Below are 114,387 nucleotides of genomic sequence, written 5' to 3'. Positions count from 1 at the left end.
GGCGGCTGGCTGGGCCCCGCCATCGCCCGCCGCCTGCCCGGCGACTCGCTGCGCCTCGCCGCCGCGATCTGCGGTCTCGCGGTCGCGGTCAAGCTCGGCGCCGACGCCTACCGGAGCGGCTGAGCGGCGACCGCCTCGGCGTGCCGGGCGCGCAGCCGCGTCCGGATCTCCTCCGGCGTGTAGGCGCGCCGACGGCGCTCCGCACGGGCGATCACCACGCCGGTCGCCGCGACGCCCGCGAACGCCGCCAGGCCGAGTATCTTCCACCACCGCATGTGCCTAGGCTACTGCCGTGGCTCGTACGCGGATAAGCCTCGACAAGGCGCTCGAACTGGTCCGTACCGGTGACGTGTGGGTGTTCCGGGGGCGCAGCGCGCCCGACCGGGCCATCCAGGTCACGACCAACAGCCCGGTGAACCACGTGGGCATGGCGGTGGTCATCGAGGACCTGCCGCCGCTGATGTGGCACGCGGAGCTCGGCCGGTCGCTGCCCGACATGTGGTCGGGCACCCACCAGCGCGGCGTGCAGCTGCACGACATGCGTGACGCGGTGTGCGTCTGGGCGGCGAGGTACGGCCAGCGCGCCTGGCTGCGCCAGCTGGAGCCGCCGGTGGGCAGGGAGATGGAGGACGCGGTCCTGCGGACGATCGCCCGGCTGGACGGCACGCCGTTCCCGTCCACCGCCCGCCTGGCGGGGCGCTGGCTGCGCGGGCGCCTGCCCGCGCTCCGCCCCGTCTCCCTCCCCGGGCTCCGCCGGGGGAAACGCGACGCGGAGGGACGCACGGCGCGGGACAGGACGCTGGAGACGGCCTACTGCGCGGAGGTCGTCGCCGTGACGTACGAGGAGATGGGCCTGCTGCCGGGTGGCCGCCGGCCCAACTGGTACGACCCCGGCAGGTTCTGGAGCGGCGACAACCTGGTCCTCGACGACGGCCGGCGGCTGGGCGGCGAGATCGCGGTCGACGTCCCCGGCGGCGAGGTCCGGCCGCTCCGATAACGCGCCGGCCAATATTTCTCCCGGCCGTCAACCTCCCGGCGTCAAGGCGCGTCAGGTGTAGGCACCGTTCGTCCAGACCCGGAGGAAAGGTCCCATGCCTGCTCCTGATATGAGACGCGAAGGTCTCGCCGACGCCAGCGACGAGGAGAGCCGGGCGCGCAGCGCGCTCGACGCGATCCGGCGGCAGGGCCCGGAGGCGGTGCAGGAGGAGACGCTGCGCATGAAGTCGGAGCTGCTCCGGCTGTGCGGCTGGGAGGGCTACCAGCGGGTCATCGCGAAGATGGAGAGCGACCTGGCCAGGCTGCGCGAGTCGCGCTGACGTGCCGGGCCGCGCCCGTCCCCGGCAGACTCCGCTCAGCCGGGGAACACGCCGGTCAGGTGCCGGTCGAGCCAGTCCGTCACCCGCCTGACGAACGTGACCCGGTTGGCCCGCCGCCGGATCTCGTGCCCTTCGTCCTCGAACAGCAGGACCTCGCAGGGCACTCCCGCGGCTCTGGCCGCGCGGACGACCTGCTCGGCCTCGTACACCGGGACGTTGGTGTCGCGCGCGCCGTGCACCACCAGCAGGGGAGCGGCCAGCCGGTCGAAGGCGTGCAGGGGCGACAGGGCGTGCAGCAGGTCGCGGTCGGCCTCCGGATGGCCGTACTCGCTCACCGCCGCCGCCGCGATCCACGGCTCCGTGCGCTCGTAGAAGGTGGCGAAGTCGGCCATTCCGCAGACGTCCACCCCGGCGCGGAACAGGCCCGGATACGTGACGAGCGCGGCCAGCGTGAGGTAGCCGCCGTACGACCAGCCCAGGCAGGCCAGCCGGGCGGCGTCGGCGAGACCGGCCCGCACCAGGAAGGCGGCGCAGTCGGCCACGTCGTCGATCGCGCGGAAGCGCAGCGCGTGGTCGTCCGCCTCGCGGAAGGCCCGGCCGAAGCCGGCCGACCCGCGCACGTTCGGGGCGAGCACGCCGATCCCGGCGGCCAGCAGGCTCTGGTACAGCGGGTTGAACGTGGGCCGCTCCTGGTCCTCCGGCCCGCCGTGCAGGAACACGGCGTACGGCGCCGGGCCCACGGCCGCGGGCGGCCGGTAGAGCCAGCCGCTGAGCTCCAGCCCGTCGCGGGCCGGGAGCCGTACGAGCTCGGCGTCCACCGCCCCGGCGATCCGGCCCGCCCCGGCGACCCGCCGGTAGCGGCCCGTCTCCAGGTCGCACAGCACGACGTGCGGCGGCTGGGCCGGTCCCTCCACCGTGAGCACGGCGGCCCGGTCGTCCAGGGAGACCCTGATCGAGGTGACCACCTCGCCCGGGGGAGGGGGGAGGGGACGCCGCGCCGGGCTCCCGGCCCCGCCGGCCCGCTCCGGCGTCTCCAGCGGCTCCGGCGCCCCGGGCGCGTCCAGCACCTCCAGTTCGGAGCGGCCGGCGGCGTTCCACACCAGCACCACGCGCCGGCCGTCGGCCGTCAGCGCGAACATGTCCAGTTCGGCGTCCGGGCGTTCGGCGAGCACGACCGGGCGGCCGTCACCGGCGACGGCCAGCAGCGCGGCGCGGTCCCGCCCCGCGTCCGACAGCAGGTAGGCCGTCTCGCCGCCGGGGGACAGGACGCCGTAGCCGGTGGAGCCGGGCAGGTCCGCCAGCAGCGGCCGCTCGCCTCCCGGACCGGTGGCCTCCGGCGACAGCTCCCTGACGTACATCCGCCGGACCCCGCGCGGCCCCCGCCGCAGCAGCACCCGGGCGTGGTCGCGGCTGACCGCCTCCGGATGCAGCAGGGGCCCGCGGGCCACCGTCTCCCGGCCTCCGGTCGCCGCGTCGACCAGCAGCGCCTCGGCCGTTCCGGACGCCGCGACCTCGGCGGCCAGCAGCAGGTCGCCGCGGCCGGTCCAGTGGACGAACCACGCCGACCCGCCCTCCGGCGCGGCCAGCGGGCGCAGGTCGCCGCCGTCCGGCCGGACGGTCCAGACCTGCGTGTGCTCGCCGCCGCCCGGCGTGAGCAGGACGGCCAGCCGTTCTCCGGACGGCGACCAGCTCACCTCCGCGACCGGTTCCGGTCCCGTGGCGACCGGGCGCGCCCGCCCGCCCCGCCGCAGCGGCCTGACCCAGACCCGCGGCACGCCGTCCCGGTCGCTGACGTACGCGACCGCGCCGCGGTCGGGGGCGAGCGCCGGCGCCCGGCAGCTCCAGGCGCCGAGCGCCGCGTCCCCGGCGGATTTCGCGGCGGCCTTCGCGGCGGGCTTCCCGACGGACTCCCCGAGGGGCGGAGTCCGTACGCCGAGGGCTTCCGCCGCCATCACACTCCCTGCGCCTGCAACCACATCTCCAGAAGCCCGAGCTGCCACAGCATGTTGACTCCCGTCGTGGTGCGGCTGGTCTCCCTGTTCTCCAGCAGCCCCTCGACGTACGCCTTGTCGAACAGGCCCCGATCCCGGGCGGCGGGCGCGGTGAGCGCGTCGCGCACCAGGTCGAGGAACGGCCCGTCGATGTGCCGGATGGCGGGCACCGGGAAGTAGCCCTTGGGCCGGTCGACCACCTCGCGCGGCAGAAGCGCGCGGGAGGCCTCCTTGAGTATCCCCTTGCCGCCCCCGACGAGCTTCAGCTCCGGCGGGCACGCCGCGGCCAGCTCGACCAGTTCGTGGTCGAGGAACGGGGTGCGCCCCTCCAGCCCGTGGGCCATGGTCATGTTGTCCACCCGCTTGACCGGGTCGTCGGGCAGCATCAGCCGCGTCTCCAGGCGCAGCACCGCGTCCAGCGCGGTCTCCGCGCCCGGACGGCCGAGGTGGCGGCGGATGACCTCCCCGCTCACGTCCTCGTCGACGAGGTGCTCGGGAGCCACGATCCCCGCCAGGTCCTCGTGCGGGTGGTCGAAGAACTCCCTGGCGTACGTCGCGAACGCCTTTTCGCGGGGCACGGCGGCGAGCGGCGGGAACCAGCGGTATCCGGCGAACACCTCGTCGGCGCCCTGCCCGGACTGCACGACCCTGACGTGCCTGGCCACCTCCTGCGACAGCAGGTGGAAGGCGACGCAGTCGTGGCTGACCATCGGCTCGCTCATCGCCCGCACCGCGTCCGGCAGGCCCGACAGCAGCCGGGAGTCCTCGATGAGGATGCGGTGGTGGTAGGTGCCGAAGTGATCGGCGACCAGGTCGGAGTAGCGGAACTCGTCCCCCGAGTCGCCCCCGGCCGCGTGGAACCCGATGCTGAACGTCGACAGGTTCCGCTGGCCCTCCTCGGCGAGCATCGCGACGATGACGCTGGAGTCGAGGCCGCCCGACAGCAGCACGCCGACGGGCACGTCCGCGACCATCCGCCGCCGTACGGCCGCCCGCAACCGGTCGTGCACGGCGTCGCGCCAGTCGGCGGCGTCCATCGCCTCGTGCTCCGGCAGCCGGGTGAACGGCGGGTCCCAGTAGACGGTGTCGCGGGAGGAGCCGTCCGCCTCGACCGTGCGGACGGTGGCCGGGGGCAGCTTCCGCACGCCCGCGAGGATCGTGCGCTCGCCCGGCACCAGCGAGTGGAAGGTCATGTAGTGGTGCAGCGCGACCGGGTCGATGTCCGTGTCGACCTCGCCCCCGGCCAGCAGCGCGGGCAGGGTCGAGGCGAAGCGCAGCCGGTCGCCGTTCCCCGACACGTACAACGGCTTGATGCCCAGGCGGTCGCGGGCGAGCGTCAGCCGCCCGGTCTCCTGCTCGAACACGGCGAAGGCGAACATCCCGGCGAACCGGCGCACGCAGTCGGCGCCCCACCGGTGGAACGCCTTGACCAGCACCTCCGTGTCGGAGGTGGAGAAGAAGCGGTAGCCCTCGCCCCGCAGCTCCTCACGCAGCTCACGGTAGTTGTACAGGCAGCCGTTGAAGACCGCCGTCAGCCCGAGGGCGGGGTCGGCCATCGGCTGCGCGGCCTTGTCCGAAAGGTCGATGATCTTCAGGCGCCGGTGGCCGAGGGCGACCGGCCCCCACTCCCACAGCCCCGAGCCGTCCGGGCCGCGCTCGTGCATGGCGTCGGTCATCCTGCCCACCACGCCGATGTCCGCCGGCCGCCCGTCGAAGCGGATCTCACCGCTCAGTCCGCACACGCTCCTACCTCCCGGCCGCCGCGGCGCACGGGCTCGCGGGTCTGGTTCGGGGCCCGGTTCGGGACCTGGTCTCGGCCAGGACGAGGTCCACCACGTCGGTCAGGCGGCCGGCCCGCCGGAACGCCTCGCGCTGCCGCGCGGCGGAGCCGCCGCGGTCCAGCGCCTCGGTGGCGAGCGAGCTGACCAGCGCCCAGTCGCCGTACGCCTCGAGCTGCGGCCGCAGGCCCTCCAGCAACCGGCTCACCACGGTGCGGGCGGGCTTCGGCACGCCCTCGACGGGGTCGACCAGCTCGCCGTCCAGGCCGGACCGCGCCGCCCGCCACGAGGCGGCCCGGACCAGCTCCGGGCGTACGGTGCCGGGGTCCAGGGGAGTGGGCGCACCGGTGGTGAGGGCGTGGAGCTCCCGGGTGACCAGCGCGCGGAACAGCCCGGCGATCAGCACGATGTCGTCGATCCGGGGGCAGGAGTCGCACAGCCGCAACTCCACGGTCGGTACGTGCGCCGAGGGCCGGACGTCGAAGTAGAGCATCCCGGGATCGCTGATGACCCCCGACCTGACCAGCTCCCTCACCATCGCGTCGTACTCGTCGGCCGACTCGAACCGCTCCGCCGGGCCGGCCGTGGGCCAGCGCTGCCACACCATCGACCGGAAGCTCGCGTAGCCGGTGTCGGCGCCCATCCAGTATGGCGAGCTGCAGCTCAGGGCCAGCAGGGGAGGCAGCCACGGGCCGAGCCGGTGGATGACGGCCACGGCGAGGTCCCGGTCGCGCACCTCGGCGTGCACCTGCGTGCCGCAGATGAGCTGCTCGCGGGCGAGCACCTGGTAGTCGTCCAGCATCTGCTCGTAGCGCGGGTCGGGGGAGATCTTCATCGCCTCCGGGTCCAGCAGCGGGACGGTCCCGGCCGCCGCGATGCCGAGGCCGAGCCCCTCCGCCGCCGCGACCGCGTCGGCGCGCAGCCCGGTCAGCTCCCCGGCGAGGTCCTCCAGCCGGGTCCGCGGTGTCGTCCCGGTCTCCAGGACCGACCGCTGCAGTTCCTGGGTGAAATGGTCGGATCGCAACTGCTGGAGCAGCAGGCCGGCTCGGGGAACGAGTTGCCGGGTCGCGAGGTCCACGATGTGGAACTCCTCCTCGACGCCGACCGCCATGTCCTCTGCGAAGTCCGTCATGTGGCCGCTCCCCGCCCGTCACGAATCATTTCGTCTCTTCTGCCCCGAAAGTCGGCTTACGCACGTCATCGGCTCAGGAGGGTGATGAAAGTTACAGGCAGTCACCAAACGGTGCGGACTTCGCACGCAGCTCACCGGGGTGGTCGCCGCGGCCGTCGTGGCGGGCCCTTGACCCGGCACCGGCCCGCCGCCAGGATCACGGCGTTCCGAGCCCCGACCGTGAGCGCAGGGAGTCCGATGACCGGCCGCGCATTCTCCGTCCGAGGTCGCATCCGGCGCCTCCGGCGCCGCATCTGGACCGCCGCCGTCGCCGCGGTGCTGCTGACCGCCTGGCCCGCCGCGTCCCCGGCGGGAGCCGTCGGCGACCCGCCCGCGCCGGTGACCGGCAACGCCACCTACTTTGACGCCCTCGGCTCGCCGTACGGCGGCTGCGGGATGCCGCAGTCCCAGCTCGACTCGCAGGACTTCGTCGCCCTCAACGTGTACGACACCCCCGGCGACTACAACTTCTACCCCCGGCCGCTGACCGGCGCCAACGCGTCCAAGACCGGGTTGTGGAACAACGGGCTGAACTGCGGCCGCTTCGTCCAGGTGCAGATCTCGGACTTCTGCACCGGCGTCAACGACGGCGGGCAGAACTCGCAGTTCTGCCGGAACGGCTCGTGGGTCTCCGACGCCTACAACGGCGCCACGCTGACCATGATCGTCGCCGACAGCTGCGGCGACTCCAACGGCTGGTGCCGCGACGACCGCTACCACCTCGACCTGTCGAAGCCCTCGCTCAACAGGTTCGTGAAGAACGGCGCGCCGGTCGGGGACATGTACCCGAACCACTGGAACAACCGCCACGTCACCTGGTCGTTCATCCCGGCGCCGAACTACTCGGGCGACATCCGCATCGGGTTCCTCAAGGGCTCCCAGGCGTACTGGACCGCGATCGCGGTCTCCCACCTGCCCAACGGCATCCACGGGGTGGAGTACTACGCCGACGGCGCCTGGCAGCCGGCCCAGATGAACTCCGACATGGGCCAGTCGTACCTCATCAGCGGGACCAGCAAGGGCGCGACGCGGTTCCAGATCCGCGTGCGCGACGCGGCCGACCAGCCGCTGAACGGCGGCCGCGTCTACAGCTTCGGCCTGCCCTCGTCGTGCGGCACGCAGTGCGCCGCCGACTACACCGAGGCGAGCTACACCACGACCACGACCTCGCCCAGCGCGTCCCCCTCGGCGTCTCCGTCCGCCTCCCCGTCGGTCTCACCCTCCGTTTCCCCCTCGGCGTCTCCCTCGGTGTCACCGTCCGCCTCCCCGTCGGCGAGCCCGTCCGCGAACCCCGGGACGTGCCAGGTGAGCTACCAGGTGGCCAGTTCGTGGCAGGGGGGCTTCACCGCGAACGTCACGGTCAAGAACACCGGCACGACGACCTGGGCGGACTGGACGGTCGGCTGGACCATGCCGGCCGGAGTGGGCCTCGTCAGCGGCTGGAGCGCGACCGTGACCGCCAGCGGGTCCCGCTGGACGGCGCGCGCTCCCTCCTGGGGCAAGACCCTCGCGCCCGGCGCGTCGGCGAGCTTCGGCTTCCAGGCGTCCGGATCCTCCTCGCCGGGGCCGACCGCCATCACCTGTCCCTGATCTCCGGTTCCTGATCTCCCACCGGGACCTTCCGCAGGGCGGAAGGTCCCGGGAGACAGGGACCAGCGGCCCTGCCCGGGGCGGCGTGCGGACGGTGGGATGAGGACAGGCACGAAGGAGGAGCCATGTCCGAACCCGTCGTCGTCGTGGGCACCGACGGCTCGCGCGCCGCGGCCGCCGCGGTGGAGTGGGCCGCGGGAGACGCCGCGCGCAGGGGCCTGCCGCTGCGGATCGTCCACGCGGTGGACCGCCTGCCGTACGAGATCGCCCGCTATCCCATCCCCATCGAGGACCAGCTCGACCGGGCCGGGCGGCGGATCCTGGAGGAGGCCGCGCAGTCCGTACGCGAGATCCATCCCGTCGTCCGCGTCGTCCCCGACCTCGTCGAGGGGGACCCGTCGAGGATGCTGCGGCGGGAGGCCGCCGGGGCGGCGGAGATCGTCGTCGGCAACCGGGGCCACGGCGGTTTCGCCGGAATGCTGCTCGGCTCGGTCAGCATGCACCTCGCCGGTCAGGTCGACGTCCCCGTCGTGGTCGTACGCCAGGGGCTGCGGGTGCCGCACGGACTGGTCGTCGCCGGCGTCGACGGCTCGGCCGAGGCGGAGGCCGCGCTGACCTACGCGTCGGAGCAGGCGCGGCTGCGCGGCTGCCGCCTGCTCGTCCTCTACGCGTGGCAGCTTCCGGTGCACACGTTCGCGCCCGAGATCACCTACGACGTCGACGAGGTGCGCAGAGCCCAGGAGGACTACGTGGCGGAGATGCTGACGGCCCACCGGGAGCGCTACCCCGAGCTGGACGCCGAGATGCGGGCCGTCTGCGCGCACCCGGTGCCCGCCCTGGTGGAGGCCGGGGAGAAGGCCGACCTGCTCGTCGTCGGCTCCCGGGGCCACGGCGCGGTCGGCTCGGCGGTGCTCGGCTCGGTCAGCCGTGCCGTCCTGCACCACGCGCACTGCCCCGTCGCGGTGGTGCGCCCGCCCCGCCGGTCCTGAAGTGCGAGTTTAAGGTTTCACACCGGAATCGGAGGACCCATCCGGGAAAGTCTCACAGGGCGGTTCAATGAGACGATTCAAGGAGGAATCACCGGCCGAGACAAGGGATCCTTCGTGACCGAGAACGACATCGCCGGCTTCGTGACCGGCCTGCCGGGCGTCGTCGCCTTCACCGCCGCCGAGGGCACCGGGGCCCCCCGGGCGGCGTGGGGGGACACCTTCTTCTTCTACGATCCCGACGACGACCCGTCCGCCCGGCAGATGCCCTTCGCCACGATCGTGGTCAAGGACTACGAGGGGTTCGACACCGCCTCCGGCCTCGACCGGCCCGGGGTGTTCCGGCTGAACATCGCCGTCGGCCGCGCCGGCTTCGAGGAACTGCTCGGCTATCCTCCGGCCGCGCACGCCGGACGGCACGAGACGGTGGACTACCGCGCGCTCGACCGGATCCTGCCGCATCCGGTGTACGCGGCCCAGTCCTGGGTCTGCGTGCTCAACCCCGGCGAGGCCACCGCGCCCCGGGTGCCCGCCCTTCTGACCGCCGCGCACGCCCGCGCGGCCGCTCGTCACCGGCCACGCGGCTGACGGCCCGCAGGCGTCGTCAGGGCCGTCGTGAGGGGCGCGTCAGGCCCGGGGGAGGGCGATCGAGGTGGCGAGGTGGCCGTCGCGCACCGTCCACCGGCCCCGCAGCACAGGCGTGCCGACGGCCGGGTCGGTGACCAGAAGGCGGGCGCCGAATTCGCCCGAGGGGTCGATGTCCACCACCGCCTCGGCGAAGTCGAGCCATCTGCGGGTCAGCGGAAACCAGACCTTGTAGACCGACTCCTTGGCACTGAACAGGATGGCGTCCCAGCACACCGCGTCGTCCGCGTCGCGCAGCGCCGTGAGCGCGGCGATCTCCGCCGGGGCGGCGACCCGGGGGAGGACGCCCTCGGGGAGGTGCTCGTGCGGCTCGGCGTCGATGCCGACCGCCAGCGCCGCCTCCGCCGGAGCCACCGCCGCCGCACGGAACCCCGAGCAGTGCGTGATGCTGCCGACCACGCCGTCCGGCCAGACCGGCGCGCCCCGCTCACCGCGCGGGATCGCGACGGGCGCCACGCCGATCGCGGCGAGCGCGCGCCTCGCGCAGTGGCGCCCGGTGACGAACTCCCGACGCCGCCGGTCGGCGACCCGCTCGACGAGCGGCCTCTCCTCGGGGAAGAGGGTCTCCTCCGGGACGTCGCCGAACTCCTCCGCCGACGCGACCCACGGCGGCAGGATCTCAGCGATCACCGGGCCGCCCCGGCGAGCACCAGACGCGGGCGCGCCGGCCCCGCCGGGCGACCGCGCCACTCGCGTGGATAGCCCAGTGAGACCTCCTCGAAGCGTACGCCGTCGTGCCAGGTCGTCCGGGGGATGTGCAGGTGGCCGTAGACCACGGCGGCGGCCCGGTAGCGCACGTGCCAGTCGGCGGTGCGCTCGGTGCCGCACCACAGCGCGAACTCGGGATACCGCAGGATCCGGGTCGGCTCCCGGACCAGCGGGAAGTGGTTGACCAGCACGACCGGGCCGCCGACGCCGGCGAGGCGGCGCTCGGTCTCGGCCAGCCGCGCCTCGCACCAGGCGTCGCGGGTGGGGTGCGGATCGGGGTGCAGGAGGTATTCGTCGGTGCACACGACGCCGGCCTCGTAGGCCCGGGCCAGGGCCGTCTCCTTGGTCGCGGTGCCGTCGGGACGGAAGGTGTAGTCGTAGAGGAGGAACAGCGGGGCCACCGTGACCGGCCCGTCCTCGCTCTCCCACACCGCGTACGGATCCTCGGGCGTGAGCACCCCGAGGTCACGGCAGATCTGGACAAGGCGCTCGTATCGGGCAACGCCCCGCAGCTGAACCGGGTCGGTCGCGGTGGTCCACAGTTCGTGGTTGCCGGGAGCCCAGACGACTCTCGCGAACCGCCGCGCCAGCGTGGCCAGCGCCCACTCGATGTCGGCCGGGGTCTCCGCCACGTCGCCGGCCACGACGAGCCAGTCGCCGTCCGACTCCGGACGGAGGTTCTCGACGATCTCGCGGTTCTCGTCGTGGGCGACGTGCAGATCGCTGATGGCGTACAAGCCCGTCACGTTGCCGAGTCCTCCCACCGCCCGCCGGCTCCCCTGGACAGGAGGGTACATATCGGCGGAGGGCCAGGGGAAGATCGATCAACCCCTACGCGTCCGGTAATGGCTCGCCCCCACGGAGATCGCGAGGCAGGCGAAGATCACCACCAGGGACAGCCAGACGGGGATCGCGTAGAGGTCGGCCAGGAGCATCTTCGCCCCCACGAACACGAGGATCGCGGCGAGGCCGTACCTGAGGTAGCCGAACCGGTGCATCGCCCCGGCCAGCAGGAAGTACATCGCCCGCAGCCCGAGGATCGCGAACGCGTTGGAGGTGAAGACGAGGAACGGCTCGGAGGTGACCGCGAAGATGGCGGGGATCGAGTCGACGGCGAAGACGATGTCGGTGGTCTCGACGGCGACCAGCACGGCCAGCAGCGGCGTGGCGGCCCACCGGCCGTCCTGCCGGACGAGGAACCGCGACCCCTGGAAGGCGTCGGTGACGGGCATCACCCGCCGCATGGCGCGCAGCACGGGGTTGCGCTCGGGATGCACCTCGATCGCGGCGTGCCTGGCCATCTTCACGCCCGTGTAGAGCAGGAACGCGCCGAAGACGTACAGGATCCAGTGGAAGCGGCCGAGCAGCACGGCGCCCGCGCCGATGAACAGCGCGCGGAAGACCAGCGCGCCCAGCACGCCGAAGAACAGCACGCGATGCTCCAGTTCGCGGGGGACCGCGAAGAAGGAGAACAGCAACGCGAACACGAACACGTTGTCGACGGCCAGCGACTTCTCGATCAGGTAACCGGCCAGGTACTCGCCGCCGGCCTCGGGCCCCCAGGTCAGCCAGACGATGGCGCCGAAGCCGAGGCCGAGGACGATCCACACGCCCGACCAGGCCAGGGCCTCGCGGAACCGCACGACATGGGCGCTGCGATGGGCATAGAGATCGACGGCCAGCATGACGAGGATGACCGCCAGAACGGCGGCCCAGGCCCACAGAGGAACGGACATACGTCAACCCCCACAACCGCGCACGGCGGAATCGGCAGGTCGACGGTCTCCCCGTGCCACCGGATACGGTGACCCCCGCGCCGGGACGCCTCAGGTCGGCGGCCGTGATGACGACGCTGCGGGAAGCCGGGTACTCCCCCTCGAACTACGCCCGATTATTCGGGAAACCGGGTCGATACGTCAAAGCGGCGGCCGGGCACACCCTGGAACCGAGCTGCGGCCGGGACGGCGGCGGCCTACAGGGACCAGTCGATGACCGGCCCCGCGGGCACGATGCGCAGCGGATTGATCTTGGGATGGGTGCCGTAGTAATGGCGCTTGATGTGGTCGAAGTCCGTCGTGCCGCCGAACGCGGGGTCGGCGTAGAGGTCGCGGGCGTAACGCCAGAGGTTGGGGTGGTCGGACAGACGGCGGATGTTGGCCTTGAAGTGGGTCACGTAGACGGTGTCGAAGCGGACGAGCGTGACCCACAGGCGCACGTCGGCCTCGGTGATCCGGTCGCCGAACAGGTAGCGGCGGCCGGCCAGCCGCTCGTCGAGTTCGCCGAGCGCCGCGAAGAGCGCCGTGACCGCCGAGTCGTACGCCTCCTGACTCTCGGCGAAGCCGCACTTGTACACGCCGTTGTTGACGTCGGCGTACACGCGCTCGTTGAGCGCGTCGATCTCCGCCCGCAGGTCCTCGGGGTAGAGATCGACATCCGGCCGGGCCCACCGGCCGAACGCCTGGCCCAGGTCGAGGCTGATGTCGGGGAAGTTGTTGCTGACGATCCGCCCGGTGCGGCGGTCCCACAGCACCGGGACCGACACGTGGCCGTCGTAGCCGGGCTCGGTCGCCTCGTACGCCTCCCGGAGCAGGGTGAACCCGTTGAGCTCGTCGGGCCCGTGCCCCGGGCCCTCGCGGAACGCCCAGCCGCGCCCGTCGCGCACGGGGTCGACGACGGACATCGAGACGACGTCCTCCAGCCCGAGAAGCGCGCGCACGATCACCGAGCGGTGCGCCCACGGGCAGGCCAGCGAGACGTAAAGGTGGTAGCGGCCGGGCTCGGCGGGAAAGCCGCCGTCGCCGTCGGCCGTGACGCGGTCGCGGAACCGGTAGAGCGGCCGCGCGAACGACCCGTCCGGCCTGGTGGCCGCCTTCACCGTGTAGTCACCGTAGGCCGCGAAGTCCACCGGACCCGCGACGGGAGCCGTGGTCGTCACGCGCGCACCGTCCTCTCGCCTGTGTGAGTCCGACCTGTGTGCCCGACTCCGACGAGAGTAACCGGCGCCTGTGACAACCACGCACCCGCGCTCCGTTGGCTCGGAGTGCCGGCCGAGAGTGCCGGCTCAGTGCGCCGGCGTGCGGAAGCCGCCGGGCCGCTCGCGCTCCATCATGCCGAACCGCATGGTGGCCAGGCCGAACAGCAGGATGAGCGCGCCCACGACCACGTTGCTGATGATCGTGGAGGTGGTCGCCATGCCTCCCCGGATGACCCAGGGGGCGATGATGGTCCAGATGCCGAGCAGCGGGGCGACCCAGGAGATTCCGTAGGTGCGCCCGAACGCCGAGCTGTAACCCATCGCCAGGAGTGCCACGGCGAGACCGGTGACGAGGTTGTTCACCGCGAGCGGAGTCCGCGTGCCGCTGAATCCGACGATCCAGGGTGACAACGCCAGATACAGCCCGCTCAGGAGCGTCAGACCATCGGCCAGCTGCGCGGCGGGATTCGCCGCGGCGGCCTCGTATCGGGCCCGCATCTGCATGATGTCGGGATGCGTCCCGATGTCGGCACCGTGTGTCATGCCTCACACCACCCTTCAAAGGCGTGTGCTGTAGTCCTTATTTCTAGCGTACGCCCGTTTCGTCCCCTTTTCCCGGTTTGGTGACTGAGCGTCGGCCAGGACGCGTTTAGCCCCTCCACCAGCGGAAAGAGGGGTGGTCGTCAGCTCTGCGACCGAGAGGGGTAACCACATGGGTACGGAGGACAAGTTCCGTAACAAGTCGGAAGAGATCACCGGCAAGGCCAAGGAGGGGCTCGGCAAGGTCACCGACGACGAGCGCCTCGAGGCCGAGGGTCAGGCCGACCAGTCGAAGAGCCACATCAAGCAGGCGGGCGAGAAGGTGAAGGACGCGGCCGGCAAGGTCAAGGACGCCTTCAAGGACTGACCCGCGCGATCGTGCGTGAGGTGACGGGGCGCCGGGCCCTCCGGGGGGAGGGGTCGCGGCCGTCACCGGTGCGGGGACGAGGGCGATCACGCTGAGCCGGGGCGACGCCACCGGCGCTCTCGTCCCCCGTGCGCGGGGTTCTCCTGTGGGGACCCTGCGACATCCCCTGAGATCCGTCCGGATCTCCTGAGATCATCCCCGCGAGATCGCTGTGAGAACCTCGGGGAACGCCCGCGTGAAGTCGCCGCGGGTGGCCGGGGGTAACTGTCGATCGGATCCCCGGTCGCCGGGGGCGCCGGGGCTTCGGCCCGGATCGGTGGGCCGGTCAGGCCGGATCAGGCCGCGTGTGGCAGCGTGACGCGGAAGGACGACGTCACGAGCGCATGGATGAGACGCACGAGCAGCGCCTCCAGGACCATGAGGGCCGCACGGGAGAGAACGGCGGCAAGGAACTCAGTCACTTCACACCTCGGTAGGACAAATCGGCTTCTATGGAAGACTGACGCATAAACCTCCCAAGCGGGCGTAGTTAAGGTTACCGTTTGGTGAACAGCGGGTGACCGTTCCGGATACTTCCCTGATCACGCGCCCAGGGTGCGGCCGCACGGGCACCTGTCGGTCGTGCCCGTGCGGCGTCTGCCGGCCGTGCCGCCCCGTCCGTGGCGTCCTGTCCGTGGCGGTTGGTCCTGGACGGGCTCCTCGGCCGGCTCTGTGTGATGAGCCCTGTGAGCCCTGTGAGCCCTGTGTGAGCCCTGTGAGCCCTGTGAGCCCTGTGTGGGCCCTGTGTGGGCCCTGTGTGGGCCCTGTGTGGGCCCTGTGTGGGCCCTGTGTGGGCCCTGTGTGAGCCCTCTGCGGGCGGCGCCCCTGGCGGCGGCTACTTGGTGGTGGTCCTGGCGCGCCGGGCGGCGCCGGCGGCCGGTGCCTTCGTCTCGCCCTTCGCCGCGGCCCGCCTTCCCGTGACCTGCTTGGCGGCTTCCGGCGTGGTCTCCATGGCGCCCGCGCCGGGCATTCCCGGCGTGGTCGCCCCGGGTGTGGGCATGGGCGTGGCCGCTCCCCGGGTGTCCTTCTGCTGCGGTCCGCCGAGCGGTGACCAGCGCTGCTCGCGCGACCTGGCCCGCTGGGCGATCATGGTCCCCGCGCCGATGGCCGCCGCCACCGGCCACTCCAGGATGCCGAGGACCGCGAGCGCGCCGAGACCGCCGTAGTACATGATCCGCTCTGGAGGCGGCAGGAAGGTCCGGGCGACGTCCATGGCGTGCCCGACCTCCCGTCCGCTGATGTGCGGCATGCCGACGTGCGGCAGGTGCATCTCGGGCGCGCGAAGCTGGAGGCGCATGAACGGCAGGTCCAGGTCCAGTCGCGGCGGGTGCGCCTCCTCGGCCCCCGGGCCCATGGACGGGGCGGGTGCAGGCGGCGCGGGTGCGGGTGCGGGCGGCGTGGGCGTCGTACGGGCACGGGATGTCCGGGCCCGGGTGGTCGTCGTGCCTCCGGCCGTCGGGCCCGGTGTCGCCTCGGTCGTGGTCATGGATCCTCCTCCGTGATCCTTCCCGATGGTTCTCCGTGACGAAATGTCTCCGATCGCGGATGGCCCGCGGGAACGTCACTACGAAAATGACCTTTCCATCCTCTATCGTGCCTACTGGGGTTGCTGGTGTTGATAGCGACAATTTGCCCACTTTTGCCGTTGCTTTCGTCTCCGTACGCCCCACGCGCGAGGACGGCGGGCATGACACGGACAGTGATCTTGCGGTTCGGTGCGGCCGCGGGTCGCGGCCCCGTCACCAGGTCTGCTCGCCGGCGCGCACGAGGATCTCGTTGACGGCGACTCGACGGTCCCGGGTGACGATGTAGGAGACCGCGTCGGCGATGTCCTCCGGACGCAGCAACTCCATGTTCTCGATCTGGCGCTCCACGGCCTGCCGCACGCCGTCGCGGAGGTGGGAGCTCAGCTCGGTGTCCACCGTGCCGGGCTCGACCACGCTCACCCGGAGGCCCTTCCGCACGACCTCCTGCCGCAGGGCCTCGGTGAACCCGTTGACGCCGAACTTCGTCAGGTTGTAGACGGCCGTCCCGGGCCGGGCGACCCTGCCCCCCGTGGAACTGATGTTGACCAGGTCCGCAACCTTCCGCGGGGAGTCCCCCGCGGCACGGAGGAGGTGCGGCAGGGCGGCATGGGTGGTGTACAGCAGGCCCTGGACGTTGACCGCGAGCATGTGATCCCACTCCTCGAGCGGGGATTCCGCGGCCTGCCCCATGCCCATGAAACCGGCGTTGTTGACGAGCGTGTCCAGGCGGCCGAGCTCGGTCACCACGCTTTCCACCGCCGCCGCGGCCTGCCGCCGGTCGGTGATGTCGGCCTGCACGACGAGGGCGGTGCCGCCGTCGGCCCGGACCTTGTCCGCGACCTCCTCCAGCCTGCCGCGCCGCCGCCCGAGGACGGCGACCGCCGCGCCCTCCGCGGCGAGGCCGCGGGTGGTCGCCTCGCCGATGCCGCTGCCGGCGCCGGTCACCAGCGCCACGGTGTTCCGCAGTCGTCCGGTCATGGTGTTCTCCTCCGATGTCGTCGTGGTCGTGGCCTTCGCGGGCCCCTGGGCTGTGGCCGTCCGCGGCTGCGGACCTCGAAGGGCCCGGCGGGTGTGTCGGCGCCGTGCCGCCTGCTGTGGAAAGTGCTTCCTGCTCGGGTCTGCCGGAGCTCCCCCGCGTCGGCGGGGGTGGGGAGCGGCCCATGGCGTCCGGCGGCGGACGGCCCGATCACTCGCGGAGAAGCCCGGAGCCGCGGTAGCCTCTTATCCGGAACCGGTTCCGGTTGGAACTATAACCGGAACCAGTTCCGGATACAAGCTGGGAGAGAAAGGGCGGGGATTGGCCGACGATGGCGAGGACGGCTCCGTACGGCGGCACCGGCCGCTGCGGGCCGACGCGAAGCGCAACGAAGACCGTCTGCTCAGGGCCGCGGCAGTCGTCCTGGCCCGCGATGGAGCCGACGCCTCGGTCAAGGACGTCGCCCGCGAGGCCGGCGTGGGTGTGGGCACGCTCTACCGCCGGTTCCCGTCCAAGGAACTGCTGATCGAGGCGGTGCACCGGCATGAGGTGCGGCTCCTGTGCGAGGCGGCGCCCGAGCTCGCGGCCTCGCTGCCCCCGGTGGACGCGCTACGTGCCTGGATGGAGCGCTTCATCGACTTCATGGCCACCAAGCACGGCATGGCCGACGCCCTCCGTGTGGTGCTGACCGACGACAGCGAGCGGCTGCAGACCCGCGCCGACCTCGCCGAAGCAGTGGATCGCCTTCTCGCCGCCGGGAGGAGCCACGGGGCCGTGCGGGAACAGGCGAAGCCCCAGGACGTCCTGATGGCGCTCGGCGGCATCAGCTACATGGCGGGTGCCGAGCAGGAACCCGCCCTCGCCACAAGGCTCATCGACCTGCTCCTGCACGGCATCGTCACGAGCTGAACGGCGCCCGGCCCGCGACGCCGGTGTGCCCGCCGCGGCCCGGCCCGATCGTGAACAGGTGTCAGCGGCCGACTATCTCGGAGAGCGCGGCCAGGGCGGCGCCCCGGGCTCCGGCCATGTCGAGGTCCTCCACCAGTGTGATCGTTGCCACCTGCCGCTGCTCCTCCCGCAGCAGCGTGTGCTCGCGGACCTTCTCCAGGAACCACTCGCGGAAGTGCGGGGCCGCCTCGACCACCCCGCCGCCGAGGAAGTACGCGTCGGGGTCGGTGAAGTTGGCCGCGACGGTGAACAGCCTGCCGATGGCCATCGCCTGCTGTTCGAAGACCTTGAGAGCCAGCGCGTCGCCGTTCTCGGCGTACCCGCGCAGCAGCCGGGCCGCCTTCGCGACGGGTTCGACCCCGGTGAGCTCGTGGCCGGGGAAGCGGGTCAGCCAGTAGGGCAGCAGGTTCTTCTGGATGCCGGTCAGCGAGGCGACGCTCTCGGCGTCCCCGGTGAAGCCGCAGTTGCACTCCGGCAGCGGCTGGTCCTCCTCCAGCAGGCCCTGCATGGGGATGTGGACGTGCCCGAGCTCGCCGGCCATCCCGGCGGCGCCCTTCACGACGTGCCCCGACTGGATCACGCCGCCGCCGAGACCCGTGCCGACGATCGCGGAGACGGACGAGCGCTGCCAGGCGTCCCCGCCGAAGCGCACGTGGTGGGAGTAGAGCGCCGCCGCGTTGCCGTCGTTGTTGTAGACGACCGGCAGCCCCAGCCGGGCCTCCAGGGCGGCGCGGAAGTCGAAGCCGAACCAGCCGGGGTCGACGAAGTTCGTCGCGCCCTTGGAGGAGATCACGCCGCCGGCGCTGGCCGGGCCGGGGGTGTCGAGGCCCACCGCGCGCACCGTGGACCGGGGCGTGCCGGTCAGCTCCAGCACGTTGCCGAGGGCGAGGAGGAGCTGCTCGACCGCGACCTCGGGGCCCTCCCGCACGAGGCTCGGGGTCTCGACCATGCGGTCCACGAGGAAACGTCCGGAGGCGTCGAGGACGGTCGCGTTGTTGCTTGTCCCGCCGTTGTCGAGCCCGACGACGACCCAGGGCCCTGCATCTGTCATTGGGGGATGTCCTTTGTTTTCGAGCGTGTCAGAGCGAAGACTACGAGAGCCGGCGCCCGGTGGGCAGCCGCTGGGCCGCGACCGGCCGGATGGGGCACAGGCGCAGGGTACGGCGGCCTTCGTCACATGACGGCATGGTGAAAGATTCAGTTCGGCCACCGCCCCGGCCGGGCCGCCTCCGGCCGCCGCCGCGCCCGTGAGCTGGGCCGTACGCCGTCGCCGGACGCGTGGCCCGGGGCGGAGCGGCGGGGGCGCGGCGGCGTCCGTTGACCTGCCGTGCGACCGGGAGAAAACATCTGCGTCCGGGGCCGCAGCGTCGCGACCCGTGCGCCCGGCCAGGCCGGCCGGCGCCGCTCCCGTCGTCGCGCACGCGCGGCGTCCGCCCTGCCGCCGCCTCCGGCCGGCCCGGTCCGATCCGGGCTGATCCGCCGATCCGGGCGAGGCGGGCCGACGCGGCCGCGCCAAGCGCCACATGACAGATGCGCAGGAAGCGAGGTACGCATGAAGCAGTTCCGTCCCGCACCCGGTGACCGGCGTGCGGGCATCCGGAGGGGTGCGCGCGCCGGTCGCGGCCTGCCCGGCTCCCCGGCGGCGCGCCTGGTCGCGGCCCTGGCCGCGCTGGTGGCCGGGCTCGTGGTCGTGCTGGTGCCCACCGTCGCCTCCGCGGCCCCGGTCTGCAAGGTGGACTACACGGTCAACCAGTGGCAGGGCGGCTTCACCGCCTCGGTGCGGCTCACCAACCTCGGCTCCGCGGTGAGCTCGTGGACGCTGCGCTGGACGGCGGGCACCAGCCAGCAGATCACCAACGCCTGGAGCGCGCAGGTCAGCCAGTCGGGCACGACGGTGACCGCCACCAACGCCTCCTACAACGGGTCGCTGGCCACGGGCGCCACGGCGGACTTCGGCTTCCAGGGCACCTGGTCGGGCAGCCTCACACCGCCGTCCGACTACTACCTGAACGGCGTGCCGTGCGGAGGCACGTCCTCGCCGTCGCCCTCGCCGTCCCCGTCTCCTTCGGCGTCTCCGTCGGCGTCCCCCTCGCCGTCTCCTTCGCCGTCGCCCTCTCCCTCTCCCTCGCCGTCTCCGTCGGCCTCCCCGTCCGCGTCACCGTCGCCGTCTCCGTCCCCGTCGCCCTCGACGACGCCTTCGACCGGCTGCTCCGGAAGCGGCCTGGTGGTCTGCTCGGGGTTCGAGGACCAGTCGGGCGCGCCGTCGGGTGAATGGCAGGTCAGCACGCCGAACTGCTCGGGCAGCGGCACCGCCACGATCGACACCTCCACCGCGCACAGCGGCGGCAAGTCCCTGCGGGTCAACGGCGGCGGCAACTACTGCAACCACATGTTCGTCGGGACCACCAAGAACGTCTCGGCGATCGGGCCCGTGGTGTACGGCCGGATGTGGGTGCGGCACACGACCGCGCTCCCGGCCAACCACGTCACCATGATCACGATGGCGGACTCCCGGGACGGCGGCAAGGACCTGCGGATCGGCGGCCAGGGCAACGCGCTCCAGTGGAACCGGGAGTCCGACGACGCCACACTGCCCGAGCAGAGCCCGGCCGGCATCGCGCTGAGCGCCCCGCTGCCCACCAACCGCTGGGTCTGCCTGCGCTTCCAGATCGACACCAGCCAGCAGGCGATGCGTACGTACCTGGACGACCAGGAGATCGCCGGCCTGCGGGTGGACGGCACCCCCACCCAGAACGTGGACGCCCAGTGGCTGCGGCGCACCACGGCGCCGCGGCCCACGACCTTCCGCCTGGGCTGGGAGAGCTACGGCAGCGACTCGGACACGCTCTGGTACGACGACGTGGCTCTCGGCTCCAGCCCCGTCGGCTGCTGAACGAAGCCCTTGGTGACGGACGGTGACCGAAAAGGGTAAGTAGCTGAGTGCCCGCCGTGGTGCGGGACGGCTTACGGTCCCGTTCGTCCCGGCGTCCGGCCTCTTCCGGGAGGCCGGACGCCGCATCCGAGGGGAGAGGTACATGACCGACGTGTACCCGGTGCCCGAACTGATGAAGGAGGGCGACGTCGTCGACCTCCTCGTCCACCAGCACGCCGTGATCAGGGACATGTTCGAGGAGGTGGAGCGGGCGGCGCCCGGCGAGCGTCACGAGCCCTTCCGGCGGCTGGTGCGGATGCTGGCCGTGCACGAGACGGCGGAGGAGGAGATCGTCCACCCCTACACCCGGCTGCGGGTCGACGGGGGAGGAGAGATCGTCGCCGACCGGCTCAAGGAGGAACACGAGGCCAAACGCATGCTGGCCATGCTGGACGACCTGGGCCCCGAGCACTCCGAGTTCATGCCCAACCTCGACAGGCTGCGTACGGCCGTGCTCGCGCACGCGCGGGCCGAGGAGCGTTACGAGTTCACCCGGCTCCGCGCCGAGACGACGGCGGCCGAACGGCGTGCGATGACCCTGGGAGTGCGGGCGGCGCTGGCGATGGCCCCCACACGATCGCACCCCGGGGTGGAGTCGATGACGAGGAACCTGCTGTTCGGCCCGCCCGCGGCGATCGTCGACCGGGCCCGCGACCTGATCCGCCAGGCGCTGGGCCGGAAGGGCTGACGGCGGCCCGGCCCGGGTCCGTACGCGGTGCGTGCCGACCCGGGCCGGGCGCCCTGTCAGTGGGAGCGCAGGCTGTAGAGAGGGTGCCCGCCCTCGATCTCCAGGCGGTACTCCTCGCCCGACCTGGCGCGGTTGTCGTCGATGACCCGCTCGCTGGCCGGCTCGACGTCGTCGTGGACCTGCTCCTGCCAGCGCTGGAACCGTTCGTGGGCCTCCTGGACATAACCGGTGCCCAGGGTCGTGTGGTCGATCTGCGTGGAGATGAGCTCGCGCAGGTAGCCCTTGTTCGGCTCGAAGGTGACCGGCGTGGGCAGCGTGGGGGCCAGCACCTGCTCCGGGTCCCGGCCGTCGTGCTCGCGGAACAGCTCCGCGGCGATCCGCAGGTGTTCCAGCTCCATGTTCAGGTGCAGTTCCCAGATCGCCTTCACCTTGGGGTCCGACTCGGTCTCCATGAACGAGTGGTACAGGTAGCACTCGTTGTACTCGTGGTTGAGCCACTGCTCCCACCACGTCTCCCGCGGGTCGAGCAGCGACTCGTAGTGGGTGACGTGCTCCTCCTCGATGAGTCCGATCTCCTGGTACAGCTGCCGCGCGATCGGCTCCATGTACGTCGGGCCGACGTTCATGTAGAAGTTCATCGTCTGCTGCTCGGCGGACATGATCGTCAGCGCGTGCAGCTTCGAGACCGGCTTCGCCTTCTCCCGGTCGTAGTGCTCGCGGACGTTGTCGACGGGGTGGCGGTGGTGCATCTTCGTCGGCCGGCCCGGCATGACCTCGGTCAGCTGGTCGACGATCTTCTCGGCCTTACGGTGCTCGATCATCTCGTACAGGTTGGCGTACCGGTACAGGTGGTCGAAGTCCTCCAGCACGCCGAACTCGTAGGCCTTCCTGAGGTAGGGGTCGGGCTCCATCCGCGCCACCCACGCCGTCAGGTCCACCGCGACCTGCTCGTAGGCGATCGTCGTCTCCAGCACCGAGGCGAGCCCCGGCAGCAGCCAGTTGACCGCCTTCTGCTGCTGCTGCTCGACGTAGCGCACCTCCGCGAGGCGCTGCCGGACGCCGAGGTCCGGGCAGCGGCGGGCGAAGTGGTGGCTGAACATGATCGATTCGATCTCGATGCCGTTCATCGTGATGATCCGGCACCGCGTGTAGGGGTCGGCATGGTCGGGGTCGATCGGCGTGACGTCCAGCTCACGCCAGTTCCGCACCTGCCGGTCCAGCGGGATTCCGCGCTCACGCAGTGGATTGAACGTCATCTCGGTGCTCCTCCCCACGATTCGCGCTGGGCGTACCCAGGCCATGGAATGCGACAAACGTGGCTATTTGGAGCTTTTGACCGAGATTGGCATCCGGTGGCGTGGGGGATCAGCCGGACGACGCCGGCGCGGAGTGCGGGTCGCCGACCTTCTTCGACTGCGTGGAGCCGCGCTCGCGAAGGAAGATCGCCAGCAGGACCATCGAGGCGACGGCCAGGAACTCCGACTGCCAGTTCTGCAGCGTGCGGTTCCAGAACTCGGCCGACATGACGTACCCGCCCCAGCCCACCGGGTCCTCCAGCCGGGCCAGTCGCTCCTCGTCGTACGCGGCGAGCCCGGCGACCGACTGGGCCAGCCAGGACAGCAGGAAGATCAGGCCCATCGCGAGGCCGAGGGAGTGGCTGAAGAGCGTCCGGCGCCATCCGTCCGCCGCCGCCCACGCGGGGGACCCGGCGCCGGCGAACCGGCCGACCTTCTGCTCGGCGTCGGACTCCAGGCCCTCCTCGCCCCTCTTCTTCGACTCCGGCGAGCCGCGCTGGATCAGCCACACGGTGATGAGGATGTAGAGGAGGAACTGCAGATACTCCGACTGCCGGTTCTCGGCCACGTCCACGGCGAAGGTCGAGGAGGTGACGTACTGGAGCCACGTGACGGGGTAGGGTGTCGCCGTCCAGCCGCACCCGCGCCTCGTCACCCCAGACGTCGACCTCGCGTACGGCGGCGGGCCGCAGGCCGACGGAGACGATCTGCTTCTCACAGTCGTCCAGGGACCGCGCGGCCTTCGGCGCCAGGAGCCTGCAGGCCGGCCCGCCCTGGCCCTGCCCGGCGGCGGACAGGAACCGCTCGGCCGTCGAGACGACCGGGTCCCTCTCGGCGGACGCGCAGCCCGCGGTGATCAGTGCGAGGCAGACGACCACCATTGCCCGTGCAGCCATGGATGGGGACTACCCTGAAGGCAGGTGTGAAACGAGGGCCGCGATCGGAACGGTCATATGGGATTAATCGCCTACAAAGCGTAATATGAGCGAGTCCCGAAGGTTCTCCTGAGGGTCGTCACTCCGACGGAGGTGGGACCCTTGCACGACTTCCAGGTCACGGTGACGCAGTCGCCACCGTTCACCGTGGTCACACTGAGCGGGGAACTCGACGTACTCACCGTGTCCAGGCTGCGGGGCCACGTGGCCCCCCTGCTGGCCCGGCCCGCGACGCGCATCCTGTTCGACCTCGAGAAGCTGCGCTTCATCGACAGCGCGGGCATGAGAGTGCTCATCGACGCCTGCGTCCGGACGCCTCCGGAGGGCGGCGACGGGGCCGTGTGCGGTCTCAGCGATCACCTGCGGCATCTGTTCGGGATGCTCGGTCTCACCGAGCGGTTCACCATGTATCCGGCCCTCGCCGACGCTCTGAACCGCCCCGTGACCATCACGCGCCACGCCGCCCCTCTCCGCTGAGCTGCGCCTGCCACTGGGCAGCGCCTGCCACTGACCAGCGCCTGCCACTGACCAGCGCCTGCCACTGAGCAGCGCCTGCCATTGAGCTGTGCCTCCCACACCGCCCGCCCGCGCCCGCCCTGCGGCCGGCGGGCGGGGCCGCCGGGCAGGGACGGTGCCCCGAGACGGGGGACCGGGGCGGTGGGCAGGGCTACCGGGGAGGGGTGGTAGGCGGTGGGCGGTCGGCCGCGGGGCGCGGCCCTCACACGATCGTCTGCCACCACCCGTCGACCGCCGGCGGGTCGTCGACGGAGACCCGCTCGCCCGGTCGAGGGACCACCAGCCGCACGTCGCGCTCCTTCGCCTCCCGCCACAACTGGTCGATCGGCTCGCTCCACGCGTGCGGGGCGAGGGAGAAGGTGCCCCAGTGCACCGGCAGCAGCACCCGGGCGCGCACGTCCAGGTGGGTGAGGACGGCCTCCTCTGGCGTCATGTGGATGTCCGGCCAGCCCTTGCTGTAGGCGCCGATCTGGACCACCGAGAGGTCGAAGGGCCCGTGCGCCGCGCCGATCGCGGCGTACCCGTCGAAGTAACCGGAGTCACCGGTGTAGAAGACCTTCCTGCGCTCGCCCGCGATGACCCACGACGCCCAGAGGGTCTGGTCGCGGCGGAAGGCGCGGCCCGAGAAATGGCGCCCGGCGGTCGCGACGAACCGGATGCCGGACACCGTGGTCTCCTCGTCCCAGTCCAGCTCGACGATCCGCGACGCCGGCACCTTCCACCGCTCCAGGTGGGCGCCCACGCCCAGCGGCACGAGGAACGGCGCGCTCTGCGTCCGGGTCAGCAGGCGCACCGTGGCCATGTCGAGATGGTCGTAGTGGTCGTGCGAGATGACGATCGCGTCGAGTTCGGGCAGTTCGTACACCGGCACCGGCGGAGGATGCAGGCGACGGGGCCCGGTGAACGACGCCGGTGAGCAGCGCTCGCTCCATACCGGGTCGAGCAGCACCCGCCGGCCCTCGATCTCGATCAGAGCCGAGGAGTGGCCGTACCAGATCGCGTCGAGGTCGCCTCCGGCGGACGCGCTCGGGGTCACCAGGGGGACCGGCAGCCGGGGCTTGCGCGGGGCCTTGCCGAACAGCAGGTCACGCACGACCTGCCGGGACGTCCCGGGCGGGAGGATCGACGTGGGCGCCGTGTTGCGGAACGCGCCGTCGCGGAACTGCTTGGAGCGGCGCACCCGCTGAGCCCGCTCGCCCGACGGTCGAGCCCCCAGCGCGGCGGGAACCTCCCGCAACGTCCATCCGACGGCCGCCAGGGCCGCCGCTCCCGCGAGCAGGCCCACACGACGGCCCCACGCACCGTTCTTCTGTCCACCGGTCTTCAACGGCAATCTCCTTGCTGGGTTCTGCCGATCAGCCTAGGCAATTCCGGCGCCCGCGCGCGCACCGCGTCTCCCGTCTGTGGACGACCACTCCGTGATCGAGACCGTACGGACCGGTCCGCCGCAGAGACGTGACCGGCCGCGCGAGCGGGCGTCGGCCGAAGCGGCCGGCCTTGGAATGTTTCCCCCGTTGTGTTTCGCGCTGTCCCGCTCACCGCACAACAAGGGGAACGGGGCAGGGTAGGGAGGACCGAGAGCGTGAGACCGGACACGCCGGACAGGACAGGCGAGGCCGGCGCGCAGGCGGAAGGAGCACTCGTGACCGACGACCACAGCACCTCGCCCCGGACCACAGGCCGGACCTTCACTCCGGCCCCCGATCCGGCCCCCGATCCGGCCCCCGATCCGGTGGCCGGCCGTGGCCCCGTCCGGGCTCCCCGCGGCGCCACCCTGAACGCGCGCGGCTGGCCGCAGGAGGCGGCCCTGCGGATGCTGATGAACAACCTCGACCCCGAGGTCGCCGAGCATCCGGACCGGCTCGTCGTCTACGGCGGCAGTGGTAAGGCGGCCCGCGACTGGCCCTCCTTCGACGCGATCGTGCGGGAGCTCACCGCTCTGCGCGCCGACGAGACGCTGCTGGTGCAGTCGGGCCGACCCGTCGGGGTGATGACCACCCACGAGTGGGCTCCCCGGGTGCTCATCGCCAACTCCAACCTGGTCGGCGACTGGGCGACGTGGCCCGAGTTCCGGCGGCTGGAACAGCTCGGGCTCACGATGTACGGCCAGATGACCGCCGGTTCGTGGATCTACATCGGCACCCAGGGGATCCTGCAGGGCACGTACGAGACGTTCGCCGCGGTCGCGGCCAAGAGGTTCGGCGGCAGCCTCGCGGGGACGATCACACTCACCGCCGGGCTGGGCGGTATGGGCGGCGCGCAGCCGCTGGCGGTGACCATGAACGGCGGCGTGGCCGTCTGCGTCGACTGCGACCCGCGCGGCGTCGAGCGCCGGATCGGCCACGGCTACCTGGACGTGCGCGCCGACGGCCTGGACGAGGCGCTGCGCCTGGCGTACGAGGCCAGGGACGCGCGGCGCCCGCTGTCGATCGGCGTGGTGGCCAACGCGGCCGAGGCCGTGCCCGCCCTGCTGGCGCGCGGCGCGGAGATCGACGTCGTCACCGACCAGACCAGCGCCCACGACCCCCTGGCGTACCTGCCGCTGGGCGTCGCGTTCGAGGACATGGCGGCGCTGGCGCGGAAAGACCCCGAGGGCTTCACCCGGCGGGCCCGGGAGTCGATGGCCCGGCACGTCGAGGCGATGGTCGGCTTCCAGGACGCCGGCGCGGAGGTGTTCGACTACGGCAACTCGATCAGGGGGGAGGCGAGCCTCGCCGGGTACGCGCGGGCGTTCGACTTCCCCGGGTTCGTGCCCGCCTACATCCGGCCGTTGTTCTGCGAGGGAAAGGGCCCGTTCCGCTGGGCGGCGCTGTCCGGCGACCCGGCCGACATCGCCGCGACCGACCGCGCGGTCCTCGATCTTTTCCCGGACAACGAACCACTGGCGCGGTGGATCCGGATGGCGGGGGAGCGGGTGCGCTACCAGGGCCTGCCCGCGCGCATCTGCTGGCTGGGGTACGGCGAGCGCGACCGCGCGGGGGAGCGCTTCAACGACCTCGTCGCCTCCGGAAAGGTTTCGGCTCCCCTTGTCATCGGCCGCGACCACCTCGACTGCGGGTCGGTCGCCTCGCCGTACCGGGAGACGGAGGGGATGCTGGACGGCTCCGACGCGATCGCCGACTGGCCGCTGCTGAACGCCATGGTCAACGTGGCCTCGGGCGCGTCCTGGGTGTCGATCCACCACGGCGGCGGGGTCGGCATCGGCCGTTCCATCCACGCCGGGCAGGTCACCGTCGCCGACGGCACGCCGCTGGCCGGGGAGAAGATCCGGCGGGTGCTGACCAACGACCCCGGCATGGGGGTGATCCGGCACGTGGACGCCGGGTACGACCGGGCCGCGGAGGTCGCGCGTGAGCGCGGCGTGCGGGTCCCGATGGCGGAGACGGAGCACCCCGATGCCCGCGCCTGACCAAGCCGCGGGCCCGGGCGGCGTCGACGACCCCGCATGGCGGCACGGAGGGCAGGAGGCATGGCAGGCGGAGATCGCGGAGGAGGCCGGGGACGGGTTCCGCGCGATGTGGCGTGACCTGCTGCCCATCGGGTTGGACGCCGAGACCGGTGGCTACCGCCGGCACGGGTGGACGGCGGCCGACGCCGACTGCCGTGCCTGGTTCGCCGGGCAGGCCCGGGCGCGAGGGCTGGCGTACGAGACCGACCGCAACGGCAACCAGTGGGCCTGGCTGGGCGACCCGGCGGCGGGAGACGCCGTGGTCACCGGGTCGCACCTCGACTCGGTGCCCGACGGCGGAGCGTACGACGGCCCGCTGGGGGTGGTGGGGGCCTTCGCGGCGCTCGACGCACTGCGGGCCCGCGGCCTTCGTCCGCGGCGGCCGCTGGCACTGGTGAACTTCACCGAGGAGGAGGGCGCCCGGTTCGGCCTGGCCTGCCTGGGATCGCGGCTGATGACCGGGGCCGTCGCGCCGGATGCCGCCCTGGCGCTGCGCGACGCGGACGGCGTCTCCCTCGCGGCGGCCATGGAGCGGGCCGGGCGCGATCCGGAGGCAGTGGGGCGCGACGACGAGCGCCTCGCCCGCGTCGGCGTGTTCGTGGAGCTGCACGTGGAGCAGGGCCGTCACCTCGCCGGCACCCCGCACCGGGTGGGCGTCGCCTCCGCCATCTGGCCGCACGGGCGCTGGCGCTTCGACTTCCGCGGCGAGGCCAACCACGCGGGGACCACCAGGATGGAGGACCGGCGTGATCCCATGCCGTCCTACGCGGCGGCCGTGCTGGCGGCTCGCGCCGAGGCCGGGCGCCTGGGAGCCCTGGCCACCTTCGGCCGGGTCAGGGTGGAGCCCAACGGAACGAACGCCATCCCCTCGCGGGTGACGGCCTGGCTCGACGGCCGGGCGCCCGACCCGGATGTCCTGGACCGGCTCGTCGAGGAGACGGCGCGGGCGGCGGCGGGGGCCGAGGTGACCCGGGAGTCCTACACCCCGGTCGTGACGTTCGACGGAGCGCTGCGCGAGCGTGCCGTCCGCGTCCTCGGCGGCGTGCCCACGCTGCCCACGGGCGCGGGACACGACTCGGGCATCCTCTCCGCCGAGGTCCCGGCCGCGCTGTTGTTCGTCCGCAACCCCACCGGCGTCTCCCACTCGCCGCGTGAGCACGCGGAGGAGTCCGACTGCCTCTCCGGCGTCGCCGCCCTGGCCGTCGTCCTGGAGGATCTGCTCACCGGGGACGGCTGTTATCTGTGATGGCGAAAGTACTTGTTTGCCCCGCGCTGGGCGACTGAGGCGTTTGATGTCCCTACCGTGAGAAGCAGGGTCGTATCCGAGGGTCGATGGGTCCATTCGACTTCCGTGAACGCGGACGTGGTCCGCCCGACCGTCCGGAGTGATACCCATGATCAAACAAGCACTGGCCACTGTCGTCATCACGGCCTCGGCCCTCGTCGTCCCTGTCTCGATGCACACGCCGACCGCCAGCGCCGCAGGGACCGTCGAGCAGGTCGTCCAGCCGTCGACCACGGGGGACTGCCCGGGCGGCGGTTGCCGCAGGCGTCACCACCATCGCCATCATCACGGACGGCACCATCATCACGGACGGCACCATCATCACGGACGCCACCATCATCACGGTCGGCATCACCATCAGCAGCAACAACAGCAACAGCAGCAGGGAGGCGGCGGACAGCAACAGCAGCAGCAACAGCAGCAGTGACCCGATGACCGTCCATCGACCCTGATCGACCGGCCCTGATCAGCGCGCTTTGATCCACCGGCCCTGATCGACCCTGTGCCCCACGAGGCCACGGCCTCGCGGGGCTTCTTCCGTCGCCGGGGCCCGCGAGCCGCGACAGCCCCCGGCCGCCGGCCGGTTTCCCCGCCGGCGACCGCCCGCACCCGGCGGAACGGCCCGGCCGCTCGCCACCCGCGACGGGCCTGTCCAGTCCCATGATCGACAGTTCTGTCCCACCACGTGCTTGACGGGCACCCTGGAAGCCAGAACGTACGTGACCGTCACCCCTCCCGCCCGGTCCGGGCGGGAGGGTCCGCGTTCAGCGGGAGCGGCGGTCGCCGCCGGAGTCGCCGAGACCGGCCCGCCGGAGGGCCTCGGCCATGGCTCCGCCGGCCGCTGCCCCGCCCCGGCCTCCACCCTGGCCCGACCCACCTCGGCCGCCGCCCTGGCGGGACTGGCCCTGACGGGGCTGGCCCTGGCGGGACTGGTTCTGCCCGCCCTGACCGCGGCGGCCGTTCGGCCGGTCGTCGCGTGAGCCGTCGCGGGACTCGCCGCCGGGGCCGCCCCTGCGGCCGTTGCCCGCCGTCTCGTCGTCCAGGCGCAGCGTCAGGGAGATGCGCTTGCGCTGGAGATCCACGTCGAGCACCTTGACCCGCACGATGTCGCCGGGCTTGACCACCTCGCGCGGGTCCTTCACGAACGAGTTGGACATGGCGGACACGTGGACGAGGCCGTCCTGGTGCACGCCGACGTCCACGAACGCCCCGAACGCGGCGACGTTGGTGACGACGCCCTCCAGGATCATCCCGGGAGACAGGTCGGACGGCTTCTCGACGCCCTCCTTGAACGTGGCGGTCTTGAACGCGGGCCGGGGGTCGCGGCCGGGCTTCTCCAGCTCTTTGAGGATGTCGGTGACGGTGGGCAGACCGAAGGTGTCGTCGACGAAGTCGGACGGCTTCAGCGTGCGGAGCGCCGAGGTGTTGCCGATCAGCGTGCGCAGGTCGCTCTTCGAGAAGTCGAGGATGCGGCGCACCACCGGGTACGCCTCGGGGTGCACGCTGGAGGCGTCGAGCGGGTCGTCCCCGCCGGGGATGCGGAGGAAGCCCGCGCACTGCTCGAACGCCTTCGGGCCGAGCCGCGGCACCCCTTTCAGCCCCGTACGGGAGCGGAACGGGCCGTTGGCGTCCCGGTGGGCGACGATGTTCTCCGCGAGCCCGGCGCCGATGCCGGAGACCCGGGTCAGCAGGGGGGCGGAGGCGGTGTTGACGTCCACCCCCACCGCGTTCACGCAGTCCTCCACCACCGCGTCGAGCGAGCGCGACAGCTTCACCTCGGACACGTCGTGCTGGTACTGCCCGACGCCGATCGACTTGGGGTCGATCTTGACCAGTTCGGCCAGCGGGTCCTGCAGCCGCCGCGCGATCGAGACCGCGCCGCGCAGCGAGACGTCGAGACCGGGAAGTTCCTGCGAGGCGTAGGCCGAGGCGGAGTACACCGAGGCCCCGGCCTCGGAGACCACGATCTTGGTGAGCTGCGGCAGGTGCCTGACGAGCTCCCCGGCGAGCTTGTCGGTCTCCCGCGAGGCCGTGCCGTTGCCGATGGCCACCAGTTCCACGTTGTGCTCGGTCGCCAGCCGGGCGAGCACGGCGAGCGACTGGTCCCACTGCCGCCTGGGCTCGTGCGGGTAGATGGTCTCGGTCGCCACGACCTTGCCGGTGCCGTCGACCACCGCGACCTTCACGCCGGTGCGCAGCCCGGGGTCGAGGCCCATCGTGGGCCGGGCCCCGGCGGGGGCGGCCAGCAGCAGGTCGCGCAGGTTGGCCGCGAACACGCGCACGGCCTCTTCCTCGGCCGCCTGCCACAGGCGGGTGCGCAGGTCGATGCCGAGGTGCACCAGGACCCGCGTCCGCCAGGCCCAGCGGACGGTGTCCAGCAGCCACCTGTCGGCGGGGCGGCCCAGGTCGGCGACGCCGAACCGCCGCGCGATCCGCGCCTCGTAGTCGTTCGGCTCCTCGGCCTCCGGGTCGAGCGTGAGGGTGAGGACCTCCTCCTTCTCCCCCCGGAACATCGCGAGGATCCGGTGGGAGGGCAGCCGCGTGAACGGCTCGGAGAAGTCGAAGTAGTCGGAGAACTTGGCCCCCGCCTCCTGCTTGTCCTCCCGGACCTGCGAGACCAGCCGGCCCCGGCTCCACATGCGCTCGCGCAGGTCGCCGATCAGGTCGGCGTCCTCGGCGAAGCGCTCGACCAGGATCGCCCTGGCCCCCTCCAGCGCCGCGGCGGCGTCGGCCACGCCCTCGCGCACGTACGCCCCGGCGGTCGCCTGGGGGTCGAGCGAGGGATCGGCGAGCAGCGCGTCGGCCAGCGGCTCCAGCCCGAGCTCCCTGGCGATCTGCGCCTTGGTCCGGCGCTTGGGCTTGAAGGGCAGGTAGATGTCCTCCAGCCGGGCCTTCGAGTCGGCCTCCATGATGCGGGCTTCCAGGGCCTCGTCGAGCTTGCCCTGGGACCGGATCGACTCGAGGATGGCCGCGCGCCGCTCCTCCAGCTCGCGCAGGTAGCGCAGGCGCTCCTCCAGCGCGCGCAGCTGGGCGTCGTCCAGCGCGCCCGTCGCCTCCTTGCGGTAGCGGGCGATGAACGGCACGGTGGCACCGCCGTCGAGCAGGTCGACGGCCGAGGCCACCTGGCTCTCGCGCACACCGAGCTCTTCGGCGATCCGCCGCTGAATGGACGTCGTCACGATCCTGATCCGCCTTCTTCCGGGCTCGCCCTCCCCGGGCCGGCCCTGTCCGGGGAGTTTCATTCTGCCGGATCCGGCCGACACTCTCGGTCCGCCTGTGGACGACCCGGCACAGCGGTGTCCGGGCCGGCTGCCGCTGTGGACAACTCCGCGCGGACGCGCACGGGCCTCGCTATCGTCTGTCCCGGCGCCCCCGAATCCCCGGGGGCCGACGAGAAGGTGAGCCGGAGTGGCGACGTCCGCGCGGCAGGAGACGGAGGGCGGGAGCGGGCCGCTCCGCGCCTGGTTACTGGAGGGCCTTCAGCACGACCAGGGGACGGCGGGCTCCCATGCCGGGCAGCCGGGCAGCCGCCACCCGTGGTGGCAGGTGATGTGCCTCACCGGAGTCGACTACTTCTCCACGCTCGGCTATCAGCCGGGCATCGCCGCCCTGGCGGCGGGGGCGCTGTCGCCGATCGCGACGGCGTTGCTGGTGGCGCTCACCCTGTTCGGCGCCCTGCCCACCTACCGTGCGGTCGCCGAGCACAGCCCGCACGGCATGGGGTCCATCGCGATGCTGGAGCGGCTGCTGCCGAGATGGTGGGGCAAGCTCCTCGTGCTCGTGCTGCTGGGCTTCGTCGCCACCGCGTTCGTGTTCACCATCACGCTGTCGGCGTCGGACGCGACCGCGCACCTGATCGAGAACCCGTTCTTTCCCAAGGCCCTCGCCGGGCAGCGGGTCGCCATCACGCTGGTGCTGATCGCCATCCTCGGCGGGATCTTCCTGCGTGGCTTCAGTGAGGCCATCGGGCTGGCCGTGGTCCTCGTGGGGACGTATCTCGTGCTGAACACTGTGGTCGTGGCGGTCGCGCTGCGCGAGGTGGTCACCGCCCCGGACCTGGTGGCGGACTGGCACGGCGCGCTGACGGCCGAGCACGCGAGCCCGCTCGCGATGGTCGGCATGTCGCTGCTCGTGCTGCCGAAGCTGGCCCTCGGCCTGTCGGGGTTCGAGACCGGCGTCGCGGTGATGCCGCAGATCGACGGCGACCTGCGGCAGCGGATCGCCGGCGCCCGCCGCCTGCTGACGACCGCCGCGCTGGTCATGAGCGTGTTCCTGCTCGCCAGCAGCGTCGCGACCACCGTCCTCATCCCGGCCGCCGAGTTCCGGGAGGGCGGCAAGGCCGGCGGGCGTGCGCTCGCCTACCTGGCCCATCGTCTCCTGGGCGACTGGTTCGGCACGGCCTACGACCTCAGCACGATCGCGATCCTGTGGTTCGCGGGCGCGTCGGCGCTCACCGGGCTGCTCAACATCGTCCCCCGCTACCTGCCCAGATACGGCATGGCGCCCGACTGGGCCCGTGCCGTACGGCCCCTGGTGCTGGTGTTCACCGCTGTCGCGTTCGGCATCACGCTCCTGTTCGGCGCCCAGGTGGAGGCCCAGGGCGGCGCGTACGCCACCGGGGTGCTGGCGCTGATCCTCTCGGCCGCGGCGGCCGTGACCATCACCGCCTACCGGGAGAGCCGTCCGGTCGCCGCGGCCGCCTACGGCCTGATCTCGCTCGTCCTGTGCTACGCGACCGTGGAGAACATCAGGGAGCGGCCGGACGGACTGAAGATCGCTCTGCTGTTCGTCGTCGCGATCGTCGCGACGTCGTTGATCTCGCGGGCCACCCGGTCGACCGAGCTGCGCGCCACCCGCGTCGAGCTCGACGAGACGGCGAGGAGGTTCGTGCTGGGCGTCGGCGGGGAGCTGCGGCTGATCGCCAACGAGCCGGACGCCCGCGACCCGGCCGAGTACGAGGACAAGGACCGCGAGACGCGCGAGTACCACCACCTCCCCGAGGACGAGTGCATGATCTTCCTGGAGGTCACGCTCAGCGACGCCTCGGAGTTCGAGTCGGAGCTGCGCGTCGCGGGGGAGGAGCGGCACGGCTACCAGGTGCTCAAGGTGGAGAGCCCCGCCGTGGCCAACACGATCGCCGCGGTCCTGTTCCACCTGCGGGACCTGACCGGCAAGCGGCCGCACGTGTACTTCCACTGGGCGGAGGGCAACCCCGTCGGCGCCCTGCTGCGCTATCTGATCTTCGGCGGCGGGGACGTGCCGCCGCTCACCCGGGAGGTCATCCGCAAGGCCGAGCCCGACCTCTCCCGCCGCCCCCAGGTCCACGTCGGCTAGAGACGCCGCCGTACGGCGCTCTCAGCGGGTCAGGTAGCCGGTGGGAAAGGTGGTCACGGTGCCGCATCCGCACCCGGGGCAGGTCGTCCCGGACCAGGGCGGCTGGACGGCGACGCCCTCCCGGGTCCACACCGCGACGTCGTCCCCGTGTTTGTCCCCGTGCTCGCCGCCTTGCCCGTCGCCGGTGCGGCGGACGACGTACTCCACCTCCCAGGCCAGCAGGCAGCGCAGGCACCTGAACGGCCACGTCTCGCCGGAGCCGATCGTCTCCCGCACCGGTACCACCCCCCACTGCCTCCGTCTTCGAGTCTCGGCAGGCGGCGAAACCACCGCAAGTGGCGGTGTGGACACGGGAAGTAATGTTTGCGCCGTGCCCTGTCGTGCCCTGTCGTGCCCTGCCGTGCCCTGCCGCGCTCCGCCGGGCCGGGGGCGGATCAGACCACTTCGAGCAGCTCGTCGACGACCCCGAGCGCCAGCGTCTTGTAGCCCACCGAGTCGAACAGCACCGTGATCCGGTCCTGCTCCCGGCTCATCACGATGCCGTGTCCCCACTCCGCGTGCCGGACGTTCGCGTGCATGGGGAACGGGCCGTCGCCGGCCGCCGGCGCGGCCACCGTCCCGGACCGGCAGGTGTCGCAGTCGCCGCACGCCCGCTCGTACGGCTCCCCGAAGTACTCCAGCAGGAAACGGCGGCGGCATCCGGTCGTCTCGGCGTAGCCGCGCATCATCTCCAGCCGGGAGTCCTCCATCCGGTGCCTGAGGTCGTCGAGCTCCACCGCGCGGGCGGCGGCCTCGTCCGGCGGCGGGCCGCCGGGGACGTACCGCAGCGCGCCGCCGTGGGCGACCTCGACCGCGCCGGTCCGCTCCAGCAGGTTGACCTGCGAGGTGAGCTTGGCGGCTCCAACGCCGAGCAGCTCGCGCAGCTCCGCGGCGTCCACTTCGCCGCCGTGCTCGCGGACCAGCGTCGCGACGCGCCGGATCAGGTCGCCGTCCGCCCGGCCGCCCGCGAAGAACTTGCGCAACCCGAGGTCCTCGGGCCGGTAGAACAGCACGACCTCGGCCGGGTTGCCGTCCCGCCCCGCCCGCCCGATCTCCTGGTAGTAGGAGTCGATCGACTCGGGCGGCGCCGCGTGCAGCACGTAACGCACGTCGGGCTTGTCGATCCCCATCCCGAACGCCGACGTCGCCACGACGGTGTCCAGGTCGTCGCCCTGGAACCGCTCGTGGATGCTGCGGCGTTCGGTGGTCTTCATCCCCGCGTGGTAGGCCTCGGCCCGGCGGCCCCGCTCCTTCAGCAGGTCGGCGTACTCCTCTGCCTGCCGCCGCGTCGCCACGTAGACCAGCCCGACCCCCTCCAGCCCGGCGGCGTGGTCGGCCAGGGCGGTGCGCTTGTCGTCCTCGCCGACGAACCGCCGCACCTCCAGATGGAGATTCGGGCGGTCGAAACCCCGGACGATCTGCTGCGCCCCGGTCAGGCCCAGCGACTCGACGATCTCCTCGCGGACCGTGGGCGCGGCGGTGGCCGTCATCGCGATGACCGGAGGGTGACCCAGACGCTCGATGACCTTGGCCAGGCGCAGGTACTCCGGCCGGAAGTCGTGCCCCCAGGAGGAGACGCAGTGCGCCTCGTCCACCGCGATCAGCGAGGGCCGGGCCGCGGCCAGGCGCTCCACCACCTCGGGCTTGGCGAGCTGCTCGGGCGAGAGGAACACGTACTCGGCGTTCCCGGCGGTGACCTGGTCGAGGCCCGCCTCCACGGAGCCGGCCGAGTTGACCGCCACCGCGCCCGCGGCCCCCGCCTTGAGCAGGCTCATGACCTGGTCGCGCTGCAGGGCGATGAGCGGTGAGACGACGATCGTCGGGCCGTCGAGCAGCAGGCCGGGCACCTGGTAGACGGCGGACTTGCCGCCGCCGGTCGGCATCACGAGCAGCACGTCCCGCCCGGCGAGCAGGTGCTCCATCGCCTCCTGCTGTCCCGGGCGCAGCTGCTCCCAGCCGAACGCCTCTCTCGCCGTGGCGCGCAGCCGCCTGCCCCTGCGCCCGAAGCGGCGGCCGAAGCGGCCGCCCGCCCACCCCCTGGCCCAGCCGCCGGACCAGTCCCTCGACCAGCCGCCCGACGTCCCGCCGAGCCGGTCACCGGGCCTGCCGCCGGACAGGCCGCCGTACCGCTGCCTGACGCTCATGCCGCCGCTCCCTCGCCGATCGGGCTCCGTCGCCCGATCGGCGTGCCACTACCCGCCGCACATGGGTCGAACCGGAATGGCCCACGCCGCTCACGGCGGATGCGCCGCGGGTGGGGAGGAGGCCGGACCGCCCCTTCGTCACCTCCCGCCGGAGCGCACGGCCGGCGCGCACGACGCGGTGCGGTCGGAGTGATCGGAAAGGTGCCCGCCGGCGTCGCCACCGAATGATCAGCCGTGCGCGGGCGCGGCCGGGAGCAGGCTGTACGGTCGGGGCATGCGACTCGGAGTCCTGGACGTCGGTTCCAACACGGTGCACCTGCTGGTCATGGACGCGCACCAGGGAGCAAGGCCACTGCCCGCCTTCTCGCACAAGGAGGAGCTGCGCCTGGCCGAGCACCTCGTCGACGGGAACAGGCTCGGTGAGGAGGGGGCCGCGCGGCTGCGGGCCTTCGTGCGGGAGGCCGCCCGCATCGCGGAGGACAAGGGCGTGGAGGACCTCGTGGCCTTCGCCACCTCCGCCGTGCGCGACGCGGTCAACGGCGTGGACGTGCTGGCCCGCATCAAGGCCGAGACCAGGGTGGACGTCCAGGTGCTGTCGGGCGACGACGAGGCCCGGCTGACCTTCCTGGCCGTGCGCCGCTGGTTCGGCTGGTCCTCGGGGCGGCTGCTGGTCACCGACATCGGGGGCGGTTCGCTGGAGATCGCCTCCGGCATCGACGAGGAGCCGGACGTCGCGGTGTCGCTCCCGCTCGGCGCGGGACGGCTCACCCGCGACTGGTTCACCGCCGACCCACCCGGCCCCGAGGAGGTACGGACGCTGCGGCGGCACGTCCGCACGGAGATCGCCCGGACCGTCGGAACGGTGACCAAGTACGGCAGGCCGGACCACGCGGTCGCGACTTCCAAGACGTTCCGCCAGCTCGCCCGGATCGCGGGGGCGGCGTCCTCGACCGAGGGGCCGTACGTCAGGCGGACGCTGACGCACGAGCACCTGGTGGAGTGGACGGCCCGGCTGGCCGGGATGCCGGCGGCCCGGCGCGCGGAGCTGCCCGGCGTGTCCGAAGGGCGGGCCGGGCAGCTGCTCGCCGGGGCGATCGTCGCGGACGCCGCGATGGACCTGTTCGAGCTGCCGGTCCTGGAGATCTGCCCGTGGGCCTTACGCGAGGGGGTCATCCTGCGCAGGCTCGACAACCTGCCCATGGGGCGCTCCCCGGTGACCGATCAGTAAGGTATGAGCGCCCTCCAAACGGGGCAAGGCACCAATACTCGGCAATTTTTCCGCTCCTACCGCATGGCCGGTGATTGGACCGCCGGTCACTGGAGTGCCGTATCGGGGTCGACCTCTGGAGGAATCGGAATGGTGGAGCTGCTGGGAGCCGTGGTCTCCCTGGCGGCGGTGGCGGTGCTCGCGCTCGGCGCGTTGGTGACGATCGCGGTCGTGACCCTCGTCGCGCTGGGCGCGCTGGCGGCGAGCACCGGGCGCGAGAACTACGGCCGGGTGCCGCCCGTCCCGGCCGGTGAGGGCTCGGGAGAGCCGGCGCGCGGCGCGGTCTCGCGGGACGGCGCCGTGAGTGGTGCCGCACGTGGTGCCGCGAGCGGTGCCGAACGCGGTGCCGAACGTGGTGCTACGAGTGGCGCCGTTCGTGGCGCGAACAGCGCTGCGAGCGGTGCCGTGCGCGGCGCGAAGGGCGGTGCGGCGGTGCGTGAGCACCGCGTCCGTGCGAGTGCCGCCTCCGTACGCGGCGCGTGACACCGCGTCTGGCGCACAACTCACCCCGGCGTCCCCGTCAGGCCCCGCCTGGCGGGGACGCCTCGTTTCCCGGGGTCTCCGCGGAGTTTCGCGCGGCCCCTTGTCGGCTCAGCGAGTGTCGCCGCTCTGCCCGGACAGCTCCTTGACCAGCTGGGTGAGGCGGGCGACCTGGCTTTCCAGCCCGCGCACGCGCGCCTCCAGTTCGGTCAGCGTGGGGGCTTGGAAGCCGTCGGCGATCTGCCTGCTCATATGTCCTCCCGAACGGCGCCGGCGGGGAACCGGCATTGGGGGTGCGGGCCGAGGGTTGTCGGGGACCTGCCTTTCTATTCCCGGAATACGTCGCTTGGCACCTCTTCTCGCGGGTGAAGATGGAGAGATGAAGGTCGTCGTGCTGGCGGACACCCACGCTCCCCGGCGCTGGAAGTCGTGCCCGCCCGCCGTCGCGGGGCACCTGCGGAGGGCGGACCTGATCCTGCACGCCGGCGACGTCTGCACGGCGGAGGTGCTGGTGGAGCTGTCGGCCTACGCGCCGGTACGCGCGGTGCTGGGCAACAACGACGGCCCGGACGTGGCGGGCTGGGGGGCTCCCGAGACGCTCGAACTCGACCTCGGCGGCCTGCGGGTGGGAATGATCCACGACAGCGGCCAGGCCACCGGGCGGACCGCCCGGATGCGGCGCCGCTTCCCCGGCGCGGATCTCGTCGTCTACGGCCACTCCCACATCCCGATGGACCTGACCGGCGACGGGGTGCGGGTGTTCAACCCCGGCTCGCCCACCGACCGCCGCCGCCAGCCGCACGGCACGATCGGCCTGCTCGACATCGCCGGGGGCGAGCTGCGGCGGGCGGAGATCGTGCCCGTCACCTGACGGACCGGCGGACCGCCCGGGCGGACTGCCGGGAGACCTGCCTAAGGACCGTACGGCGGGGCATGGGGCCGGTATGAGAGAGAACAGACCACAGCCCGATCCGCGGTCGCGGTTCGAGGATGAAGGCATTCCGGACCTGCAGGAGGGCACACCCGAGCAGCAGTGGGCGGCCGACCCGCAGGAGATGCCGCTGCCCGGCGACCGGCCCCTGGGCCTCGACGAGTACGGCACCACCCCGAACGAGATGCGCGAGGGTGAGTCCCTCGACCTCCGCCTGTCCCGCGAGGTCCCGGACACCGACGTGCGCTTCGGCCCCGATGACGGCCCTGATGCGGGCAGTGAAACGGGCGCCGAGGGCGGCGAGCGGCCGTACGACGAGTACGAGGAGCTGACCGGGGACGAGGCCGGCGGATACGGGTCGGAGGACCCCGGCGGCTACGCCACCGTGAACCCGGTCCAGGCGGGCAGGTACGGCACCGACGAGCCGGGCCGGGCCGGGCGGCTCGTCGACCCCGACGGCGGCATGGGCGTGGACACCGAGAAGGACATGATCGCCGAGGACGTGGGGCCGGACTTCGGCGGATACACCGCCGAGGAGCAGGCGATGCACGTGGAGGACGAAGGCCCCTGAGCCGCGCCGCCCGGCACGATCGGCCCTGGGTGGCCCGGAGCGTGTCGTGGCCCGGCGCGGGACCCGGTCTCGCGGATCGATCCGAGGCCGGTCGATCCTCGCCCGAGGCCGAGACCGGGCCGGAGTCGTGTCCCGGCCGCCCGCCCGGGGCCGTGCCTCGCCCCGGGCCCCGGGGTCGTGTCCGGTGGGGGCGGCGAGAGGACCCCTGATTCGTTACGCTGCCCCGATGGCGGATGTTCAGGAGACGCGGCACGAGTGGCGGGTGCCCCGGGGGATCGTCGCGCTGAAGGCCGCCGGCGCCGTGCTGTGCGCCGTGCTGGCGCTCACCGGCGACGGCTGGCTGCTCTTCCTCGCCGGTGTGGCCGCCCTGGGCTTCGCCGTGCTGGCCGGACGTGACCTGGTGGCACCCGTACGGCTCACGGCGGGGGAGGACGGGCTGGTCGTCAGCGGGCTCGGCGGCAGGGAGCGGATCTCCTGGAACGACGTCGACCGCATCCGGGTGAACACCAACCGCAGGTACGGCCTGACCACGGAACTGCTGGAGATCGACGCGGGGGAGCAGATCCACCTGTTCAGCCGGTTCGACCTCGGCGAGCCCGTGGTCGCTGTTGCCGAGGCGCTCATGCGGCTGCGCCCCTGACCCGGCCGCCCCCGGTCGGTGCCCGGGAAGGCCGGCGAAAGGGGTGCAAGCGGATGTCAAGCATGGCGTCCTAGAGTCCGGTGCGTGTCACAAACCGCTCTCATCACTCTGATCCTGTCCGGCCTCGGACTCGTCTTCGGCCTCATCGGCGGAGGGATCACGGTCAACGCCCGGGAGTTCCGCCGCCGGGCGCACCGCGCCAGCGGCCTCGTCGTGGGGCTGCGGGCGAGCCATTCCGACGACGGCACCGTCTACTACCCGACCGTCCGCTTCGTCACCCTGTACGGCCAGCAGGTCGAGGCCGAGAGCACGTACGGGAGCAACCCGCCGCCCGCGCGGCCCGGCGAGGAGGTGCCGGTGCTGTACGACCCGGCGAAGCCCACAAGGATCCGCATCGACAGCGCGGCGGGGAGCGGCACGCTGCTCGGCGGGATCTTCCTCGCGCTGGGCGTCGTCCTGTTCACCGTGGGAGCGGGCATCGCCCTCGGGCAGACGTTCTGAGCACCCCGGAGGGCCGCGCCACACGGTCGTGCCTGACGGATCATGCCCTGCTGCCCGGGGCCCAGGGAGATGTCTCCTCCTGGACCCCGAGCGGCGGGCGGCCGGACTACGGCGCGGCGCGGCCGGTCACCCGGTGGCGCAGGCCGCGCCGTTCAGCGTGAACGCGGCGGGGGTGGCGTTGGCACCGCTGTAGGTGCCCTGGAAGCCGAAGCTCGCCGTGCCGCCGTTCGCGCCGATCGTCCCGTTGTAGGAGGCGTTCGACGCCGTGACCTGCTGGCCCGACTGGGTGACGACCGCGTTCCAGTAGCCGGTGATCTTCTGGTTCCCCGCGTACGTCCACTGGAGCCGCCAGCCGTTCACGGCGCTGGACGACCTGTTGGTGATCGTGACGTCCGCGGTGAATCCGCCGCCCCAGTCGTTCGTCCGGTAGGTCACCACGCATCCGCCGGCCGACGGGCTGACGCTCGGCGAGGGCGACGGGCTGGGCGACAGGGACGGAGAAGGGGACGGGGACGGGCTCGGCGACGGCGACGGCGAGTGCGGCGGCGGGACCGTGTAGTCGAGCCCGTAGCCGTACTTGAACAGGGCGTCCTTGCCGTCCCCGTCGTTGATCGGCTCCTGGTCGGCGCTGCGCGGCCAGGTCATCGGCAGCCGCCCGCTCGGGGCGGAGTCGCCGAACAGCATGTCGGCCACGCCGCGCCCCTCGGTGCCCGGCAGCCAGGCCGCCACCAGCGCGTTCCACTGGTCGATCTGGCCCGCGATGTCCAGCGGGCGGCCGGAGACGAGCACCACGACCAGCGGCACGCCCGACGCCTTGAGCCGCTGCAACGTCGCGAGGTCGGTGGAGTCGAGGCCCATCGACCCCGTCCGGTCGCCCTGGCCCTCGGCGTACGGCGTCTCGCCGACGACGGCGATCGCCGCGCGGTAGGACGAGTCGATGCCGCTGCCGTCGCGGTTGTAGGTGACCTGGGCGCCCGAGCCGACGAGGTCGCGGATGCCCTGGAGGATCGTGGTGCCGCCGGTGATGTTCCCGGACGAGCCCTGCCAGCTGATCGTCCAGCCGCCGCTCTGGTTGCCGATGTCGTCGGCGCTCTTGCCGGCCACGAAGATCTTGCCGCCGGTCTTCGCCAGCGGGAGCACGTTTCCCGCGTTCTTCAGCAGCACCAGCGACTCACGCACGGCCTCGCGGGCCACGGCCCGGTGCGCGGCGCTGCCCACGGTGGAGGTGTAGGAGCGGTCGGTCAGCGGCTTCTCGAACAGCCCGAGCTCGAACTTCTTGGTCAGGATGCGCCGGTTGGCGTCGTCGATCCGCGACGTCGGGATGCGGCCCGCCTGCACCTCCTGCTTGAGGAGCGTGATGAACTTCTTGTAGTCGTTCGGCACCATCACCATGTCGACGCCCGCGTTGATCGCCGTGGTGATCTCGTTCGCGGTGAACCCGGTCTGGCCGTCGAGCTGGTCGATGCCCGCCCAGTCGGTCACCACGAAGCCCTTGAAGCCCAGCTCGCCCTTCAGCACGTCCGTGATCAGGTACTTGTTGCCGTGCATCCTGGCGCCGTTCCAGCTGCTGTAGCTGACCATCACGCTGCCCACGCCGCGCTGTACGGCCGCCTTGAACGGCGCGAGGTGGATGGCCCGCAGGTCGGCCTCGCTCAGCTCGGTGTTGCCCTGGTCCCTGCCTCCCGTGGTGCCGCCGTCGCCCACGTAGTGCTTGGCGGTGGCGAGGATGGAGGCGTTCCCGGCCTTCTGGAACCCGTCCACGATCGTGGTCATCTGCGTGACGAGCTGGGGGTCCTCGCTGAACGACTCGTACGTGCGGCCCCAGCGGTCGTTGCGGGCCACGCACAGGCAGGGGGCGAAGGTCCAGTCGATGCCGGTGCCGGAGACCTCCTCGGCGGTCGCCCGGCCGACCCGTTCGACCAGGTCGGGGTCGCGGGTCGCGCCCAGCCCGATGTTGTGCGGGAAGATCGTCGCGCCCACGACGTTGTTGTGCCCGTGCACGGCGTCGATTCCGTAGATCATCGGGATGCCGAGCGGGGTGGACAACGCCTGCCGCTGGAAGTTGTCGTACATGTCGGCCCAGGACGACGGGGTGTTGGGGGAGGGAGCCGAGCCGCCGCCGGACAGGATCGAGCCCAGCCGGTACGCCGCCACGTCGGACACCGTGGTCAGGGCGCCCCGGTCGGCCTGGGTCATCTGGCCGGCCTTGTCGTCGAGGGACATCCGGGACAGCAGGTCGGCCACCCGGGTGGCCACGGGCAGGCTCGGATCCTTGTAGGGAGCGTCCGCCGCCCGTGCGACGCCGCGGCCGGCGGCGGGGACGGCGCCCAGCGCCGCGGCGAGCAGCGTCACGAGCGCGATGATCCACGGGGATCTCAGCCGGGATGTCATGGGTCCTCCCTCACATTCCTGCTGACCGTAGGAATCAAGGGATTTTCGGGTCAAACAACGTCGGCTACGGACACGCGCCACCAGCCGTACGCCGGGAAACTTTCACGCCCGCGGCCCGCCTCACCGGGTGAAGCCGCCCAGCTCCTCGGCGAACTCGATCTGCGGCTCGGCCACGAGCAGCTCTCCGAACCGGGCCACGAATCCCGAGACGTACGGCGTGCCGAAGTGGGCGTCGCGCGCGGCGTCGTCCGCGTACTTCTCGTAGACGATGAACCTGTCCGCGCCCTGCCGGTGGATCACGAAGGTCAGGGCGCCCTTCTCGTCCCGGGTGGCGTCGACGATGTCGCGGAGCGTCGCCTCCACCTCCTCCGCGTGCTCGGGCTTGGCCTGCAGGATCGCCACGCACACCGACACCGTCCGGTCTCCTCTCGGCAGGGCCTCTGAGTCGTTGATCATGGTCAGCGTACGGCGCGGCGCGGCCAGGCGCCACCGGGGCGGGACGACCGGCTGGGACGGCAGGGGTGAGGCCGGCGCGGACGGGGGATGTCCCGACCGTCACCTGTCCCCCAGAGGCCGCCCTGAGAGGCCGTGGTTAGGGGTGCGCATGCGCGTCACCGCCGTCGAGTCCACCGAACTGTTCGTCCGCGGCCCCCGCCAGGTCGTGCGCGTCACCCTCGCCGAGGTGCCGTACGGATCCTCCCTGGTGGTCGAGGCCGGCGGCCCGGGAGCGCGCGGCCGGCGGACGGCCGGCGTCAGGGAGACCACGGAGCCGGGGCCCGCGCCGGTGGTGGTGGAGGTGCCCGTCGAGACGGAGGGGCCGGCGCGGGTGCCGGGAGCCCGCGTCCCGATCACCGTGCGGGCGGCTGCGGGCGGCGAGCGGTGCGCGGCGGACGGCGAACTGGTCGTCGCCGAGCCGGGCTGGACGGTCTGGATGATCCCCCACTTCCACTACGACCCCGTCTGGTGGAACACCCAGGCCGCCTACACCGCCACCTGGGACCGGGCGGGCGGCCTCGCGCAGGCCCACCGGCAGGAGTTCCAGCACGCGGGCTTCGACCTCGTCCGGCTCCACCTGGACACGGCCCGCAGGGAGCCGGAGTACCGGTTCGTGCTGGCGGAGGTCGACTACCTCAAGCCCTACTGGAACGCCCACCCCGAAGACCGGGCGTACCTGCGCCGCCTGCTGGCCGAGGGCCGGCTGGAGATCGTCGGCGGGACGTACAACGAGCCGAACACCAACCTGACCGGCCCGGAGGCGACGATCCGCAACATGGTCCACGGGATCGGCTTCCAGCGCGACGTGCTCGGCGGCGACCCGGCGACGGCCTGGCAGCTCGACGCGTTCGGGCACGACCCGCAGTTCCCGGGCCTCGCCGCCGACGCCGGGCTCACCTCCAGCTCATGGGCGCGCGGGCCGTACCACCAGTGGGGCCCGATGCTCCGCGGCGGCGGGTGGGGCGACCCGTCGGTGATGCAGTTCCCGTCGGAGTTCGAGTGGCTGTCGCCGTCGGGCCGGGGCGTGCCGACCCACTACATGCCCGCCCACTACAGCGCCGGGTGGTGGATGGACTCGGCGCCGTCCCTGGAGGAGGCCGAGGCCGCCGTCTACGAACTGTTCCTGCGGCTGAAGAAGGTCGCGGCGACCCGCAACGTGCTGCTGCCCGTCGGCACCGACTACACCCCGCCCAACAAGTGGGTCACGGAGATCCACCGCGACTGGAACCGGCGCTACGTCTCGCCCCGGTTCGTCTGCGGGCTGCCGAAGGACTTCTTCGCGGCGGTGCGCGCCGCGGGCGTCCGGCTGACGCCGCAGACCCGGGACATGAACCCGATCTACACCGGCAAGGACGTGTCGTACGCCGACACCAAGCAGGCCCAGCGGCACGCCGAGACGCGCCTCGCCGACGCCGAGAAGTTCGCCGCCGTCGCCACTGCCGTCCTCGGCGCGCCCTACCCGCACGCCGCCCTCGACAAGGCCTGGCGCCTGATCGCGTACGGCGCGCACCACGACGCCGTCACCGGCTCGGAGTCCGACCAGGTGTACCTGGACCTGATGACCGGCTGGCGGGAGGCGTACGACCTGGGCGGGCGGGTCCTCGACGGGTCGCTGCGCCGCCTGGGGGAGGGCCTGACCGGCGTCGCCGTCTGGAACCCCTCCTCCTGGCCGAGGACCGACCTCGTGCGCGTGCGGCTGACGCTGCCCGAACCGGGGGCGTACGGCGTCGCGCTCGACCCGCCCGCGCCGGGGCTGCTGCTGGAGCACCCCGAGCGGCACCCGGACGGCAGCCTGGCCGCCGTGGACGCGGTCTTCGTCGCCCGCGACGTGCCCGCGCTCGGCTACCGGACGTTCCGCCTGGCGCCGACCGGCGACCCCGTCCCGATCGGCTGGGCCGTACGGGAGGGGAACCGCATCGCGAACGCCACCCACGCGGTGGAGGTCGACCCCGAGCGCGGCGGGACGGTGTCGAGCCTCGTCGTGGATGGCCGCGAACTGCTGCAGGAGGGGCGGGTGGGCAACGAACTGCTCGTCTACGACGAGCACCCGGCGCATCCGCGCTTCGGGGAGGGCCCCTGGCACCTGCTGCCCAACGGCGAGGTGACCGGTTCTGCCGGAGCGCACGCGGAGGTCGCCGTCGCCGAGTGCCCGGCGGGCCGGCGGATCACGGTGTCGGGGAAAGTGGGGTCGAAGAAGGCGGGGCCGGTCGCGTACACGCAGGAGATCACCCTCTGGGACGGGCTGCCCCGGGTCGATCTCACCACGCACGTGGACGACTTCCACGGCTCCGACGTGCTGCTGCGGCTGCGCTGGCCGGTGCGCGTGCCGGGGGCGCTGCCGGTCGCCGAGGTCGCCGGCGCCGTCGTCGGCCGCGGGTTCGCCCTGATCGACGTCGACTCGGCCGAGCACCCGTGGACGCTGGACAACCCCGCGCACAACTGGTTCGCGCTGTCGTCCACCGCCCGCGTCGTGCTGCGCACGCCCGCGGGCCGCGTCCTCGGCACGCGGGCCGTCGGCGTCGCCGAGATCATCGCACCGTCCGAGGCGCCATCGGAGGCGCGGTCGGAGGCGGGGTCGGAGGCGTCGGCGGGCGGAGCCGGGGTCGGGCTCAGGGAGCTGGCCGTCGCGCTGGTGCGGCAGGGCGTCACCTCGACGTGCTCCACCGCCCCCGGCCCCCGGTACGGGAACCTGGCCGTCGACTCGAACCTGCCCGACGTGCGGATCGCCGTCGGCACGCCGGAGGAGAACCCGTTCGTCGCCGCGCTGCTGGACGACGAGGAGGCGGCGGAGCTACGCGCGCGGCTCGGCGCCGAGGGCCGGGCGCGGCTGTGGGTCCCGGCCGCCGAGCCGTTGGAGAAGGTCTGGGTGCCGAGCGCGGACCTCACCGGAGCCCGAGACCTTCCCGTCCTCGTGGTCTGCGGCGAGGGCGCCGTCGAAGAACTGGTGGCCGACCTCGCCGACGCCGTGGTGGAGGTGGTGACCGGTGCCGAGTGTGACGACGGTGTATTCGACGACGCTGTGCCGGACGACGCTGTGCCGGACGACGCTGTGCCGGACGACGCTGTGCCGGACGACGCTGTGCCGGACGACGCTGTGCCGGACGACGCCGTGTTGGCCGGCTACACCGTCGGGCTCGTCAATCGGGGCGTTCCGGGTTTCGCGGTCGATCCGTCGGGGGCGCTGCACATGTCGCTGATGCGCTCGTGCACGGGCTGGCCGTCCGGCGTGTGGATCGACCCGCCCCGCCGCACCGCGCCCGACGGCTCCAACTTCCAGCTCCAGCACTGGACCCACGCGTTCGAATGCTGCCTGGTGGCAGCCCCGGGCGACTGGCGAGACGCCGGGCTCGTCCGGATCGGCCACGACGTCAACCACCCGCTGATCGCGACGGTGGGAGCCGACGGGCCCGCGGCTGAGTCGCGGTCGTTCCTGGAGACCGGCCCCGGCCTGGTCCTCACCGCGCTCAAGGCCGCCGGCAACCCGATCGCCGAGGGCCTTACGCCCGGCCCGGTCACAGCGCTGACCGCCCGCGTGTACGAGGCGGGCGGCGGGACCATCCCGCTGTCGATCGCCACCACGCTGCCGCTCGGCGCGTGGCGGCGGGCCGGGCTGCTGGAGAACGTCACCGGGGACGCCCCCGGCACGCTCGACGGCATGGAGATCGTCACGCTCGTCGCCCCGCTGCTCGCCGGGCCCGCCGACAGACCCGAAAAGGCGGCCGCGGGCGGCGGCCAGGCCGGGGGCACTGCGGCTGACAGCATCGGGACTCACAGCATCGGGACTCACAGCATCGGGGCTGACAGCACTGGGGCTGACGGCACTGGAGGGAGGGACGCCGAGCCCGGCGGCGTGCCGGAGGTCGAACCACACCAGCCGGTCTTCACGCGGTACTGGCTCAACGACACCGGGCCCGCGCCCATCGGCGACCTGCCCGTCGCGGTGCATTTGTCCGAGCCGGACGTCGACGTCGCCGGGCCGGTGGACGTCACACTGACCATCGCCTCCTGCCTCACCGAGGACCGGGCGGAGGGCGTGGTGACGCTCACCGCCCCCGGCGGCTGGACCGTGACGCCCGCCGTCCGGCCGTACGTGCTGCCGCCGGGCGGCCATGCGACGGTGCCGGTGCGGCTGACGCCGCCACCCGGCGCCGAACCCGGCCTCTACCTGCTCACGGCGGGCACGGAGTTCGGCGGCCAGGCGTACGAGGACGTGACCCGGCTCCATCTCGCCCGGCCCGGCGAGGGAGGGCGGCGGTCGCCGGGCCTGGAGGTGACGGTCGAGGGCCTGGGCCACCCTCCCGGCCTCCGGCTGCGGCCCGCTGACCGGGCGGAGATCGTGGTCCGGCTGCAGTCCGGCGCGCGGTCGCCGATGCCGGCGCAGGTTCAGCTGGTCAGCCCGTGGCAGACATTCGAGATGTTCCCGGAGTGGAACAGCGGCACGGTCGTGCCGCCCGGGGACGAGGCACGGGTGCGCTTCCCCGTGCGGGTGCCGCCCGGCACCCGGCCCGGCCGGTGGTGGGCACTCGTGAAGATCGCCTGTGCCGGGTGGGTCCACTACACCGACACGATCGAGATCGAGGTCGAGCCGTGAGCCTGGGCGCTCCGGTCCGCGATGGACGAGATCGCGGCGGTCGGGCCGTGGGACCGGGTGGTCCGGCGGGTGGCGGAGAGGGTGCGGCGGTGTGCCATGAGACATGACATTCCGGCCCGCGAGGCCGAGATCGCGGCGGTGGTGGGGGAGCGGGTGATGACGGTCACCGAGGTGGACCACCGGCTCCGCCTGCTGCGAAGCGGGCCGCTCGCGGCCCGGCTGCCGGCCCCGGACACCGCCGAGGGCCGCAACCTGCTCCGCTGGCTGGTGCAGGTCATGGTGGCCGAGATCCTGGCCGGGCAGGAGGCGGCCCGGCTCGGCCTGCCCTCCGAGTCGCCCGAGCCCGCCGAGCCGCCCGAGCCGCCCGGGTCCACGGCCCGTGCCCGGCCCACCGAGCCCTCGGCGTCCCCCGCGCGTTCCGGCCGTCCGGCGCCGCATCGTGTGGCGGAGGACGCCGCCCGGGCCGTGCTCACCCTGGCGGGCGCGCTGCGGACCGGCGGGGTCGCGGCGGCGGTGCTGGCGACGGCCCCGGCCGCGAGGGCGGTGTGCCGGGTGCTGACGGCGGAGAGCACGCCCTCCGAGGAGGACGCGCGCGACTACTACCGGCGCAACCTCGACCGTTTCACCACCCCCGAGACGCGCTGGGTCAGGCCGTTCGGGCCCGTACGGCGAGGGGACATGACCGGGCCGCTGGAGGACGCCGTCTTCGCCGCAGGCGAGGGGGAGACGGCCGGGCCGATCGAGGGCCCCGGCGGTCCGTGGACGCTGGTGGTGGAGCGGATCGAGGCGGCGCGGCGCGAGCCGTACGAGGCCGTGCGCGCGCTCATCCGCGCGGAACTGGCGGAGCGTGAGGGGGAACGCGCGTTCGCCCGCTGGCTGGACGCCCGGCAGGCCGGGTGTGTGCGGCTCACGCCGGGTCACGAGCATCCCGCCGACCCGGCGCAGCCCGACGCCGGCCACCGCCACTGACCGGCCCTCGGAGCGCCGCACGGCTGCGCGGCTCTTCGGCACCGGCGGTCCGGGCGCCTGAACCGCACGCCCGATCCGGTGACGTGGAGGATTGGGGGTTGCATCCGGTACCTGGGTACAGGCTTACCGTCGAGGCATGACCCAAGACATCGTCCTCGCTCAGGGATGGGCTCCTCCGGCGTGCACGCTGCCCACCGCCGACCAGCCGCTGCGGGTGGCCGAGTTCGACGCGTTGTTCGCCGAGACGGTCCAGGGGGTGCGGCGCGAAGAGCGTGAGCGCCTGCGGCTGGAGCTCGCCTTCGGTCCGGAGCACGCCGCGCGGGCGGCCGAGCTGACGGCGCGGGAGAGCGGCTGCTGCTCCTTCTTCACCTTCACCCTCACCATCGTCGGAGGCGGCCTGACGCTGGACGTGGCGGTCCCGCCCGAGCACGCCGAGGTGCTGGACGCGCTGCAGGCCCGGGCCGGCGTGGCCGGCCGATCCACGGTGCCCGCCGAGGCGGGGCGGCCGGCGTGAGGCAGGACGTCGTGCTGCGGGGCCCGGGCGGGCCCTACCTGCGCACCGGGCAGGTGGCCGAGCAGGCCGGGGTCAACGTCCAGACCCTGCGCTACTACGAGCGGCGCGGCCTGATCGCCGAACCGGCGCGCAGCCCGGGCGGGCACCGTTCCTACCCGCCCGAGACCGTCGCCCTGCTGGCGGTGATCAAAGCCGCGCAGCGGCTCGGCTTCACCCTTGAGGAGGTGGCCGAGCTGCTCGACACCGGTCGGCGTGGTCACCCCACCCCTGACCTGCGGGCCCGTGCCCAGGCCAAGATCCTCGAAGTGGACGCGAAGATCGCCGATCTGACCACCATCCGTCACGCGCTGGCCCAGGTGGTCAGCGCCGGGTGCGACAGCCTGACCCACTGCACCTGCCCGGACTGCCCGCTGCCCTTCGCCGACCTGGCCGAAGGCCGCTCCCCGAAGGAGAACTGACCCGTGAGCACCCATGAGGAACACCGCAGGCCGGTCGCGGCCCCGCCGCCCGGCCCGTCCGCGCTTCCGGCGGGGGGTCCGGCGAGGCCGGTCACGGTGCCGCTCGCTGTCACCGCTCACACGTCGGAGGGCCGCCGCCCCGCCGACGCGGGCGAGCCGCCGCTGCTCAGCAAGGTCGCCGCCGTGCTGGCCGTACTGGCGTGCGCGGCCTGCTGCGCGCTGCCGGTGCTGATCGGCGCCGGGCTGCTGACCGGCGCGGGCGCGGCGCTGGCCGAGCAGGCGCTGCTGACCGTGGCCGGACTGCTGATGGCCGCCGCGGGCATGTGGTGGCTGCACCGGCGCACGACCATGGCCGCCGCGCGCAGCGCCAGAACAGGGTGCGGCCCGTCCGGCTGCGCGTGCGGCGGCTGCTGACCCTGTGATCCCGCAGGCCTGCGGCACCACCACACCAGGTGAGACAGCCTGACCCACCGCACCTGCCCCGACTGCCCGCTGCCCTTCACCGGCGCCTGGCCGAAGGGCGCTCCCTAGTGCGGAGCTGACCCGTGAGTACCCACGAGGAACACCGCACCCCGGCCGTGCCCGCACCGGACCGCCCGCCGACTAAGGTCCAGAAGGGGGGCATCCCGACCAGGCTCGAATCGAGCACCGGCCGGGCGGTGGATCGGACACCGCCGGAGCACGGCAGCCGGTCGCGCCGGTGGTCGGACCAGGACGTTTCGGGGCAGGTGAGTAGACATGGCACAGCAAGTCAGCGCCTTCGACGCGCAGTTCCTCAACTTCGAGACGCCAACGAATCTCGCGCACATCGCGGCGCTCACCATTCTCGACCCGTCGGACAGGCCGGGTGGCGCGCCCGCCCGTGAGGAGCTGATCGAGCTGCTCCGGCGGAGGCTCCACCTCGCGCCGCCGCTGCGCAGGCGGCTGGTCGAGGTGCCCTTCGGACTCGACCACCCGTACTGGGCGGAGGACCGGGAGGTCGACTTCGACTACCACGTGCGGGAGCTGGCGCTGCCGCCTCCGGGCGACGAGCACAAGCTGGCCGAGCAGGTCGCCCGGCTGCACGGGAGGCGGCTCGACCGGGGGCGGCCGCTGTGGGAGCTTTACCTGATCCACGGCCTCGCCGAGGGCCGGATGGCGATCTACACGAAGGTTCATCACGCCGCCGTGGACGGGGTCACCGGAGCCGAGGTGCTGGCGGCGCTGATGGACTTCGGACCGCAGGTGTCCGACACGCCTCCCCCCGGGGACGCGGCCGAGCCGCAGCGGGCCCCCGACGTGGTGGAGATGGTGGTCAGGGGCGTCGCGCGGGTGCTGGACAACCCGCTGGCCCTGCTGCGTTTCGTCGCCGAGGCGGTGCCTCGGCTGGACGAGGTGCCGTTCGTCGCCCAGCTTCCGGGGGTGGGGCGGGTCTCGCGGTTCGTCCGGGGCATCGGCTCCGACACCGACGTGAACCTGCCCGAGCTGCCCCGGATGGTGGTGCCGCGCACGCCGTTCTCCGGGCCGATCTCGGAGCATCGCCGCTTCGCCTTCGGCGAGCTGCCGCTCGACGAGGTCAAGCGGATCAAGAACGCCTTCGGCGTGACCGTCAACGACGTCGTCATGGCGATGTGCGCGACGGCGTTGCGGCGCTGGCTGGCCAGCCGGGACGAGCTGCCCCGCCAGCCGCTGGTGGCCGGGATCCCGGTCTCCACCCGGGGTCAGGCGTTCAACGGTTCGGCCGCCAACGAGGTCATGCTGACCATGACCACCCTGCCCACCAACGTGGCCGACCCGGACGAGCGGCTGCGCTCGGTGAACCGCTCGATGGGACTGGTCAAGGAACGGCTCGCCGCCGCGCCGGCGGCCTGGCTCCTGGAGTTCAGCCAGGCCATGCCGGCCGCGCTGAGCGCGCTGGCCGCCAGGTCGGCCTTCCGGATCGCCTCGCGCCGGGCTCCCGCGATGAACCTGATGATCTCCAATGTGCCGGGGCCGCAGTCGCCGTTGTACGTGTGCGGGGCGCGGGTCGTCGCGCTCCATCCGATGTCGGTGATCACGGATGTCAGCGGTGGCGTGAACATCACCGTGTTCTCCTACGACGGCCGTCTTGACTTCGGCATCGTCGCCGACCGCGAGATGGTGCCCGACGTCTGGAACCTCATCGACTACCTGCGGGACTCACTCGCCGAGTACGGCGCGATGGCCGGCCCCGCCGAACCGCCTGCCCTCGAACCGCCTGCCCCCGAGCCACGCCGGCGGGGAAAGAAGGCCGCAGGGAAGGCCGCAGAGGAAGTCGCGGAGAAGGCCACCGGGAAGAGCACTGAGAAGGCCGCCAGGAGGGCCGCCGGGAAGAGCACCGAGAAGACCGAGAGGCCCCCGAAGGCCGGCAGGAGCACCAGGACCGGGAGACCGGCCGGCTGACCCGCCGCACGCCGGCAGGGCGACCTTCCCGGCGACCGTCGCGCACTATCGCGCACGGTCGCGGCCGTGGCTCCGGCGTGTCGCCCGCTGCCGTCGGCCACGGTGTCGCTCACTGCGCCGCCGGGACGCTCCGGACGGGAGCGCCGCCGAGGCGCGAGGAGGTCCCGGGGTCCTGGCCGCCCTCCAGCAGCAGGACCACGAGCCCGGCCGCCAGCAGCAGGGCGAAGACGGCGGCGACCATCGCGAACACCATCGACTGCCGGGACACCCCCGGCGCCGGACGCGGCGGCAGCGTGGGAGCCTGGCGGAGGCCGCGTGGCGCCGGCCTCGGCGGGGTGCCCGGCCGGGCACCGGGCGTCTGGGTAGGCGTGCGGGCCAGCGCGTGCGGAGGCGCGACGTGGCCCGGCCCGCCATAGGCCATGCGCCCGTCCCCCGGATGCCCGTTCCCGGGGTGGGTGTTCCCCGGGTGGGCGTCCACAGGGCGGGCGCTCCCGGGGTGGGGGTCTCCGGTCTGCGCGTTTCCGGGGTGGGCGTCCATGGGCCGGGCGCTCCCGATGTGGCTGTTCCCGGTCTGCGCGCTCCCGAGGTGACCGCTCCCCGGGCGGACGTTGCCGGGGTAGGGGTTTCCGGGGTGGCCGCTCCCGTTCTGGCCGGTGCCCGGGTGGGCGTTCCCTGAGTGGGGGGTTCCGGGGGAGCCGTCGGGGGCGAGGGCGGACAGCGCGTCGCGCAGTTCGGCGGCGGTCCTGATCCGCTGGGCCGGATCGCTCGCCATGCCGTGGCGCAGGACGGCGGTGAGCGCGGCCGGCACGCCGGGGATGTCGGGGACGGGCAGCCGGTGCAGGGCCATGACGACCGCGATGTTCACCACGCCGTGCTCGGGGAACCGCGGTGGCCTGCCGTGCAGCAGGGCGTACAGCGTGGCGGCGAGCGAGTACACGTCTCCCGCGGCCGTCGGCTCCGTCAGGTCGAACGCCTCCGGAGGGGCGTACGCCGGGGTGAGCGACTCACGCGTCACCGACACCTCGCCCGGGACCGCCCCGCCCGCCCCCGGCATGGTGGCCAGTCCGAAGTCCGAGAGCGCGACCATGCCGTACGAGTTGACCAGGATGTTGGCGGGCTTGACGTCCCGGTGCAGCACGCCCAGGGCGTGGGCGGCGGCCAGCGCGTCGGCGATCCGGACGCCGATGTCGCGCACCTCCCGCGGGCCGAGCGGCCCGCCGTCGCGCAGCCGGTCGGCGAGCGACCCGTTCGGGCACAGCTCCAGCACCATGTACGGCCTGCCGTCGCCGAGCACCCCGGCGTCGTACACGTCGGCCACGTGCGGATGGCCCGACAGCGCCCCGGCGGAGGTGACCTCCCGCATGAACCTGCGCCGGTCGCGGTCGGAGACGAGCACCCTGTTGTCGACCTTGAGCGCGACCTCCCGGCCCACCGCCAGCTGCCTGGCCCGGTACACGACGCCGAAGCCGCCCTGGCCCAGGATGCCGAGCATCTCGTAGCCCGGCACCAGCGGCCCGCCCGCCTCGCCCACCCGACACCTCCAGACCCGGCATCTCCAGACCCGCACCGCCGGACCCGGCCGGAGCCCGGCCGCGGAGCCCGGCCGCGGAGCCCGCGTGCGGCAGACTACCGGAGTGATCGCCCGCCGGTCCGCCTCGTGATCAGGACGCGGCCCGAGCGTGACCGGCCGCCCTATTCTGGTCCTCATGACGGGCGGCAGGGCGGGCGGCACAGGGGAGCGCGGCCGGAGTCCGGAGCGGCGCAGGGACCTGCTCGACGCGGCCGACCGCGTGATCCGCCGGGAGGGCCCGCAGGCGTCGATGGCCGCGATCGCGGCGGAGGCGGGCATCACCAAGCCGATCCTCTACCGTCACTTCGGCGACAAGAGCGGCCTCTACCAGGCGCTCGCGGAGCGCCACACCCGCGTCGTGCTCGACCTGCTGCGCCCGGAGTTCGCCTCGGCCGTGGCCGATCCCCGCGTGCGGGCCAGGGCCACGGTCGACGCCTACCTGGAGACCATCTCGGCCAACCCCAACCTCTACCGGTTCCTCTTCCACCGGGCCAGCGCGGAGGACAGCCGCACCCACTCGCGGATGGCCGCCATCGTGCGCGGCGTCGGCGAGGAACTGGGCACGGTGCTCGCCGAGGCGGGAGTGGCCGGTCCGGAGCGGGCGCGGGTGCTCGGGCACGCGTTCGTCGGCATGGTCCAGGCGATCGGCGACTGGTGGCTGGAGAACCCCGGGCTCGACCGCGACACGGTCGTGGACGGCCTCGTCGACGTCATCGCCGGCGCGCTCAAGGCCTGATCTCACAGTAGGGGTCGCACCCCGGTTACGCATGTCGCCCATGCCGGGAAACATCAAGTACATCCGGTGGGGGTAATTTAGTTCCTCTAACTAACTGTTCCGCCGTGCGCGCGCGGGAACACGAGGAGGGGAACCAGTCCGTGGCCGTAGCGAACCAGTCCCGGGCGGGGGCGCCGCAGCAGCCGGCGTCGTCCTCGCGGTACAGGTGGATCGCGCTGTCCAACACCACCCTCGGCGTCCTGATGGTGACGATCAACCAGTCCATCGTCCTGATCGCCCTCCCGGACGTCTTCCGGGGCATCCACCTCAACCCGCTCGACCCCGGCAACACGGGTTACCTGCTGTGGATGATGATGGGCTTCATGGTCGTCACGGCCGTCCTGGTCGTGATGTTCGGCCGCCTGGGCGACATGTTCGGCCGGGTCCGCATGTACAACCTGGGTTTCGCGGTCTTCAGCCTGTGCTCGATCATGCTGTCGCTGACCTGGATGGACGGCGACGCCGGGGCCATGTGGCTCATCGGCTGGCGAATCGTGCAGGGCGTCGGCGGCGCGCTACTGTTCGCCAACTCGACGGCGATCCTGACCGACGCCTTCCCCGTCCGCCAGCGCGGCACCGCGCTCGGCATCAACTCCATCGCCGCCATCGCGGGCTCCTTCCTCGGCCTGGTCGTCGGGGGTGTCCTCGCGCCGGTCAACTGGAAGGCGATCTTCCTGGTCTCCGTGCCGTTCGGGGTGTTCGGCACGGTCTGGGCGTACCTGAAACTGCGTGACAACGGGGTGCGGCGCCGGGCGCGGATGGACTGGTGGGGCAACGCGACCTTCGCCGTCGGCCTGATCTCGCTGCTGGTCGGCATCACCTACGGCATCCAGCCGTACGGGACCGGTGTGATGGGCTGGGGCAACCCGTGGGTGATCGCCGCGCTCGCCGGAGGTGTGCTGCTGCTCGCGCTGTTCGCCTGGATCGAGACCAGGGTGGCCGAGCCGCTGTTCCGGCTCACGCTGTTCCGGCAGCGCGCGTTCCTCGCCGGCAACATCGCCAGCCTGCTCACGGCGCTCGGACGCGGCGGCCTGCAGTTCATGCTGATCATCTGGCTGCAGGGCATCTGGCTGCCGCTGCACGGCTACAGCTTCGAGGAGACGCCCCTGTGGGCGGGCATCTACATGATCCCGCTGACCGTGGGCTTCCTGCTGTCGGCGCCGGTCTCCGGCTGGCTGTCGGACCGGTTCGGCCCGCGCATGTTCACTGTGGGCGGCGCACTGGTGACGGCGGCGAGCTTCTACGCGCTGATGACCCTGCCGACCGACTTCGGCTACGGCGTGTTCGCGCTGCTGATCCTCATCAACGGGGTGGGCTCCGGCCTGTTCTCCTCGCCCAACCGGGCGGAGATCATGAACGCGGTCCCGGCGGAGTCGCGCGGCGTCGGCGCGGGCATGACCGCGACCTTCCAGAACTCCTCGATGGTGCTGTCGATCGGCGTCTTCTTCAGCCTGATGATCGCCGGTCTGGCGCAGTCGCTGCCGCACACGATGCACGACGAGCTCGTCGCCCAGGGCGTGCCGGCGGCGCAGGCCGAGGGCATCGCGCAGTTGCCGCCGATCGCCGTGCTGTTCGCGGCGTTCCTCGGCTACAACCCGTTCCGCGAGCTCCTCGGCGGCGTCCTGGACCGGCTGCCCGACGGCGGCGCCCACCTGACCGGCAAGGAGTTCTTCCCGCACCTCATCGCGGGCCCCTTCCACCAGGGCCTGGTCATCGCCTTCTGGTTCGCCGTGGCCGCGTGCCTGGTGGCCGCGCTGTCGTCGCTGCTGACCGGCCGCCTCGGCCGCGGCCACCACGCCGCCGCGCACGAGACGCTCGGCTCGGAGCTGGCCGCCGTCTCCGGCGAGGCCGGGCTGGCCGGCAACGAGCTGGTGGTCCCGGACGAGGAGTTCGACGCCCGCAGGGCGGCGGCCCCGGACGCGCGGGGGCCCCGGCCCTGACGCGCGTGCGGGGCCGGGCGCGGGGCCGGGCACGCCCCCGCGCCCGGCCCGTGCTGTCTCCCACTCGGCCATCGGGGCGCGCCCCTCCGGCTCGCTCGTGGCATCCGCGGATCCCGCCTCCGTGGAGATCACGGCGGCGGGGCGTCGAACGGTTCGAGCACCACGACGGGGATGCGGCGCCGGGTCATCTCCACATACCTGAGGTAGACGGGGTGGCGCCGGCTCATCATCCGCCACAGGCGGTCGTACTCCTCGCCGACGGCCTCGCTCGCGCGCACCTTGACCACGCTGAGCCCGCCGGGGCCGCCCACCTCCAGCTCGGCCACGGGATCGTCGCGGAGGTTGAGCCACCAGGCGGGAGTCGCGTCGTCGCCGCCGTTCGAGGCGATCACGACGAACCGGCGGCCGTCCCTGCCGTACCCGACCGGCCGCGTGCGGAGCAGGCCGGTTCTGCGGCCACGGGTCGTGAGGAGCAGGACGGGGATGCCGCGCATCGTGGCGGGCCTGCGCCCGCCGGTCCGGCGGTAGGTGCGCACCTGCCAGTCGCAGATGCCGCGGATGACCCTGTTGAACAGGCGGGATCGCCTGGCCATCGCGCTCAGCTCCCGAAGACGAGCCGCTGGCGGCGCCGTTGGCCGGGGCGCACCAGGATCAGCAGCAGACTGAGGACCGGCCCGGCGAGCCGGCGAATGTGCGCCATCTCGTCCGGGGTCGCGTACCGGTCGGCCCAGGCGAGCTCGAAACGCGGGTCGCCGCCCCTGAGCGACTTCTCCATCGCCTTCCAGTCGGCCGCCGCGACGTACTTCTCGATGACCGGGAAGATCCTCCGCTCCTCCTCCTCGATGTGCTCGTCGATGAGGTCGGAGAGCGTCCGGAGCGCGGCCGCCAGCTCGGCGGCGCTCCCGGCGCCCCCGCCACGGGCGAAGGCCCGCGCCGCCACGCGGACCCGTTCGAGCAGCGGGTCGAGCTCGGAGTGGTCGTCGGACAGGTCGGCGAGGTCCACGGCGGCGCCCGCCGACCGTTCGATGACCGGCCAGACGATCTCGTCCTCCCTGCTGTGGTGATGGTGGATCGCCGCGCAGACGTCCTCCGCGTAGCGGGCGAGGGCCGTGGCGCGGGCGGCGTCCGCCCGCCGGCGTCCCGCGTCGAGGTCCTCGGCCACGGCGCGGAGCCGGTGCAGGTCGCCGCGCATGGCGCGGTGGATGATGCGGATCCCGGTGAGATCGGGGGTGTCCAAGGTGAGCCTCCGTGATGTCCGAATCTGTCGCGGAACCACGGTGGCCCCGGCCGCTAAACGGTGGTTTGGCGGCCACTTGGCGGGTTCGGCCTCAGCGTGCCGAGCGCCCGCAGCGCCTCCTCGCGCCAGTGCGGCGACCCCAGTCGTTCCGCGACCCCGGCGGCCGTGGCGTAGTGCTCGGCCGCCTCGGCGGGGTCGCCCAGGAACTCCGCCAGCCGCCCGAGCACGAGCCCGCCGGGGCCGAGCGTGATGGCCACGGTGTGAAGGCCGATCATCTCCTCCCGGAACGGGAGGAGATGGCGGTGGCACTCCCCGGCCACCTCCCGGGCGCCGAGGGCCATCGCGGTGCCGGCGCGGAGCGCCATGTTGATCGTGTGATAGACCCAGCGGGTGGGCGGCCGGTCCACCGGCCAGGCGGCCCTGGCCTCCTCCAGGCGCCCGGCGGCCAGCAGCGCGCTGACGTAGAACTCGTCGACCTCCCCGGGAATCTGGTCGCGGGCGGCGGCGAGCTCGGCCACCGACTCGTGCGCCCGGCCGCAGGCGAGGCGTACGGCGAAGCGGGCCAGGCTGCCGAAGACGGCCGCGTTGGCTCCCCCCGCCTCGCCCATCCGGTCGGACAGGACCGTGTAGGCCGACTCGGCCTGCTCGAACTCCCCCTTGACCAGCAGGCGGAGGGCGTCGAGGAACGCGATGGTGGCCAGGACCAGGCCCAGCTGGCCGCTGGTGGAGTACTCCACCGCCCGCCCGGTGTGCCACTCGGCCGTGGCCCAGTCGTTGCGCCCGAGCGCGACCATGCACAGCGCGTGGTGACCGACCGTCTGGTAGCCGAGCAGCCCGGCGCGGGCGGAGACCTCCAGCAACTCGTGCCCGAGCGGCTCCAGCTCGTCGCGGCGCCCCGGCACGAAGAGCGACCAGTAGCGAGCGCCGAGCGCCAGGCACAGCAGGCGGGGGTCGCCGATGCCGCGGGCGATCTCGACGGCCTCGGCGCTCGCCCTGTCGACCACCTCCTCGTCGTGGCCGCCCATCTCCTGCGCCAGGGCCGCGAGCAGCCGGCACCGCAGCTCACCCGTCGCGGTGGGCAGGCAGGCGCGGATCACGTCCACGACGTCGACGTCGAGCACCGGGTCGTTCTGCCAGATCATGGGAGCGTCGAGCGCGGTCGCCGCGCGGGCGAGGGCCCCGAGGTCGCCGAGCCGCCTGGCCACCGCCAGGGCGCGTCCGCGGGTGGCCGTCGCCCGGATGACGTCGCCCGCGCTCGCCTGGGCGGAGACCAGGCGGCACAGCAGGTCGAGCCGGACGTCGTCCGCGGGCTCGGCCGCCCCGCCCCGGGCGAGGTCCAGGGCGTCGAGGGCGCCCTCCAGCAGGGTGGCGGCCTCCCTGTGGGCGTACACGGCGGACGCCTGCTCGGCCGCTCGGCGCGCGTACCGCGCCGCCTCGCGGGCGGTGGCCGCCGTGGCGGCGGCCAGCGCGTGGTACCCGAGCGCGCCGACGTCACCGGGGCGCAGCCGCTCCAGCGCGGCGAGGACCCTCGCGTGCAGCCGCGTACGGCGCAGCCGGGGGATGTCCTCGTACAGCGTCTCGCGGACGAGGACGTGCGTGAAGCGGACCGTGCCGGGACCCGGCTCGGTGAGCAGCCCGGCGAGCACCCCCGCCTCGAGGCCGTCGAGCACGGTCTCCTCGTCGGCGTCCTGGACGGCGACCAGCACGTCGACGTCCGCGTCCCGGCCCATCAGGGCGGCGTTGCGCAGGGCCGTGCGGGCCGTCGCGGGGAGGCGGGCGACCCGCCTGCGGATGAGGTCGCGCACCCCGGGCGGCAGCGAACGGGCCGCCGACGCCCCCTCGGTCGCGAGCAGCCGGGCGGTCTCGGCCACGAACAGCGGATTGCCGCCGGTCCGTTCGGCGACCGTGCGGGCGACGGCGGCGTCCACCTCCACACCCGAGCGGTCCGCCAGCAGCCGCCGGACGTCGTCCTCGCCGAGCCCCTGGAGGGTGACGTTCTCGGCCGTCCGCACGGCCAGGGCGGCCCGCGCCGCGACCAGGTCGTCGCCCGCCTCGGCGGGGCGGAGCGTCAGGACCACCAGGATCGGGGTCCGCGCCAGCCGGGCCGCCAGGTGCCGCAGGATCTCCAGCGTCGCGTCGTCGGCGCGATGCACGTCCTCCAGCACGAGCAGCAGCGGCCCCGGCACGCTCTCCAGATAGTCGCCCACGGCCTGCGCCAGCCAGAACTGGCCGGGGCCGGAGGAGCCCTCCCGCAGCAGCGGAGCGAGCCGCGCCTCGACGCCGGGGGCCGGGGGATGCGCGGCGAACAGGCCGCGCAGGATCTCGCTCCAGGCCCACGCGGGCGGCACGCCGCCGAGCGTCTCGGGGCACCGGCCGACCGCGGTGCGCAGGCCCTCGTCACCCGCGTGGCGGAGCAGGGCGTCGGCCAGCGTGCTCTTGCCCGCGCCGGGATCGCCGCCGAGCCAGGCCACCCGGAACCCGCGCGCGGCCTGTTCCACGGCGGAGACCAGCCGGGCGAGCTCCGCCGTACGGCCGATCATCCGGGCGGGCGGTGGAGCGGCCGGGGCGGGCGGCGCGCCGGCCGCAGTGCGGGCGGGAACGACGACGGCGGCCCCTGACGCGCCGAGGGTGTCGCTGTGCGCGAGGATGTCCGCTTCGAGCGTCTTCAGGGCCGGGCCCGGGTCGACGCCCAGCTCCTCGGCGAGCAGGTTCCGGGTGCGGCGCAACGCCGCCAGCGCGTCGGCCTGCCGCCCCGAGCGGTAGTAGGCGAGAACCAGCAGCCGCACCGCGTTCTCCCGCAACGGGTTGGCGACGACGTGGCGCTCCAGCTCGGGCGCGATCTCCGCGTGCCTGCCGAGCGCCAGCCCCGCCTCCGCGCGGTACTCCACGGCCGTGATCCTCAGCTCCTCCAGCCGCGACGCCTCGGGGACCGCCCAGTCCTGGTCGGCGAACTCGGCGAAGGCGGGCCCCTTCCACAGGGACAGGGCCTCGCCGGTCGCGCGCAGGGCCTCGCCGGGCTCGCCCCGGCCGAGCAGGTCCGCCGCCGCGTCGATCAGCGCCGGGAACCGCCACGCGTCGACGGCGCCGGCGTCGAGTTGCAGCAGGTAGCCGGGCGGGGCGGTCACCAGGACGCCCGCCGGGGTGCGCGGCGCCCGGCCCGGTTCGAGGAGCCGGCGGAGGTTGGAGACGTACACCTGCAACGCCCCCAGAGCCTTCGGCGGGGGCTGGCCCTGCCACAGGTCCTCGATGAACCGGTCCGTCGACACCACGTGCCCGCCGGCGCAGACCAGCCTCGCGATCACCGCTCGCTGGAGCGGCGGCCCCAGATCGACCGGACGTCCTTCGACCTCGGCCCGGAACCGGCCGAGCACCCATAAGCGCACCATCGTCAGGAGAGCATAGGACCGTTCCCACGCCCGGCCCAGTCTCCGGCGGTGCCGGGTCGGATCGGCCGTACACCCGTCAGCCGTACACCTGGGACATCCGGCGCTCGTAGGCGCGGCGCCAGGAGAGGCGGTAGAGGACCCGCATGACGACTGGTGCGGTGACGAGGATGTGGTCGCGATCGGCGGGCGTCGCCGTGTCGAGGAGCCAGGCGGCGAGCATCGGCAGGTCGCGGCCGTGGCTCTTGACGACCTTCTTGGCGGACGCCTCCCACCAGGCGGCGCTGACGTGCTCCCTGATCAGCGGGACGACCTCGGACTCCTCCAGGTCGAGGTGGGTGTTCAGGAGCCGGTCCAGCGCGCGCAGGTCGGTGGTGACCTCGCGGACCGGCCGCCCGCCGGCCGACAGGCGTCCGATCACGGCGTCCATCTCCTGGTGGTCGGCCTCCAGCCGGTCGAGCACGGGCGCGGCCTCCGGGACCAGGCCCCGCAGGAGCGGCCAGATCGCCTCGTCCTCCTCGGTGTGGTGGTGGTGCAGGACGCGCAGCAGCAGCGCGAGGTGCTCGTCGGCGACCGCGCGGCGCCGCTCGTCGCGGGGGTCGCAGCGGTCGAGGGCGTCGGCCAGCCGGGCGAACTCGCGCCGCAGCCCGGCGTGGAAGAGGAGGAAGGCGACGAGGTCGGGGGCGGGCTCACCCGAGCGGCGCCGGGTCTGCGTGGGCGTTTCCGGTGTTGTCATGACCCCACCATGCGCGGAGCGCCTTTATAGCGACTCAACGCCCGCTTGTGGCCCGCTTTTCCGCGGTCACCCGGGTACGGCGTCGCGCTCGCGGGTGATCTTGGCGGCCCACCAGGTCAGTCCGGACGTCGCGCAGCGTTTCGCGGCGGTCTCCAGATGCGCCCGCGCGGTCTCCGGGCCGGCCGCCCGGCCGAGGTGGGCGAGCCGCCCCAGGAAGTAGCCGACCGGCCCGGCGCAGAACGTCCCCGCCCCGAGGGCGATCCTGTCCTCGTACGGCAGGAGCCTGCGGTAGGTGTGCGCGCACGCGTCGTGGTCGCCCGCCACGATCTGGGCCTCGCCCAGCAGGCACAGGCTCGTCAGTTCGCCGAAGTCGCGCGGCACCGGGCGCCAGCCCTGCTCGCGGGCCGCCAGGGCCGGCCCGCGGTCGCCCCGCCAGTCGCCGAGGAGCACGCCGGCGATCTGCCGGTGCGCGGGGAAGGGAGAGTGCCGTTCCAGCAGTTCCTCGGCACCGTCGAGGTCCCGCATCATGAGGTGCCGGGTCAACAGCGCCGTGGAGAGCGCGGTGGCGGTGTGCCACAGGTTGAGCCGTTCACCGGCCTCTGCCGCCGTGGCGTACGCGTTCGCCGCGCCCTCGAAGTCGCCGTCGAGCAGACGCCGGGTGCCGGTCCAGATGAGGTGCTGGAACCGGGGCCAGGGGAGATCGAGCCGCTCCACCAGCACGCCCGCCCGCTCGGCGGCCCGGTCGGCGCCCGCCACGTCGAACAGCTCCAACCGGGTCCGCTCCCTGATCATGTGGCCGAGCAGCTCGAACCCGGGCAGGCCGAGCCGGGTGAGCTCCTCGCCGATCGCGTCGAGCTCCGGCATGTGCTCGGGGAGCTGGACGCCCAGATACCGGGCGTTCAGCGTGACGGCGAGCAGTCCCGGGCCGGCCTTTCCCGAGGCGGTGAGACGGCGGGCCATCGCCAGCGCCTCGGCCGTGGCGGTGTCGCAGCGGGGGTCGGCCGAGCCGTCGTAACGTTCCATTCCCAGACAGCCGAGCAGACGGCAGCGCAGCTCTGAATCCTCGTCCGGCAGCGCGGCGAGGGCCTCCTCGATCCGCCGCACGGTGTGCAACTCGACGTCGCCGTAGGTGTAGAACTTCCACAGTCCGGGAGCGTCCAGGCTGGTCAGCGCCCGTGCGGTGAGGAGCGGGCCGCCCGACCTGTCGGCCGCGAGCACCGCCTCCGCCCGGGTCTGCCGGGCCGCGAAGCCGTCACCGGCGGCGAGCTGCGCCCGCACCAGCTCCAGCAGCAGTTCGACGTGCTCGCGCGGGTCGGCGCCGGGAAGCGTCCCGTGCGCCTCGACCGCCCGGCGCCACCACTGGGCCGCGTCCTCGTGGGCGTACCGGCCGGCGGCCTGCCGCGCCGTGGCCGACGCCCAGCGCACCGCCTCCGCCGCGGCCTCCGGACCCGCCGCCAGCGCGTGCCGGGCCAGCAGCGCGAGATCCGACCCCGGCCGCCGTTCCAGCGCCCGCAGCGCGGCCAGGTGCAGAGCGGCTCGGCCGCGGAGCGGGATGTCGGCGTAGACCGTCTCCCTGACCAGGTCGTGGGTGAACCGCAGGTCCTCGCCGAGGATGCGCATGGCGGTCGCGGCGTCGAGCGCCTCGTCGACCTCCGTCCCGGCGCTCATCCCGGCGACCTCGGCGAGCAGCGACCGGTCCGCGCCCGCGCCGAGCACCGCCGCGGCGTCGACGGCGGGACGGAACGGGGCGGGCAGGTTCAGCAGGCGGCGGCGCAGCACGTCGGCCAGCCCTTCGGGCACTCCGGTGAGCGCCCGTTCGAGGCCCTGGTCCTCGGCCAGGCGGAGGGTCTCGCGGACGAACAGCGGGTTGCCCCGGGTGCGCTCGGCGAGCGCCGCGACGCTCGCCGGGTCGCGCAGGCCCGACAGCTCCGCCACGGCGGCGGGGTCGAGCCCCGCCAGCGGGAGGCGGAGGGCGTCGTGCCGCCCGAGGAGGCCGAGCGTGTCGTGCACGGCGGGGGAGCCCTCTCCGGAGCGCACGGTGACCACGATCGCGATCGCGCCGCGCAGCAGCGGCGCGAGGTCCGACAGCAGGCCCAGTGAGGCCGCGTCGGCCCACTGGAGGTCCTCGATCACGACGAGGAGCGGGCGGCCGGCGGCGACGGTCTCCAGGTACGCCGCCGTGGCCTGGTGCAGCAGGAACCGGGCCTCGCCCGCCTCGGCGGGGGGACCGTCCGGCCCGGCGGAGCCGCCCGCAGGGCCGCCGGGGGAGCCGCCGAGCAGCACCCGCAGGGAGGCCGCCCACGCCGCCGGCGGCGGCACCCGCTCGCCGAGGTCCCGGACGACCTGCTGCCAGGGCCACAGGGCGGGGGCGCCCGAGGTCTCGTGGCACCGGCCCCAGGCGACCTGCCAGTCGTCGGCGGCCAGCCGCTCCGCGAACGCCTCCGCGAGCCACGTCTTGCCGATCCCCGCCTCGCCCGAGATCACCGCGAGTGCCGGCCCGCGCGTCACCCCCCGGGCCACGTCGTGCGCCAGGCCGGTCAGCCGGTCGAGCTGGCTCGCCCGGCCGACATGCCGCCGCTCCGGCGAAGACCCCTCCGCGTGCCCGCCGCCGGGGACCGAATCGGCCCGTACGGCGGCGGGTCGTACCAGAGTCCGGGTAGGGATCGCGGCCCGGTCCAGGGCGGGGTCCTGGGTGAGGATCGCCTCCTCCAGCCGCCGCAGCGCGGGGCCGGGATCGAGGCCGAGTTCTCCGGCCAGCCGGGCGCGGGCGGAACGCAGCGCCTCCAGCGCGTCCGCCTGCCGTCCGAGCCCGTAGAGCGTACGGGCGAGCAGCTCCCACAGCCCCTCCCGGAGGGGATGCTCGGCCACCAGGGCCTCCAGCTCGCCCACCACGTGCGGGTCGCCGACCCGCCCTCCCAGCAGCCGCTCCCGGGTCACCAGGCGGGCTTCGGCCAGCCGCTCGATCTCCGGCCGGAGCCAGGGAACGTCGCCGAACTCCTCGTACGGCGTGCCGCGCCAGAGGGCGAGCGCGCGTTCGGGCTCGCCGGCCCTGGCCAGCCGCAGGAACTCCTCGGCGTCCACCTCGTGCGGGCCGAGGGCGTACCCGGGCGGGCGGCTGATCAGGACCGACGACGGGGTGCGGGGCGCGCGCCCCGGTTCGAGCACCCGGCGCAGGACGGAGACGTAACTGTGCAGGGTGCTCAGGGCGCGCGGCGGAGGGGCGCCGTCGTACAGGTCGTCGAGGATCGCGTCCACCGACACCGTGGCGCCCCCGGCGATCAGCAGGCGCGCCATCAGCAGCCGGGGCCGCGGCCCGCCGAGGTCGACGGGAACGCCGTCGACGTACGCCTCGACCGGGCCGAGCACCCGAAACATGACTGGCATGCCGGGATTGTGCCACGATCACCGCGTCCTGATCGTGGCGTCCCGGTGGCCCCGCGGGTCCTGCCCGGACTGCCGGAGCCGGTCGCGCGCCGGTGCCGGCCCACTGGACCATCAGGCCGCCGTTGCCGGGGGTTCCGCACGCCCCGGCAACGGCCTGCCGGTCGGGTTCTAGTTGTTGGCCACCAGTCGCCACCGGTTGTCGGCGGTTCCGTTGTCGGAGTCCTGGACGGCCTGGGCGCCGTTGGCGGTGGAGTTGTTCTGGATGGCGAGCAGCTTGCCGCTGTTCACGTTGCGGATCTTGTAGGTTCCGTCGCCGTTGTCGACCAGAGTCCACCGGTGGTCGGCGGTGCCGTTGTCGGACCACTGCAGGACGCGGGCGCCGTCAGTGGTGGACATGTTCTCCACGCCCAGCACCTTGCCGCTGTTGACGTTGCGGAACCGCACGGCGTTGCCGTCGGTCACCATCACCCAGTTGTGGTCCGCGGTGCCGTTGTCGGTCCACTGCAGCGCGAGACCGCCGTCCGCCGTGGACATGTTCTGGATGCCGAGGACCAGGCCGCTGGCCGCGTTGACCAGCCGGTAGCTTCCCGTCCCGCCGTTGCCCTGCCCGCTGGTGTTCCAGTAGACCGTGTAGTTGTAGCCGTGCGCGTCGTAGAACGGGCCCAGGTTGACCGTCGAGCCGTTGGCCGTCGCGGTGAAGGCGAGCGCCGTGGTGCTGGTCCGGGTGATCGACCCGGTGTTCAGCGAGGGCAGCGCCGTCAGCGAGGTGTTGCCGTAGTTGCCGGACAGCACGACAGGACCGTACGTGACCGCCGCGACGTTCGAGTTGTCGTTGGCGGCCTTCATGACCACGCGCATGGGCAGGCGCACCGTGACGGTGTCGCCGGACGTCCACGACCGGGTGACGACGGCGTAGGTGCCGGGCGTGGTGTCCACGCTCTGCTGCGTGCCGTTCACGCTGATCGTGGCGCCCGACGTCCAGGCGGGGATGCGGATCCGCATCGACCACGAGCCGCTCATGCTACCGGTGACCTGCAGCGTCGTGGTGTCGCTCGCGGGGTACGACGTCGTCTGGGTGACCGTGATGCCGCGCTGGGTCCAGTTCAGCGTCGACGGCATGAACATGTTCACCGTCAGCGTGGTGCCGTTGTAGAAGTAGATGGAGTCCATCAGCCTCGTGTTGACCTCCACCCCCGTCCCCTGGCAGCACCAGAACGAGTTGTAGTCGGTGCTCCACGTGCCGCCGCCCCACGCCGGGCCCACCCCGCGGCGGCCGCCCGGCTTGAGCGGGGTGAAGTAGGTGACGTGCCCGTGGCTGTCGCCCGGGTTCTGCGCGCCGATGACGTGGTTGAGCAGCGCCTGCTCGTAGAAGTCCGCGTACGCGACCCGGTCGGGGTTGAGCAGCCACAGTTCGCGGGTCAGGTTGAGCATGTTGACGCTGTTGCAGTGCTCGCAGGTGTCGTTGGTGAGATAACCGGCGATCGCGTTGGGCGCCCGGAAGTGCTCGGCCTGGCTGTTGCCGCCGATCGCGTAGGTGTGCGCGCCGACGGTGATGTTCCAGGCGTTGACGGCGATGTCGCGGTAGCGGGTCGTGCCGGTGGCCTTGTACTCCCGGGCCGCGCCGATCCACTTGGGCACCTGGGTGTTGGCGTGCAGGCCGTTCAGCTGGTCCTGGTTCGAGGCCAGGGGGTTGAACACGGCGGCGTGGTCGAACCGCTGCGCGACGGTGAGCCACCGCGCGTCGCCCGTCTGCTGGTAGATGTCGGTCAGCACCGCGTTCATGCCGCCGAACTCGGTGCCCAGCATGTTCTGCATCTGGCTGCTGCTCAGCCTGCTCGTCCGCCAGTCGACCCAGCCGGCGAACGCCAGCAGCACGTCGCGCGCCTGGGTGCTGCCGATCAGGCGCCACACGTCGAGCAGCCCGGTCAGCGTCTTGTGGACGCAGTAGTACGGGACGTTGCCGTTGCTCAGCGTGCGGGCTTCCAGGGCGGTGAAGTCCGACTCGGGGAAGCCGGACAGGTATCCGGTGTTGAACCCGGCGGCGCCGTTGTTCGCCTGGCACTTGGCCAGTTCGGCGACCATGGTGGTGGCCTTGTCCCGGCAGGTGGTGTCGCCGAGCACGGCGTACGCCTGGGCCCACGCGGTGAGGAAGTGGCCCTGCACATGGGTGCGGAACGGGAACGACGGGGCGTCCCACCCGCCGTTGGAGGAGGCGCCGTTGGTGGACAGCCTGTGGTTGGCCCGGAAGTTGTACAGCAGCCGGTTGACGTCGACGTACTTGAGATAGGAGAGCGTGCGGTTCTGGTTGTCCAGCCAGCGGCTCGTCGTCAGCCGCACCTGGCCCAGCTCGAAGGGGTACGCCGAGACGCCGATGTCGGGCCGGGCCGGCGCGACCGCGGCGGCCGCCGCCGAGGCGCCGGCGACCCCGCCGGCGGTGGACGCGACTACGGCGACACCGGCCGCCTGCAGCAGTTGCCGGCGGCTGAGCGACGGGGACGGCATGAGGCCTCCTGGAGGTCACGAGAGGGGCGGCCGGCGATTCTCGGTGAGCGACGACATCCACCGCCGCGAATCGATCACAAGGGTCTGCGGAGGAGGGTGTTAGCGCTAACACAAAGGCCCGGACAGCCCCTCTGTCGGGTTCTGGTGGTGGTGGCTGGGAGCCAACATGACGCCGTGAGGATCTGTCAATCCCGGGACCAGGCGCGGACGGGTGTGGAGCGCCTGCCGGGCGTCTCCGCCTCGTCGCGGCGGGGCGGCGCTGAAAGTTTCACGGTTTGGCCCAGGCCCGGTGGGCAACCCTTTTCCCAACCGGGTACGACCCGGCCGACGTCGAGATGTCCCGCCGGGCGCCCCGGCCCCGTCCTCGCCGGGCGGCCCTGAAAGTTTCACGGGTGACCCTTCGGCGGGCAATCCTTTTCCGGGCTCGGGCGGTCCGGGCGGCCCGGCCGCTGATTGTGCCGGCCGAAACGAATCGCGGCCGGCATTTCCCCGCGTGCTTTTCACCGGCATTTCGGCGGCATGATTTCCCGTTCCTCGCCGGGCACCTGCGGAATTTCCTGGCCGGGCGCGGGACGCCTTGGAACGGCCGCGTCTCCGGCTGATCGGGCCGCAAACCGTCTTACGGCGGCTGAACGGCGTCTTACCGGCAGATGTCGCGTTCCCGGTTCATCGGCCGGATTTCCGCCACGACTTCGGCGACATTGTAAGACCGGTCACGGCGGCACACACTCCAGGCAACAATTCCTCTCCCAATCTCTGGAGCCGCAGTGGACCGAGCCGTAATCCGAATTCCCGGACGCGGAAAAACGACGTTCCGGCGTTTCGCGTCGATCGTGCTCGCGGCGCTCGCCGTGGTGTTCCTCGGCGTGCCGCACGCCGGCGCCGCCACGCTGCCGACGCCGAAGGGCCTGACCGCCTACCTCGACCTCGAGTGCTACCGGACCAGCGCCTACCAGCCGCCGGGCGTCCAGCTCACGGTGCGGCACCTCAATCCCGTGCTCATGAACCTGCCGGTCGAGACCGTCACCCTGGGCCAGCGTGAGCAACTGTGCGTACCGGTCGCGAAGAACACGCAGGAGCCGCCGTCCCCCGCGATCGACTTCATCAAGTACATCGACCTGTCCTGCTACAAGATCTCCGGCATCACGGTGAACACGGGCCTCGTGCTCAGCCACCTCAATCCGCTGTTCCAGAATCTGCCGCGCACGCAGATCTCCATTAACACGCCGCAACAGTTGTGCGTGCCGGTCGTGAAGAACAACGTGATCCCGCCCGCCGACGTGCTGCAGCTCGTCCGTTACATCGACCTCAAGTGCTACGGGATCACCCCCAACACCGCGCTGAACCAGACGGTGTCCCTGCGTCAGCTCAATCCCGTCCTCACGTCGCAGATTCCCACGCACAAAGCGCAGATCCTCTACGCCCGGCAGCTGTGCGTCCCCGTGCAGAAGGCCGGTGACAGCATCCCGAGCGCGGTGCTCGACATCGTGCGGTGGATCGACCTGGAGAAGTTCGACGCGATCACCCCGGCGCTGCCCACCTCGGTCTCGCTGAGCCTGCGGCACATCGACCCCGTCCTCGCCGGTCTCCCGGCCGAGCAGGCCACTCTCCTCGGTGCCGACCAGGTGGCCCTGCCGGTCGCCAAGAACGGCAACCTCCCACCCGGCTGATCCCCCGGCCCGGAGCCCCTCCGCATGCCCCGGCGGAGGGGCTCCGGTGCTCACAGCAGACCGGGCACGGCGCGGCGCAGGTGGGCGAGGCTCTCGGCCGCGGCCTCCCGGGCCCGCGCGACCGGCCCCGTGAGCACTCCGTCGTGCTTGACGAGCACGCCGTCGCACACCACCGTACGGACCAGCCCGGGGTGCGCGGCGATCACGACGGAGGCGAGGGGGTCGAGCACCGGAGCCATGGCGGGGGTGCCGGTGTCGACCACCACGAGGTCGGCCCGCCTGCCGGGGGTGAGGCTGCCGGTGACCGCCCCGAGACCGGCCACCGCCGCGCCGTCGGCGGTGGCCATCCGCAGCAGGCGTCCCGCGGTCAGCGGTGCGCCGTCCTCGGTGAAGCGGTGGTGGGCCAGCGCGGCCCGCATCTGCGTGAACATGTCCCCCGAGGTGGCGATCTCGGTGTCGGCGCCGAGGCCCGTGACGACGCCCGCCCGCAGGAGGCGGCCGGTGGCGGGCGAGCCGAGCCCGGACATGGTCGTCTCGATGAACGGCGCCACGCTCGCGGTGGCGCCCGCGTCGGCGGCGAGCTTCAGCTCGTCGTCGCCGACGGCGCTCGCGTGGACCAGGGTGACCGTCTCGTCGAGCAGGCCCTCCTCGTCCAGGTGCCCGACGCTGCCCGCCCTGCCGACGTGCATGGTGACCCGAAGACCGAGCTCCCGCGCGAGCAGCAGGTCGCGCCTGGTGGCGGTGGGGGCCGACATCTCGGGCCCGCGCGCCGCCAGGGCCATCGTCACGCGGGCGGCGTCGTCGTGGAGCACGTCCCTGATCCGGCGCACGTCGGCGGGCAACTCCGCGTCGCTGTGCTCGCCCACCCAGCTCAGCGCGTCCGTCTGCGGCCAGCCGTACGCGAACACGCCCCGGATCCCGCTGTCGCGCAGTGCGGCGACGGCGGCGTCGCCGTGCTCGGGGGTGTTCTGGATGTGGGACCAGTCGACCAGGGTGGTGATCCCGGAATCCAGCGCGCCGAGTGCGCCGATCAGGGTGCCCGCGTAGACGTCCTCGGGCCGGAAGTTCGGGCCGAGCCCGAGGAACGCCGCGCCGAGGTAGTCGGTCAGGCTCCAGTCCAGGCCGATGTGGCGCAGCGCCGACTGCCAGGTGTGACGGTGGGTGTCGATCAGCCCCGGCAGCACGACGCAGCCGGTGGCGTCCACGACGCGGGCCCGCGGGGAGATCTCCGCGGCGGGCCCGACCGAGACGATCACGCCGTCCCGGACGACGATGTCGGCGGGCCCGTCCGGCACGGCCGGGTCCATGCTGAGCACGTGCCCGCCGGTGACCACCAGGTCGGTGTTGGGAGGCATCTCGTCTCCTTGCTGTTCGCGGTGATGCCTCTTTGTCCCACCGCGTGCTTGTGGCCGGCTTCACGCGGGCGAGCCGCCGCGTCAAGCCGGCCACAAGTCGTACGCGAACGGTCAGGACGCGGGTGCGGTGGTCTCCAGTTCGTGGACGCGCGGGTCGCCCTTGTCGGCGAAGTAGTCCTCCGGCCGGGTCCCGTCGGGGCCGTCGGAGCTCTTGAGCGCGCGGGCCACGAGGGTCCCGAGCACGGCGACGACCAGGTTGACGATCAGCGCGAGGAGCCCGGCGTAGACCGTGATCTTCGTGTCGAACCCGAGCTTCTCCAGCGGGAAGGCCGAACCGCCGAAGTGCTCGTGCTTGGTGGCGGGGTTGGCGATGTTGTAGAGCAGCAGCATCCCGGCCGTCATGCCCGCGGCCAATCCGGCGATCAGGCCGCCGCGGTGGAACCACCGGGTGTAGAGGCCGAGACCCACCGACGGCAGCGTCTGCAGGATGATCACGCTGCCGATCAGCTGGAGGTCGATGGAGAACTGCGGGTCGATGCCCAGGATGACCAGCACCGCGCCGACCTTCACGACCAGCGACGCGATCTTGCTGACCCTGGCCTCCTGGGCCGGGGTGGCGTCCCGGTTGAGATACTCGCGGTAGATGTTGCGGGCGAACAGGTTGGCCGCCGCGATCGACATGATGGCGGCGGGCACGAGCGCGCCGATGCCGATGGCCGCGAACGCCACCCCCGCGAACCAGTCGGGGAAGAGCTTGTCGAACAGCTGCGGCGTGATCGTGTTGCCGTCCTTGCCGATCGGCGTGACCCCGGCCGCGATCGCCATGTAGCCGAGCAGCGCGATCAGGCCGAGCAGCAGGCTGTAGGCCGGCAGGGCCGACATGTTCCGCTTGATCACGTTCCGGTCGCGCGTGGCGAGGATCCCGGTGACGCTGTGGGGATAGAGGAACAGCGCCAGTGCCGAGCCGAGCGCCAGCGTGACGTACTGAAGCTGGTTGTTCGCGTTGAGAGTGATGCCGTCGCCGGGCGCGGGGGTCGCGTCGAACTTCGCCTTGGCGGCGTCGAAGATCGACGCCCAGCCGCCGAGCTTGGCCGGGATGTAGACGATCGCGACCAGGATCACCAGGTAGATCAACGAGTCCTTGACGAACGCGATCAGCGCGGGGGCCCGCAGCCCGGACTGGTAGGTGTAGGCCGCGAGGATCGCGAACGCGATGATCAGCGGCAGGTCGCCGGTCACGCCCATCGTCTTCAGCACCGCTTCGATGCCGATGAGCTGCAGCGCGATGTACGGCATCGTCGCGACGATGCCGGTGATCGCGACCAGCAGGGCCAGCGTGGGGGAGCCGAAGCGGAGCCGGACGAAGTCGGCCGGGGTGACCAGGTTGTGCACGTGCGAGACCGACCACAGCCGCACCAGCACGAGCATGACCATGGGATAGACGACCACGGTGTACGGCACGGCGTAGAACCCCATGGCGCCCGCGCCGAAGATCAGGGCGGGCACGGCCACGAACGTGTAGGCCGTGTAGAGGTCGCCGCCGACCAGGAACCAGGTGATCCAGCCGCCGAAGCCGCGCCCGCCGAGGCCCCACTCGTTCAGGTTGGCGAGGTCGCCCGGGCGGCGCCAGCGGGCGGCCACGAAACCCAGGCCGCTGACGAGCAGGAACAGCAGCGCGAAGATGACGATCTCGGTGGTCTTCACCGGCTCCTCCTCCTCGTCGCGCGGTAGACGAGGGTGGTCGTGGTGACGCCGAGCACGATGAAGGCGAGTTGCAACCAGTAGAACAGCGGAATCCCGAACAGGCGCGGTTCCACGGCGTTGAACAGGGGCGGGAGGAGCGGGATCGCGATGGGGAGCGGCAACAGCCAGTTCAGCGGGCTGCGGTCGTCGCTGCGGCCATCGCTGCGATCAGGAGTCGTCAAGACGTTCTCCAATCGGACACGGACCAGGCGTGCCCGGCAGATCCGCGCGACGGCCGGTCACGGGATCAGCGGGACGGTTACTCGGCCGCAGAGTAGGGACGCGGGGGTAACAGGAGGATCACCGATCGGTGAACGGTCGTGTCGGCGCGCCCAGCGACAACCGGTCAAGCGCGTCGTCAGGCGGTCAGGCGGAGGAGACGGCGGGGAGGATCACCGCGGAGGGATGGGCGGGATCGTGCAGCACCTCCTGGTCGGAGGCGACCATCGGGCTGCCCGCCGTGAGAGGCGCCCCGGTGCCGGGGTTGCGGGCGATGCGCGGATAGGCCCCGCTCGCCACCTGCACCCGGATCCGGTGCCCGCGGCGGAACCGGTGGCCCATCGGCCACAGGTCGATCTCCACCCGCCGCACGCCGTCCTCGTCGCCGCGGTCGGCGGGGGTCAGGCGGCGCACCCCCTCGCAGACGTTCATCGACGCGCCGCCGGGATGGACGTCGCACACCCGCACGACGAAGTCCGTGTGCTCCCTGCCGGTGCGGACGAACAGCTCGGCGCGCACCGGGCCGATCATCTCGGTGTCCCGGCCGAGCGGGGCGGAGGTGTAGACGAGCACGTCCCGCCGGGCCTCCAGCCGCCGGTTGTCCCTGGGCTCGGAGTTGCCGATCAGCACCGGGCCGCCGATCACCGGCGTGGGGTGCGCCGGGTCGTAGCGGTAGCGGTCCGGCTCGCCGCCCGCCGGGTTCGCGGTGGACAGGGCGGAACCCGGCTGCAGGTGCCAGCGCTCGGGCCGCATGCCCGGCGGCGGCCAGTCCGGCTCGTCCCGCCACTCGCCGGCGCCGGTGACGAACAGCCGGACGGGGGACAGGCGCAGCCCCGACGGGTCGCCGAGCAGGTGGGCGCGGAACCAGGCGAGGGCGTCGGCGTTGGCCGCCCGGCCGTGCCGGATGTCGGCGTGGTACCACGGCCCGATCGTCAGGTGCGGCCGCCGCCCGGCCGCCCGCAGCGCGGCGTAGTCCTTGAGCTGCCAGGGCAGGAACACGTCGTACCAGCCGCCGGTCATCGTGATCTCCGCGCCGACCTGGCCCACCGACGCCGAGAAGTCCCTCTTCTCCCAGTAGGCGCAGAGGGCCTCGCCGTGATGGGCGAGCAGGTCGCGGAAGAACGGCAGCGGGCGGCCCGCCGACAGCAGGTCGAGCTCGGGCAGCGAGTGGCCCGCCAGGCCCGACAGCACGGCCCGCCGTGTTCGCCGGGGCGCGATGAGCGCGGCCGCGCCTCCCAGCCTGCCCTCCAGGTGGGCGGTGAGGGTCGTCCAGATCAGGGTGGACTCCAGGGCGAACGACCCCCCGACGTACGCCGCGTCGCGGAAGCACGAGGCGGTCACCTGGACGGACATCGCCCGCAGGTCCGGCGTCTCGGCGGCGATGGCCCACTGCGTGTACCCGAGGTAGGAGGGCCCGTGCATGGCGAACGAGCCGCCGTACCACGACTGCGTCCGCATCCACTCGACCGTCGCCAGCCCGTCCGCCTGCTCGTGGACGAGGGGGTCGAGCACGCCGCCGGAGCCGAAGCCGCCCCGGCAGCTCTGCAGCAGGACCTGGAAGCCGTGCCGGGCGAAGGTCCAGCCGTACATCCAGCCGACCACCCCGGCCCGCCCGTACGGCGTGCGGATCAGGATCGTCGGCGGCCGGGCGGCGCCCACCGGGGCGTAGTGGTCGGCCAGGAGGGTCACGCCGTCCGGCATCGGCACGGGCACGTCGCGGCGGACCCGGACCCGCAGGCCGGGCGGCCCGTACGGACCTCCCGGAGCGCGACGGCCCACCGGTATCCGCACCGGCACCCGGACCATGCCGACCTCCCTTCCCGGCGGAGCCGAGAGCGGGTTTCCTGCTCAGTAACAGAATATCTATCCGGTGGTCGTGCTTCCAGCCATGTCGCGTTGCATGATCGCGGTCCTCGCCGCTACGCTTTTCCCATGCGAACTCCTGCACCCTCCCAGTGGTGGCGCCGCTAGCTGGCGGCGTTTTCGCATTCTTCGCATCGAGGAGACCGGCCGCCCCGTGAGTGGCGGCCTTCTGTACGTCCGCCCCGGGGCATACGTAAAAAGGGGCGTGGACAGTGGAGATCAGCGGATATACCACCGCGGGCGGCATCGCGGTCGAGCGGGCCGTGCGCGAGGTGCCCGAGGAGGCGCTGGAGGAGATCGTCACGTCGCTCGCCGAGCGGCGCGGCGGAGCCTTCTCCTCCGGCATGGACTACCCCGGGCGCTACAGCCGATGGGCCTTCGGCTACGTCGACCCCTGCCTGGAGATCGTCGCGCGGGGGCGCCGGATCTCCGCGCGGGCGCTCAACGAGCGCGGCCAGGTCGTGCTGCCCGTCGTCGCCTCCTGCCTGCTGGCGGCGGGCAAGCCGGTGTCGGAGCCGACGCCCGGCTTCGTCGAGGTGCACGTCGCCGAGTCCGAGGACCTGTTCCCGGAGGAGATGCGCAGCCGCCGGCCCACCGTCTTCACCGCCATCCGCGAGGTCATCGCCGCCTTCCGCGGCGACGACCCGCACCTCGGCCTGTACGGCGCCTTCGGCTACGACCTCGCGTTCCAGTTCGAGCCGATCCGCTACCGCCTGACCCGCCCCGGCGACCAGCGCGACCTGGTGCTCCACCTCCCGGACCGGCTCGTCGTGATCGACCGGGTCCGCGAGACCAGCACGGAGTACCGCTACGAGTTCACCGTGGACGGCGCCTCCACCCACGGCATGGAGCGCTCCGGCGAGACGACGCCCCTCGTCACGCCCGGCGCGGTCCCGCCCGACCCGGTCAGGGGCACCTACTCCCGGGTCGTCGCCGAGGCCAAGGAGAAGTTCCAGCGCGGCGACCTGTTCGAGGTCGTCCCCGGCCAGGTCTTCCACTCGGTCTGCACCGACCCCGCCGCCTTCTACCGCTCCCTGCGCGCCGCCAACCCCGCGCCGTACGAGTTCCTGCTGAACCTCGGCGACGGTGAGCACCTCGTCGGCGCCTCGCCCGAGATGTACGTGCGGGTGACCGGCGACCGGATCGAGACCTGCCCCATCTCCGGCACCATCGCCCGCGGGGCCGACCCGGTCGAGGACGCCGAGGCGATCCGCACCCTCCTGTCCAGCGTGAAGGAGGAGTCGGAGCTGACCATGTGCACGGACGTGGACCGCAACGACAAGTCGCGCATCTGCGTCCCCGGCAGCGTCCGGGTGATCGGCCGGCGGCAGATCGAGATGTACTCCCGGCTGATCCACACCGTCGACCACATCGAGGGCCGCCTGCGCCCCGAGTTCGACGCGCTCGACGCGTTCCTCACCCACATGTGGGCGGTCACCGTCACCGGCGCCCCCAAGACGTGGGCCATGCAGTTCATCGAGGACCACGAGGAGACCACCCGGCGCTGGTACGGCGGCGCCGTCGGCTTCATCGGCTTCGACGGTTCGATGAACACCGGACTGACCCTGCGCACCGCGCAGATCCGCGACGGCGTGGCCACCGTGCGCGCCGGGGCCACGCTGCTCTACGACTCCGACCCCGAGGCCGAGGAGCGGGAGACCGAGCTCAAGGCCAGCGCCCTGCTCGGCGCGCTCGCCGCGGCCACCCGCCCGCGGGAGGACGTCCCGGCGGCGCCCCCCGCGGACCTGCCGGGGGAGGGTCACCGGGTGCTGCTCGTCGACCACGAGGACTCCTTCGTCAACACCCTCGCCGACTACTTCCGGCAGCAGGGCGCGTCGGTGGTCACGCTGCGGCACGGCTTCCCGATGGAGAAGCTGGACGAGATCGCGCCCACGCTCGTGGTGCTGTCGCCCGGCCCGGGCTGGCCGTCCGACTTCGGCTGCGCCGCCCTGCTGGAGGCGCTGTACGCCCGGAGGCTGCCGGTCTTCGGGGTGTGCCTCGGCCTGCAGGCGATGGTCGAGCAGGCCGGCGGCACGCTGGAACTGCTGCCGTACCCGGAGCACGGCAAGCGCGGGCGCGTCCGGCGCGAGGGTGACAGCGCGCTGCTCGACGGTCTGCCCGGCGAGTTCGTCGCGGCCCGCTACCACTCCCTGCACGCCAAGGAGCAGGGCGTCACCGGCTTCCGGGTCACGGCGTTCACGCCGGACGGCGCGGCGATGGCCGTCGAGGACACCGAGAACCTGCGTTTCGGCGTGCAGTTCCACCCGGAGTCGATCCTGACCACCGAGGGCCGCGCGGGGGCGAGGATCATCGCCAACGTGCTGCGTCTCTGCGCCCGGTAGTCGGCGGGTAAAGAGCCGTCATTGCGCGGCGCCGGCGCGGCGGGGGAGCCGTAGAGTCCTCTGCCGTGCCGGAGACGCGACCCGATGCCCCGCCGCTTCCCGCGGACCCGTTGCCCGTGCCCGTCCCCGACGCGGTGCGCGCGGCCCTGCTCGCGCCGATGGTCGACCAGCACTGCCACGGGGTGCGGCGCGACGACCCGCCGCGTTCGGGGTTCGAGCAGCTGGTCGCCGAGGGCGGCGCGCCCGCGCCGCCCGGCACCACCCACTTCGACACCCCGGCGGGCGCGGCCATCCGGCGCTGGTGCGCGCCGGTCCTCGGGCTGGAACCGCACGCCTCGGCCGCGGTGTACCTGTCCCGCCGCGCCGAGCTCGGCGCCGCCGAGGTGAACCGGCGGCTGCTGCGCGGCTCCGGCGTCTCGGCATTCCTGGTGGACGCCGGCCCGGAGTCGCCCGGCCTGCTCGGGCCCGCCGAGATGGGGCGGCTCGGCGGCGCCGTCGCCGACGAGATCGTCCGGCTGGAGGAGGTCGAGCGGGACGTCGCCGAGGCGGGCCTGCCCGCCGTCGGCTACGCGGGCGCGCTGCGGGACGAGCTCGCGGCCCGCGCGGCCCGCGCCGCCGGGCTGAAAACGGTCGCCGCGCACCGCCGCTGGCCCGGCTCCGACCTCTCCCGGCCCTCCCGCGGCAGCGTGATCGCCGCGGCCGGCCGCAGGCTCGCCGACCCCAAGGCCCGCCTCGCCGACCCGGTCCTCGTACGGCACCTGCTGTGGGCCGCCGCCGACGTGGCGAGGGAGCGGAGCCTGCCGATCCAGATCCACTGCGCCTTCTCGGAGGACGCTCACGGGGACGGCGCCTCCGGGGACGCCGCTTTCGGTGACGCGGATCCGGCGCGGCTCACGGGGTTCGTCCGCGCCCTCGCCCCGCTCGGGGTGCCGGTCGTGCTGGTGCACTGCTATCCCCACCACCGTCAGGCGGCGTACCTCGCGAGCGTCTTTCCGCACGTCTACGTGGACGCCGGGCTCGCCGTGGCGCTCACCGGGGCGGGTTCGGCCCACATCCTGCGCGAACTGCTGGAGCTGGTGCCGTTCCACAAGCAGATGTACGGCTCCGGCTGCCACGGCGCCGCCGAGCTGTGCTATCTGGCCGCCCTCTATCACCGCCGCGGGCTGGCCCGGCTGCTGGCGGGCCGGATCGCCGAGGGCGAGTGGAGCGTCTCCGACGCGGCCCGGATCGCCCACATGATCGGCTCGGCCAACGCCCGCCGCGTCTACCGCCTCTGAATCGAATCTACAGTGTAAAGGCGACGCCCTCGCGCCCCACCCCCGAGTCGCGATCGTGGGGCCTGAGCTGGTTTGCTTGGACCCGTCACAACCGGCACCGACTCAACGGGGATCTGAATGCGCAGCGTCGAGCCCGAGGTCTTCCTCGTCGCCAAGCCGTCCGTCGACTACGACGAGCTGGCCCGCTACCTGCGGGAGGTCGGCGGGGAGAGCTGGCTGGAGCGGCTGGAGCGCGGCGACTTCGACGCGCAGGACCTCGCCGAGTTCGCCGGGCGGCTGTGCTACCGCTCCTTCGAGCCGGGGCTCAACCCCAACGTGGTGCGGGTCCGCGCCGACCAGGAGGCGTACCTGCGCAACATCCTGGCCAGCGCGCACGGCAGCGTCCTGGAGCACGCCAGCTTCAGCTTCGTGCTGCACAACGTCTCGCGCGTGATGACCCACGAGCTCGTGCGGCACCGGCCGGGGGTGGCGATCTCGCAGGAGTCGCTGCGGTTCGTCCGGCTGAACGACCTGCCGTTCTGGTTCCCCGAGTGGGCACGCGAGGACGCCGAGCTGATGAAGCGGGCGACCGAGATGCTCGACCGGATGGAGGAGTTCCAGAACTGGATGTCCGCCCACTTCGGGCTGGACGCCGACGGCGTGCCGTTCTCGGAGAAGAAGCACCGCACCTCGTTCATGCGGCGCTTCGCCCCCGAGGGCGTCGCGACAGGCCTGGTCTGGACGGCCAACGTGCGCACCCTCCGCCACACCATCGAGTCCCGTACGGCCGCCGGGGCGGAGGAGGAGATCCGCCTCGTGTTCAACCGCATCGGGGAGATCATGCGGGCGGAGGCCCCGGCGCTGTTCGGCGACTACACGGTCGAGGACGGCGCCTGGATCCCCGGCTACCGCAAGGTCTGAGCGGCCGTCCCCAGGCGGTTCTCACAGCACGGTCCTGACGGTGCCGTCCCTCACAGCACGGTTTTGACTGTGCTGACGTCACAGCACGGCGGCCCGCACGCACAGGACGTCGGGCAGGTGGCGGGCGATCAGCGTCCAGGTCTCGCCCGCGTCGGCGGAGCCGTACACCTCGCCGTCCCGGGTGCCGAAGAACACCCCGGCGGGCCCGGCGGTCATGGCGTCCCTGAGGACGGAGGCGTGCGCCGGGCCCTCGGGCAGGCCCTCCGAGAAGCCCTGCCAGGTGGCCCCGGCGTCGTCGCTGCGGAACACCCGGCACCGGTGGCCGACGGGCGTGCGGTCGACGTCGCCGTGCAGCGGGAAGACGTACAGCCGGTCGGGGTCGTCCGGATGCACCGCGATCGGGAACCCGAAGTCGGAGGGCAGCCCGGAACCGATCTCCGTCCAGGAGCCGCCGAAGTCGTCGGACCGGTAGACGCCGAAGTGGTGCTGGAGATAGAGCCGCTCGGGGCGCGCGGGATGCTGCGCCACCTTGTGCACGCACTGTCCGAACTCGGGATACTGCGCTCCCTCGGGCAGGAAGGGCGCGCGGATGTCCTTGTTGGACGGCCGCCAGGTGGCCCCGGCGTCGTCGCTGCGGAAGAAGCCGACGGCGGAGGCGGCGACGCCGAGCCGCCCGGGGTCGGTGGGGTGTGGGATCACGGTGTGCAGGCACAGCCCGCCGCCCCCGGGCTGCCACCGGGGCCGGGTGGGGTGGTCCCACAGGCCCTCGACCAGGGTGTAGGTGGCCCCGCCGTCCTCCGAGCGGAACAGCGCGGCCGGCTCGGCGCCCGCCCACACCACCCCCGGCTCGGCCGGCGACGGCTGGAGCTGCCACACCCGGGCCAGCGCGGCCCCGGTGCGCTCGGGGAAGGCGACCGGCGGGGTGGCCGCCTCCTGCCACGTCTCGCCGAGGTCGTCCGACCACAGGACGGACGGCCCGAAGTGGCCGTACTCGATCCCGGCCAGGATCCGGGGCGCCGGCCCGCGCGTGTCGACGGCGACGGAGGGGACGCCGATGGTGGAGAAGCGCACGGGGTCGACCTCGAACGGCCCGCCGTTCGAGGAGTGTGCCAGGAACAATCCTTTTCGGGTGCCGATCGCGAGTAGTGCGGGCATGCGTCCTCCCTGTCCGGATATCGATCATGTTTTCGATTCGAATCCTGCCAGGAATCGGTCCGGCGTGCCCGCCGTTTCGGTCGGGTCGCGCCGATCGCGGTCTTGCTCCGGATCGGCGTCGCGGTGGATCCGGGCGAGCGGCACCCCCGAGCGCCGCAGGCGCCGTACGGTCTCGTCCACCATGGGGGGCGGGCCGCAGACGTACACCTCGTGCCCGGTCCAGGAGGGGAACGCGTCCACGACGTCGGGGAGCCGGCCGCGCAGCCCCTGATAGGCGGGGTCGTCGGAGACCACCGGCAGCACCCGCAGCCAGGGGAAGCCCGCCGCCAGCCGCGTCAGGTCCGGCATGTCGTACAGGTCGCCCGCGTGCCGCACCCCGAACAGCAGGTGGATGTTGGGGCGGCGGCCGGAGGCGATGACGTGCTCCATGACGGCCTTGATCGGCGCGAGCCCGGTGCCGCCGGCGACGCACAGGAGGTCCCGGTCCGACTCCGGCGGCGCCATCGTGCCCGCGGGTGGGCCGAGCAGCAGCTGGTCGCCGGGACGCGTGTGGCGGACCAGGGCCGAGCTCACCCAGCCGCCGGGAACGGCCCGCACGTGCAGGCGCAGCGTGCCGTCCGCGCGGGGGGCGTTGGCGATGGAGAAGCGCCGCCACACCCGCGGCCACCTGGCCGTCTGCACCGGGACGTGCTGTCCGGGGACGAAGTCCATCCGCTGCGACGGGCGGAGCGTGAGGACCGCGATGTCGCGGCAGCGCGCCTCGTGGCCCGTCACCTCCGCCAGCCACCACGGGGGAGTGGTCTCCGCCGCGGCCGCGTCGATCATGATTCGCGAGGCCATGGCGTACGCCTCGCTCCAGGCCGCCTCGGTCTCCTCCGTCCAGATCCGCGCGGCGAAGCGCCTCATCGTCGCGAGCAGGGCGGCGCCTGCGGCCGTGTGGTGTTCGGGGGAGAAGCCGTACCTGCGCTGGTCGCGGCCCAGCCCGGCGAGATAGGACGTCAGTCCCTCGGGGCTGTCGAGCTCCCTGACGACCCTCCTGAGGACGTCGAAGAGCCGGCCGCGCGGCGCCGACATGTCCGGCGGGAACATCCCGCGCAGGCTGGGGCAGTGCGCGAACAGCAGTCCGTAGAAGTACGCGGAGGCCCGCCCCGCGACGGGTTCGACGAGCGAGAAGCTTTCCTTGATCAGGCGCGCGTTCAACGACATCGGTTGTGTCCCACCCTAGGGACCGGAGGTGTGCTCCGGTCTGTCGATCCACCTCCCTGACGGCTCCGGGTGACGAGCGCCGGAGGCCCCGGCCCGACCGGGCGCTCACTGCGGAGTGTTCCACTCACTTCGGTGCGTCACAACCGATTCATGGCAAGGCAACCAGCTGTGAACGCTTCGTTATTTTTCGTGATCCTTGCCTTGTGACTGGTGTGACTGGTGGGGTCAATGATCCAAAAGTCGACAAAAAGGAAAGAAGCTGCGCCATGATGGGCCCTGCCCCGCCCATGAACCATCAGGAGTCGCCATGGCGCGTCCGATCGTCGGCATCACCACCTACCTCGAGGCCGCGCGCTGGGGGACGTGGGTCCGTGAGGCCGCGGTGTCGCCGCACGCGTACGCGCGCGCGGTCGAGAAGGCGGGCGGCGCGCCCGTCCTGCTGCCGCCGCTGAGCCCGGTGTCCGCCGGCGATCACGTGCGCCGCCTGGACGCCGTCATCCTCGCCGGCGGCGTCGACGTCGATCCCGCGCTGTACGGCGAGGCCTCCGCCGCGGAGCCGGACGACGGCGACGGGCTCGCCGCGCCGCAGCCGCACCGCGACCGCTTCGAGGTGGCGCTCGCCCAGGCGGCGGTGGAGGCGGACGTGCCGCTGCTCGGGATCTCGCGCGGCCTGCACGTGCTCAACGTGGCGCAGGGCGGCACGCTGATCACCTCCCTGCCCGCGGCCGTGGGCCACGACCGGCACGAGACCGCGAAGCACGTCGTGACCATCAGCGTGACCAGCCGGCTGGGCAAGGCGGTGGGCGACCACGCCGAGGTGACCGGCGCGCACCGCCGGGCCGTACGGCGTCTCGGCACCGGCCTGCTCGCCGTGGCCTGGGCGGACGACCAGATCGTCGAGGGCGTCGAGCTCCAGGGGCACCGTTTCGCCGTCGGCGTCCAGTGGCACCCCGAGCGCGGTGCGGACAACCGCCTCATCGAGGCACTGGTGGACGCCGCCCGCCCCTGATTACCCTGCGGGCATGGCATTGCATCCCCAGGCCGCGGCCTACCTCGCGCTGTTCCCGTCGGACCTCGGCGCCGATCTCGCCTCCCTCACCCGCGAGCAGATCGCCGAAATGCGGACGATGGACGGGTTGGCCGAGCAGCGCGGGCCGAGGATCGACCTGCCGGCGGTCAGGGACGAGACGGTGGCCGGGATCCCGGTCCGGATCTACCGCCCGGAGCCCGGGGAGCGCCCGCTGCCGGTGCTCGTCTATTTCCACGGCGGCGGCTGGGTCTTCGGCAGCGTCGAGCGCAACGACCCTCTCGCGCGGGATCTCGCCGCGCGCACCGGCGCCGTCGTGGTCTCGGTGGACTACCGTCTCGCGCCCGAGGATCCGTTCCCGGCGGCGGCCGACGACGCCTTCGCGGTGGTCCGCGACGTGCACGCCCGGCCCGGCTTCTACGGCGGCGACGCCGGCAGGGTCGCGGTCGTCGGCGACAGCGCCGGCGGCAACCTCGCGGCCGTGGCCGCGTGGCTCGCCAGGGACGCGGGCCTCCATCTCTCCCACCAGGTGCTGATCTACCCGGTCGTCGACGTCGCGTGCGACACGCCCAGCTACCGGGCGAACGCGAAGGGGTTCGGGCTGGAGGCGGCGGAGATGAGGTGGTTCGTCGAGCAGTACGCGGGCGGCGCCGATCCGCGCGACCCCCGTCTGGCGCCGCTCCACCTGCCGGACAAGTCGGGTCTCGCGCCCGCGACGGTGATCACGGCCGAGTACGACCCGCTGTGCGACGAGGGCGCGGCCTACGCGCGGGCGCTCGCGGAGGCCGGGGTGCCGGTGGAGCACCGGTCCTTCGAGGGCGCGTTGCACGGCTTCCTCGGCCTGCCCGGGTTCTTCGACCAGGCGGTCGAGGGCCGCGAGTTCCTCGCGGCGCGCCTCAAGGAGGCGTTCGCGTGACCCGCGCGCGGGCGCTCAGAAGCTTCTCGGCAGGCCGAGAACCTGGGTGGCCAGGTGGTTCAGCAGCAGTTCCTCGGTGACCGGGGCGATCCTGCCGATCCTGGCGTCGGCGAGCAGCCGGGCCACGGGATACTCCAGCGAGTAGGCCATGCCGCCGTGGGTCTGGAACGCGGCGTCCGCCGCGTCCCACGCGGCCCGCGAGGCGGCCAGCTTGGCGATGTTGGCCTCGGTGCCGCAGGGCAGCCCGTTGTCGAAGGACCAGGCCGCCTTGTACAGCATCAGCCTGGCCAGCTCGATCTCGGCCTTGACCCGCGCCAGCGGGAACGCGACGGCCTGGTTCGCGCCGATGGGCCGGCCGAAGACCTCCCGCTGCTTCGCGTAGTCCACGCCCACCCGCAGGGCCACCTCGGCCGCGCCGAGGGCGCTCGCGGCCAGCAGGATGCGCTCGGGGTTCAGCACGTCCCACAGCACGGCGACGCCCCGGTCCACCTCGCCGAGCACGCTGGACGCGGGCAGCCGCAGGTCGTCGACGAAGACCATGTTGGACGGCGTGGTGTTCGCGCCCATCTTGGGGATGGGCCGGTAGGTCAGGCTGCCCGCCCGCACCGCCTCGGGCACGTCGACCAGGAACACCGTCAGCCCGTCGGTGCGGGGCCGGGCCCGCTCCGCCGGGATCGTCCGGGTGACCAGCAGCATCCGGGCGGCCCGCTGCACCCCGGTGATCCAGACCTTCTGGCCGTTCACCACGAAGTCCGAGCCGTCGCGGCGGGCGAAGGTCGAGATCGCCAGCGAGTTGGATCCGGCGTCGGGCTCGGTCAGCGCGAAGCAGGTCTCCATCTCGCCCGTCGCCAGCTTCGGCAGCAGGGCGGCTCTCTGCTCGGCCGAGCCGTGCCTGGCCAGCGTCAGCGCCCCGAACCCCGGCGTCAGCACGTACATGAACGCCGAGCCCCCGGCCGAGCCGGAGGCCGACAGGGTCTCGGTGGCCACCGCGAGTTCGAGCAGGCCCTGGCCCGCCCCGCCGTACTCCTCCGGGACGGCCAGGCCGAGCCAGCCGCCCTTGGCGAGCTCCGCCCACACCTCCTCCGGCCAGCGCTTCTCCGCCTCGCAGCGCTGCCAGTAGTCCATGTCGTACCGCGCGCAGACATCAGCGACACCGCGCCGCACGGCCTGCGCGCTCTCCGGCAGGGTGAAGTCCATGCCGTCACTGTAGAGCCGTCACCGGAGAACGGCGCTCGCCCGCGGGCGGCGGGCGTGGTAGACGAAGGCGGGCGGCAGGTTGCGCCACACGGTGCGGCCCGCCACCACCTCCTCGAAGGAGGCCGTCAGGGCGCGGCGGAAGCGCAGTGCCGCGGGCAGCGCGCGGGCGTGGACGTAGGAGAAGGTCGTGAACGCGCCGCCCGGAGCGAGCGCGCCGACCGCCGCGCGCAGCAGGCCGGCCTGGTGGCCCGGGGAGAACGCCGCCCAGGGCAGCCCGCTGACGATCACGTCCGCCGCGGCCAGTCCCCGCTCGGCGAGCAGGGCGGGCAGGTCCGCGGCGCTGCCGACGACCAGGTCGACCCCCGGGTGACGGGCCGAGAGCCGCCCGGCCAGGAGCGGGTTGATCTCGACGGCCAGATGCCGTCCCCGTCCCGCGAGCCGCCGCTGGATCTCGGCGGTGAAGGGCCCGGTGCCCGGTCCGAGTTCCACCACGACGGGCTCGCCCCCCTCGGGCACCGGTGCGCACACCGCCCGCGACAACCGCCGCGAACTGGGCGCGACCGCTCCCGTGGCGGCCGGGGAGCGCAGGAACTGGCCGAGGAGAACCGCTGACTCACTGTTCATGCCGGTCACGCTAGGGCGCGCCACCGCCCCCGACCGCCCGCAGTACGGGCCGACCTGGCGGCCGGTCGGCGCACGGAGAGCGGCCAGAAGGAGGAGGCGCGGTCCTCCGGCCGGAGGACCGCCACCGCCCCGGGAGTTCGGTAGCGTTCCCCCCATGCGGCGGCCCTTTTCGCGTGGCCCGGTCCTCGACGTGTTCCTCGCGATGAGCGGGACCGGCCTCGACGTGCTGGTCAGCGCGGGAACCTGGACGGGCCGCAGCGGTCCGGCCCCGGTGTGGGTGGGGCTGGGACTCGCGCTGCTGGCCGGGCTGCCGATGGGGCTGGTGCGCCGATGGCCCGGCCCGGTGGCCGTCTACCTGGCCGCGCTGCTGGTCGCCTGCGACCAGGTCGGCGCGTTCACCGTCAACACCGTCCAGATCCTGCTGCCCATCGCCGTGGGCGTGCTGGCCCGGGGACGCGGCTGGGGCTGGACGGCGCCGGTGGCCGTGCTCGCCTGCGTCGCGACGGCCGTGAACCTCGCCGACCCCGGCATCGCGCTCACCGCGAACACCTGGTTCTACTCGGCCGGCCTGATCGCCGCCCCGGTGCTGATCGGCGGTTATCTGCGCACGCAGGAGGGGCGGCGCAGGGAGGACCCGGCCCCGCTGCTCGACCTCCTCCTCGCCGGCGGCGGGGTGGCGCTGGCGGTGCTCACCACCTGGCCGTACTGGCACAGCGGGGTGCCGCCGGTGTGGGCGGTCGCGCTCGGGGTGATGCTCGCGGGGCTCGCGCTGGGCGTCGTGCGGCACCTGCCCGGCGCGGTCCTGCTGCTGGAGAGCCTCACGCTGGTCGTCGCCGACCAGTACGTCCCGAGGACCGGCAACAGCCTGCAACTGCTCGCCCTGGTGGCCCTCGGCGTGTTCGCGACCCGCGCCGCCTGGCCGTGGCTCGCCGCGGCGTACGCGCTGACCTGCTCGGTCTCCGCCGTCGTGACCGTGGACGACCCGGCCGACGTCACCCCGTTCCGGGTGGTGGCGCTGATGACGATGGTGACCGCCCCGGTGGCGATCGGCCGGTACGTCGGCGCACGGCAGGCGCAGGCCAGGCACGCGGCCGAGCTGGCCGCCGAGCGGGCCAGGGCCGGGCGGCTGGCCGAGCGGGAGCGGATCGCCCGCGAGGTCCACGACATCGTGGCCCACCATGTGGGGGCGATGGTCCTGCGGGCGAGCGCGGCCCAGTACGCCGGGGCGGACGGCCCGGCCGCCGAGGCGCTGGGCGACATCCGGGAGACCGGGCACCGCGTTTTGGAGGACCTGCGCGGCCTGCTCACCGTGCTGCGCGATCCCGCCGAGGCGCTGCGCGACGACCTCCCGCTCGCGGACATGCTCGCCGACCCCGGCGACGTGCTGCGGGACGCCGTGGCGCGGATGTCGGCGGCCGGTCTGCACGTCGACCTGCGGCAGTCGCCCGAGGCGTGCCTGGCCCCGCTGGTGCTGCGCGCGGCGGTGGCCAGGATCGTCCAGGAGGGGCTCACCAACGTGCTGAAGCACGCGGGGCCCGGCGCCCGCGCCGAGGTCGGCGTGCGGACGCGCGAGGGCGCGCTGGAGGTGGAGGTGCGCAACGGCCCGGGCCCGGCCCGCCCGCCGGAGGCGCTGCCGTCCAACGGCCAGGGCATCGCGGGCATGCGGGAGCGGGCCCGCGCCTTCGGGGGGCGCGTCACCGCCGGCCCGGCGGGGGACGGCGGGTGGCGGCTGACCGCCTCGCTGCCCATCCCGCCCCAGGGCGCGTGTGAGAGCCCGCCCGACCGCTGCGTGAGAGGGAGGTTCGCGTGATCCGCGTCGTCGTCGCCGACGACCAGGCCCTCGTACGGGCCGGCGTCCGCATGATGCTGGAGGCGGCCGGGGACATGGAGGTGTGCGGCGAGGCCGCCGACGGCGCCGAGGCCGTACGGCTGGCCGAGCGGCACCACCCCGACGTCGTGCTGATGGACCTGCGCATGCCGCGCGTCGACGGGCTGGAGGCCACCCGCAGGATCCTCGCCGCCCGGCCGTCCGCGCGGATCGTCGTGCTCACCACGTTCTCCGAGGACGAGGACCTCTACGCCGCGCTGGGCGCGGGCGCGCTCGGTTTCCTGGTCAAGGACGACCCGCCCGCCCACATGGTCGAGGCCGTGCGGCGGGCCGCGGCGGGGGAGCCCCCGCTCGCGCCGTCGGTGCTGCGGCGGGTCGTCGAGCGGGCCCTGGCCGCCGAGCGGCAGGCGCTGCCGCCGCCGGCGGCCCTGACCGAGCGCGAGTCACAGGTGCTGACGCTGATCGGCGTGGGCCTGTCCAACGCCGAGATCGCCGGGCGGCTGCACGTGGGCGTCACGACCGTGAAGAGCCACGTCGCCGCCATCACGGAGAAGCTGGGCCTGCGCAACCGCACGCAGGCGGCGGTGATGGCGCACCGGTTCGGGCTGGTGGACGCCGCCTTCACCCCCGTGGCTCCTCCACGGAACGCCCGGGACACCGGTATGTAGGTGTCCCCGCGGTCCCTGCCGGTGATCGACCACAAGCGACCGTTTAGCCGTTCCCAAGGTCGTGCGAAGCGGGCATCGAGAAGGCCCTCCTAACGTCTGTGTCCGGCGCCCGAGCGGGTGCCGTCACATCGGAGAACGCGCCGTCCCCGGGCGGCGGGAGGGATCACAATGTCCAAGATCAGAATTGACGACATCGCGGCGGCCGGGCCGGAGCTCGACGAGGGAGACCTCCGCCTCGTCAACGGCGGCCGGAAGTTCGAGTGGTCGAGCCAGGTCATGACCCCGGACGGCACCGTCGACGCCAAGGACCTCGACTTCTGAGCGACCGCTTCCGAGTGACCGCGCGGGGCGCCCTTCCGGCGCCCCGCGCCCGATCGGGAAGCCAGACCAGGAAGAGCGAAAGATGTCCGGCGAAATACTCATCCTCACGATCGATGGAGACTCCCATGCCGAGCACGTGGCCCGTCTGCTGGCCGCGCGGGGGGCGGAAGCGGTCGTCTTCGACCCGGCCGGCTATCCGGTCCGCGCGGTGCTCGACGCGGTCTACCACCGTGACGGGCGGGTGCGGCGGCGGCTGCGCACGGAGAAGGCGGACGTCGATCTCGACCGTCTGACGGCGTTGTGGTTCCGCCGTCCCCAGGCTCCCGTCGCGCATCCCGAGATCGCCGACCCGGTGGCACGTGCCCACATGGAGCAGGAGTGCGCGGTGTTCGCCGGGGACCTGTGGGAGCAGCTCGACTGCCGCATGGTCCCCGCGCCCAGGGAACGGGTGAGGCTGGCCCAGCGCAAGTCGTCACAGCTGGCCCTGGCCGGTCGTCTCGGATTCGAGCTGCCGGACACGCTGATCACCAACGACCCCGACGAGTTCCTGGACTTCTACAACCGGCACCAGGGCCGCGTCATCAACAAGCCCCTGGGCGTTCCCGCCGGCTCCCGCGCCGACGGGGAGGGCGTGGCCCGGATGTCGGAACCGGTGTCCACCCGGGATGTGACCTACGCGGACGCGATCAGGTTCGGCCCGGTGGTCGTCCAGGAGTACGTGCCCAAGCGGGTCGAACTGCGGGTGACCGTCGTGGGGCGGGCCGTCTTCGCGGCGGAGATCCACTCGCAGGAGAGCAATCACACGAGGCTCGACTGGCGCCGCTACGACCCGGGCGGCACCCGCCACGAGGTGCACGAGCTGCCGCCGGAGGTGGCCGAGCGCTGCCTGCGGATCGTCCGGCGGCTCGGCCTGCGCTACGGAGCGATCGATCTCATCCTCACCCCCGACGGGCGTTACGTCTTCCTCGAAGTCAACCCCAGTGGCCAGTGGCTCTGGATCGAGAAGGCCACGGGCCTGCCGATCGGCGCGGCGCTGTGTGATCTGTTGATGTACGGCACGGTCGGAGAGGAGACCGCGCATGTTGCCGGACGCCCTTGAAACCCTCCGCGGCCTGGACGGCCTCGACCCGTCCGAGGCCCAGGAACGCCTGCGTGAGCTGCGGGAGCGCCATCCCGGCGTGCGCTTCCGGCTGCTGTGGCAGCGGGAGGACTACGACGACTCGCTCCACTACGACCTTCTGATCAAACGGCCGGGGGAGGGGACGGTGTCGCTGTCCTGGAGCCCCGACCGCGCCCTGCCCTGGCCCCTGCGGGGCGTGCAGCGGGCCGGCGAGATGCTGCTGCTGCGGATCGACGGAGTCGGGGTCAAGGTGGTCGACGCGGTCGCCTGGCTCGACTTCCTCTGGGACGAGGCCCGTCTGGTGGACCGGATCGTCGCCGCCGCCCTCGTCCAGGCGGAGCTGGAGGAGGCGCCGGTGGAGCTCTCCGACCACGAGATCCAGGAGGCGGTGGACGCGTTCCGGCGCGCCCGGGGACTGCTCACCGCGGAACGGACGCGCGAGTGGATGGACCGCCGCTCCCTCACCGTGGTGGACCTCCAGGAGCTGGTCGCGGGGGAGGTGGCCGCCGCCCGCGTCCGCGAGCGGGTGACGGCCGGACGGGTCGAGCCGTACTTCGAGGAGCACCGGGAGGAGTTCGGCACGGCCCGGGTCGCCCGCCTCACCTTTCCCGGCTCCGAGGCGGCCCGGCGGGCGGCGGCCGAGATCGACGCCGGAGCCGGCTTCTTCGCGCTGGCGGAGCGGACGCGCGGCACCCGGCTGGTCGTCGAGGACGTGCCCGCGGCCGAGGTAGGCACCGCCCGCCCCGGCGACGTCGTCTCGCCCGCCCCGGACGTCCTGCTCAAGGTGATCTCCGTGGCCGGCGCCGAGCTCGACGCGGACACGCGCCGCCGCGTCGAACGGCGGGTCTTCGACCTGTGGATCGACGAACGCCGCCGGGCCGCGAAGATCGAATGGTTCTGGGGAACCACGGCGCGGACCGGCACGCGGTGAACGGACGGATCTTCCGCGCCGAGGCGCTGCGCCGCCATGCCGCCCCGCCGTCCGCCCCGGCCGCCGTCAAGGAGGTCGGCGGCCGTGCCCTCGTCCTGCTCTGGTGCGCGGTCGCGGTGCTCACCTCGGGGCTGGCCGTTCTCACCGCTCTGGTCCTGAGGGGTGGCGGGTGAGACGGGTCCCGGTCTTCCTGCAGAACTCGGCGACCGAGTGCGGCGCGGCCTGCCTGGCCGTGATCCTGTCCTTCCACGGCCACCGCACCACCGTGCAGGAGGTCACCGACCACCTCCAGGTGGGCAGGGACGGCCTGAGCGCGCTGGCCGTCGTCCGCGCCGCGCGGGAGTTCGGCCTCAAGGCCAGGGCGTTCTCACTGGAGCCGGCCGACCTCGGGCGGGTGCCCATGCCCGCGATCGTCCACTGGGAGTTCCAGCACTTCGTGGTGGTGGAGCGGTGGACCCCCGACCACGTGGACATCGTGGACCCCGCCCAGGGGCGCAGGCGGCTCACGCCCGCCGAGTTCGACGCCGGGTTCACCGGCGTGCTGCTGGCGTTCGAGCCGGAGCCGCGGTTCCGCCGTGTGCGGTCCGGCGCCGCGCGGGCGTGGCGGCGCGACTTCCTGCGCGCCCTGGTGTTCCGCAGGAAGGGCCTGCTCACCCAGGTGCTCGCGGCCTCGGTGCTGCTCCAGGTGCTCGGCCTGGCGCTCGCGACGGCGTTCCAGGTCGTCGTCGACCGGATCCTCCCGCGCGGGGACTCCGGGCTTCTCGCCCTCCTCGGCGTGGCCGTGCTGGCCGCCGTGGTCACCCAGTTCACGGTGGGCTACCTGCGTTCGGTGCTGCTCGTCGCGCTCCGCTCGCGCACCGACGGCGAGGTGACGCGGAATCTGGTGTCGCACCTTGTCGCACTGCCGTACCGGTACTTCGCGGTGCGCGGCAAGGGAGACCTGGTGAACCGGGCGAACAGCGTCATCGCCCTGCGCGAGACGCTGACCGGGCAGATTCTCTCGTCGTTGCTCGACGGGCCGCTCGCCCTGGTCTACCTGCTGCTCGTCTTCGCCCGGGATCCGGTCTTCGGCGCCTTCCTCGCGTTGCTCGCGGCAGGGCAGGCCGCCCTCCTGCTCGGCACCGCCCGCCGGGTGGGCGAGCTGACCAGACGCGAGCTGGCCGCCCTCGCCGTCACGCAGGGCCGGCTGATGGAGGCCGTCGGGGGCATCGAGACGCTCAAGGCGTCCGGGGCCGAGCCGCGGGCGATGCAGCGCTGGTCGGACCTGTTCGCCCGGCAGCTCGACGCCGACGTACGGGGAGGGCTCGTCCGGGGGCTCGTCGAGGCGGCGCTCGGGGCGGTGCGCCTTCTCGCGCCGCTGGGGCTGCTGTGGGTGGGCGCGTGGCGGGTGCTCGACGGGTCGATGAGCCTCGGGACGCTGCTCGCGCTGAACGCCCTGGCCACCGCCGCGCTCACCCCGATCGGTTCGCTGATGACCAGCCTGCGCAGCCTTCAGCAGGCCGGGGCGCACTTCGACCGGCTGTCGGACATCCTCGCCTCCGAGCCCGAGCCGTCCACGGGGATCGAGGTGCTGCGGCTGCGCGGCGGCATCGAGCTGCGCGGGGTGTGTTTCCGCCACGACCCGCGCGGCCCGTGGACGCTGCGCGACGTCTCACTGGTCGTGCGGCCGGGGCAGAAGGTCGCGCTGGTCGGTCCCTCGGGGTCGGGCAAGAGCACGCTCGCCCGCCTGCTGCTCGCCCTGTACCAGCCGACGGCCGGGGAGATCCGGTACGACGGCGTCCCCGCGGCCGAGCTCAACCCGCGGTCGCTGCGCCGCCAGTTCGGCGTGGTCACCCAGGACCCGTCGCTGTTCACCGGGACGATCCGGGAGAACATCGCGCTCAACCTCCCCGAGGCCGGCCTGGACCGGATCGCCGACGCGGCCCGGATCGCGGGCCTGCACGACGAGATCATGGCGATGCCGATGGGCTACGAGACGATCCTGGTCGAGGGCGGCGGCCTGTCGGGTGGACAGCGCCAGCGCCTCGCCCTGGCCCGCGCGCTGCTGCCCCGCCCCAGGGTGCTGCTGCTCGACGAGGCGACCAGCAACCTCGACAGCGCGACCGAGGCCGGCATCGAGGCGCGGCTGTCCCGCCTGACGCAGACCCGCATCGTGATCGCGCACCGGCTGAGCACGGTGCGGGACGCCGACCTGATCCTGGTCGTCGAGCGGGGCACGGTGGTGGAGCGGGGCACCCATGAGGAGCTGCTGTCCCTGGACGGCCGCTACACCCGGCTCGTCGCCGCGCAGACGGCCTCCGCCGCGGCCGCGGCTCCGCGGAACGGCCGGGATCCCGGCATGTAGGGTCTGGGGCGTGAACGCTGCCGAGGACCGGATCTGGACGGTTCCCAACCTGCTGAGCGCCCTGCGGCTGCTCGGCGTCCCCGTCTTCCTCTGGCTCGTGCTGGGCCCCCGGGCCGACGGATGGGCCGTCGCGCTGCTGATGCTCGCGGGGTTCAGCGACTGGCTCGACGGCAAACTCGCCCGCGCGTGGAACCAGATCAGCAGGCTCGGCCGCCTGATCGACCCGCTCGCGGACCGGCTCTACATCCTCGCCACGCTGGTCGGCCTGGTCATCCGGGGCGTCATCCCCTGGTGGCTGGCGCTCGCGGTGCCGCTGCGCGACATCCTGCTGCTGTGGATGCCGCCCGTCCTGCGGCGGCACGGATACGGCCCCGCCCTGCCCGTCCACTTCCTCGGCAAGGCCGGCACCGCCGCCCTCATGTACGCGTTCCCGCTGCTGTTCCTCGCCTCCCACGAGGGCTGGTACGCCGAGATTAGCGCGATCTTCGGATGGGCCTTCGCCATCTGGGGAACTGGTCTGTATTGGTGGGCGGGGGTGTTGTATGTCGTACAGGTGCGCCAGCTAACGAAGGGGTGACCCGTGAAGGCCGTCGTCATGGCGGGCGGGGAGGGGACACGGCTGCGGCCGATGACCGCCAACCAGCCCAAGCCCCTGCTGCCCATCATCAACCGGCCGATCATGGAGCACGTGCTGCGGCTGCTCAGGCGGCACGGGTACACCGAGGTCGTGGTGACCGTGCAGTTCCTGGCCGCGCTCATCCGCAACTACTTCGGTGACGGCGACGAGCTCGGCGTGACCCTCCACTACGCCACGGAGGACGTCCCCCTCGGCACGGCGGGCAGCGTGAAGAACGCCGCCGACAAGCTCCGCGAGGACCGGTTCCTGGTCATCTCGGGCGACGCGCTCACCGACATCGACCTGACCGACATGCTCCGCTTCCATCGGGAGAACCGGGCGCTGGTCACGATCGGGCTCAAACGCGTGCCCAACCCGCTGGAGTTCGGGATCATCATCGTCGACGAGAACGGCCGCATCCAGCGCTTCCTGGAGAAGCCGACCTGGGGGCAGGTGTTCTCCGACACGGTCAACACCGGCGTCTACATCATGGAGCCGTCGGTCCTCGACGAGATCGCCCCCGGTCAGCCGGTCGACTGGTCGTCCGACATCTTCCCCCGCCTGCTGGAGCGGGGCTGCCGGCTGTTCGGCTACGTCGCCGAGGGCTACTGGGAGGACGTCGGCACCCACGAGAGCTACCTCAAGGCGCAGGCCGACGTGCTGGAGGGCAAGGTCAAGGTCGACTTCGACGCCTTCGAGCTGGCCCCGGGCGTGTGGGCCGCCGAGGGCGCCTCCGTCGACCCCGAGGCGGTGCTCAAGGGGCCCCTCTACATCGGCGACTACGCCAAGGTCGAGGCCGGGGCCGAGCTGCGGGAGTACACCGTGCTCGGCAGCAACGCGGTGGTCAAGGAGGGCGCCTTCCTGCACCGCGCGGTGGTCAGCGACAACGTGTACGTCGGCCCTGCCGCCCACCTGCGCGGCTGCGTGATCGGCAAGAACACCGACGTCATGACCGGCGCCCGGATCGAGGAGAACGCCGTCGTCGGCGACGAGTGCGTCATCGAGGCCGAGGCGTACGTCTCCTCCGGGGTGAAGATCTACCCGTTCAAGACGATCGAGGCCGGCACGGTCGTCAACACCAGCGTGATCTGGGAGTCGCGCGGCCAGCGCAGCCTGTTCGGCCCCCGGGGCGTCTCCGGCCTGGTCAACGTGGAGATCACCCCCGAGCTGTGCGTACGGCTGGCCAGCGCGTACGCCACGACCCTGAAGAAGGGCGACACGGTGGTCACCGCCCGCGACGCCTCACGCGCGGCGCGGGCGCTGAAGCGCGCGGTGATCAGCGCGCTGAACTCCAGCGCGATCAACGTCGTCGACCTGGAGGCCGCCGCCCTGCCGGTGGCCCGGTTCAACACCTCCCGGGAGAACGTCAGGGGCGGCATCTTCCTGCGCACGACCGCGGGCGACCCGCAGAGCGTGGACATCGTGTTCATGGACGAGACGGGCTCGGACCTGTCGCAGGCGGCGCAGCGCAAGCTGGAGCGGGTCTTCACCCGGCAGGAGTACCGCCGGGCCTTCCCCGGCGAGATCGCCGAGCTGACGTTCCCGGCCAGGGCCGTCGACACCTACGCCAGGGAACTGCTGGCCTGCGTCGACATGTACGGCGTGAAGGACGCCGAGATGAAGGTCGTGGTCGACTGCGCCGGGGGCACGTCCTCGCTCGTGCTGCCCAGCCTGCTCGGCCGGGCCGGGGTCGACGTGCTGACCGTGAACAACCGCCTCGACGACGCCTCGCCCACCGAGACCCTCGCCGAGCGCCGCCGCGACCTGCAGCGCCTGGCGGACCTGGTCGCCTCCGCGCGGGCCGCCTTCGGCGTACGGTTCGACCCGGTGGGGGAGCGGGTCTCGCTGGTGGACGAGATGGGCCAGCTCATCAGCGAGGAGCGGGCGCTGCTCGTCGTGCTCGACCTGGTCGCGGCCGAGCGCCGCGGCGGCCGGGTGGCGCTGCCGGTGACCACGACGAGGGTGGCGGAGATGGTGTGCCGCTTCCACGGTGTGCAGGTCGACTGGACGGCCACCAGCCTCGACACGCTGACCCGGGCGGCCCGGCACCCTGACACGATCTTCGCGGGCGACGGGCGGGGCGGCTTCATCGTCCCGGAGTTCGGGCCGACCCTGGACGGCCTGGCCGTATTCCTGCGCCTGCTCGGCCTGGTCGCGCGCACCCGGCTGTCGCTCAGCCAGATCGACGCCCGCATCCCCGAGGCCCGGCTGCTGAAGCGGACCGTGCCGACGCCGTGGGCGCACAAGGGGGCCGTGATGCGCTCGGTCGTCGAGGCCGCCGAGGGCCACCGCCTGGACACCACCGACGGCGTCCGCGTCGTGGAGGAGGACGGAAGCTGGGCGCTCGTGCTGCCCGACCCCGCCGAGGCCGTCACCCACCTGTGGGCCGAGGGGCACGACGTGGACGGCGCGCAGGCCCTCCTGGAACGCTGGGCCCACGTGGTCGAGCAGGCCGCCGGCTCCTGCTGACCCCCGTCTCCCTCTTTCGTGATCAGGATGGGATGCTGGGGATGCATGTGTCGGGATGGACCTTGCACCTCCGTGGGCTGTAGCGTTGGTCAGTCCACGCCCGGCCGCGCTTCTTGACCTTTGTGCCTGATCAGCGTAAGTTGCGGCATTCGCAGTTCGAGCCGGACCCGAGCAGTTGAGCAGTCCCCAGCAGTGAGCCAGTCCCGAGCAAGTCGTGAGAGTCGTGAGAGAGGCCGAGCCGTTCGATGCCCAGCGTCTACTGCACGCAGTGCGGTCATGCCAACCCCGAGGATGCCCGTTTCTGTTCACGATGCGGTTCGCCGCTGAGCGCTCCGGCGCCCGTCGCAGCCGATACCACCTCGACGATCTCCCTGGAGGCGCTGGAGGCGGAGACGGGCCAGACGCTGCTGCCGGACCGGTCGGCGATCGAGCAGATGCCGCCCGGCACGGCTCTCCTGGTGGTCATGCGCGGCCCGAACGCGGGCAGCCGTTTTCTGCTCGACAGCGATCTCACTACGGCGGGTCGCCACCCGGAAAGCGACATTTTCCTGGACGATGTAACCGTGTCCAGGAGGCATGTCGAGTTCTACCGCCGCGGCGGCCAGTTCACGGTCCGCGACGTGGGCAGCCTGAACGGCACCTACGTCAACCGGGAACGCATCGAGGAGTCCCCCTTGCAGGGCGGCGACGAGGTGCAGATCGGCAAGTTCCGGCTGGTTTTCCTCACGCGTGGTCCTGGAGGGCTGTGATCGGTGAGGAGGAGCAGTCATGAGCGCACAGGCCGTACGGGCGTTCATGAGCATCGGGGAGGTCCTCGGCCTGCTGCAGGCCGAGTTCCCCGACGTGACCGTCTCCAAGATCCGTTTCCTGGAGGGTGAGGGGCTGATCGAGCCCCAGCGGAGCCCCTCGGGCTACCGCAAGTTCACCTACAACGACGTGGAGCGCCTGCGGTACATCCTGCGGGCGCAGCGTGACCAGTACCTGCCGCTCCGGGTGATCAAGGATCAGCTGGACGGGCAGGCGGCGCGCCCGCAGAGCGTCTCGGACGGCCCGCCGGCGGTGCGTCTCAGCAGGGAGGAGCTCATCGAGGCCGCGGGCATCGACGAGGAGACCCTGGCCGAGATGGAGAGCTTCGGCCTGGTCGCGGCGGTCGCGCGCCGCTACGACGGCGAGGCGCTGGAGATCGCGCGCAGCGTGGGGGCCCTGTCGCGGTTCGGCCTGCGAGCGCGGCACCTCAGGGCGGTGCGGGCGCTGGTGGAGCGGGAGACCGGCCTGATCGAGCAGGCGGTGGCGCCCGTGCTGCGCCGGAAGGCGCCGGGGGCGATCGCGGAGGCCGACGAGACCGCTCGCGAGATGTCCGGTCTTCTCCAGGAACTGCACAATGCGTTGCTGCGTGGCAGTGTTCGCGGCGTTCTGGGACGGTAATGGGGTGCTGATGGGGCGGTGACCGGCACATCCGCTCCCTGGTGGGTGTTACGTTGAATGCCTGGTGATATGCCGCGACGCTTGAGACGGAGCCGCCCGTGTTGCAGATGGAGGTCGTGGGGGTTCGCGTTGAGATGCCCACAAACCAGCCGATCGTGCTCCTGAAGGAGGCGAGCGGTGATCGGTACCTGCCGATCTGGATAGGCATGACCGAGGCGACCGCCATCGCGCTGGCCCAGGCGGAGGAACCCCCGCCGAGGCCGCTCACCCACGACTTGTTCCGCGATGTGCTTGAGGCGTTGGGGGTGCGGTTGCGCACCGTCAACATCGTCGCGCTCCGCGATGGGATCTTCTTCGCCGACCTGGTGTTCTCGAACGGCGTGGAGGTGAGCGCCCGCCCTTCGGACTCGATCGCGCTGGCGTTGCGCACGGGGGCGACGATCTACGCGAGTGAGGACGTGATCCAGGAGGCGGGCGTGAGCATGCCCGACGACCAGGAAGACGAAGTGGAGAAGTTCCGCGAGTTCCTGGACAAAATCACACCGGAAGACTTCGGGCGAGCGGGCTGACGTGCCGCACCATTTCGGGAAATTACGCTTCACGACGCGCCGGACGGGGTCGTTGACTGACGATGGCCCCGGTCCTACGGTGCAAGGGAAACCACGGTTGTAATTCACGAACCCCCAGATCAGACCGTGGGATGAGAGAAAGCCGGAGGTCCGCAGTGGCGGTCAGCAGCGGCGAGGGTAGGTCGGCCGGCCAGCACGACCCGGTTCGGCGGGAGGCGCGCGAGCGCGCCGGCGAACAAGGCCTGCTGTTCGACGAGCAGCCGACGGCGCTGCCCGAGAACATCGGTTACCGTGGCCCGACGGCGTGCGCGGCGGCCGGGATCACCTACCGGCAGCTCGACTACTGGGCCCGGACCGAACTGGTGCTCCCGACCATAAGAGCAGCTCAGGGGTCCGGGTCGCAGCGACTCTACAGCTTCCGCGACATCCTCGTCCTGAAGGTCGTCAAACGTCTCCTCGACACGGGGGTCTCGCTCCAGCAGATCCGCACCGCCGTACGGCACCTGCGCGACCGGGGCGTCAACGACCTGGCCCAGATCACCCTGATGAGCGATGGCGTGAGCGTCTACGAGTGCACCAGCGCCGACGAGGTGATCGATCTGCTGCAGGGCGGCCAGGGCGTGTTCGGCATCGCGCTCGGGCGGGTCTGGCGCGAGGTGGAGGGGTCCCTGGCGGAACTGCCCGGTGAGCGCGCGGAGTCCGCGCCGGATGCGGAGGGGGATCATCCGGCCGACGAGCTGGCCCGCCGCAGGAAGGCCCGTAAGATCGGCTGAGAAACGGGTACAGAGGAAGTAACCGGGTAGAGTGGACACGGCCGACGACCTCGTGCGGGAGAGACCCCTGAAGTTGCAGGGGCGCCGAAGGAGCAAACCTCCCCGGAAACTCTCAGGCATCCGTACCGCACGGACGAGGCGACTCTGAAAAGCAGGCCCGCCCGCCAGGCGGCGCCTCACCGAAGGGGAAAGCCGGGCCGGGCGGCCCGGTGAAGCTCTCAGGTCCGATGACAGAGGGGGAGACCGCATCACGGCCGGTCGCGCTCACGGGCGCGAGGCGGCCGCCGCAGGTCTCGACCCGCCCAGGAGGCCCCTGTCATGACCGACCGCTCGACGCTTCAGGATCTTTCCGCCCCGCCCTTCGCGACCCGTCACATCGGTCCTTCGGACGCCGGCCGTGCCCGCATGCTGGAGGTCGTCGGCTACGAGTCGACGGCCGACCTGCTCGCCGTGGCCGTCCCCGAGGCGATCCGCACGCGGGGCCCGCTGAACCTGCCGGAGGCGGCGGGGGAGGCCGAGGCGCTGGCCGAACTCCGCGCGCTCGCGGCCCGCAACCGGGTGCTGACCCCGATGATCGGCCTGGGGTACCACGACACGATCACTCCGGGGGTCGTCCTCCGCAACGTGCTGGAGAACCCGGGCTGGTACACCGCGTACACGCCGTACCAGCCGGAGATCTCGCAGGGGCGGCTGGAGGCCCTGCTGAACTTCCAGACGGTCGTGTCGGACCTCACCGGCCTCGACGTCGCCGGCGCGTCCCTGCTGGACGAGGCGACCGCCGCGGCCGAGGCGATGACGCTGGCCCGGCGCGCGAGCAAGGTCAAGGCGGACGTCTTCGTGGTCGACGCGGACGCGCTGCCGCAGACCAAGGCCGTGCTGGCGACCCGCGCCGAGCCGCTCGGCATCACGCTGGTGGAGTCGGACCTCGCGGGGGACCTGCCCGAGTGCTTCGGGGTCCTCGTCCAGTATCCGGGCGCGAGCGGCCGCGTGGCGTCCTTCCGGGCGCTGGCCGAGCGGGCGCACGCCGCCGGCGCGCTGCTCGTCGCGTCGGCCGACCTGCTGTCGCTGACCCTGCTGGAGCCCCCCGGCGAGCAGGGCGCCGACATCGCCGTCGGCTCCTCCCAGCGCTTCGGCGTCCCCCTGGGCTACGGCGGCCCCCACGCGGCGTACATGGCGGTCCGTGAGGGCCTGCAGCGGCAGATGCCGGGCCGCCTGGTCGGCGTCTCGGTGGACGCCGACGGCCGTACGGCCTACCGGCTGGCCCTGCAGACCCGCGAGCAGCACATCCGGCGGGAGAAGGCCACCAGCAACATCTGCACCGCGCAGGTCCTGCTCGCGGTCATGGCCTCGATGTACGCCGTCTACCACGGCCCCGACGGCCTCCGGCGGATCGCCCAGCGGGCGCACCGCCACGCGGCCGTCCTCGCCGCCGGGCTGCGCGAGGGCGGTGTGGAGATCGTCCACGACGAGTTCTTCGACACCGTGCTCGCCCGCGTGCCGGGCCGGGCGGAGCACGTCGTGGCCGCCGCCGCCGAGCGGGGCGTCAACCTCCGCCTGGCGGACGCCGACCACGTCGGCGTGGCCTGCGACGAGAAGACCGTCGTCGGCCACCTGCGGGCCGTCTGGGAGGCCTTCGGCGTGCCGGGGATCGTGGTCGAGGACCTCGACCGGGCGACCTCCGACGCGATCCCCGCGGACCTGCAGCGGACCTCCGGCTTCCTCACCCACCCGGTCTTCCACTCCCACCGGTCCGAGACGGCCATGCTCCGTTACCTGCGGCGGCTGCAGGACAAGGACGTCGCGCTCGACCGCTCGATGATCCCGCTGGGCTCCTGCACGATGAAGCTCAACGCGACCACCGAGATGGAGCCGGTCACCTGGCCGGAGTTCGCCGCGATCCACCCGTTCGCGCCGGCGGAGCAGGCCGAGGGGTACGCCGAGCTGATCGCGACGCTGGAGGGCTGGCTGGCCGAGGTCACCGGCTACGACCGGGTGTCGATCCAGCCGAACGCCGGCTCGCAGGGCGAGTTCGCCGGGCTGCTGGCGATCAGGTCCTACCACCGCTCCCGGGGCGAGGACGGCCGCGACGTCTGCCTCATCCCGTCGTCCGCCCACGGCACCAACGCCGCCAGCGCCGTCATGGCGGGCATGCGGGTGGTCGTGGTGGCCTGCGACGGGAGCGGCAACGTCGACCTCGGCGACCTCGCCGCGAAGATCGAGAAGCACCGCGACGCGCTCGCCGCGATCATGGTGACGTACCCGTCCACCCACGGCGTGTACGAGGAGACGATCGTCGAGATCTGCGAGCGGGTCCACGAGGCCGGCGGGCAGGTCTACGTGGACGGGGCCAACCTCAACGCGCTGGTCGGCCTGGCCCGGCTGGGGGAGTTCGGCGCGGACGTCTCGCACCTGAACCTGCACAAGACCTTCTGCATCCCCCACGGCGGCGGCGGGCCCGGCGTCGGCCCGGTCGCGGTCAAGGCCCACCTCGCGGAGCACCTGCCCGCGCACGTGTCGGCCGCGCCGTACGGCTCGGCGGGCATCCTGCCGATCTCCTGGGCGTACGTCCGCATGATGGGCGGCGACGGGCTGCGGCAGGCCACCGAGCAGGCGATCCTGTCGGCCAACTACCTGGCCCGGCGCCTCGCGCCGCACTACCCGGTCCTCTACACCGGCCGGGACGGCCTGGTCGCGCACGAGTGCATCGTCGACCTGCGCCAGATCACCAAGGAGACCGGCGTCACGGTGGACGACGTGGCCAAGCGGCTGATCGACTACGGCTTCCACGCGCCCACGATGTCGTTCCCCGTCGCCGGGACCCTCATGATCGAGCCGACCGAGAGCGAGGACCTGGCCGAACTCGACCGCTTCGCCGACGCGATGATCGCCATCCGGGACGAGATCGCCAAGGTGGCGTCGGGCGAGTACGACAAGGCCGACAACCCGCTGCGCAACGCGCCGCACACGGCCGAGTGCCTCACCGCCGACGAGTGGGCCCACCCCTACTCGCGGGCCGTCGCCGCCTACCCGGTGCCGGGCCTGCGCGACGACAAGTACTGGCCGCCGGTGCGCCGCATCGACCAGGCGTACGGCGACCGCAACCTCGTCTGCTCCTGCCCGCCCATGGAGGCGTACGAGGACTGACCGGTTGCGCATGTCGGCCCCGCCCGGAGGCCGGGCTCGTTAAGATCGCGGATGCACGCTCCTGTCCCTGCGACCTCTGCGAGGCCACCTCATGACGGCCATCGACCCCGGGCGGCCCGACCGGCTCGACCAGGCGCACCGGCTCTCCGAGACGGGCGACCTCGACGCCGCGGCGTCGATCTTCGCGGAAGTCGCCGCGGACGATGAGGCGCCCGACCGCGCCGAGGCCGCGGCGGGCCTGTCGGCCGTCGTGGAGCACATGGCGGAGCGGCTGCTCGCCGAGGGAGAGCCGGAACGGGCGGCGGACGTGCTGCTGGAGGCGCTGTCGGTGCCCGCCGTGGCCGACCGGGCGCGCCTGCGCGTGCTGCTCGGCATCGCGCATCTGGAGATGGCGTGCGCCCAGTTCGCCGGCGCGGTGGAGGAGGGCCGCGGGGAGGGCCCGGACGCCGAGACCGGCGCGCTGGCGATCGAGCTGCTGGCCCGGACGCTGCCCCTGCGGGGGCGCGACGCCGACGCCGGGACCGTGTGGCGCTACGGCCTCGACCACCCCGACCGGGCGCTCGCCGAGCAGGTGCGGCTGCGCCTCGGCCGGGACGTCCGCCCGGTCATGGAGAGCGTCGAGGCCTGATCGGGGACTGAACGGCCGGCGGTCCGCCGGTCGGCCCCCGTCGGTCAGCGTTGGGTGCGGCGGCTCAGCGCGTACGCCAGGTTGACGGCGACGATCCCGCCCCAGGCGAGCAGGAGCCCCGGCCCGTGCGCGGTGCCCGCCGCGATCCCGGTCAGCGGGATGCCGATGCCGAGCGAGCCCAGGGCCACGCCCACCGCGCTGTCCTTCGGGCGCCTCCCGGGAAGCGGCTGGTGCCCGATCTGCGCGGCGACCTCGTTCCGCACCCGCGCGGCGATCTCCACGTCGAGCTTGTCGAGGAACGAGTCGACGAGCGCGTCCTCGTACTCCGGGCCGAGGTCCCGGCGGGCCGCGATGACGGCGCGCAGGTCCTCCCGGGTCGTCTGCGTCCCCGCCTGCGGCGGCGGCCTGTAGCCCTGCCCGGCGGCGGGCGGTTGCGATGCGATCTCCGGCACCATGACATTCTGGCCCATACTCGCGAGCCCTGCCATCCTCCGAACGGAGGGTCCGCACCTCCTGCCGGGGACGGAGCCGATACGGTCACCGGCATGGGAGTCGCGCTGGAGATCGAGACCCCGCACGGCCCCGCGCTGGCCGAGGTGGAGGAGGCCCCCGGCGCCCGGCTGCTGCTGGTGCTCACGCACGGGTCCGGCGGCGGGGTGGACGCCCCCGACCTGCTCGCCGTACGGGACGCCGTGCTGCCGGCGGGGGTGACGGTCGCACGGGTGGTCCAGCCGTTCCGGCTGCGCGGCGCCCGGGCGCCGGGATCGGCCGTCAAACAGGACGAGGCGTGGCTGGCCGTCGTCGCCGCGCTGCGGGCCCGTCACCCGGGCCTGCCGCTCGTCCAGGGCGGACGGAGCAACGGCGCACGGGTCGCCTGCCGTACGGCACATGAGGCGGGGGCCGGGGCGGTGGTGGCGCTCGCCTTCCCGCTGCATCCGCCGGGGAAACCTGATCGGTCGCGGGCGGACGAGCTGCGGCAGGCCGGGACCCCCGTGCTCGTGGTCAGCGGGGATCGGGATCCGTTCGGCGTGCCGGACGAGAAGGACGCCGCACGTCTCGTGGTCCTCCCGGGGGAGGGGCACGAGTTCAGGAAGAACCCCGCCCGGGTGGGCGAGGAGGTGGCGCGGTGGCTGCTGCCGTGGCTGCTGGAGCAGGAGGAGCAGGAGGCCTAGGCCGCGCTGATGGCCATGTCGGTGGGGCGGTGCGGAGCGATGACGCCGCCGTCCGGCAACAGCTCGCCGGTGTCCTCGAACAGCACGACGCCGTTGCAGAGCAGGCTCCAGCCCTGCTCGGGGTGGCAGGCTACCGTTCGGGCGGCTTCTCGGTCCTTCGCGTCCGCGGTGGGACAGGCCGGTTCATGAGGGCACATCGCCGGGGCTCCCCGTGTTCTTTATCGTTCGTCTTACGTTCGTGATGTTCCGCCGGGTGTCCGCCGCGCCGTATGACGTACGACACATCGGACTACTCCAGTCTGCGGTTCGGCCCCATCCGCATGACATAGTCCGTTCGGGGCATTTCCGCCGGTCGGGCTGGGGACCCGACCACACCCCCCGAGCGGCCTCACACACACTGATGTGACCTAGTACACAAGAATGCCCCATTCGAGATAACGCTCCAACCTCGACACGCCGACCATCGGGTAACCGGGAGGCCACAGCTCCGGTGTCAGCCCCCGTGCCGGACGCCGAGACCGCTGATCAGCGCGTCGAGGCCGTGCTCGAAGTCGCGCTCGCCCTCGGCGGTGCGCGCGTCGCGCACGGTCGCGTCCGGGTCGGCCCACCCCGACCGCTGGACCTCCACCGCGACGCTGCCGAACACGTACGCCCGCAGCGCCCGCACCGCCGCCTCCGGGTCGTGCGCGCCCGCCTCGCCCAGTTGCTCGGTCTGCTCCCTGATCGCGATCAGGGCCGAGCCCTTCGGCGGCTTGGTGAGGGCCAGCGACAGCACGCCGGGGTGTTCGAGCAGCGCGGCGCGGCTCGCCCGGGCCCAGGCGCGGGCCCTGTCCGGCCAGCCCGGCGCCTCGGCCGGGTCGACGCGTACGGTCGTCACGTGCTCGGCGAGGGCGTCCATCAGCGCCTCCTTGCCCCGGGGCAGGTGGTGGTAGATGGCCATCGCCTCCACCTGGAGGGCGTCGCCGAGCCGGCGCATGGTCAGCCGGCGCAGGCCCTGGCCGTCGGCGATGTGCAGGGCGGCGTCGATGATCCGTTCCCGGGACAGCGGCACGGGTGGTCGCTTGGCAGGCATGGCGATCATGCTGCCACAGCTCTCCTTACTTCGTAAAGGGCGGCGCACCCTGCGGTACGAGGCCTCGCGCGGACCGCGTACGCTACCGAGTGCATGACGTGACTGCACACGTTGGATACCTAAGGGGTCGACGATGGCGTTTTTCCGTCCGCGGGTGAGCCGGGAGGCGGAGGTCCGCTACCACGCGGATCTGGAGATCCGGCGGAACTTCGGCGACGTGCTGGAGAAGGTCCGGGTGGCGCAGCGGCGGTTCCAGGAGGCGAAGGCGGCCGGGGCGCCGCTGCCCGTGCTCCGCGAGGCGGCCCTGGGCCTGGACACCGCGCTGACCGAGGCGCTGCGCGCCGCCGAGGCGGGGCAGCGCGCCACCTTCGGGGTGAAGTCCTACGACAGCAGGATCGCGCGGCGCAAGGGACGGGCGACGCCCGACGGCGCGCTGTGGACCGACGAGGTGAACCGCCTGCGCACGATGCGCGAGGCGCACCGGCTCAGCGGCATCCCCCGGGTGCCCCGCGCCGCCCGGACGGGCGACCCCGCCCGCCTGACCCCGCGGGACGTGCGCGGGGGCCTCGCCTCCGCTCGCGGCTGACCGCCCGCTCCTGAGAAAGCCGTACGGCCCGCACCCCCGAGGGGCGCGGGCCGTACGAGTAACCTGATCAGCCGGCCGGAATCTCAGCTGGCCCGAATTCTCAGCTGGCCCAGTCCAGCAGGGGCCGGGTGTTGCTCGGGTGGCGCAGCTTGGACAGCGACTCCTTCTCCAGCTGGCGGATCCGCTCCCGGGTCAGGCCCAGGTGCTTGCCGATCTCGTCCAGCGTGTGGGGCTTGCCGTCGGCCAGGCCGAACCGCAGGCTCATGATCTTGGCCTCACGCGGCGACAGGTTGCCGAGCACGCCCTTGAGCTGCTCGGCCAGCAGCTGCCGGTCGACCACCTCGGACGCCTCGGGCGAGTCGACGTCCTCGATCAGGTCGCCGATGCGGGTCTCGCCGTCCTCGCCGATGGTCGAGTCGAGGCTGATCGGCTGCCGGCTGGTGCGCAGCAGCTCCTCGATCTGGTCGGGCGTCTTGTCCAGCTCGGCGGCGAGCTCCTCCGGGGTGGGCTCCCGGCCCAGCCGCTGGTGCATGTCACGCTCCACGCGGGACAGCTTCGAGAGCATCTCCAGCACGTGGACGGGCAGCCGGATGGTGCGGGCCGAGTCGGCGAAGCCGCGCTGGATGGCCTGCCGGATCCACCACATGGCGTACGTGGAGAACTTGTAGCCCTTGGTGTAGTCGAACTTCTCGACCGCGCGGATCAGGCCGAGGTTGCCCTCCTGCACCACGTCGAGCAGGGCCATGCCCCGGTCGGTGTACTTCTTGGCCACCGAGACCACCAGCCGGAGGTTGGCCTCCAGCATGTGGTCCTTGGCCCTGCGGCCGTCCTCGATGGCCCACTCCAGGTCCTCGCGGACGTGCGCGGGCAGGTGGTCGCCGCTCTCCAGGGCCGTCTCCAGCTTGTACTCGGCGTACAGCCCGGCCTCGATGCGCTTGGCCAGCTCCACCTCCTGGGCGGCGGTGAGCAGCGTGCGGCGGCCGATCGACTTCAGGTAGGTGTGCACCGAGTCGCCCATGACCGAGGAGGTGTCGTCGAGGTCGAGCGGCTCGTTGTCCGCCGCCTCGGCCTCCGCCTCGGCGCCGGTGACCTCCTCGTCGAAGGGCTCCTCGGCGGCGGTGCCGGCCGTGGTGTCGGCCGCGCTCGCCTTGGCCGTCCGCTTCTTCGCGGCGCCGGCGCGGGCGGGTGCGTCCCCGGCGGCCTGCGCCGCGGCCTGGGCGGCCCGGCGCGACTTCCTGGCGGGCGCCTTGCCCGGCGCCTCTCCGGAGGTCTGCGTGGACGTCCGCGCGCCGGCGGCGAGACCCGGCTCGTTCTCCGCGGCCAGGTTCACGCCCGCCTCGGTGAGCTCGCGGAGAATGGAGCGGCCCTCCACGGGGCTCACGCCGGCCTCTGCGAAGGCCTCGCGCAGCTCCGACAGGGAAAGGCGGCCCTGTGCACGGCCGCGCTCCAGGAGCCGGTCGAGCGTCGTCGGGGTCACCTCGCGCTCGTGCGAGTTCGCCACGGCGGTCCGGGGCATGAAGACACCTCCTCCTTGCGGAGTTCATGATCGATTCGGGGTTTCAAATGCTTGTGATCGGGGCGCGGCGTCCGGCGGCTCAGCGCACCAGTATCAATAACGCTCTCGTGCCCGGTTTGTTCCCAGACCCCGTAGGGCAGGTCTTCCGATTCGGCGTGCGGGCCGTTTCCTCAGTCGTTGGGCGTGACGATGTTGATGCTGAGCTCGGGCACCGGCATCGGGCTCGCGTCCTCCAGACGCTCCGGCGTCCAGTAGCCACCGACCTGTTCCGGGTCGTCGGTGAGGACCCTGGACACCACGGAGGGGTCCTGGGGATCTTCGGTGGGGGTGGGGCCGAGCTTGGCGGCGGGGGCGTTCTGCACGACCTTGTCCAGCCGGGCGGCGAACGCGGCGGCGGTCACGGAGGCTCCGCCCAGGATGACGAGGCTCACGAGGACGGCGGAGGCCATCATCTTGTGGGCCGGTGTGAGCCGGATCGGTCCCATGCGGCGTCCCCCTTCCCCTGCTCTCGGTCGACGCCCCTGCTCTTATGACGCACGAAGGTCAGTCACGGTTCCGGTTTCTGAGAGCGACCATATCCGGTTTGCCGTTCGGCAGCAGGGGAATCCGGGGCACCAGCTCGACCTCGCGTGGCGCGGCGTAGGCGGGCAGCCGCTCCTTTGCGAAGGCCCGCAGGTCGTCCAGCCCGACCTTCAGCCCGGTCCTCCCGGCCACCACCGCCACCACGATTTCGCCCCACTCGGGGTCGGGCCTGCCCACCACGACCACGTCCCGTACGGCCGGGTGCCCGGAGAGGACCTCGGCGACCGCGCCGGCCACGACCTTCCGGCCACCAGTGTTGATCACATCGTCGGCGCGGCCCAGCACCGTGAGCCGCCCGTCCTCGACGGAGCCGAGGTCGGAGGTGACGAACCAGCCGCCGTCGAGATGTGGCTCGTCGCGGAGACGGTAGCCCGACAGCAGCACCGGGCCGGCGATCCGCACCCGTCCGTCGCCGCCGATCGCGACGTCCACGCCGTCCAGCGGCACGCCGTCGTACACGCACCCGCCGCTCGTCTCGCTCATGCCGTACGTCGTGACGATCCGGGCGCCGGCGGCGCGGGCCTCGGCCAGCAGGCCGGAGGGGGCGGCGGCCCCGCCGAGCAGGATCGTGCGGAAGGCCGCGACGTCCGCCCCGGAGTCGAGCATCCGCCGCAGTTGCGTGGGGACGAGGGAGACGTGGTCCGCGCCGCTCGCGGCCACCGCGGCGGGGGAGAAGCGCGGGTGGACGATCGGCTCGGCGCCGCACAGCAGCGACCGGACGAGCACCTGGGCCCCCGAGATGTGCGAGGGCGGCAGGCAGCACAGCCAGCGGTCGCCCTCCCCGGCCCCGAGCCGGGCCAGCGAGGCGCGGGCCGACGCGAACAGCGCGTCCGCCGTCAGCTCGACGCCCTTGGGCGCGCCGGTGGAGCCGGACGTCGCGATGATCAGCGCCGCGTCCGACGGCACGCCGTCCGGCTCACGCCGTACGCCGTCGGGGGTCACCACGTGGGTGGGGCGCATCGCGGCGAGCGCCGCCTCCAGCGCGGGCCGCGGCAGATCGGGGGAGAGCGGCAGCACGGCCGGCCCGTCGCCGGTCAGGGCCCGCCGCACCGCGTCGTACAGGGCGGGACCGGCCGGCAGGACGAGGGCGTGAACCGGGCGATGTCCTGGACGGCTGAGCACGGTCGTAAGGTTAGTCCCGGCGCGGTGGCGGGAGGCGACCGCCTGCTGGTGACGACGTACCGGTGACGACGAAGGAGCGGGTGTGACGAGCGGGGTCGACTGGAAGCGGTCGGGCGAGTACGAGGACATCTTCTACGAGACCGCGGAGGGGATGGCGAAGATCACTATCAACCGCCCCGAGCGGCGCAACGCCTTCCGGCCGACGACTCTGTTCGAGCTCCGCGACGCCTTCAACCGGGCGCAGGAGGACACCGAGGTCGGTGTGATCATCTTCACCGGCGCCGGCGACCAGGCGTTCTGCTCGGGCGGCGACCAGAAGATCCGCGGCGACGACGGCTACGTGGACGACAAGACCCACGGCGTCGGGCGGCTCAACGTGCTGGACCTGCAGGTGCAGATCCGGCGCTGCCCCAAGCCGGTCATCGCGATGGTGGCGGGCTACGCCATCGGCGGCGGCCACGTCCTGCACGTGTGCTGCGACCTGACGATCGCCGCCGACAACGCGAGGTTCGGCCAGACCGGCCCGAAGGTCGGCTCGTTCGACGGCGGGTACGGCTCCTGGCTGCTGGCCGAGACCGTGGGCCTGAAGCGGGCCCGCGAGATCTGGTACCTGTGCCGGCAGTACGACGCCGAGACCGCCCTCCAGTGGGGCCTGGTCAACGCCGTCGTCCCTCTGGAGCGGCTGGAGGAGGAGACCGTCCAGTGGGCCCGCGAGCTGCTGGAGAAGTCTCCCCTCGCGCTCCGCATGCTGAAGGGCGCGCTCAACGCGGTGACCGACGGCGCGGCCGGCATGCAGCAGTTCGCCGGCGACGCCACGCTCCTCTACTACATGAGCGAGGAGGCCCAGGAGGGCCGCGACGCGTTCAAGGAGAAGCGCAAGCCCGACTTCGGGAAGTTCCCCCGCCGGCCATAGGGCGTGGTGTGACGGGGTTTGCCCCGTTGTGTCGTACGCTGACGGCTTCGGGAACGGGAGGAGACGGGCGGTTGGACACGAACCGGGCCGGCCGGGGCGTTCGGGAGGCGCGGCGGTGAACCCGGCGACCGCCCTCGCGACCGTGCTGATCGACGAACTGGTGCGCTGCGGGGTCACCGACGTGGTGCTCGCCCCCGGCTCCCGGTCCGCGCCGCTGGCGCTCGCCGCGCACGCCGACTCGCGGGTGCGGCTGCACGTCCGCGTCGACGAGCGCTCGGCCTCCTTCGTCGCGCTCGGCCTGGCCAAGCGGTCCGAGCGGCCGGTGGCGCTGGTCTGCACCTCGGGCACGGCGGCGGCGAACTTCCACCCCGCCGTCATCGAGGCGTCCGAGTCCGGCGTGCCGCTGCTCGTGCTGACCGCCGACCGCCCGCCCGAACTGCGCGGCACCGGCGCGAACCAGACGATCGACCAGATCAAGCTGTACGGATCGGCGGTGCGCTGGTTCGCCGAGGTCGGCGTCCCCGAGGACCGCCCCGGCCAGGTGGCCTACTGGCGGTCGCTGGTGTGCCGGGCCTGCCAGCGGGCCGCCGGGCCGCCCGACCCCGGGCCGGTCCACCTCAACGTGGCGTTCCGCGAGCCGCTGATCCCCGACGGCGACGCGTCGTGGTGCGAGTCCCTCGACGGGGACGCCTCCGGCTCGTGGTTCCGGGCGCGGGTCGCGCCTCCGTCCGCCGCCCTGCACATCCCGCCGACCCGGCGCGGCGTGCTGGTCGTCGGCGACGGCGCGGCCAACGTCCGGCGCTACGTCGCCGCCGCGGGCATGGCGGGCTGGCCGGTGCTGTCGGAGCCCAACGGCGGCGGCCGGTACGGCGACCACGCCGTCTCGGCCTACCACTTCCTGCTGGGCGACCAGGAGTTCGCCGACGCCCACCGGCCGGACGTGGTGGTCACCCTCGGCCGCCCGGGGCTGTCGCGCCCGCTGCTGTCGTGGCTGCGGCGGGCCGAGGAGCACATCGTGGTGGCCCCCGACCTCACCCGCTGGCCCGACCCGACCCGGTCGGCCACCCAGGTCGCGCAGGCCGTGGAGATCCCGATCGCCGCGGGCGGCGACGCCTGGCTGCGCTCCTGGCGGCACGCCGACCACGTGGCCCGCGAGGCGATCGACGCCGTGCTCGACTCCTCCGGGCTGACCGAGCCGCGGCTGGCCAGGGACCTCGCCGAGGTGCTGCCCAACGGGTCGCTGCTGTTCTGCGGGTCGTCCATGCCGATCAGGGACCTCGACCAGGCCATGCGGCCCCGCAGGGGACTGCGGCTGATGGCCAACCGGGGCGCCTCGGGCATCGACGGCCTGGTCTCCACCGCCGTCGGGGCCGCGCTCGCCCACAACGGCCCGGCGTACGCGCTGATCGGCGACCTCACGCTGCTGCACGACCAGAACGGACTGATCCTCGGCCCGCGCGAACCCCGGCCCGACCTGTGCCTGGTGGTGGTGAACAACGACGGCGGCGGGATCTTCTCGCTGCTGCCGCAGGCCGCGCTGGAGGATCCGTTCGAACGGGTCTTCGGCACGCCGCACGGGGTGGACCTCGGCTACCTGGCCGCCGCGAGCGGCCTGCCGTACACGGTGGTGCAGGAGACGGAGGAGCTGTCCAAGGCCCTCAAGGGGGACGGCCTGCGCCTGGTGGAGGCGCGGACCGACCGGGCGCGCAACGCCGCCGTCCACGTCGCGATGCGCGAGGCCGTACGCGCGGCGATGCGCGACTGATCATCCTCCGGTCGCACACGACACGGTCTTCTCTGGTCCTCACGGCGGATGCCGCATCGGCAAGGCGGCGGCAGAATGGGGGAAGCTTTCCGCACTGAGGAGTGAGATGCACGTCGACGAGTGGCTGCAGACCATACCGTCCGTCTGGGTCTATGTGCTCGTGGGCGTCATCATCGGGCTGGAGAGCCTGGGCATTCCGCTGCCCGGGGAGATCGTGCTGGTCAGCGCCGCGCTGCTGTCGTCGCGAGGGGTCGTCGACCCGGTGGTCCTCGGGTTGTGCGCGAGCGGCGGGGCCATCGTGGGCGACTCGATCGGCTACGTGATCGGCCGCAAGGGCGGGCGGCCGCTGTTCGACCGGCTGGGGCGGCGCTTCCCCAAGCACTTCGGCCCGGCGCACATCGCCAAGGCCGAGGAGGTCTTCAACCGCCACGGCATGTGGGCGGTGTTCTTCGGCCGGTTCGTCGCGCTGCTGCGCATCCTCGCCGGGCCACTGGCCGGCGCGCTGCACATGCCGTACTGGCGCTTCCTCGTCGCCAACGTCCTCGGCGGTGTCGCGTGGGCCGGCGGCACCACGGCCGCGATCTACTACCTGGGCGTCGTGGCCGACAAGTGGCTGAAGGGCTTCTCCTGGGTGGGGCTGGTGATCGCCCTGCTGTTCGGGCTGGGCAGCACGGTGTGGCTGAAGCGTAAGGCCGCCAAGGCGGCCCGCGAGGAGGAGCCCGTGCCGGAGACCGCCACCGCCGCCTGAGGGAGGCCGTCCCGGCTCTCCCACCTTCCGGCTTTCACCTTCCTGCTCGTTCACGTTCCGGATCTTTCACATTCCGGCGCGGACGTGACCTTCACGGGGTCTTGACCTTGCAGCGGGGGAGCGGACACTCTGCACCCGGCGCCGGCCCCGGAGCGTCTCCGGGTTCCGTCGCCTGCCGTCCGCTCCGAGGCAGAGGGTGAGCCTTGCCCCCCAGGTCATCCGCGGTCACCCGCGCCCCGGCGCCCCCGCGTGCCTCCGGGCCGCGTGCGCCGCCTCCGTCGCCGTCGTACCCGCGTCCGTGAAACGTTCAGCGCCGGCCCCCCGGCGCCCGGCGGGCCCGACGGGCCCGGGCGCCTTCGCGCCGGCATGGAGAAGGGAAGACCGTGCGACGCACTCAGGTACACGCGGCACTGGCCGCGCTGGCGGTGACCGCCGCCCTGCTGCCCGCGGCGGCCCATGCGGCCACCTCTGCGGCCTCGCCTCCGGCCGGTCCGGAGACGGCGGGGCGGCGCCCGGGGCAGGCCGCTCCGGGCGCCCTGGCGACGGCGCACACCGCCGGCCGGGTCGAGGCCGCCGGACGCTCCGTGCGGTACAGCTGGCCGGGCGTCTACTTCGAGGGCCGCTTCCGCGGCACCGGCGTGGGGATCGTGCTCGACGACACCGTCAACGACTACGACGTCCAGATCGACGGCGCCACCGTCGCCACCCTGGTCACCCCCGGCCGTACCACCCACTGGGTGAGGAACCTCCGCAACGGCGTGCACGCCGTACGGCTCGTCAAGCGCAGCGAGAGCCCGTGGGCGGTGGGCGAGTTCGGCGGGTTCGTCGCCGCGCCCGGCGGCGCGATCCTGCCCAGGCCCGCCGACCGCCGCCGGCAGATCGAGTTCATCGGCGACTCCTACACCGCCGGCTACGGCAACATGTCCGGCACCCGCGACTGCCCCGCACCGGGTCAGATCGACAGGACCACCAACGCCGACGTCAGCTTCGGCGCTCTCACCGCACGAGGGCTCGGCGCCGACTACCAGATCAACGCCTTCTCCGGGCGCGGCGTGGTGCGCAACTACAACGGGATCGAGCCGGGCACCGACTACCGCACCTACTACGACCGGGCCCTGATCGGCGTGCCGGGCGACGTCTGGAAGAACCCGGGCACCTGGCATCCGCAGCTGATCGTGATCGGCCTCGGCATCAACGACTTCTCCACCGCGATCAACCCCGGCGAGCCGTGGACGCCGGAGACCCTGGTCGCCGCGTACAAGAGCGCCTACCACGGGTTCATCGACAAGCTCCGGTCCCGGTACGGCAAGCAGGCGATGATCGTGGTCAGCGCCACGTACATGTCCAACACGACGGCGTTCGCCGACGCGGCGCGGCAGATCGTCCAGGACCGCAACAGGCGGGGCGACGACCGGGTCCGCTACTGGTACTACGACAACACGGACCTGGACTACGGCGGCTGCGACTGGCACCCCTCGGCCCACGACCACAAGATCATCTCTCAGCGGCTCGGCGACTTCATCGCCACCCTCCCGCTGCGCTGGTGACAACCCCCGGCACGCCGGGTGGCGGAGCGGTCCGCCACCCGGCGCCGGCTTTCCCGGACCCTCCACAGGGCGCGGGACGGCGGATGTGCTGCACTACCGGTCATGACGATCGTCCGTTCCCTGGTGTTGTTCGTCCTCGCGGCCGTCTTCGAGATCGGCGGAGCATGGCTGGTGTGGCAGGGCTGGCGCGAGCATCGGGGAGTCGCCTGGGTCGCCGCCGGGATCCTCGCCCTGGCCGCCTACGGATTCGCCGCCACGTTCCAGTCGGACGCGCACTTCGGTCGCATCCTCGCCGCGTACGGCGGGGTGTTCGTCGCCGGATCGCTGCTGTGGGGCGTCGCGTTGGACGGTTTCCGTCCGGACCGGTGGGACCTCGCCGGTGCGGCCATCTGCCTGGTCGGAGTGGCGGTCATCATGTACGCCCCGCGCGGCTGAGCGTATCTTCCGTAGCCTTACGACCCTGTGACGGCGGCAGCGGATGCCCACATGGGGACGCGCTGCGTTCCCGCCTCGTGTGACTCCAGGTAATCGTCAGGTGTGCTTGTTATATACGGAGAGTAGTGAAAGGATTAGGTCAGGTGTTCGAACTGTAGGTGCTGCGGGAGGAGGGGCAGATGGAGTCTCCGACGTTCGACGTGCCATCGCCTCGTCCTCCGGCTGATCCCTGGTGGGCCAGGATCATCGACGGCCCACCCTTCGGGTCCCCGGATCGCTCTCTGGCGTCTGAGCCCGGCGCTGAGGAATCGCATCTTCGCCCTGCTGTCCTGCCGGGCCGCCCTGTCGTCCTGCCGGGCCCCGCTGTTGAAGGCGGCGCCTCCCAGGACAGTGCGAGCGGAAACCCCACTGCCGCAGGAGGCGGCGCTTCCACCCCGCCACCGGCCGGGGACATTCCGGCGAGCCGAGTCGATGACGCCGACGGGCACGGTGACGCCGGACCCGTGAGGAGCGCGGCCGAAAGCGTCTCTGGTGGCACTCCTCATCGCGCTTCTGGCGCTGCTCACACCGGTGCGTCCGGCGGCACCTCCGACGCCGGTCGGAGCGATGCGGGCCCGGGCCGGGATGCTTCTGGTGCTGGTGGCAGCGGTGCATCGTCGTGGGTGGCGGTGGCGGCGGTTGGTGAGGCGGCGC

General features: G+C 72.8%; 101 protein-coding genes and 1 riboswitch (2 of these 102 running past the window's edge). Of the genes, 58 read left to right on the top strand and 43 right to left on the bottom strand.

Annotated elements, in window-relative coordinates:
* Positions 1-123, top strand: the 3' end of a protein-coding gene (locus HHX33_RS04925; RefSeq protein ID WP_310741218.1) for a sulfite exporter TauE/SafE family protein. The gene continues 630 nt to the left of window position 1, outside the view; only the last 123 of its 753 coding nucleotides appear in the window; its start codon lies beyond the left edge, outside the window; it ends in the stop codon at positions 121-123.
* On the opposite strand, the gene HHX33_RS04920 is transcribed toward HHX33_RS04925, so the two are convergent.
* A complete protein-coding gene (locus HHX33_RS04920; RefSeq protein WP_165900726.1) occupies positions 108-275 on the bottom strand; it encodes a hypothetical protein in 168 nt (55 codons plus the stop codon). The two genes, HHX33_RS04925 and HHX33_RS04920, sit on opposite strands and share 16 nt — an antisense overlap.
* A 17-nt stretch (positions 276-292) precedes the next feature.
* On the opposite strand from HHX33_RS04920, the gene HHX33_RS04915 reads away from it, so the two are divergent.
* Together HHX33_RS04915 and HHX33_RS04910 are read left to right on the top strand one after the other, a co-directional pair.
* Entirely contained in the window at positions 293-997 is a 705-nt protein-coding gene (locus HHX33_RS04915) for a hypothetical protein (protein WP_138460818.1), read from the top strand.
* 109 nt (positions 998-1,106) lie between these two features.
* Positions 1,107-1,316 carry a hypothetical protein gene (locus HHX33_RS04910; protein ID WP_111701285.1) on the top strand — a complete coding sequence of 70 codons (210 nt, stop codon included), beginning with the start codon at positions 1,107-1,109 and terminating at the stop codon, positions 1,314-1,316.
* A gap of 35 nt (positions 1,317-1,351) precedes the next feature.
* Here HHX33_RS04910 and HHX33_RS04905 read toward each other — a convergent pair whose 3' ends face one another.
* The 3 genes from HHX33_RS04905 to HHX33_RS04895 are packed head-to-tail and all read right to left on the bottom strand — an operon-like array spanning position 1,352 to position 6,217.
* On the bottom strand, positions 1,352-3,268 hold the full coding sequence (locus HHX33_RS04905; protein WP_182873524.1) for a prolyl oligopeptidase family serine peptidase: 1,917 nt from the start codon (positions 3,266-3,268) through the stop codon (positions 1,352-1,354).
* A complete protein-coding gene (locus HHX33_RS04900) occupies positions 3,268-5,049 on the bottom strand; it encodes an N-acetylglutaminylglutamine amidotransferase (protein ID WP_182873523.1) in 1,782 nt (593 codons plus the stop codon). The genes HHX33_RS04905 and HHX33_RS04900 overlap by 1 nt, the downstream gene beginning before the upstream one ends.
* Positions 5,050-5,053: 4 nt before the next feature.
* Positions 5,054-6,217, bottom strand: coding sequence for a carboxylate-amine ligase (locus HHX33_RS04895; RefSeq protein WP_182873522.1), 1,164 nt, complete (start codon positions 6,215-6,217; stop codon positions 5,054-5,056).
* A gap of 237 nt (positions 6,218-6,454) precedes the next feature.
* Here HHX33_RS04895 and HHX33_RS04890 point away from each other — a divergent pair, with 237 nt between their 5' ends.
* From HHX33_RS04890 to HHX33_RS04880, 3 genes are all read left to right on the top strand, one after another.
* The gene (locus HHX33_RS04890; protein WP_182873521.1) at positions 6,455-7,846 is read left to right on the top strand and encodes a cellulose binding domain-containing protein; all 1,392 of its coding nucleotides are present in this window, start codon (positions 6,455-6,457) and stop codon (positions 7,844-7,846) included.
* Positions 7,847-7,971: 125 nt separating this feature from the next.
* A complete protein-coding gene (locus HHX33_RS04885; RefSeq protein WP_182873520.1) occupies positions 7,972-8,835 on the top strand; it encodes a universal stress protein in 864 nt (287 codons plus the stop codon).
* Positions 8,836-8,949: 114 nt separating this feature from the next.
* A complete protein-coding gene (locus HHX33_RS04880; RefSeq protein WP_182873519.1) occupies positions 8,950-9,420 on the top strand; it encodes a DUF6194 family protein in 471 nt (156 codons plus the stop codon).
* 39 nt (positions 9,421-9,459) lie between these two features.
* Here HHX33_RS04880 and HHX33_RS04875 read toward each other — a convergent pair whose 3' ends face one another.
* The 5 genes from HHX33_RS04875 to HHX33_RS04855 all read right to left on the bottom strand — a co-directional run bounded on the left by HHX33_RS04875 (position 9,460) and on the right by HHX33_RS04855 (position 13,702).
* The gene (locus HHX33_RS04875) at positions 9,460-10,107 is read right to left on the bottom strand and encodes a 4'-phosphopantetheinyl transferase family protein (protein ID WP_182873518.1); all 648 of its coding nucleotides are present in this window, start codon (positions 10,105-10,107) and stop codon (positions 9,460-9,462) included.
* Positions 10,104-10,931, bottom strand: a complete 828-nt coding sequence (locus tag HHX33_RS04870; protein WP_310741217.1) for a metallophosphoesterase — start codon at positions 10,929-10,931, stop codon at positions 10,104-10,106. The genes HHX33_RS04875 and HHX33_RS04870 overlap by 4 nt, the downstream gene beginning before the upstream one ends.
* Positions 10,932-11,009: 78 nt before the next feature.
* Positions 11,010-11,921, bottom strand: coding sequence for a TerC family protein (locus tag HHX33_RS04865; protein ID WP_111701277.1), 912 nt, complete (start codon positions 11,919-11,921; stop codon positions 11,010-11,012).
* A gap of 236 nt (positions 11,922-12,157) precedes the next feature.
* Positions 12,158-13,120, bottom strand: a complete 963-nt coding sequence (locus HHX33_RS04860) for a glutathione S-transferase family protein (RefSeq protein WP_182873516.1) — start codon at positions 13,118-13,120, stop codon at positions 12,158-12,160.
* 126 nt (positions 13,121-13,246) lie between these two features.
* Positions 13,247-13,702 (bottom strand): SPW repeat protein, encoded by a 456-nt coding sequence (locus HHX33_RS04855; RefSeq protein ID WP_111701275.1) that lies wholly within the window; start codon positions 13,700-13,702, stop codon positions 13,247-13,249.
* A gap of 169 nt (positions 13,703-13,871) precedes the next feature.
* Here HHX33_RS04855 and HHX33_RS04850 point away from each other — a divergent pair, with 169 nt between their 5' ends.
* Positions 13,872-14,066 (top strand): CsbD family protein, encoded by a 195-nt coding sequence (locus HHX33_RS04850; protein ID WP_111701274.1) that lies wholly within the window; start codon positions 13,872-13,874, stop codon positions 14,064-14,066.
* A 335-nt stretch (positions 14,067-14,401) separates the two neighbouring features.
* Here HHX33_RS04850 and HHX33_RS35595 read toward each other — a convergent pair whose 3' ends face one another.
* The 3 genes from HHX33_RS35595 to HHX33_RS04840 all read right to left on the bottom strand — a co-directional run bounded on the left by HHX33_RS35595 (position 14,402) and on the right by HHX33_RS04840 (position 16,609).
* Positions 14,402-14,527: a hypothetical protein gene (locus HHX33_RS35595; RefSeq protein ID WP_259402148.1), complete on the bottom strand. Its 126-nt coding sequence runs from the start codon at positions 14,525-14,527 to the stop codon at positions 14,402-14,404.
* A gap of 413 nt (positions 14,528-14,940) precedes the next feature.
* Positions 14,941-15,591: a hypothetical protein gene (locus HHX33_RS04845; RefSeq protein ID WP_182873515.1), complete on the bottom strand. Its 651-nt coding sequence runs from the start codon at positions 15,589-15,591 to the stop codon at positions 14,941-14,943.
* 253 nt (positions 15,592-15,844) lie between these two features.
* Positions 15,845-16,609, bottom strand: a complete 765-nt coding sequence (locus HHX33_RS04840; RefSeq protein ID WP_182873514.1) for an SDR family NAD(P)-dependent oxidoreductase — start codon at positions 16,607-16,609, stop codon at positions 15,845-15,847.
* A gap of 319 nt (positions 16,610-16,928) precedes the next feature.
* Between HHX33_RS04840 and HHX33_RS34900 the strand changes: the two genes are divergently transcribed.
* Positions 16,929-17,516, top strand: a complete 588-nt coding sequence (locus tag HHX33_RS34900) for a TetR/AcrR family transcriptional regulator (RefSeq protein ID WP_220501492.1) — start codon at positions 16,929-16,931, stop codon at positions 17,514-17,516.
* 61 nt (positions 17,517-17,577) lie between these two features.
* Here the strand turns inward: HHX33_RS34900 and HHX33_RS04830 are convergent, their stop codons facing one another.
* On the bottom strand, positions 17,578-18,606 hold the full coding sequence (locus HHX33_RS04830) for an ROK family protein (RefSeq protein ID WP_182873512.1): 1,029 nt from the start codon (positions 18,604-18,606) through the stop codon (positions 17,578-17,580).
* A gap of 501 nt (positions 18,607-19,107) precedes the next feature.
* Here HHX33_RS04830 and HHX33_RS04825 point away from each other — a divergent pair.
* Together HHX33_RS04825 and HHX33_RS04820 are read left to right on the top strand one after the other, a co-directional pair.
* Positions 19,108-20,448, top strand: a complete 1,341-nt coding sequence (locus tag HHX33_RS04825; protein ID WP_182873511.1) for a cellulose-binding domain-containing protein — start codon at positions 19,108-19,110, stop codon at positions 20,446-20,448.
* Between the two features lie 142 nt (positions 20,449-20,590).
* The gene (locus HHX33_RS04820) at positions 20,591-21,175 is read left to right on the top strand and encodes a hemerythrin domain-containing protein (RefSeq protein WP_182873510.1); all 585 of its coding nucleotides are present in this window, start codon (positions 20,591-20,593) and stop codon (positions 21,173-21,175) included.
* 56 nt (positions 21,176-21,231) lie between these two features.
* Here HHX33_RS04820 and HHX33_RS04815 read toward each other — a convergent pair whose 3' ends face one another.
* The gene (locus tag HHX33_RS04815) at positions 21,232-22,431 is read right to left on the bottom strand and encodes a hypothetical protein (RefSeq protein WP_138460803.1); all 1,200 of its coding nucleotides are present in this window, start codon (positions 22,429-22,431) and stop codon (positions 21,232-21,234) included.
* A gap of 109 nt (positions 22,432-22,540) precedes the next feature.
* A complete protein-coding gene (locus tag HHX33_RS04810; protein WP_182873509.1) occupies positions 22,541-23,125 on the bottom strand; it encodes a DUF6766 family protein in 585 nt (194 codons plus the stop codon).
* Between the two features lie 382 nt (positions 23,126-23,507).
* On the opposite strand from HHX33_RS04810, the gene HHX33_RS04805 reads away from it, so the two are divergent.
* Positions 23,508-23,882 carry an STAS domain-containing protein gene (locus tag HHX33_RS04805; RefSeq protein WP_182873508.1) on the top strand — a complete coding sequence of 125 codons (375 nt, stop codon included), beginning with the start codon at positions 23,508-23,510 and terminating at the stop codon, positions 23,880-23,882.
* 241 nt (positions 23,883-24,123) lie between these two features.
* Here the strand turns inward: HHX33_RS04805 and HHX33_RS04800 are convergent, their stop codons facing one another.
* Positions 24,124-25,248: an MBL fold metallo-hydrolase gene (locus HHX33_RS04800; protein ID WP_220501491.1), complete on the bottom strand. Its 1,125-nt coding sequence runs from the start codon at positions 25,246-25,248 to the stop codon at positions 24,124-24,126.
* Between the two features lie 405 nt (positions 25,249-25,653).
* On the opposite strand from HHX33_RS04800, the gene hutU reads away from it, so the two are divergent.
* The 3 genes from hutU (at position 25,654) to HHX33_RS04785 (ending at position 29,081) form a co-directional block, all read left to right on the top strand.
* On the top strand, positions 25,654-27,330 hold the full coding sequence (gene hutU / locus HHX33_RS04795) for a urocanate hydratase (protein ID WP_182873659.1): 1,677 nt from the start codon (positions 25,654-25,656) through the stop codon (positions 27,328-27,330).
* A 106-nt stretch (positions 27,331-27,436) separates the two neighbouring features.
* Positions 27,437-28,615 (top strand): allantoate amidohydrolase, encoded by a 1,179-nt coding sequence (locus tag HHX33_RS04790; RefSeq protein WP_182873658.1) that lies wholly within the window; start codon positions 27,437-27,439, stop codon positions 28,613-28,615.
* Positions 28,616-28,763: 148 nt separating this feature from the next.
* Entirely contained in the window at positions 28,764-29,081 is a 318-nt protein-coding gene (locus tag HHX33_RS04785; protein ID WP_182873506.1) for a hypothetical protein, read from the top strand.
* 337 nt (positions 29,082-29,418) lie between these two features.
* On the opposite strand, the gene HHX33_RS04780 is transcribed toward HHX33_RS04785, so the two are convergent.
* The gene (locus tag HHX33_RS04780) at positions 29,419-31,833 is read right to left on the bottom strand and encodes a Tex family protein (protein ID WP_310741216.1); all 2,415 of its coding nucleotides are present in this window, start codon (positions 31,831-31,833) and stop codon (positions 29,419-29,421) included.
* Between the two features lie 229 nt (positions 31,834-32,062).
* Here HHX33_RS04780 and HHX33_RS04775 point away from each other — a divergent pair, with 229 nt between their 5' ends.
* Positions 32,063-33,988, top strand: a complete 1,926-nt coding sequence (locus HHX33_RS04775) for an APC family permease (RefSeq protein ID WP_182873504.1) — start codon at positions 32,063-32,065, stop codon at positions 33,986-33,988.
* Positions 33,989-34,009: 21 nt separating this feature from the next.
* Here the strand turns inward: HHX33_RS04775 and HHX33_RS04770 are convergent, their stop codons facing one another.
* Complete coding sequence (locus HHX33_RS04770; RefSeq protein ID WP_182873503.1) at positions 34,010-34,264, bottom strand: hypothetical protein; 255 nt, start codon at positions 34,262-34,264, stop codon at positions 34,010-34,012.
* A 158-nt stretch (positions 34,265-34,422) separates the two neighbouring features.
* Positions 34,423-36,171 (bottom strand): RecQ family ATP-dependent DNA helicase, encoded by a 1,749-nt coding sequence (locus HHX33_RS04765; RefSeq protein ID WP_182873502.1) that lies wholly within the window; start codon positions 36,169-36,171, stop codon positions 34,423-34,425.
* A gap of 274 nt (positions 36,172-36,445) precedes the next feature.
* On the opposite strand from HHX33_RS04765, the gene HHX33_RS04760 reads away from it, so the two are divergent.
* Both HHX33_RS04760 and HHX33_RS04755 read left to right on the top strand, forming a co-directional pair.
* Complete coding sequence (locus HHX33_RS04760; protein ID WP_117409324.1) at positions 36,446-37,399, top strand: Ppx/GppA phosphatase family protein; 954 nt, start codon at positions 36,446-36,448, stop codon at positions 37,397-37,399.
* Between the two features lie 129 nt (positions 37,400-37,528).
* Entirely contained in the window at positions 37,529-37,921 is a 393-nt protein-coding gene (locus tag HHX33_RS04755; RefSeq protein ID WP_182873501.1) for a hypothetical protein, read from the top strand.
* 108 nt (positions 37,922-38,029) lie between these two features.
* Here the strand turns inward: HHX33_RS04755 and HHX33_RS04750 are convergent, their stop codons facing one another.
* Complete coding sequence (locus HHX33_RS04750; RefSeq protein WP_165900859.1) at positions 38,030-38,170, bottom strand: hypothetical protein; 141 nt, start codon at positions 38,168-38,170, stop codon at positions 38,030-38,032.
* Positions 38,171-38,297: 127 nt separating this feature from the next.
* On the opposite strand from HHX33_RS04750, the gene HHX33_RS04745 reads away from it, so the two are divergent.
* The 4 genes from HHX33_RS04745 (at position 38,298) to HHX33_RS04730 (ending at position 40,561) form a co-directional block, all read left to right on the top strand.
* Positions 38,298-38,789, top strand: a complete 492-nt coding sequence (locus HHX33_RS04745) for a metallophosphoesterase family protein (protein ID WP_182873500.1) — start codon at positions 38,298-38,300, stop codon at positions 38,787-38,789.
* Positions 38,790-38,862: 73 nt separating this feature from the next.
* Complete coding sequence (locus HHX33_RS04740; protein ID WP_182873499.1) at positions 38,863-39,420, top strand: DUF5709 domain-containing protein; 558 nt, start codon at positions 38,863-38,865, stop codon at positions 39,418-39,420.
* Positions 39,421-39,646: 226 nt separating this feature from the next.
* On the top strand, positions 39,647-40,060 hold the full coding sequence (locus HHX33_RS04735) for a PH domain-containing protein (protein ID WP_208758954.1): 414 nt from the start codon (positions 39,647-39,649) through the stop codon (positions 40,058-40,060).
* An 84-nt stretch (positions 40,061-40,144) separates the two neighbouring features.
* Positions 40,145-40,561, top strand: coding sequence for a DUF3592 domain-containing protein (locus HHX33_RS04730; protein WP_182873498.1), 417 nt, complete (start codon positions 40,145-40,147; stop codon positions 40,559-40,561).
* Between the two features lie 126 nt (positions 40,562-40,687).
* Here HHX33_RS04730 and HHX33_RS04725 read toward each other — a convergent pair whose 3' ends face one another.
* Together HHX33_RS04725 and HHX33_RS04720 are read right to left on the bottom strand one after the other, a co-directional pair.
* Entirely contained in the window at positions 40,688-42,952 is a 2,265-nt protein-coding gene (locus HHX33_RS04725; protein WP_182873497.1) for a glycoside hydrolase family 3 N-terminal domain-containing protein, read from the bottom strand.
* Positions 42,953-43,072: 120 nt separating this feature from the next.
* Positions 43,073-43,408 (bottom strand): putative quinol monooxygenase, encoded by a 336-nt coding sequence (locus tag HHX33_RS04720; RefSeq protein ID WP_117409318.1) that lies wholly within the window; start codon positions 43,406-43,408, stop codon positions 43,073-43,075.
* A gap of 148 nt (positions 43,409-43,556) precedes the next feature.
* Between HHX33_RS04720 and HHX33_RS04715 the strand changes: the two genes are divergently transcribed.
* The 6 genes from HHX33_RS04715 (at position 43,557) to HHX33_RS04690 (ending at position 52,379) form a co-directional block, all read left to right on the top strand.
* Positions 43,557-48,038, top strand: a complete 4,482-nt coding sequence (locus HHX33_RS04715; protein WP_182873496.1) for an NEW3 domain-containing protein — start codon at positions 43,557-43,559, stop codon at positions 48,036-48,038.
* A 96-nt stretch (positions 48,039-48,134) separates the two neighbouring features.
* A complete protein-coding gene (locus HHX33_RS04710) occupies positions 48,135-49,007 on the top strand; it encodes a peptidylprolyl isomerase (RefSeq protein WP_182873495.1) in 873 nt (290 codons plus the stop codon).
* Between the two features lie 136 nt (positions 49,008-49,143).
* Positions 49,144-49,521 carry a hypothetical protein gene (locus tag HHX33_RS04705; RefSeq protein WP_182873494.1) on the top strand — a complete coding sequence of 126 codons (378 nt, stop codon included), beginning with the start codon at positions 49,144-49,146 and terminating at the stop codon, positions 49,519-49,521.
* A complete protein-coding gene (locus HHX33_RS04700) occupies positions 49,518-49,979 on the top strand; it encodes a MerR family transcriptional regulator (RefSeq protein WP_310741215.1) in 462 nt (153 codons plus the stop codon). Before HHX33_RS04705 ends, HHX33_RS04700 begins: the two co-directional genes overlap by 4 nt.
* A gap of 3 nt (positions 49,980-49,982) precedes the next feature.
* The gene (locus HHX33_RS04695) at positions 49,983-50,393 is read left to right on the top strand and encodes a hypothetical protein (protein ID WP_182873493.1); all 411 of its coding nucleotides are present in this window, start codon (positions 49,983-49,985) and stop codon (positions 50,391-50,393) included.
* 324 nt (positions 50,394-50,717) lie between these two features.
* Positions 50,718-52,379 (top strand): WS/DGAT/MGAT family O-acyltransferase, encoded by a 1,662-nt coding sequence (locus tag HHX33_RS04690; protein WP_182873492.1) that lies wholly within the window; start codon positions 50,718-50,720, stop codon positions 52,377-52,379.
* A gap of 109 nt (positions 52,380-52,488) precedes the next feature.
* Here the strand turns inward: HHX33_RS04690 and HHX33_RS34895 are convergent, their stop codons facing one another.
* Positions 52,489-53,910 (bottom strand): serine/threonine-protein kinase, encoded by a 1,422-nt coding sequence (locus tag HHX33_RS34895; RefSeq protein WP_220501490.1) that lies wholly within the window; start codon positions 53,908-53,910, stop codon positions 52,489-52,491.
* Positions 53,911-54,085: 175 nt separating this feature from the next.
* On the opposite strand from HHX33_RS34895, the gene HHX33_RS04680 reads away from it, so the two are divergent.
* Together HHX33_RS04680 and HHX33_RS04675 are read left to right on the top strand one after the other, a co-directional pair.
* A complete protein-coding gene (locus tag HHX33_RS04680; RefSeq protein WP_182873491.1) occupies positions 54,086-54,685 on the top strand; it encodes a TetR family transcriptional regulator in 600 nt (199 codons plus the stop codon).
* A 140-nt stretch (positions 54,686-54,825) separates the two neighbouring features.
* Entirely contained in the window at positions 54,826-56,664 is a 1,839-nt protein-coding gene (locus HHX33_RS04675; protein ID WP_310738114.1) for an MFS transporter, read from the top strand.
* A 128-nt stretch (positions 56,665-56,792) separates the two neighbouring features.
* On the opposite strand, the gene HHX33_RS04670 is transcribed toward HHX33_RS04675, so the two are convergent.
* The 6 genes from HHX33_RS04670 to HHX33_RS04645 all read right to left on the bottom strand — a co-directional run bounded on the left by HHX33_RS04670 (position 56,793) and on the right by HHX33_RS04645 (position 67,906).
* Entirely contained in the window at positions 56,793-57,257 is a 465-nt protein-coding gene (locus tag HHX33_RS04670) for a nitroreductase/quinone reductase family protein (protein ID WP_111698700.1), read from the bottom strand.
* A 5-nt stretch (positions 57,258-57,262) separates the two neighbouring features.
* Positions 57,263-57,901 (bottom strand): hemerythrin domain-containing protein, encoded by a 639-nt coding sequence (locus HHX33_RS04665; protein ID WP_259402147.1) that lies wholly within the window; start codon positions 57,899-57,901, stop codon positions 57,263-57,265.
* A 53-nt stretch (positions 57,902-57,954) separates the two neighbouring features.
* Complete coding sequence (locus HHX33_RS04660) at positions 57,955-61,287, bottom strand: AfsR/SARP family transcriptional regulator (RefSeq protein WP_182873490.1); 3,333 nt, start codon at positions 61,285-61,287, stop codon at positions 57,955-57,957.
* A 76-nt stretch (positions 61,288-61,363) separates the two neighbouring features.
* Positions 61,364-62,020, bottom strand: coding sequence for a hemerythrin domain-containing protein (locus tag HHX33_RS04655; RefSeq protein WP_182873489.1), 657 nt, complete (start codon positions 62,018-62,020; stop codon positions 61,364-61,366).
* A 66-nt stretch (positions 62,021-62,086) separates the two neighbouring features.
* Entirely contained in the window at positions 62,087-65,404 is a 3,318-nt protein-coding gene (locus tag HHX33_RS04650) for a BTAD domain-containing putative transcriptional regulator (RefSeq protein WP_182873488.1), read from the bottom strand.
* Between the two features lie 168 nt (positions 65,405-65,572).
* Positions 65,573-67,906: a beta-L-arabinofuranosidase domain-containing protein gene (locus tag HHX33_RS04645; protein WP_182873487.1), complete on the bottom strand. Its 2,334-nt coding sequence runs from the start codon at positions 67,904-67,906 to the stop codon at positions 65,573-65,575.
* Between the two features lie 767 nt (positions 67,907-68,673).
* Between HHX33_RS04645 and HHX33_RS04640 the strand changes: the two genes are divergently transcribed.
* Positions 68,674-69,576 carry a hypothetical protein gene (locus HHX33_RS04640; protein WP_182873486.1) on the top strand — a complete coding sequence of 301 codons (903 nt, stop codon included), beginning with the start codon at positions 68,674-68,676 and terminating at the stop codon, positions 69,574-69,576.
* A gap of 50 nt (positions 69,577-69,626) precedes the next feature.
* Here the strand turns inward: HHX33_RS04640 and HHX33_RS04635 are convergent, their stop codons facing one another.
* The 4 genes from HHX33_RS04635 to HHX33_RS04620 form a co-directional block, all read right to left on the bottom strand.
* Complete coding sequence (locus HHX33_RS04635; protein ID WP_182873485.1) at positions 69,627-70,931, bottom strand: amidohydrolase family protein; 1,305 nt, start codon at positions 70,929-70,931, stop codon at positions 69,627-69,629.
* Positions 70,932-71,042: 111 nt separating this feature from the next.
* The gene (mctP, locus tag HHX33_RS04630; protein ID WP_182873484.1) at positions 71,043-72,635 is read right to left on the bottom strand and encodes a monocarboxylate uptake permease MctP; all 1,593 of its coding nucleotides are present in this window, start codon (positions 72,633-72,635) and stop codon (positions 71,043-71,045) included.
* Positions 72,632-72,856: a DUF3311 domain-containing protein gene (locus tag HHX33_RS04625; RefSeq protein WP_220501489.1), complete on the bottom strand. Its 225-nt coding sequence runs from the start codon at positions 72,854-72,856 to the stop codon at positions 72,632-72,634. The genes mctP and HHX33_RS04625 overlap by 4 nt, the downstream gene beginning before the upstream one ends.
* Positions 72,857-73,040: 184 nt before the next feature.
* Positions 73,041-74,699 (bottom strand): CocE/NonD family hydrolase, encoded by a 1,659-nt coding sequence (locus HHX33_RS04620; protein WP_182873482.1) that lies wholly within the window; start codon positions 74,697-74,699, stop codon positions 73,041-73,043.
* Positions 74,700-74,968: 269 nt separating this feature from the next.
* Here HHX33_RS04620 and HHX33_RS04615 point away from each other — a divergent pair, with 269 nt between their 5' ends.
* The 3 genes from HHX33_RS04615 (at position 74,969) to thyX (ending at position 79,275) form a co-directional block, all read left to right on the top strand.
* Positions 74,969-77,098, top strand: a complete 2,130-nt coding sequence (locus tag HHX33_RS04615) for an anthranilate synthase component I (RefSeq protein ID WP_182873481.1) — start codon at positions 74,969-74,971, stop codon at positions 77,096-77,098.
* A 65-nt stretch (positions 77,099-77,163) separates the two neighbouring features.
* Positions 77,164-78,375: an amidohydrolase family protein gene (locus HHX33_RS04610; RefSeq protein ID WP_310740556.1), complete on the top strand. Its 1,212-nt coding sequence runs from the start codon at positions 77,164-77,166 to the stop codon at positions 78,373-78,375.
* A 117-nt stretch (positions 78,376-78,492) separates the two neighbouring features.
* A complete protein-coding gene (gene thyX / locus HHX33_RS04605) occupies positions 78,493-79,275 on the top strand; it encodes an FAD-dependent thymidylate synthase (protein ID WP_111698680.1) in 783 nt (260 codons plus the stop codon).
* A 78-nt stretch (positions 79,276-79,353) separates the two neighbouring features.
* Here thyX and HHX33_RS04600 read toward each other — a convergent pair whose 3' ends face one another.
* Together HHX33_RS04600 and HHX33_RS04595 are read right to left on the bottom strand one after the other, a co-directional pair.
* Positions 79,354-80,430 carry a WD40/YVTN/BNR-like repeat-containing protein gene (locus HHX33_RS04600; RefSeq protein ID WP_182873480.1) on the bottom strand — a complete coding sequence of 359 codons (1,077 nt, stop codon included), beginning with the start codon at positions 80,428-80,430 and terminating at the stop codon, positions 79,354-79,356.
* A gap of 24 nt (positions 80,431-80,454) precedes the next feature.
* Positions 80,455-81,636, bottom strand: a complete 1,182-nt coding sequence (locus tag HHX33_RS04595) for an FAD-binding oxidoreductase (protein ID WP_182873479.1) — start codon at positions 81,634-81,636, stop codon at positions 80,455-80,457.
* A 307-nt stretch (positions 81,637-81,943) separates the two neighbouring features.
* Here HHX33_RS04595 and HHX33_RS04590 point away from each other — a divergent pair, with 307 nt between their 5' ends.
* Positions 81,944-82,645 carry a gamma-glutamyl-gamma-aminobutyrate hydrolase family protein gene (locus HHX33_RS04590; protein ID WP_138460782.1) on the top strand — a complete coding sequence of 234 codons (702 nt, stop codon included), beginning with the start codon at positions 81,944-81,946 and terminating at the stop codon, positions 82,643-82,645.
* A 13-nt stretch (positions 82,646-82,658) separates the two neighbouring features.
* Entirely contained in the window at positions 82,659-83,579 is a 921-nt protein-coding gene (locus tag HHX33_RS04585; protein WP_182873478.1) for an alpha/beta hydrolase, read from the top strand.
* Between the two features lie 15 nt (positions 83,580-83,594).
* Here HHX33_RS04585 and HHX33_RS04580 read toward each other — a convergent pair whose 3' ends face one another.
* Together HHX33_RS04580 and HHX33_RS04575 are read right to left on the bottom strand one after the other, a co-directional pair.
* On the bottom strand, positions 83,595-84,776 hold the full coding sequence (locus HHX33_RS04580; protein ID WP_182873477.1) for an acyl-CoA dehydrogenase family protein: 1,182 nt from the start codon (positions 84,774-84,776) through the stop codon (positions 83,595-83,597).
* An 18-nt stretch (positions 84,777-84,794) separates the two neighbouring features.
* Positions 84,795-85,400 carry a class I SAM-dependent methyltransferase gene (locus tag HHX33_RS04575; protein WP_182873476.1) on the bottom strand — a complete coding sequence of 202 codons (606 nt, stop codon included), beginning with the start codon at positions 85,398-85,400 and terminating at the stop codon, positions 84,795-84,797.
* 154 nt (positions 85,401-85,554) lie between these two features.
* Here HHX33_RS04575 and HHX33_RS04570 point away from each other — a divergent pair, with 154 nt between their 5' ends.
* The 15 genes from HHX33_RS04570 to HHX33_RS04500 all read left to right on the top strand — a co-directional run bounded on the left by HHX33_RS04570 (position 85,555) and on the right by HHX33_RS04500 (position 102,236).
* A complete protein-coding gene (locus HHX33_RS04570) occupies positions 85,555-87,210 on the top strand; it encodes a histidine kinase (protein WP_182873475.1) in 1,656 nt (551 codons plus the stop codon).
* Positions 87,207-87,896, top strand: coding sequence for a response regulator (locus tag HHX33_RS04565; RefSeq protein ID WP_182873474.1), 690 nt, complete (start codon positions 87,207-87,209; stop codon positions 87,894-87,896). The genes HHX33_RS04570 and HHX33_RS04565 overlap by 4 nt, the downstream gene beginning before the upstream one ends.
* Positions 87,897-88,064: 168 nt before the next feature.
* Positions 88,065-88,217, top strand: a complete 153-nt coding sequence (locus HHX33_RS04560) for a putative ATP-grasp target RiPP (protein ID WP_111698653.1) — start codon at positions 88,065-88,067, stop codon at positions 88,215-88,217.
* A gap of 82 nt (positions 88,218-88,299) precedes the next feature.
* A complete protein-coding gene (locus HHX33_RS04555; RefSeq protein ID WP_182873473.1) occupies positions 88,300-89,316 on the top strand; it encodes an MvdC/MvdD family ATP grasp protein in 1,017 nt (338 codons plus the stop codon).
* A complete protein-coding gene (locus HHX33_RS04550; protein ID WP_182873472.1) occupies positions 89,297-90,268 on the top strand; it encodes a TIGR04500 family putative peptide maturation system protein in 972 nt (323 codons plus the stop codon). Before HHX33_RS04555 ends, HHX33_RS04550 begins: the two co-directional genes overlap by 20 nt.
* Complete coding sequence (locus HHX33_RS04545; RefSeq protein WP_182873471.1) at positions 90,265-90,441, top strand: hypothetical protein; 177 nt, start codon at positions 90,265-90,267, stop codon at positions 90,439-90,441. The genes HHX33_RS04550 and HHX33_RS04545 overlap by 4 nt, the downstream gene beginning before the upstream one ends.
* Entirely contained in the window at positions 90,438-92,612 is a 2,175-nt protein-coding gene (locus HHX33_RS04540; RefSeq protein ID WP_182873470.1) for a peptidase domain-containing ABC transporter, read from the top strand. The genes HHX33_RS04545 and HHX33_RS04540 overlap by 4 nt, the downstream gene beginning before the upstream one ends.
* A gap of 10 nt (positions 92,613-92,622) precedes the next feature.
* The gene (locus HHX33_RS04535) at positions 92,623-93,189 is read left to right on the top strand and encodes a CDP-alcohol phosphatidyltransferase family protein (RefSeq protein ID WP_244301880.1); all 567 of its coding nucleotides are present in this window, start codon (positions 92,623-92,625) and stop codon (positions 93,187-93,189) included.
* 3 nt (positions 93,190-93,192) lie between these two features.
* Complete coding sequence (locus tag HHX33_RS04530) at positions 93,193-95,697, top strand: mannose-1-phosphate guanyltransferase (protein WP_111698635.1); 2,505 nt, start codon at positions 93,193-93,195, stop codon at positions 95,695-95,697.
* A gap of 245 nt (positions 95,698-95,942) precedes the next feature.
* The gene (locus HHX33_RS04525; RefSeq protein WP_111698632.1) at positions 95,943-96,446 is read left to right on the top strand and encodes an FHA domain-containing protein; all 504 of its coding nucleotides are present in this window, start codon (positions 95,943-95,945) and stop codon (positions 96,444-96,446) included.
* Between the two features lie 19 nt (positions 96,447-96,465).
* Complete coding sequence (locus HHX33_RS04520; RefSeq protein WP_111698629.1) at positions 96,466-97,122, top strand: MerR family transcriptional regulator; 657 nt, start codon at positions 96,466-96,468, stop codon at positions 97,120-97,122.
* A gap of 98 nt (positions 97,123-97,220) precedes the next feature.
* The gene (locus tag HHX33_RS04515) at positions 97,221-97,691 is read left to right on the top strand and encodes a bifunctional nuclease family protein (protein WP_111698626.1); all 471 of its coding nucleotides are present in this window, start codon (positions 97,221-97,223) and stop codon (positions 97,689-97,691) included.
* A 155-nt stretch (positions 97,692-97,846) separates the two neighbouring features.
* A complete protein-coding gene (locus HHX33_RS04510; RefSeq protein ID WP_262367358.1) occupies positions 97,847-98,464 on the top strand; it encodes a MerR family transcriptional regulator in 618 nt (205 codons plus the stop codon).
* 45 nt (positions 98,465-98,509) lie between these two features.
* A riboswitch (glycine riboswitch) is annotated at positions 98,510-98,602 on the top strand.
* Positions 98,603-98,782: 180 nt separating this feature from the next.
* Positions 98,783-101,608, top strand: a complete 2,826-nt coding sequence (gene gcvP / locus HHX33_RS04505; RefSeq protein ID WP_182873468.1) for an aminomethyl-transferring glycine dehydrogenase — start codon at positions 98,783-98,785, stop codon at positions 101,606-101,608.
* Between the two features lie 91 nt (positions 101,609-101,699).
* Positions 101,700-102,236 carry a hypothetical protein gene (locus HHX33_RS04500; RefSeq protein ID WP_182873467.1) on the top strand — a complete coding sequence of 179 codons (537 nt, stop codon included), beginning with the start codon at positions 101,700-101,702 and terminating at the stop codon, positions 102,234-102,236.
* 44 nt (positions 102,237-102,280) lie between these two features.
* Here the strand turns inward: HHX33_RS04500 and HHX33_RS04495 are convergent, their stop codons facing one another.
* Positions 102,281-102,706 (bottom strand): hypothetical protein, encoded by a 426-nt coding sequence (locus tag HHX33_RS04495; protein WP_182873466.1) that lies wholly within the window; start codon positions 102,704-102,706, stop codon positions 102,281-102,283.
* A 75-nt stretch (positions 102,707-102,781) separates the two neighbouring features.
* Between HHX33_RS04495 and HHX33_RS04490 the strand changes: the two genes are divergently transcribed.
* Entirely contained in the window at positions 102,782-103,408 is a 627-nt protein-coding gene (locus HHX33_RS04490; protein WP_182873465.1) for an alpha/beta family hydrolase, read from the top strand.
* On the opposite strand, the gene HHX33_RS04485 is transcribed toward HHX33_RS04490, so the two are convergent.
* Together HHX33_RS04485 and HHX33_RS04480 are read right to left on the bottom strand one after the other, a co-directional pair.
* Complete coding sequence (locus HHX33_RS04485) at positions 103,405-103,605, bottom strand: DUF5999 family protein (protein WP_111698608.1); 201 nt, start codon at positions 103,603-103,605, stop codon at positions 103,405-103,407. The genes HHX33_RS04490 and HHX33_RS04485 overlap by 4 nt on opposite strands.
* Positions 103,606-103,901: 296 nt before the next feature.
* Positions 103,902-104,489, bottom strand: a complete 588-nt coding sequence (locus HHX33_RS04480; RefSeq protein ID WP_307801899.1) for a TetR/AcrR family transcriptional regulator C-terminal domain-containing protein — start codon at positions 104,487-104,489, stop codon at positions 103,902-103,904.
* 124 nt (positions 104,490-104,613) lie between these two features.
* Between HHX33_RS04480 and HHX33_RS04475 the strand changes: the two genes are divergently transcribed.
* Positions 104,614-105,066, top strand: coding sequence for a hypothetical protein (locus HHX33_RS04475; RefSeq protein ID WP_259402146.1), 453 nt, complete (start codon positions 104,614-104,616; stop codon positions 105,064-105,066).
* Positions 105,067-105,166: 100 nt separating this feature from the next.
* Here the strand turns inward: HHX33_RS04475 and HHX33_RS04470 are convergent, their stop codons facing one another.
* The 3 genes from HHX33_RS04470 to HHX33_RS04460 all read right to left on the bottom strand — a co-directional run bounded on the left by HHX33_RS04470 (position 105,167) and on the right by HHX33_RS04460 (position 108,286).
* Complete coding sequence (locus tag HHX33_RS04470; protein WP_182873464.1) at positions 105,167-106,582, bottom strand: RNA polymerase sigma factor; 1,416 nt, start codon at positions 106,580-106,582, stop codon at positions 105,167-105,169.
* A gap of 170 nt (positions 106,583-106,752) precedes the next feature.
* Positions 106,753-107,067, bottom strand: coding sequence for a hypothetical protein (locus tag HHX33_RS04465; protein ID WP_138460771.1), 315 nt, complete (start codon positions 107,065-107,067; stop codon positions 106,753-106,755).
* A gap of 58 nt (positions 107,068-107,125) precedes the next feature.
* Positions 107,126-108,286 carry an AMP-binding protein gene (locus tag HHX33_RS04460; RefSeq protein WP_310741214.1) on the bottom strand — a complete coding sequence of 387 codons (1,161 nt, stop codon included), beginning with the start codon at positions 108,284-108,286 and terminating at the stop codon, positions 107,126-107,128.
* Positions 108,287-108,368: 82 nt separating this feature from the next.
* On the opposite strand from HHX33_RS04460, the gene menB reads away from it, so the two are divergent.
* From menB to HHX33_RS04430, 6 genes are all read left to right on the top strand, one after another.
* The gene (gene menB, locus HHX33_RS04455; protein WP_111698600.1) at positions 108,369-109,199 is read left to right on the top strand and encodes a 1,4-dihydroxy-2-naphthoyl-CoA synthase; all 831 of its coding nucleotides are present in this window, start codon (positions 108,369-108,371) and stop codon (positions 109,197-109,199) included.
* A 115-nt stretch (positions 109,200-109,314) separates the two neighbouring features.
* On the top strand, positions 109,315-110,964 hold the full coding sequence (gene menD / locus HHX33_RS04450) for a 2-succinyl-5-enolpyruvyl-6-hydroxy-3-cyclohexene-1-carboxylic-acid synthase (RefSeq protein ID WP_111698597.1): 1,650 nt from the start codon (positions 109,315-109,317) through the stop codon (positions 110,962-110,964).
* Between the two features lie 106 nt (positions 110,965-111,070).
* Entirely contained in the window at positions 111,071-111,712 is a 642-nt protein-coding gene (locus HHX33_RS04445) for a DedA family protein (RefSeq protein WP_182873462.1), read from the top strand.
* A 383-nt stretch (positions 111,713-112,095) separates the two neighbouring features.
* On the top strand, positions 112,096-113,259 hold the full coding sequence (locus HHX33_RS04440) for an SGNH/GDSL hydrolase family protein (protein WP_220501488.1): 1,164 nt from the start codon (positions 112,096-112,098) through the stop codon (positions 113,257-113,259).
* Positions 113,260-113,361: 102 nt separating this feature from the next.
* Complete coding sequence (locus HHX33_RS04435; RefSeq protein ID WP_182873461.1) at positions 113,362-113,694, top strand: YnfA family protein; 333 nt, start codon at positions 113,362-113,364, stop codon at positions 113,692-113,694.
* Positions 113,695-113,873: 179 nt separating this feature from the next.
* Positions 113,874-114,387, top strand: the 5' portion of a protein-coding gene (locus HHX33_RS04430) for a DUF222 domain-containing protein (protein ID WP_259402145.1). It continues 1,538 nt past the right edge of the window; 514 of the gene's 2,052 nt are visible here — the first part of the coding sequence; the start codon lies at positions 113,874-113,876; the stop codon falls past the right edge of the window.

Origin of the sequence: Microbispora sp. H10670 (assembly GCF_014161385.1) — a bacterium.
GTDB lineage: Bacteria > Actinomycetota > Actinomycetes > Streptosporangiales > Streptosporangiaceae > Microbispora > Microbispora triticiradicis.
This window is presented reverse-complemented; position numbering and strand designations above follow the sequence as displayed.

What these genes read in the sequence shown, in the direction of transcription:
- HHX33_RS04920 (WP_165900726.1), bottom strand. Translation starts at nt 275, where the DNA reads ATGCGGTGGTGGAAGATACTCGGCCTGGCGGCGTTCGCGGGCGTCGCG.
- HHX33_RS04910 (WP_111701285.1), top strand. Translation starts at nt 1,107, where the DNA reads ATGAGACGCGAAGGTCTCGCCGACGCCAGCGACGAGGAGAGCCGGGCG.
- HHX33_RS04905 (WP_182873524.1), bottom strand. Translation starts at nt 3,268, where the DNA reads ATGGCGGCGGAAGCCCTCGGCGTACGGACTCCGCCCCTCGGGGAGTCC.
- HHX33_RS04895 (WP_182873522.1), bottom strand. Translation starts at nt 6,217, where the DNA reads ATGACGGACTTCGCAGAGGACATGGCGGTCGGCGTCGAGGAGGAGTTC.
- HHX33_RS04890 (WP_182873521.1), top strand. Translation starts at nt 6,455, where the DNA reads ATGACCGGCCGCGCATTCTCCGTCCGAGGTCGCATCCGGCGCCTCCGG.
- HHX33_RS04885 (WP_182873520.1), top strand. Translation starts at nt 7,972, where the DNA reads ATGTCCGAACCCGTCGTCGTCGTGGGCACCGACGGCTCGCGCGCCGCG.
- HHX33_RS04865 (WP_111701277.1), bottom strand. Translation starts at nt 11,921, where the DNA reads ATGTCCGTTCCTCTGTGGGCCTGGGCCGCCGTTCTGGCGGTCATCCTC.
- HHX33_RS04855 (WP_111701275.1), bottom strand. Translation starts at nt 13,702, where the DNA reads ATGACACACGGTGCCGACATCGGGACGCATCCCGACATCATGCAGATG.
- HHX33_RS04850 (WP_111701274.1), top strand. Translation starts at nt 13,872, where the DNA reads ATGGGTACGGAGGACAAGTTCCGTAACAAGTCGGAAGAGATCACCGGC.
- HHX33_RS04845 (WP_182873515.1), bottom strand. Translation starts at nt 15,591, where the DNA reads ATGACCACGACCGAGGCGACACCGGGCCCGACGGCCGGAGGCACGACG.
- HHX33_RS04840 (WP_182873514.1), bottom strand. Translation starts at nt 16,609, where the DNA reads ATGACCGGACGACTGCGGAACACCGTGGCGCTGGTGACCGGCGCCGGC.
- HHX33_RS04830 (WP_182873512.1), bottom strand. Translation starts at nt 18,606, where the DNA reads ATGACAGATGCAGGGCCCTGGGTCGTCGTCGGGCTCGACAACGGCGGG.
- HHX33_RS04825 (WP_182873511.1), top strand. Translation starts at nt 19,108, where the DNA reads ATGAAGCAGTTCCGTCCCGCACCCGGTGACCGGCGTGCGGGCATCCGG.
- HHX33_RS04820 (WP_182873510.1), top strand. Translation starts at nt 20,591, where the DNA reads ATGACCGACGTGTACCCGGTGCCCGAACTGATGAAGGAGGGCGACGTC.
- HHX33_RS04815 (WP_138460803.1), bottom strand. Translation starts at nt 22,431, where the DNA reads ATGACGTTCAATCCACTGCGTGAGCGCGGAATCCCGCTGGACCGGCAG.
- HHX33_RS04790 (WP_182873658.1), top strand. Translation starts at nt 27,437, where the DNA reads ATGTGGCGTGACCTGCTGCCCATCGGGTTGGACGCCGAGACCGGTGGC.
- HHX33_RS04785 (WP_182873506.1), top strand. Translation starts at nt 28,764, where the DNA reads ATGATCAAACAAGCACTGGCCACTGTCGTCATCACGGCCTCGGCCCTC.
- HHX33_RS04765 (WP_182873502.1), bottom strand. Translation starts at nt 36,171, where the DNA reads ATGAGCGTCAGGCAGCGGTACGGCGGCCTGTCCGGCGGCAGGCCCGGT.
- HHX33_RS04760 (WP_117409324.1), top strand. Translation starts at nt 36,446, where the DNA reads ATGCGACTCGGAGTCCTGGACGTCGGTTCCAACACGGTGCACCTGCTG.
- HHX33_RS04755 (WP_182873501.1), top strand. Translation starts at nt 37,529, where the DNA reads ATGGTGGAGCTGCTGGGAGCCGTGGTCTCCCTGGCGGCGGTGGCGGTG.
- HHX33_RS04750 (WP_165900859.1), bottom strand. Translation starts at nt 38,170, where the DNA reads ATGAGCAGGCAGATCGCCGACGGCTTCCAAGCCCCCACGCTGACCGAA.
- HHX33_RS04745 (WP_182873500.1), top strand. Translation starts at nt 38,298, where the DNA reads ATGAAGGTCGTCGTGCTGGCGGACACCCACGCTCCCCGGCGCTGGAAG.
- HHX33_RS04740 (WP_182873499.1), top strand. Translation starts at nt 38,863, where the DNA reads ATGAGAGAGAACAGACCACAGCCCGATCCGCGGTCGCGGTTCGAGGAT.
- HHX33_RS04735 (WP_208758954.1), top strand. Translation starts at nt 39,647, where the DNA reads ATGGCGGATGTTCAGGAGACGCGGCACGAGTGGCGGGTGCCCCGGGGG.
- HHX33_RS04725 (WP_182873497.1), bottom strand. Translation starts at nt 42,952, where the DNA reads ATGACATCCCGGCTGAGATCCCCGTGGATCATCGCGCTCGTGACGCTG.
- HHX33_RS04720 (WP_117409318.1), bottom strand. Translation starts at nt 43,408, where the DNA reads ATGATCAACGACTCAGAGGCCCTGCCGAGAGGAGACCGGACGGTGTCG.
- HHX33_RS04715 (WP_182873496.1), top strand. Translation starts at nt 43,557, where the DNA reads ATGCGCGTCACCGCCGTCGAGTCCACCGAACTGTTCGTCCGCGGCCCC.
- HHX33_RS04710 (WP_182873495.1), top strand. Translation starts at nt 48,135, where the DNA reads ATGAGACATGACATTCCGGCCCGCGAGGCCGAGATCGCGGCGGTGGTG.
- HHX33_RS04705 (WP_182873494.1), top strand. Translation starts at nt 49,144, where the DNA reads ATGACCCAAGACATCGTCCTCGCTCAGGGATGGGCTCCTCCGGCGTGC.
- HHX33_RS04690 (WP_182873492.1), top strand. Translation starts at nt 50,718, where the DNA reads ATGGCACAGCAAGTCAGCGCCTTCGACGCGCAGTTCCTCAACTTCGAG.
- HHX33_RS04680 (WP_182873491.1), top strand. Translation starts at nt 54,086, where the DNA reads ATGACGGGCGGCAGGGCGGGCGGCACAGGGGAGCGCGGCCGGAGTCCG.
- HHX33_RS04670 (WP_111698700.1), bottom strand. Translation starts at nt 57,257, where the DNA reads ATGGCCAGGCGATCCCGCCTGTTCAACAGGGTCATCCGCGGCATCTGC.
- HHX33_RS04660 (WP_182873490.1), bottom strand. Translation starts at nt 61,287, where the DNA reads ATGGTGCGCTTATGGGTGCTCGGCCGGTTCCGGGCCGAGGTCGAAGGA.
- HHX33_RS04655 (WP_182873489.1), bottom strand. Translation starts at nt 62,020, where the DNA reads ATGACAACACCGGAAACGCCCACGCAGACCCGGCGCCGCTCGGGTGAG.
- HHX33_RS04650 (WP_182873488.1), bottom strand. Translation starts at nt 65,404, where the DNA reads ATGCCAGTCATGTTTCGGGTGCTCGGCCCGGTCGAGGCGTACGTCGAC.
- HHX33_RS04645 (WP_182873487.1), bottom strand. Translation starts at nt 67,906, where the DNA reads ATGCCGTCCCCGTCGCTCAGCCGCCGGCAACTGCTGCAGGCGGCCGGT.
- HHX33_RS04635 (WP_182873485.1), bottom strand. Translation starts at nt 70,931, where the DNA reads ATGCCTCCCAACACCGACCTGGTGGTCACCGGCGGGCACGTGCTCAGC.
- HHX33_RS04620 (WP_182873482.1), bottom strand. Translation starts at nt 74,699, where the DNA reads ATGGTCCGGGTGCCGGTGCGGATACCGGTGGGCCGTCGCGCTCCGGGA.
- thyX (WP_111698680.1), top strand. Translation starts at nt 78,493, where the DNA reads ATGCGCAGCGTCGAGCCCGAGGTCTTCCTCGTCGCCAAGCCGTCCGTC.
- HHX33_RS04600 (WP_182873480.1), bottom strand. Translation starts at nt 80,430, where the DNA reads ATGCCCGCACTACTCGCGATCGGCACCCGAAAAGGATTGTTCCTGGCA.
- HHX33_RS04595 (WP_182873479.1), bottom strand. Translation starts at nt 81,636, where the DNA reads ATGTCGTTGAACGCGCGCCTGATCAAGGAAAGCTTCTCGCTCGTCGAA.
- HHX33_RS04590 (WP_138460782.1), top strand. Translation starts at nt 81,944, where the DNA reads ATGGCGCGTCCGATCGTCGGCATCACCACCTACCTCGAGGCCGCGCGC.
- HHX33_RS04585 (WP_182873478.1), top strand. Translation starts at nt 82,659, where the DNA reads ATGGCATTGCATCCCCAGGCCGCGGCCTACCTCGCGCTGTTCCCGTCG.
- HHX33_RS04580 (WP_182873477.1), bottom strand. Translation starts at nt 84,776, where the DNA reads ATGGACTTCACCCTGCCGGAGAGCGCGCAGGCCGTGCGGCGCGGTGTC.
- HHX33_RS04575 (WP_182873476.1), bottom strand. Translation starts at nt 85,400, where the DNA reads ATGAACAGTGAGTCAGCGGTTCTCCTCGGCCAGTTCCTGCGCTCCCCG.
- HHX33_RS04570 (WP_182873475.1), top strand. Translation starts at nt 85,555, where the DNA reads ATGCGGCGGCCCTTTTCGCGTGGCCCGGTCCTCGACGTGTTCCTCGCG.
- HHX33_RS04560 (WP_111698653.1), top strand. Translation starts at nt 88,065, where the DNA reads ATGTCCAAGATCAGAATTGACGACATCGCGGCGGCCGGGCCGGAGCTC.
- HHX33_RS04555 (WP_182873473.1), top strand. Translation starts at nt 88,300, where the DNA reads ATGTCCGGCGAAATACTCATCCTCACGATCGATGGAGACTCCCATGCC.
- HHX33_RS04550 (WP_182873472.1), top strand. Translation starts at nt 89,297, where the DNA reads ATGTTGCCGGACGCCCTTGAAACCCTCCGCGGCCTGGACGGCCTCGAC.
- HHX33_RS04525 (WP_111698632.1), top strand. Translation starts at nt 95,943, where the DNA reads ATGCCCAGCGTCTACTGCACGCAGTGCGGTCATGCCAACCCCGAGGAT.
- HHX33_RS04520 (WP_111698629.1), top strand. Translation starts at nt 96,466, where the DNA reads ATGAGCGCACAGGCCGTACGGGCGTTCATGAGCATCGGGGAGGTCCTC.
- gcvP (WP_182873468.1), top strand. Translation starts at nt 98,783, where the DNA reads ATGACCGACCGCTCGACGCTTCAGGATCTTTCCGCCCCGCCCTTCGCG.
- HHX33_RS04500 (WP_182873467.1), top strand. Translation starts at nt 101,700, where the DNA reads ATGACGGCCATCGACCCCGGGCGGCCCGACCGGCTCGACCAGGCGCAC.
- HHX33_RS04495 (WP_182873466.1), bottom strand. Translation starts at nt 102,706, where the DNA reads ATGGGCCAGAATGTCATGGTGCCGGAGATCGCATCGCAACCGCCCGCC.
- HHX33_RS04490 (WP_182873465.1), top strand. Translation starts at nt 102,782, where the DNA reads ATGGGAGTCGCGCTGGAGATCGAGACCCCGCACGGCCCCGCGCTGGCC.
- HHX33_RS04485 (WP_111698608.1), bottom strand. Translation starts at nt 103,605, where the DNA reads ATGTGCCCTCATGAACCGGCCTGTCCCACCGCGGACGCGAAGGACCGA.
- HHX33_RS04480 (WP_307801899.1), bottom strand. Translation starts at nt 104,489, where the DNA reads ATGATCGCCATGCCTGCCAAGCGACCACCCGTGCCGCTGTCCCGGGAA.
- HHX33_RS04475 (WP_259402146.1), top strand. Translation starts at nt 104,614, where the DNA reads ATGGCGTTTTTCCGTCCGCGGGTGAGCCGGGAGGCGGAGGTCCGCTAC.
- HHX33_RS04470 (WP_182873464.1), bottom strand. Translation starts at nt 106,582, where the DNA reads ATGCCCCGGACCGCCGTGGCGAACTCGCACGAGCGCGAGGTGACCCCG.
- HHX33_RS04465 (WP_138460771.1), bottom strand. Translation starts at nt 107,067, where the DNA reads ATGGGACCGATCCGGCTCACACCGGCCCACAAGATGATGGCCTCCGCC.
- HHX33_RS04445 (WP_182873462.1), top strand. Translation starts at nt 111,071, where the DNA reads ATGCACGTCGACGAGTGGCTGCAGACCATACCGTCCGTCTGGGTCTAT.
- HHX33_RS04435 (WP_182873461.1), top strand. Translation starts at nt 113,362, where the DNA reads ATGACGATCGTCCGTTCCCTGGTGTTGTTCGTCCTCGCGGCCGTCTTC.